This is a genomic window from Janibacter hoylei PVAS-1 (assembly GCF_004025845.1).
GTDB lineage: Bacteria > Actinomycetota > Actinomycetes > Actinomycetales > Dermatophilaceae > Janibacter > Janibacter hoylei.
The window spans coordinates 280165-390507 of the sequence record NZ_PIPF01000001.1 but is presented as its reverse complement, the minus strand read 5'-3'; the positions used below and the strand labels follow the sequence as shown (position 1 = coordinate 390507).

Annotated in this window: 119 protein-coding genes, 4 tRNA genes, 1 other RNA gene and 4 pseudogenes (2 of these 128 cut by a window edge); 75 read left to right on the top strand and 53 right to left on the bottom strand. The window is 70.8% G+C overall.

Annotated features, from left to right (window positions below; translation table 11 throughout):
• Together CWN80_RS02035 and CWN80_RS02030 are read right to left on the bottom strand one after the other, a co-directional pair.
• Positions 1 to 449, bottom strand: partial view of an AMP-binding enzyme gene (locus CWN80_RS02035; RefSeq protein WP_128276783.1) — the 5' end (the start) only. The gene continues 529 nt to the left of window position 1, outside the view; 449 of the gene's 978 nt are visible here — the first part of the coding sequence; it begins with the start codon at positions 447 to 449; its stop codon lies off the left edge, out of view.
• On the bottom strand, positions 436 to 1026 hold the full coding sequence (locus CWN80_RS02030) for a BioY family transporter (RefSeq protein WP_007925010.1): 591 nt from the start codon (positions 1024 to 1026) through the stop codon (positions 436 to 438). The genes CWN80_RS02035 and CWN80_RS02030 overlap by 14 nt, the downstream gene beginning before the upstream one ends.
• 225 nt (positions 1027 to 1251) lie before the next feature.
• On the opposite strand from CWN80_RS02030, the pseudogene CWN80_RS15720 reads away from it, so the two are divergent.
• The 4 genes and pseudogenes from CWN80_RS15720 to CWN80_RS02010 form a co-directional block, all read left to right on the top strand.
• Positions 1252 to 1518 (top strand): annotated as a pseudogene (locus CWN80_RS15720) (CpaF family protein); the annotation flags it as partial.
• 258 nt (positions 1519 to 1776) lie between these two features.
• Complete coding sequence (locus CWN80_RS02020; RefSeq protein ID WP_007925007.1) at positions 1777 to 3783, top strand: type I restriction-modification system subunit M; 2007 nt, start codon at positions 1777 to 1779, stop codon at positions 3781 to 3783.
• Positions 3780 to 5030, top strand: a complete 1251-nt coding sequence (locus CWN80_RS02015) for a restriction endonuclease subunit S (RefSeq protein WP_083853610.1) — start codon at positions 3780 to 3782, stop codon at positions 5028 to 5030. The genes CWN80_RS02020 and CWN80_RS02015 overlap by 4 nt, the downstream gene beginning before the upstream one ends.
• Positions 5031 to 5035: 5 nt before the next feature.
• Positions 5036 to 8227 carry a type I restriction endonuclease subunit R gene (locus tag CWN80_RS02010; protein ID WP_128276782.1) on the top strand — a complete coding sequence of 1064 codons (3192 nt, stop codon included), beginning with the start codon at positions 5036 to 5038 and terminating at the stop codon, positions 8225 to 8227.
• A gap of 39 nt (positions 8228 to 8266) precedes the next feature.
• Here CWN80_RS02010 and CWN80_RS02005 read toward each other — a convergent pair whose 3' ends face one another.
• Positions 8267 to 8692, bottom strand: a complete 426-nt coding sequence (locus CWN80_RS02005) for a hypothetical protein (protein ID WP_007925001.1) — start codon at positions 8690 to 8692, stop codon at positions 8267 to 8269.
• A 187-nt stretch (positions 8693 to 8879) separates the two neighbouring features.
• A complete protein-coding gene (locus tag CWN80_RS02000; protein WP_007924993.1) occupies positions 8880 to 9404 on the bottom strand; it encodes a hypothetical protein in 525 nt (174 codons plus the stop codon).
• A gap of 135 nt (positions 9405 to 9539) precedes the next feature.
• Here CWN80_RS02000 and CWN80_RS01995 point away from each other — a divergent pair, with 135 nt between their 5' ends.
• Together CWN80_RS01995 and CWN80_RS01985 are read left to right on the top strand one after the other, a co-directional pair.
• Positions 9540 to 9854 (top strand): hypothetical protein, encoded by a 315-nt coding sequence (locus tag CWN80_RS01995; protein ID WP_007924990.1) that lies wholly within the window; start codon positions 9540 to 9542, stop codon positions 9852 to 9854.
• A 515-nt stretch (positions 9855 to 10369) separates the two neighbouring features.
• Positions 10370 to 11356: a hypothetical protein gene (locus CWN80_RS01985; RefSeq protein ID WP_007924982.1), complete on the top strand. Its 987-nt coding sequence runs from the start codon at positions 10370 to 10372 to the stop codon at positions 11354 to 11356.
• 8 nt (positions 11357 to 11364) lie between these two features.
• Here CWN80_RS01985 and CWN80_RS15920 read toward each other — a convergent pair whose 3' ends face one another.
• On the bottom strand, positions 11365 to 11499 hold the full coding sequence (locus tag CWN80_RS15920) for a hypothetical protein (protein WP_272948426.1): 135 nt from the start codon (positions 11497 to 11499) through the stop codon (positions 11365 to 11367).
• A gap of 330 nt (positions 11500 to 11829) precedes the next feature.
• On the opposite strand from CWN80_RS15920, the gene CWN80_RS01980 reads away from it, so the two are divergent.
• From CWN80_RS01980 to CWN80_RS01970, 3 genes are all read left to right on the top strand, one after another.
• Positions 11830 to 12600: a hypothetical protein gene (locus tag CWN80_RS01980; protein WP_040880655.1), complete on the top strand. Its 771-nt coding sequence runs from the start codon at positions 11830 to 11832 to the stop codon at positions 12598 to 12600.
• A 532-nt stretch (positions 12601 to 13132) separates the two neighbouring features.
• Entirely contained in the window at positions 13133 to 15181 is a 2049-nt protein-coding gene (locus CWN80_RS01975; protein WP_128276781.1) for an AAA family ATPase, read from the top strand.
• A gap of 273 nt (positions 15182 to 15454) precedes the next feature.
• Positions 15455 to 16710 (top strand): IS3 family transposase gene (locus CWN80_RS01970; RefSeq protein ID WP_420319490.1). Its coding sequence is split into 2 segments (ribosomal slippage): positions 15455 to 15797 and positions 15797 to 16710, totalling 1257 coding nucleotides; the frame shifts between segments, so codons are not numbered across the junction.
• Here CWN80_RS01970 and CWN80_RS01965 read toward each other — a convergent pair.
• Both CWN80_RS01965 and CWN80_RS15285 read right to left on the bottom strand, forming a co-directional pair.
• Positions 16711 to 17346, bottom strand: a complete 636-nt coding sequence (locus CWN80_RS01965; protein WP_007924976.1) for a hypothetical protein — start codon at positions 17344 to 17346, stop codon at positions 16711 to 16713.
• A gap of 223 nt (positions 17347 to 17569) precedes the next feature.
• Positions 17570 to 17716, bottom strand: coding sequence for a hypothetical protein (locus tag CWN80_RS15285; RefSeq protein WP_156811718.1), 147 nt, complete (start codon positions 17714 to 17716; stop codon positions 17570 to 17572).
• Positions 17717 to 18247: 531 nt separating this feature from the next.
• Between CWN80_RS15285 and CWN80_RS01960 the strand changes: the two genes are divergently transcribed.
• The gene (locus tag CWN80_RS01960) at positions 18248 to 19465 is read left to right on the top strand and encodes an AAA family ATPase (RefSeq protein ID WP_083853609.1); all 1218 of its coding nucleotides are present in this window, start codon (positions 18248 to 18250) and stop codon (positions 19463 to 19465) included.
• Between the two features lie 162 nt (positions 19466 to 19627).
• Here CWN80_RS01960 and CWN80_RS01955 read toward each other — a convergent pair whose 3' ends face one another.
• Genes CWN80_RS01955 through CWN80_RS01950 form a run of 3 tightly spaced genes read right to left on the bottom strand, consistent with a single transcriptional unit; the run spans position 19628 to position 21109 of the window.
• Positions 19628 to 20032 carry a hypothetical protein gene (locus CWN80_RS01955; protein ID WP_007924973.1) on the bottom strand — a complete coding sequence of 135 codons (405 nt, stop codon included), beginning with the start codon at positions 20030 to 20032 and terminating at the stop codon, positions 19628 to 19630.
• 4 nt (positions 20033 to 20036) lie between these two features.
• Complete coding sequence (locus CWN80_RS15280) at positions 20037 to 20189, bottom strand: hypothetical protein (RefSeq protein WP_157986894.1); 153 nt, start codon at positions 20187 to 20189, stop codon at positions 20037 to 20039.
• Positions 20186 to 21109: an N-acetylmuramoyl-L-alanine amidase gene (locus CWN80_RS01950; protein WP_007924971.1), complete on the bottom strand. Its 924-nt coding sequence runs from the start codon at positions 21107 to 21109 to the stop codon at positions 20186 to 20188. The genes CWN80_RS15280 and CWN80_RS01950 overlap by 4 nt, the downstream gene beginning before the upstream one ends.
• A 132-nt stretch (positions 21110 to 21241) precedes the next feature.
• Here CWN80_RS01950 and CWN80_RS01945 point away from each other — a divergent pair, with 132 nt between their 5' ends.
• From CWN80_RS01945 to CWN80_RS01935, 3 genes are read left to right on the top strand one after another with little or no spacing between them, the layout of a single operon-like run.
• Complete coding sequence (locus CWN80_RS01945; RefSeq protein WP_128276779.1) at positions 21242 to 21673, top strand: ImmA/IrrE family metallo-endopeptidase; 432 nt, start codon at positions 21242 to 21244, stop codon at positions 21671 to 21673.
• A complete protein-coding gene (locus tag CWN80_RS01940; RefSeq protein WP_007924969.1) occupies positions 21670 to 21894 on the top strand; it encodes a DUF3263 domain-containing protein in 225 nt (74 codons plus the stop codon). Before CWN80_RS01945 ends, CWN80_RS01940 begins: the two co-directional genes overlap by 4 nt.
• Positions 21895 to 21908: 14 nt before the next feature.
• Positions 21909 to 22346 carry a hypothetical protein gene (locus CWN80_RS01935; protein WP_007924968.1) on the top strand — a complete coding sequence of 146 codons (438 nt, stop codon included), beginning with the start codon at positions 21909 to 21911 and terminating at the stop codon, positions 22344 to 22346.
• A 295-nt stretch (positions 22347 to 22641) separates the two neighbouring features.
• On the opposite strand, the gene CWN80_RS15275 is transcribed toward CWN80_RS01935, so the two are convergent.
• Positions 22642 to 23322, bottom strand: coding sequence for a DUF3800 domain-containing protein (locus CWN80_RS15275; RefSeq protein WP_157986893.1), 681 nt, complete (start codon positions 23320 to 23322; stop codon positions 22642 to 22644).
• A gap of 59 nt (positions 23323 to 23381) precedes the next feature.
• Positions 23382 to 24752 carry a recombinase family protein gene (locus CWN80_RS01925; protein WP_169330615.1) on the bottom strand — a complete coding sequence of 457 codons (1371 nt, stop codon included), beginning with the start codon at positions 24750 to 24752 and terminating at the stop codon, positions 23382 to 23384.
• A 52-nt stretch (positions 24753 to 24804) separates the two neighbouring features.
• Here CWN80_RS01925 and CWN80_RS01920 point away from each other — a divergent pair.
• The 9 genes and pseudogenes from CWN80_RS01920 to prfB form a co-directional block, all read left to right on the top strand.
• Positions 24805 to 25335 (top strand): annotated as a pseudogene (locus CWN80_RS01920) (ATPase, T2SS/T4P/T4SS family); the annotation flags it as partial.
• The gene (locus CWN80_RS01915) at positions 25332 to 26201 is read left to right on the top strand and encodes a type II secretion system F family protein (protein WP_128276777.1); all 870 of its coding nucleotides are present in this window, start codon (positions 25332 to 25334) and stop codon (positions 26199 to 26201) included. The pseudogene CWN80_RS01920 and the gene CWN80_RS01915, both read left to right, overlap by 4 nt.
• A complete protein-coding gene (locus CWN80_RS01910; RefSeq protein WP_007928457.1) occupies positions 26198 to 27151 on the top strand; it encodes a type II secretion system F family protein in 954 nt (317 codons plus the stop codon). Before CWN80_RS01915 ends, CWN80_RS01910 begins: the two co-directional genes overlap by 4 nt.
• Positions 27152 to 27185: 34 nt before the next feature.
• Complete coding sequence (locus tag CWN80_RS01905) at positions 27186 to 27410, top strand: hypothetical protein (RefSeq protein WP_007928455.1); 225 nt, start codon at positions 27186 to 27188, stop codon at positions 27408 to 27410.
• Entirely contained in the window at positions 27407 to 27802 is a 396-nt protein-coding gene (locus tag CWN80_RS01900) for a TadE/TadG family type IV pilus assembly protein (protein WP_007928453.1), read from the top strand. The genes CWN80_RS01905 and CWN80_RS01900 overlap by 4 nt, the downstream gene beginning before the upstream one ends.
• Entirely contained in the window at positions 27799 to 28248 is a 450-nt protein-coding gene (locus CWN80_RS01895; RefSeq protein ID WP_007928452.1) for a TadE/TadG family type IV pilus assembly protein, read from the top strand. The genes CWN80_RS01900 and CWN80_RS01895 overlap by 4 nt, the downstream gene beginning before the upstream one ends.
• Complete coding sequence (locus CWN80_RS01890) at positions 28245 to 28721, top strand: pilus assembly protein TadG-related protein (RefSeq protein ID WP_007928451.1); 477 nt, start codon at positions 28245 to 28247, stop codon at positions 28719 to 28721. The genes CWN80_RS01895 and CWN80_RS01890 overlap by 4 nt, the downstream gene beginning before the upstream one ends.
• A gap of 223 nt (positions 28722 to 28944) precedes the next feature.
• Positions 28945 to 30384 (top strand): AI-2E family transporter, encoded by a 1440-nt coding sequence (locus CWN80_RS01885; RefSeq protein ID WP_157986892.1) that lies wholly within the window; start codon positions 28945 to 28947, stop codon positions 30382 to 30384.
• A 58-nt stretch (positions 30385 to 30442) separates the two neighbouring features.
• Positions 30443 to 31555, top strand: a complete 1113-nt coding sequence (gene prfB / locus CWN80_RS01880) for a peptide chain release factor 2 (protein WP_128276775.1) — start codon at positions 30443 to 30445, stop codon at positions 31553 to 31555.
• Between the two features lie 56 nt (positions 31556 to 31611).
• Here the strand turns inward: prfB and CWN80_RS01875 are convergent, their stop codons facing one another.
• From CWN80_RS01875 to CWN80_RS01865, 3 genes are all read right to left on the bottom strand, one after another.
• Positions 31612 to 31827: a hypothetical protein gene (locus CWN80_RS01875; RefSeq protein WP_128276774.1), complete on the bottom strand. Its 216-nt coding sequence runs from the start codon at positions 31825 to 31827 to the stop codon at positions 31612 to 31614.
• Positions 31828 to 31891: 64 nt separating this feature from the next.
• Positions 31892 to 32878, bottom strand: coding sequence for a hypothetical protein (locus CWN80_RS15270; protein ID WP_156811784.1), 987 nt, complete (start codon positions 32876 to 32878; stop codon positions 31892 to 31894).
• 8 nt (positions 32879 to 32886) lie between these two features.
• Positions 32887 to 33474: a hypothetical protein gene (locus tag CWN80_RS01865; protein WP_007928445.1), complete on the bottom strand. Its 588-nt coding sequence runs from the start codon at positions 33472 to 33474 to the stop codon at positions 32887 to 32889.
• A 171-nt stretch (positions 33475 to 33645) separates the two neighbouring features.
• On the opposite strand from CWN80_RS01865, the gene CWN80_RS01860 reads away from it, so the two are divergent.
• The 16 genes from CWN80_RS01860 to ssrA all read left to right on the top strand — a co-directional run bounded on the left by CWN80_RS01860 (position 33646) and on the right by ssrA (position 48346).
• Entirely contained in the window at positions 33646 to 34338 is a 693-nt protein-coding gene (locus tag CWN80_RS01860) for an SAF domain-containing protein (RefSeq protein ID WP_007928444.1), read from the top strand.
• A gap of 3 nt (positions 34339 to 34341) precedes the next feature.
• Complete coding sequence (locus CWN80_RS01855; RefSeq protein ID WP_007928443.1) at positions 34342 to 35133, top strand: hypothetical protein; 792 nt, start codon at positions 34342 to 34344, stop codon at positions 35131 to 35133.
• Entirely contained in the window at positions 35130 to 36776 is a 1647-nt protein-coding gene (locus tag CWN80_RS01850; protein WP_128276773.1) for an ATPase, T2SS/T4P/T4SS family, read from the top strand. Before CWN80_RS01855 ends, CWN80_RS01850 begins: the two co-directional genes overlap by 4 nt.
• A complete protein-coding gene (locus CWN80_RS01845; protein ID WP_007928441.1) occupies positions 36776 to 37630 on the top strand; it encodes a type II secretion system F family protein in 855 nt (284 codons plus the stop codon). Before CWN80_RS01850 ends, CWN80_RS01845 begins: the two co-directional genes overlap by 1 nt.
• The gene (locus tag CWN80_RS01840) at positions 37627 to 38517 is read left to right on the top strand and encodes a type II secretion system F family protein (RefSeq protein WP_007928440.1); all 891 of its coding nucleotides are present in this window, start codon (positions 37627 to 37629) and stop codon (positions 38515 to 38517) included. Before CWN80_RS01845 ends, CWN80_RS01840 begins: the two co-directional genes overlap by 4 nt.
• Before the next feature lie 31 nt (positions 38518 to 38548).
• A complete protein-coding gene (locus tag CWN80_RS01835; RefSeq protein ID WP_007928439.1) occupies positions 38549 to 38764 on the top strand; it encodes a hypothetical protein in 216 nt (71 codons plus the stop codon).
• Between the two features lie 12 nt (positions 38765 to 38776).
• Positions 38777 to 39187 (top strand): TadE/TadG family type IV pilus assembly protein, encoded by a 411-nt coding sequence (locus CWN80_RS01830; protein ID WP_083853760.1) that lies wholly within the window; start codon positions 38777 to 38779, stop codon positions 39185 to 39187.
• The gene (locus CWN80_RS01825) at positions 39184 to 39603 is read left to right on the top strand and encodes a TadE/TadG family type IV pilus assembly protein (RefSeq protein WP_007928437.1); all 420 of its coding nucleotides are present in this window, start codon (positions 39184 to 39186) and stop codon (positions 39601 to 39603) included. The genes CWN80_RS01830 and CWN80_RS01825 overlap by 4 nt, the downstream gene beginning before the upstream one ends.
• 5 nt (positions 39604 to 39608) lie before the next feature.
• Positions 39609 to 40028 (top strand): hypothetical protein, encoded by a 420-nt coding sequence (locus CWN80_RS01820; RefSeq protein ID WP_128276772.1) that lies wholly within the window; start codon positions 39609 to 39611, stop codon positions 40026 to 40028.
• Positions 40025 to 42757, top strand: coding sequence for a hypothetical protein (locus CWN80_RS01815; RefSeq protein WP_128276771.1), 2733 nt, complete (start codon positions 40025 to 40027; stop codon positions 42755 to 42757). The genes CWN80_RS01820 and CWN80_RS01815 overlap by 4 nt, the downstream gene beginning before the upstream one ends.
• Before the next feature lie 13 nt (positions 42758 to 42770).
• The gene (locus CWN80_RS01810) at positions 42771 to 44003 is read left to right on the top strand and encodes a contact-dependent growth inhibition system immunity protein (RefSeq protein ID WP_007924613.1); all 1233 of its coding nucleotides are present in this window, start codon (positions 42771 to 42773) and stop codon (positions 44001 to 44003) included.
• 111 nt (positions 44004 to 44114) lie between these two features.
• Entirely contained in the window at positions 44115 to 44960 is an 846-nt protein-coding gene (gene ftsE / locus CWN80_RS01805; protein ID WP_007924614.1) for a cell division ATP-binding protein FtsE, read from the top strand.
• Positions 44957 to 45862 (top strand): permease-like cell division protein FtsX, encoded by a 906-nt coding sequence (ftsX, locus tag CWN80_RS01800; RefSeq protein ID WP_007924615.1) that lies wholly within the window; start codon positions 44957 to 44959, stop codon positions 45860 to 45862. The genes ftsE and ftsX overlap by 4 nt, the downstream gene beginning before the upstream one ends.
• Positions 45863 to 45925: 63 nt before the next feature.
• Positions 45926 to 47317 (top strand): M23 family metallopeptidase, encoded by a 1392-nt coding sequence (locus tag CWN80_RS01795; RefSeq protein ID WP_083853594.1) that lies wholly within the window; start codon positions 45926 to 45928, stop codon positions 47315 to 47317.
• An 87-nt stretch (positions 47318 to 47404) separates the two neighbouring features.
• Entirely contained in the window at positions 47405 to 47887 is a 483-nt protein-coding gene (gene smpB / locus CWN80_RS01790; RefSeq protein ID WP_007924617.1) for an SsrA-binding protein SmpB, read from the top strand.
• Between the two features lie 92 nt (positions 47888 to 47979).
• Positions 47980 to 48346, top strand: a transfer-messenger RNA (tmRNA) gene (gene ssrA / locus CWN80_RS01785).
• Positions 48347 to 48477: 131 nt separating this feature from the next.
• Here the strand turns inward: ssrA and CWN80_RS01780 are convergent.
• A complete protein-coding gene (locus CWN80_RS01780; protein ID WP_007924619.1) occupies positions 48478 to 48648 on the bottom strand; it encodes a CsbD family protein in 171 nt (56 codons plus the stop codon).
• Positions 48649 to 48732: 84 nt separating this feature from the next.
• Positions 48733 to 49104 (bottom strand): thioredoxin, encoded by a 372-nt coding sequence (gene trxA / locus CWN80_RS01775; RefSeq protein ID WP_040880585.1) that lies wholly within the window; start codon positions 49102 to 49104, stop codon positions 48733 to 48735.
• A 61-nt stretch (positions 49105 to 49165) separates the two neighbouring features.
• Between trxA and CWN80_RS01770 the strand changes: the two genes are divergently transcribed.
• From CWN80_RS01770 to CWN80_RS01740, 7 genes are all read left to right on the top strand, one after another.
• Positions 49166 to 49522 carry a VanZ family protein gene (locus tag CWN80_RS01770; RefSeq protein ID WP_007924625.1) on the top strand — a complete coding sequence of 119 codons (357 nt, stop codon included), beginning with the start codon at positions 49166 to 49168 and terminating at the stop codon, positions 49520 to 49522.
• Positions 49523 to 49626: 104 nt separating this feature from the next.
• Positions 49627 to 51474: a DEAD/DEAH box helicase gene (locus tag CWN80_RS01765; protein ID WP_128276770.1), complete on the top strand. Its 1848-nt coding sequence runs from the start codon at positions 49627 to 49629 to the stop codon at positions 51472 to 51474.
• A 9-nt stretch (positions 51475 to 51483) separates the two neighbouring features.
• Positions 51484 to 52041, top strand: coding sequence for a YqgE/AlgH family protein (locus tag CWN80_RS01760; protein ID WP_007924628.1), 558 nt, complete (start codon positions 51484 to 51486; stop codon positions 52039 to 52041).
• Positions 52042 to 52210: 169 nt separating this feature from the next.
• On the top strand, positions 52211 to 52519 hold the full coding sequence (locus CWN80_RS01755; RefSeq protein ID WP_007924631.1) for a DUF3039 domain-containing protein: 309 nt from the start codon (positions 52211 to 52213) through the stop codon (positions 52517 to 52519).
• An 8-nt stretch (positions 52520 to 52527) separates the two neighbouring features.
• Positions 52528 to 53310 (top strand): thioesterase family protein, encoded by a 783-nt coding sequence (locus tag CWN80_RS01750; protein WP_007924633.1) that lies wholly within the window; start codon positions 52528 to 52530, stop codon positions 53308 to 53310.
• Between the two features lie 73 nt (positions 53311 to 53383).
• Entirely contained in the window at positions 53384 to 55144 is a 1761-nt protein-coding gene (locus tag CWN80_RS01745; protein ID WP_007924635.1) for a DEAD/DEAH box helicase, read from the top strand.
• Between the two features lie 45 nt (positions 55145 to 55189).
• Positions 55190 to 55597: a hypothetical protein gene (locus CWN80_RS01740; RefSeq protein ID WP_007924637.1), complete on the top strand. Its 408-nt coding sequence runs from the start codon at positions 55190 to 55192 to the stop codon at positions 55595 to 55597.
• A 112-nt stretch (positions 55598 to 55709) separates the two neighbouring features.
• Here the strand turns inward: CWN80_RS01740 and CWN80_RS01735 are convergent, their stop codons facing one another.
• A complete protein-coding gene (locus tag CWN80_RS01735; protein ID WP_128276769.1) occupies positions 55710 to 56222 on the bottom strand; it encodes an Lrp/AsnC family transcriptional regulator in 513 nt (170 codons plus the stop codon).
• A gap of 107 nt (positions 56223 to 56329) precedes the next feature.
• Here CWN80_RS01735 and hppD point away from each other — a divergent pair, with 107 nt between their 5' ends.
• The 4 genes from hppD to CWN80_RS01715 all read left to right on the top strand — a co-directional run bounded on the left by hppD (position 56330) and on the right by CWN80_RS01715 (position 59755).
• On the top strand, positions 56330 to 57550 hold the full coding sequence (gene hppD, locus CWN80_RS01730; RefSeq protein WP_128276768.1) for a 4-hydroxyphenylpyruvate dioxygenase: 1221 nt from the start codon (positions 56330 to 56332) through the stop codon (positions 57548 to 57550).
• Between the two features lie 114 nt (positions 57551 to 57664).
• Positions 57665 to 58339, top strand: a complete 675-nt coding sequence (locus CWN80_RS01725) for a biliverdin-producing heme oxygenase (protein ID WP_007928151.1) — start codon at positions 57665 to 57667, stop codon at positions 58337 to 58339.
• Entirely contained in the window at positions 58336 to 58854 is a 519-nt protein-coding gene (locus CWN80_RS01720; RefSeq protein ID WP_007928152.1) for a DedA family protein, read from the top strand. The genes CWN80_RS01725 and CWN80_RS01720 overlap by 4 nt, the downstream gene beginning before the upstream one ends.
• A 4-nt stretch (positions 58855 to 58858) precedes the next feature.
• On the top strand, positions 58859 to 59755 hold the full coding sequence (locus tag CWN80_RS01715) for an RDD family protein (protein ID WP_007928153.1): 897 nt from the start codon (positions 58859 to 58861) through the stop codon (positions 59753 to 59755).
• A 3-nt stretch (positions 59756 to 59758) separates the two neighbouring features.
• Here CWN80_RS01715 and CWN80_RS01710 read toward each other — a convergent pair whose 3' ends face one another.
• The 3 genes from CWN80_RS01710 to CWN80_RS01700 are packed head-to-tail and all read right to left on the bottom strand — an operon-like array spanning position 59759 to position 62272.
• Complete coding sequence (locus tag CWN80_RS01710; RefSeq protein WP_337590120.1) at positions 59759 to 60583, bottom strand: uroporphyrinogen-III synthase; 825 nt, start codon at positions 60581 to 60583, stop codon at positions 59759 to 59761.
• Complete coding sequence (locus tag CWN80_RS01705; protein WP_007928163.1) at positions 60580 to 61155, bottom strand: isochorismatase family protein; 576 nt, start codon at positions 61153 to 61155, stop codon at positions 60580 to 60582. Before CWN80_RS01705 ends, CWN80_RS01710 begins: the two co-directional genes overlap by 4 nt.
• A gap of 13 nt (positions 61156 to 61168) precedes the next feature.
• Complete coding sequence (locus tag CWN80_RS01700) at positions 61169 to 62272, bottom strand: serine hydrolase domain-containing protein (RefSeq protein WP_007928165.1); 1104 nt, start codon at positions 62270 to 62272, stop codon at positions 61169 to 61171.
• 72 nt (positions 62273 to 62344) lie between these two features.
• On the opposite strand from CWN80_RS01700, the gene CWN80_RS01695 reads away from it, so the two are divergent.
• Positions 62345 to 62929 carry a nitroreductase family protein gene (locus CWN80_RS01695; RefSeq protein ID WP_007928177.1) on the top strand — a complete coding sequence of 195 codons (585 nt, stop codon included), beginning with the start codon at positions 62345 to 62347 and terminating at the stop codon, positions 62927 to 62929.
• On the opposite strand, the gene CWN80_RS01690 is transcribed toward CWN80_RS01695, so the two are convergent.
• The 8 genes from CWN80_RS01690 to CWN80_RS01655 all read right to left on the bottom strand — a co-directional run bounded on the left by CWN80_RS01690 (position 62930) and on the right by CWN80_RS01655 (position 73931).
• Complete coding sequence (locus CWN80_RS01690; RefSeq protein WP_007928179.1) at positions 62930 to 63328, bottom strand: VOC family protein; 399 nt, start codon at positions 63326 to 63328, stop codon at positions 62930 to 62932.
• 45 nt (positions 63329 to 63373) lie between these two features.
• Positions 63374 to 64483, bottom strand: a complete 1110-nt coding sequence (locus CWN80_RS01685; protein WP_007928182.1) for a uroporphyrinogen-III synthase — start codon at positions 64481 to 64483, stop codon at positions 63374 to 63376.
• Complete coding sequence (gene nirD, locus CWN80_RS01680; protein WP_007928184.1) at positions 64480 to 64872, bottom strand: nitrite reductase small subunit NirD; 393 nt, start codon at positions 64870 to 64872, stop codon at positions 64480 to 64482. Before nirD ends, CWN80_RS01685 begins: the two co-directional genes overlap by 4 nt.
• On the bottom strand, positions 64869 to 67460 hold the full coding sequence (gene nirB, locus CWN80_RS01675; protein WP_007928186.1) for a nitrite reductase large subunit NirB: 2592 nt from the start codon (positions 67458 to 67460) through the stop codon (positions 64869 to 64871). The genes nirD and nirB overlap by 4 nt, the downstream gene beginning before the upstream one ends.
• A gap of 10 nt (positions 67461 to 67470) precedes the next feature.
• A complete protein-coding gene (locus tag CWN80_RS01670) occupies positions 67471 to 69009 on the bottom strand; it encodes an FAD-dependent oxidoreductase (protein WP_007928188.1) in 1539 nt (512 codons plus the stop codon).
• Complete coding sequence (locus CWN80_RS01665; RefSeq protein ID WP_128276767.1) at positions 69006 to 71144, bottom strand: molybdopterin oxidoreductase family protein; 2139 nt, start codon at positions 71142 to 71144, stop codon at positions 69006 to 69008. Before CWN80_RS01665 ends, CWN80_RS01670 begins: the two co-directional genes overlap by 4 nt.
• A complete protein-coding gene (locus tag CWN80_RS01660; RefSeq protein WP_007928192.1) occupies positions 71144 to 72499 on the bottom strand; it encodes an MFS transporter in 1356 nt (451 codons plus the stop codon). Before CWN80_RS01660 ends, CWN80_RS01665 begins: the two co-directional genes overlap by 1 nt.
• 109 nt (positions 72500 to 72608) lie before the next feature.
• Entirely contained in the window at positions 72609 to 73931 is a 1323-nt protein-coding gene (locus CWN80_RS01655) for a nicotinate phosphoribosyltransferase (RefSeq protein ID WP_128276766.1), read from the bottom strand.
• Positions 73932 to 73946: 15 nt separating this feature from the next.
• Between CWN80_RS01655 and clpS the strand changes: the two genes are divergently transcribed.
• Genes clpS through CWN80_RS01635 form a run of 4 tightly spaced genes read left to right on the top strand, consistent with a single transcriptional unit; the run spans position 73947 to position 76439 of the window.
• The gene (gene clpS / locus CWN80_RS01650; protein ID WP_007928196.1) at positions 73947 to 74237 is read left to right on the top strand and encodes an ATP-dependent Clp protease adapter ClpS; all 291 of its coding nucleotides are present in this window, start codon (positions 73947 to 73949) and stop codon (positions 74235 to 74237) included.
• Complete coding sequence (locus CWN80_RS01645) at positions 74237 to 74866, top strand: DUF2017 domain-containing protein (protein WP_007928197.1); 630 nt, start codon at positions 74237 to 74239, stop codon at positions 74864 to 74866. Before clpS ends, CWN80_RS01645 begins: the two co-directional genes overlap by 1 nt.
• Entirely contained in the window at positions 74863 to 75675 is an 813-nt protein-coding gene (gene murI, locus CWN80_RS01640; protein WP_007928198.1) for a glutamate racemase, read from the top strand. The genes CWN80_RS01645 and murI overlap by 4 nt, the downstream gene beginning before the upstream one ends.
• Entirely contained in the window at positions 75672 to 76439 is a 768-nt protein-coding gene (locus tag CWN80_RS01635; protein ID WP_007928200.1) for an MBL fold metallo-hydrolase, read from the top strand. The genes murI and CWN80_RS01635 overlap by 4 nt, the downstream gene beginning before the upstream one ends.
• A gap of 13 nt (positions 76440 to 76452) precedes the next feature.
• On the opposite strand, the gene CWN80_RS01630 is transcribed toward CWN80_RS01635, so the two are convergent.
• Positions 76453 to 76641 (bottom strand): HAD family hydrolase, encoded by a 189-nt coding sequence (locus CWN80_RS01630; protein WP_007928202.1) that lies wholly within the window; start codon positions 76639 to 76641, stop codon positions 76453 to 76455.
• Positions 76642 to 76691: 50 nt separating this feature from the next.
• On the opposite strand from CWN80_RS01630, the gene CWN80_RS01625 reads away from it, so the two are divergent.
• Positions 76692 to 77729 carry a S66 family peptidase gene (locus CWN80_RS01625; RefSeq protein ID WP_007928204.1) on the top strand — a complete coding sequence of 346 codons (1038 nt, stop codon included), beginning with the start codon at positions 76692 to 76694 and terminating at the stop codon, positions 77727 to 77729.
• Here the strand turns inward: CWN80_RS01625 and CWN80_RS01620 are convergent.
• Positions 77726 to 78580, bottom strand: coding sequence for an alpha/beta hydrolase family protein (locus CWN80_RS01620; RefSeq protein WP_007928205.1), 855 nt, complete (start codon positions 78578 to 78580; stop codon positions 77726 to 77728). The genes CWN80_RS01625 and CWN80_RS01620 overlap by 4 nt on opposite strands.
• Before the next feature lie 42 nt (positions 78581 to 78622).
• On the opposite strand from CWN80_RS01620, the gene rph reads away from it, so the two are divergent.
• Both rph and rdgB read left to right on the top strand, forming a co-directional pair.
• Complete coding sequence (gene rph, locus CWN80_RS01615) at positions 78623 to 79381, top strand: ribonuclease PH (RefSeq protein ID WP_128276764.1); 759 nt, start codon at positions 78623 to 78625, stop codon at positions 79379 to 79381.
• Positions 79378 to 80019, top strand: a complete 642-nt coding sequence (gene rdgB / locus CWN80_RS01610) for an RdgB/HAM1 family non-canonical purine NTP pyrophosphatase (RefSeq protein WP_007928210.1) — start codon at positions 79378 to 79380, stop codon at positions 80017 to 80019. Before rph ends, rdgB begins: the two co-directional genes overlap by 4 nt.
• Positions 80020 to 80169: 150 nt before the next feature.
• Here rdgB and CWN80_RS01605 read toward each other — a convergent pair whose 3' ends face one another.
• From CWN80_RS01605 to CWN80_RS01595, 3 genes are all read right to left on the bottom strand, one after another.
• Positions 80170 to 80436 (bottom strand): hypothetical protein, encoded by a 267-nt coding sequence (locus CWN80_RS01605; protein ID WP_007929808.1) that lies wholly within the window; start codon positions 80434 to 80436, stop codon positions 80170 to 80172.
• Between the two features lie 51 nt (positions 80437 to 80487).
• Positions 80488 to 80569: transfer RNA gene (locus tag CWN80_RS01600), tRNA-Leu, on the bottom strand.
• A gap of 13 nt (positions 80570 to 80582) precedes the next feature.
• Entirely contained in the window at positions 80583 to 81056 is a 474-nt protein-coding gene (locus CWN80_RS01595) for an HNH endonuclease signature motif containing protein (protein WP_007929810.1), read from the bottom strand.
• Positions 81057 to 81110: 54 nt separating this feature from the next.
• On the opposite strand from CWN80_RS01595, the gene CWN80_RS01590 reads away from it, so the two are divergent.
• Positions 81111 to 81569, top strand: coding sequence for an OsmC family protein (locus CWN80_RS01590; RefSeq protein WP_007929811.1), 459 nt, complete (start codon positions 81111 to 81113; stop codon positions 81567 to 81569).
• A 9-nt stretch (positions 81570 to 81578) separates the two neighbouring features.
• Here the strand turns inward: CWN80_RS01590 and CWN80_RS01585 are convergent, their stop codons facing one another.
• From CWN80_RS01585 to CWN80_RS01570, 4 genes are read right to left on the bottom strand one after another with little or no spacing between them, the layout of a single operon-like run.
• Positions 81579 to 82337, bottom strand: coding sequence for an energy-coupling factor ABC transporter ATP-binding protein (locus CWN80_RS01585; protein WP_007929812.1), 759 nt, complete (start codon positions 82335 to 82337; stop codon positions 81579 to 81581).
• Positions 82334 to 83095, bottom strand: coding sequence for a cobalt ECF transporter T component CbiQ (cbiQ, locus tag CWN80_RS01580; RefSeq protein WP_007929813.1), 762 nt, complete (start codon positions 83093 to 83095; stop codon positions 82334 to 82336). The genes CWN80_RS01585 and cbiQ overlap by 4 nt, the downstream gene beginning before the upstream one ends.
• Position 83096: 1 nt before the next feature.
• Positions 83097 to 83396 carry a PDGLE domain-containing protein gene (locus tag CWN80_RS01575; protein WP_040881781.1) on the bottom strand — a complete coding sequence of 100 codons (300 nt, stop codon included), beginning with the start codon at positions 83394 to 83396 and terminating at the stop codon, positions 83097 to 83099.
• Positions 83393 to 84079 (bottom strand): energy-coupling factor ABC transporter permease, encoded by a 687-nt coding sequence (locus tag CWN80_RS01570; protein ID WP_128276762.1) that lies wholly within the window; start codon positions 84077 to 84079, stop codon positions 83393 to 83395. Before CWN80_RS01570 ends, CWN80_RS01575 begins: the two co-directional genes overlap by 4 nt.
• A gap of 95 nt (positions 84080 to 84174) precedes the next feature.
• On the opposite strand from CWN80_RS01570, the gene bcp reads away from it, so the two are divergent.
• From bcp to CWN80_RS01555, 3 genes are all read left to right on the top strand, one after another.
• Entirely contained in the window at positions 84175 to 84645 is a 471-nt protein-coding gene (bcp, locus tag CWN80_RS01565) for a thioredoxin-dependent thiol peroxidase (RefSeq protein WP_007929815.1), read from the top strand.
• A 15-nt stretch (positions 84646 to 84660) separates the two neighbouring features.
• On the top strand, positions 84661 to 84963 hold the full coding sequence (locus CWN80_RS01560) for a DUF3618 domain-containing protein (protein ID WP_007929816.1): 303 nt from the start codon (positions 84661 to 84663) through the stop codon (positions 84961 to 84963).
• Between the two features lie 133 nt (positions 84964 to 85096).
• Positions 85097 to 85169 (top strand) — tRNA-Lys (locus CWN80_RS01555).
• A 57-nt stretch (positions 85170 to 85226) separates the two neighbouring features.
• Here the strand turns inward: CWN80_RS01555 and CWN80_RS15480 are convergent.
• The gene (locus tag CWN80_RS15480; protein WP_128276761.1) at positions 85227 to 86051 is read right to left on the bottom strand and encodes a copper resistance protein CopC; all 825 of its coding nucleotides are present in this window, start codon (positions 86049 to 86051) and stop codon (positions 85227 to 85229) included.
• 107 nt (positions 86052 to 86158) lie between these two features.
• Here CWN80_RS15480 and CWN80_RS01545 point away from each other — a divergent pair.
• Positions 86159 to 86234: transfer RNA gene (locus CWN80_RS01545), tRNA-His, on the top strand.
• Between the two features lie 65 nt (positions 86235 to 86299).
• Here CWN80_RS01545 and orn read toward each other — a convergent pair.
• On the bottom strand, positions 86300 to 86941 hold the full coding sequence (orn, locus tag CWN80_RS01540; RefSeq protein ID WP_007929818.1) for an oligoribonuclease: 642 nt from the start codon (positions 86939 to 86941) through the stop codon (positions 86300 to 86302).
• A gap of 300 nt (positions 86942 to 87241) precedes the next feature.
• Between orn and CWN80_RS01530 the strand changes: the two genes are divergently transcribed.
• Positions 87242 to 88621: a PrsW family intramembrane metalloprotease gene (locus CWN80_RS01530; RefSeq protein ID WP_007929820.1), complete on the top strand. Its 1380-nt coding sequence runs from the start codon at positions 87242 to 87244 to the stop codon at positions 88619 to 88621.
• 4 nt (positions 88622 to 88625) lie between these two features.
• On the opposite strand, the gene CWN80_RS01525 is transcribed toward CWN80_RS01530, so the two are convergent.
• Positions 88626 to 89309: a 4'-phosphopantetheinyl transferase family protein gene (locus CWN80_RS01525; RefSeq protein ID WP_157986890.1), complete on the bottom strand. Its 684-nt coding sequence runs from the start codon at positions 89307 to 89309 to the stop codon at positions 88626 to 88628.
• A 76-nt stretch (positions 89310 to 89385) separates the two neighbouring features.
• Here CWN80_RS01525 and CWN80_RS01520 point away from each other — a divergent pair.
• The 5 genes from CWN80_RS01520 (at position 89386) to ettA (ending at position 95331) form a co-directional block, all read left to right on the top strand.
• Positions 89386 to 89459 (top strand) — tRNA-Arg (locus tag CWN80_RS01520).
• 34 nt (positions 89460 to 89493) lie between these two features.
• Positions 89494 to 91218 carry a dynamin family protein gene (locus tag CWN80_RS01515; protein ID WP_007929824.1) on the top strand — a complete coding sequence of 575 codons (1725 nt, stop codon included), beginning with the start codon at positions 89494 to 89496 and terminating at the stop codon, positions 91216 to 91218.
• Positions 91215 to 92879 (top strand): GTPase, encoded by a 1665-nt coding sequence (locus tag CWN80_RS01510; protein WP_128276760.1) that lies wholly within the window; start codon positions 91215 to 91217, stop codon positions 92877 to 92879. Before CWN80_RS01515 ends, CWN80_RS01510 begins: the two co-directional genes overlap by 4 nt.
• Positions 92880 to 93050: 171 nt before the next feature.
• Positions 93051 to 93599: a single-stranded DNA-binding protein gene (locus CWN80_RS01505; protein ID WP_007925963.1), complete on the top strand. Its 549-nt coding sequence runs from the start codon at positions 93051 to 93053 to the stop codon at positions 93597 to 93599.
• 49 nt (positions 93600 to 93648) lie between these two features.
• Complete coding sequence (gene ettA / locus CWN80_RS01500; RefSeq protein ID WP_007925964.1) at positions 93649 to 95331, top strand: energy-dependent translational throttle protein EttA; 1683 nt, start codon at positions 93649 to 93651, stop codon at positions 95329 to 95331.
• A 101-nt stretch (positions 95332 to 95432) separates the two neighbouring features.
• On the opposite strand, the pseudogene CWN80_RS16065 reads toward ettA, so the two are convergent.
• Positions 95433 to 95736, bottom strand: a pseudogene (locus CWN80_RS16065) (hypothetical protein); the annotation flags it as partial.
• Between the two features lie 157 nt (positions 95737 to 95893).
• On the bottom strand, positions 95894 to 96478 hold the full coding sequence (gene thpR, locus CWN80_RS01490) for an RNA 2',3'-cyclic phosphodiesterase (RefSeq protein ID WP_007925966.1): 585 nt from the start codon (positions 96476 to 96478) through the stop codon (positions 95894 to 95896).
• Between the two features lie 61 nt (positions 96479 to 96539).
• Here thpR and CWN80_RS01485 point away from each other — a divergent pair, with 61 nt between their 5' ends.
• Positions 96540 to 97145 carry a pentapeptide repeat-containing protein gene (locus CWN80_RS01485; protein ID WP_007925967.1) on the top strand — a complete coding sequence of 202 codons (606 nt, stop codon included), beginning with the start codon at positions 96540 to 96542 and terminating at the stop codon, positions 97143 to 97145.
• Between the two features lie 5 nt (positions 97146 to 97150).
• Here the strand turns inward: CWN80_RS01485 and CWN80_RS01480 are convergent.
• Together CWN80_RS01480 and CWN80_RS01475 are read right to left on the bottom strand one after the other, a co-directional pair.
• A pseudogene (locus CWN80_RS01480) lies at positions 97151 to 97960 on the bottom strand (SGNH/GDSL hydrolase family protein); the annotation flags it as partial.
• 67 nt (positions 97961 to 98027) lie between these two features.
• Entirely contained in the window at positions 98028 to 98639 is a 612-nt protein-coding gene (locus CWN80_RS01475) for a TetR/AcrR family transcriptional regulator (protein ID WP_169330587.1), read from the bottom strand.
• 80 nt (positions 98640 to 98719) lie between these two features.
• On the opposite strand from CWN80_RS01475, the gene CWN80_RS01470 reads away from it, so the two are divergent.
• The 4 genes from CWN80_RS01470 to moaA all read left to right on the top strand — a co-directional run bounded on the left by CWN80_RS01470 (position 98720) and on the right by moaA (position 101995).
• Entirely contained in the window at positions 98720 to 99874 is a 1155-nt protein-coding gene (locus tag CWN80_RS01470; protein WP_007925975.1) for an acyl-CoA dehydrogenase family protein, read from the top strand.
• A gap of 197 nt (positions 99875 to 100071) precedes the next feature.
• Entirely contained in the window at positions 100072 to 100563 is a 492-nt protein-coding gene (locus tag CWN80_RS01465; RefSeq protein WP_007925977.1) for a MogA/MoaB family molybdenum cofactor biosynthesis protein, read from the top strand.
• A complete protein-coding gene (locus tag CWN80_RS01460; RefSeq protein WP_007925979.1) occupies positions 100563 to 100997 on the top strand; it encodes a molybdenum cofactor biosynthesis protein MoaE in 435 nt (144 codons plus the stop codon). The genes CWN80_RS01465 and CWN80_RS01460 overlap by 1 nt, the downstream gene beginning before the upstream one ends.
• Positions 100997 to 101995, top strand: coding sequence for a GTP 3',8-cyclase MoaA (gene moaA, locus CWN80_RS01455; RefSeq protein ID WP_007925981.1), 999 nt, complete (start codon positions 100997 to 100999; stop codon positions 101993 to 101995). The genes CWN80_RS01460 and moaA overlap by 1 nt, the downstream gene beginning before the upstream one ends.
• A 1-nt stretch (position 101996) precedes the next feature.
• On the opposite strand, the gene CWN80_RS01450 is transcribed toward moaA, so the two are convergent.
• From CWN80_RS01450 to CWN80_RS01415, 8 genes are all read right to left on the bottom strand, one after another.
• On the bottom strand, positions 101997 to 102242 hold the full coding sequence (locus tag CWN80_RS01450) for a MoaD/ThiS family protein (protein WP_007925982.1): 246 nt from the start codon (positions 102240 to 102242) through the stop codon (positions 101997 to 101999).
• The gene (locus tag CWN80_RS01445; RefSeq protein ID WP_007925984.1) at positions 102239 to 102529 is read right to left on the bottom strand and encodes a DUF6457 domain-containing protein; all 291 of its coding nucleotides are present in this window, start codon (positions 102527 to 102529) and stop codon (positions 102239 to 102241) included. The genes CWN80_RS01450 and CWN80_RS01445 overlap by 4 nt, the downstream gene beginning before the upstream one ends.
• Positions 102526 to 103176 (bottom strand): molybdenum cofactor guanylyltransferase, encoded by a 651-nt coding sequence (gene mobA / locus CWN80_RS01440; RefSeq protein WP_007925986.1) that lies wholly within the window; start codon positions 103174 to 103176, stop codon positions 102526 to 102528. The genes CWN80_RS01445 and mobA overlap by 4 nt, the downstream gene beginning before the upstream one ends.
• Complete coding sequence (gene moaC, locus CWN80_RS01435) at positions 103173 to 103652, bottom strand: cyclic pyranopterin monophosphate synthase MoaC (protein ID WP_007925987.1); 480 nt, start codon at positions 103650 to 103652, stop codon at positions 103173 to 103175. Before moaC ends, mobA begins: the two co-directional genes overlap by 4 nt.
• Positions 103653 to 104888, bottom strand: coding sequence for a molybdopterin molybdotransferase MoeA (locus CWN80_RS01430; RefSeq protein ID WP_007925989.1), 1236 nt, complete (start codon positions 104886 to 104888; stop codon positions 103653 to 103655).
• Positions 104885 to 106045 (bottom strand): ThiF family adenylyltransferase, encoded by a 1161-nt coding sequence (locus CWN80_RS01425; protein WP_128276757.1) that lies wholly within the window; start codon positions 106043 to 106045, stop codon positions 104885 to 104887. The genes CWN80_RS01430 and CWN80_RS01425 overlap by 4 nt, the downstream gene beginning before the upstream one ends.
• A gap of 66 nt (positions 106046 to 106111) precedes the next feature.
• On the bottom strand, positions 106112 to 107059 hold the full coding sequence (locus CWN80_RS01420) for an acyl-CoA thioesterase (protein WP_007925995.1): 948 nt from the start codon (positions 107057 to 107059) through the stop codon (positions 106112 to 106114).
• Positions 107060 to 107151: 92 nt separating this feature from the next.
• Positions 107152 to 109266, bottom strand: coding sequence for a RecQ family ATP-dependent DNA helicase (locus CWN80_RS01415; protein ID WP_007925997.1), 2115 nt, complete (start codon positions 109264 to 109266; stop codon positions 107152 to 107154).
• A gap of 90 nt (positions 109267 to 109356) precedes the next feature.
• Between CWN80_RS01415 and CWN80_RS01410 the strand changes: the two genes are divergently transcribed.
• Together CWN80_RS01410 and CWN80_RS01405 are read left to right on the top strand one after the other, a co-directional pair.
• The gene (locus CWN80_RS01410) at positions 109357 to 109812 is read left to right on the top strand and encodes an acyl-CoA thioesterase (RefSeq protein WP_007925999.1); all 456 of its coding nucleotides are present in this window, start codon (positions 109357 to 109359) and stop codon (positions 109810 to 109812) included.
• Positions 109809 to 110343 carry the 5' portion of a DUF8185 domain-containing protein gene (locus tag CWN80_RS01405; RefSeq protein ID WP_007926000.1) on the top strand. Its footprint extends 95 nt past the window's final position, so only the first 535 of its 630 coding nucleotides appear in the window; the start codon lies at positions 109809 to 109811; its stop codon lies off the right edge, out of view. The genes CWN80_RS01410 and CWN80_RS01405 overlap by 4 nt, the downstream gene beginning before the upstream one ends.

Genomic DNA, 110343 nt, shown 5'->3' with positions numbered 1-110343 from the left:
TAGTGGTGGAGGTGACCTCCCACGGCGGTGACGGCGCTCGCCTCGGCCGGGGTGGTGCGGTCACCGGCGACGACGAGCGTGCGGCCGGTGAGGTCGGTGCCGTCGGCGAGCAGGCGGCGCAGGGCCGTGGGGGTCAGGTGGGCGTGGGTGGCGTCGTCGAGCGCGTCGACGAGCCGCGCGCCGGCCCAGCGGGCGTGGACGGTGGCGAAGAGGTTCATCGTCGCGGTGACCGGACCGGGGACCCACACCCGACTGCCCGACGTCGTCCCGGTCAGCTCGCTGACAGCGGCGAAGGAGTCGGTCCACGACGCCGTCGTCCGCACCACGGTGCGGGGCCGGCCGGAGGTGCCGGAGGTCGGCAGGGCGACAGGCACACCGATCCGGTCGGCCTCGACGAAGGCGGCCACGGGGTCCGCCGCAGTCAGCACGTGGACCTCAGACGAGGGCATCCTCGCGGGCCACCCGTCGCGCGCGGATGAGGCCGGGGTAGGCGGCGTGCACCCCCTTCGCGACGACGGCGCAGATGACCGCCTTGGCGAGGTCACCGGGGACGAAGGGGGCGGCCGCGACGAAGGCCGCGCCGACGGACAGGTCGGCGCGCAGCACCATGCCGACGACTCCGAGGAGATTGAGCAGGAGGACGCCGCCGAGGACGTTGATGCCGACGCCGGGGGCAACGCGGTAGGGCGTGCCCATGGCCTGGGTCATCATGCCGATCGCGTAGGCGGCCACCGGCCAGCCGACGAGGTAGCCGACGCTCGGGCCGGCGAAGACGCCCAGACCGCCGCGGCCGCCGGCGAGGAGCGGCAGGCCGAGCGCGACGAGGGCGAGGAGCACGAGGACGGCCAGCGCTCCGCGGCGGGCACCGAGGACGGCGCCGCAGAGCATGATGCCGAGCGACTGCGCGGTGATGGGGACGGCATTGCCGAAGGGAGCGATGGCGGGGACGAGACCCAGCACGGCGATGATGCCGGCGAAGGTCGCGATCTGCGCCAGCTCGCGGCCGGTGGAGCGCTGCGTGGACACGGGTGCCTCTCGGTTGGGACGGCCGGGGTGGCGTGCGGGGGAGCGGCCGTCGGACTCAGCCACGCATCATGGCACGGTTCACCCCGAGTAGAACACCGTTCAGGTGGCGAGGTGGGGCACCTGTGGATTCTCGAGATGCGAAGCGCTGACAAATCGCTAGCGTCGTGGTCCATCGGGCCGGGGAGTCCGTGTCGCCACGCCACACCGCACGAGGGGGGTCGTCCGATGGACGCCGTCGAGACCGTCGAGACCGAGGTCCGCGAGCTCATCCGACGCTCCGGTCTGGATCCGGTCCGCGAGACCGGGCAGGTCGCCGACCTCGTGCGCGCCGCCGTCGTCGACTACGACGAGCGCAGCACGCACGGTGGGCTGCCGCCGCTCGGCAACGTCGAGCGCGCGGTCAAGCTCGTGCTCGACACCGTCGCGGGTTTCGGCCCGCTGCAGCAGTACTTCGACGACCCTCGCGTCGAGGAGATCTGGATCAACGCGCCGCCCTGCGTCGGCAACTGTCTCCTCGATATCGAAGCCCGAACTGCCTTGAGGCACAAGGGTAGTGCCCGTCCGCGCGGGGACGCGGGCTCCGTCGGTCGCGCTGTGGTTGGCCGAGCTCAGGGCAGAGGTGGCCGCGCGGCGCGAGCAGCCCCTCGGCACCCGTTGTCCGATGGAGTGCGCGACCCGCGCAGCATTGTCACCCCACGTGGATAGGGTCGGTGCACGAGTCGAATCCGCTCTCACCTGACCAGGAGTGCCGTGTCCGTTCTGTCCAACTTCGTGTGGAGTGTCGCCGACACCCTGCGCGGTCCGTACTCCGAGGCCGAGTACGGCTCAGTCATCCTGCCGTTCACGGTGCTGCGACGCCTCGAGTGCGTCATGGCCCCGCACCGTGAGGCGATGGCCGAGATCGTGGCGAAGTACGACGGCGAGCAGCAGCGCCGGACACGCCTGAAGATCGCCACCCGGTCCGAGGACAGCGCCGGCCTGGCGTTCTGGACCACCAGTGACTACACGCTGCAGAAGGCGCTGCAGGACCCGGACAACCTCGCGGAGAACCTCATCGACTACGTCGGTGGGTTCTCGGGCAACCTCGACGTCTTCAAGTCCTTCGACTTCGAGAACGTGATCCGCACCCTCGACGCGCGCAACAGACTTGCCCAGGTGGTCCGCCACTTCGAGGTCATCGACATGTCGCCGGACAACGTCTCGAATGCCGACATGGGGGATCTGTTCGAGAACCTCATCTACCGCTTCGCGGAGTCCGCGAACGACGGTGCCGGCCAGTTCTACACGCCGCGCGACGTGGTGCGGCTGCTCGTCGACCTGGTCTACGCCGACGACACCGAGGCTCTGCGCGAGCGTGGCGCTGTGCGTTCCATCTATGACCCCACCGTCGGCACCGGCGGCATGCTCACCGTCGCCGACGAGCACCTGCACGACCTGAACCCCGACGCGTCCACGGCGCTCTTCGGTCAGGAGATTAACCCGCGCACGTACGCCATCTGCAAGGCCGACCTGCTCATCAAGGGTCAGGACCCGTCCAACGTCCGACAGGGCGACACCCTCGTGGTTGACCGGTTCGAGGACCAGCGCTTCGACTACGTCTTGTCCAACCCGCCGTTCGGCACCGACTGGAAGGCTGTGGAGGCAGAGGTCAAGGGCGAGCACGTCCGCGGCGGGCAGGGCAGGTTCGCGCCGGGCCTGCCGGCGGTGGGCGACGCCGCGATGCTGTTCCTGCTGCACGTGGCATCCAAGATGCGCGACGTCGATGACACCGGCCGCGGAGGTCGCGCTGGCATCGTCCTGAACGGCTCGCCGCTGTTCAACGGCGGTGCAGGCTCCGGCCCCTCGGAGATCCGGGGTCACATGCTCGAGAACGACCTCGTCGAAGCGATCGTCGCGCTGCCGAACGACATGTTCTACAACACCGGCATCGCCACCTATCTGTGGATCCTGACCAACGCCAAGCCCGAGGATCGCAAGGGCCAGATCCGGCTCATCGACGCCACCGAGCTGGGCTCGAAGCTGCGCAAGTCGATTGGTTCCAAGCGCGTCGAGATCGCCCAGAAGCAGCGCGAGGCGATCGTGCGTGCCTTCGCCGACCAGTCGGCCGAGGACGACGAGATCCAGGTCCCGGTGAAGGTGTTCTCCAACCGCGACTTCGCGTACTGGACCGTCACGGTCGAGCGTCCGCTGCAGCTGCGCTTCCAGTGCACGAGCGAGACCGTCAGCGCCGTGACAGAGCACAAGACGCTCGGCAAGGTCGACGGGCTGGGTGAAGCCCTCGAGTCGTTCGGTGACGAGGTGTACCTGAACCGGGAGAAGTTCAACAAGGACATCGGCTCCCACCTGCGCGACTGCGGCTTGAGCTTGACCGCCGCGCAGCGCAAGGCTCTGTGGCAGACCATCGGCGTCCATGACGAGGCCGCAAGCGTCTGCCTGCACACCTCCGGCGCGAACAAGGGTGAGCCTGAGCCCGACCCGGCTCTGCGCGACACCGAGAACGTGCCGTTCGGCTGGGGTGGATGTCCCAAGACACACGAGGCGCTCAAGGAGACCGTGCAGGCGTACTTCGATGCCGAGGTGAAGCCCCACGTCGACGACGCCTGGATCGACTGGGACAAGACCAAGACCGGCTACGAGATCCCGTTCACACGGCACTTCTACACATACGAGCCGCCCAGGCCGCTCGAAGAGATCGATGCGGACCTCGAGCGAGTCGTCGGCGAGATCATGACCCTTCTGCGCGAGGTGGAGGGATGACGCCGTCCTGGTTCGACGCGTCCATGCTTCCAGAAGACTGGCGCTTGCTTCCCCTGAGGAGACTCGGGCGGGTACTGAACGGCGGCACGCCCACGTCAGATCCGGTCAACTGGGACGGGCCTTTTCCTTTCGTCACTCCGCCGGATCTCAACGGTGCCGACGGCGCGCTCGTCGCGACAACCGGGCGCACGCTCACTAAGGTCGGAACCCGCGGCGCTGGGCTCGCCCCGGGCGGCAGCGTGCTCGTGTCGACTCGCGCACCGATTGGACACGTCGGCCGCATCGGCGAGATCTCGGCCTTCAACCAGGGATGCAGGGCGGTCGCGCCGCAGGCAGGAGTTGAACCGCGCTACATGGCACTTGCACTTGTCGCGGCACGCGCGGACTTGATGGCCCGAGGGCAGGGCACCACTTTCATCGAACTGTCGTCGCCAGCGTTCGCATCGATCCCGATCCCAGTCCCTCCGCCGGACGAGCAGCGTGCCATCGTCGACTACCTGGACCAGGAGACGGTCCAGATCGACGCGCTGGTGGCCAAGCAGGAGGAGTTCATCGGGCTGCTGCGGGAGCGGCGGCGCATGGTGGTGCCGTCGGTTCTCACTAAGGCAGCACCTGTCGGGCATAGACCCGACAAACTCCATCGCAGAACCCGAATGGGTAACGGGTCCACGCCGCGTAGCGGCGAGGACCGGTACTGGCTTGACGGTGATATCCCATGGGTGAACTCATCGGTCGTCAACCGCACTCAGGTACTTGAGCCGTCGAAACTCGTGACTCGAGTCGCTGTCAAGGAATGCCATCTCCCCATGGTGAAACCGGGCTCGATCTTGGTGGCGCTCACTGGTGAGGGGAAGACTCGAGGTGCTGCCACAATCCTGCGAATCGGCTCGACGATCAATCAGCATCTCGCATTCATCGAACCAGATGAACGCTTCTGGGTCCCTGACTATCTCTTGTGGCTGCTGCGGTCGCAGTATGACCATCTGCGACGCATCAGTAGCGAGAACGGCGCGACTAAGGGAGGGCTCACCGTGGGAGATCTCAGGGCACTCAGGGTTCCGATGCCGGAATTGCAACAGCAGCACCAGTTGGTGAAGGAGCTCGAGGAGGTGACTGCCCGCATCGACGCACTGATCGACAAGGCCGAGGAGCACATTGCCCTGGCCAAGGAGCGACGCTCGGCGCTCATCACGGCCGCGGTCACCGGACAGGTCGACGTCCGCACAGCATCACGGAAGGCTGGCTGAGCAACATGGCTTCACCCGACGGAACCCGAGAAGCGGCGTTCGAGGCCGAGATCGCGGAGTACCTTGCCAACCACGGCTGGGAGTACAGCCTGACCGGGGACGGCTACGACGCCAAGCGTGCGCTCTGGCCGCAGGACGTGCACTGGTGGCTGTCCGAGACCCAGCCAGAGGAGTACGCCAAGGTCGTCCGGGTCGGTACCCCCAGCGAGCCGGCCGATCGCGAGGCGCTGCTCAACGCGCTCGTGACCAAGCTCGATACGCCCATGTCCTCCGGCGGCGGCACGTTGAACGTGCTCCGTCGGAAGTTCTCCCACACGCGCGGCGCGACCGCGCACCTGCGGATGTGCCAGTTCCGCCCCGCCACGACGCTGAACCCCCAGGTGACCGATAACTACCGCAAGGTGCGTCTGCGGGTCGCCAGGCAGGTGCACTTCTCGCCGAAGCGTGGCGACTCCCGCTCGATCGATCTTGTGTTCTTCGTCAACGGCCTGCCAGTGGCAACCGCGGAGCTGAAGTCCTCCTTCAAGCAGGAGTGGCGTACCGCGGTCACGCAGTACCGCAAGGACCGCGACCCTGCAGGACAGCCGCTGCTCGGCTTCGGCACTCGAGCCCTGGTGCACTTCGCCCTCGATGACGACCAGGTCCATATGACCACGAAGCTGGCGGGGGAGAAGACGTACTTCCTGCCCTTCAACCGCGGTCACGCAGACACCGGCGCGGCGGGCAACCCGGCCAACCCCACCGGTGCAGCGACCTCGTACCTGTGGGAGGAGGTCCTGCAGCGCGACAACTGGCTGGCGATCCTCGGTTCCCAGATGTTCCTCAAGTCCGAGACCACAGAGGACCCGGCCACCGGCAAGATCAAGCGCTCCACCGCGTTGATGTTCCCTCGCTACCACCAGTGGCGAGCGGTGGAGAAGACCGTGCGGGTGATCACCCTCGAAGGCCCCGGCAAGCGCTACCTCATCGAGCACTCGGCCGGCTCCGGCAAGACGAACACGATCGCCTGGACGGCCCACCGGCTCGCCCGTCTGCACGACACGTCCAACACCAAGGTGTTCGACAAGGTCCTGATCGTCTCGGACCGCCGTGTCCTGGACGCACAGCTGCAGCAGGCTGTCGAGCAGGTCGACGACACCGTCGGCACCGTGGCGGTCATCGACTCGACCGCCATCCGTCGCTCCGGCGGGTCCAAGTCCCGTGCGCTGCTCGATGCCCTGACAGGCTCTGCGCTGATCGTCGTCGTCACCATCCAGACGTTCCCCTACGTCAAGGGGCTGTTGGAGTCCACGCTGGGTGACAAGAACTTCGCGGTCATCGTGGACGAGGCCCACACCTCCCAGTCCGGCAAGACGGCCGCGGACCTGAAGAAGGTCCTCACCGACGGTGGGGAAGTCGCCACCGAGGAGGATGTCGACTCCCAGGACGTCGTCAACGAGGTCATCGAGGCCGATCTCGCCCGGGAACGGAAGATCGCTGCCCAGACGGCGGCGCGTGCCGGCGCGGCGAACGTGTCGATGCTGGCGTTCACGGCCACGCCCAAGGCGAAGACGAAGTCGCTGTTCGGCCGACCTGGCGATGACGGCAAGCCGGTCTCGTTCGACGTCTACCCGATGCGGCAGGCCATCGAGGAGGGCTTCATCCTCGACGTGCTGCGCGGCTACCAGACGTACAAGACCGCGTTCGAGATCGAGCAGCGCGGCGAGCAGGGCATCCTCACGACCATCACCGACGACGAAGCCACCGAGGATCGGCTCGTGGACCCGAAGGTCGCCACACGCAAGATCATGCGGTTCGCCAACCTGCACCCGACCAACATCGGGCAGAAGGTCGAGATCATCGTCGAGCACTTCCGCACCTCAGTCGCGCATCTGCTGGACGGGCACGCCAAGGCCATGGTCGTCACCGACTCCCGCCAAGCCGCCGTGCGCTACAAGATCGAGACGGACAAGTACCTCGCGAAGAAGGGGTACGCATACCAGACGATCGTGGCGTTCTCGGACAAGATCAGCGACGAGGAGTACGGACTGGTCGACGCGACCGAGGCGAGCATGAACCCCGGCCTCGGCTCGGACCTCGCCAAGGAGTTCCGCCGGCCCGACTACCGGCTGATGATCGTCGCTGACAAGTTCCAGACCGGCTTCGACCAGCCGCTGCTGTGCGCGATGTACGTGGACAAGAAGCTGCCGGACGTGCATGCGGTCCAGACCCTGTCCCGGCTCAACCGCACCTACCGGGCACCGTCGGGCGAGGTGAAGGACCGCACCTTCGTGCTGGACTTCGTCAACGACCCGACAGAGATCCAGGATGCGTTCCTCACCTACTACCTCGAGGCGCACGTCGAGACCGAGACGGATCCGAACCTCGTCCACCGTCTCGCAGCGAAACTGGCCGAGACGAGGATCTACACGCCGAACGACGTCGAGCGGTACGCGCAGGCGTGGTGGGCACCGGTGCAGTCGCACGCGGCGCTGAACGCAGCGGTCACCCCTGCGCGGGATGAGTACATCGCGCGCAAGGCCGAGGCAGAGAACAGCGGAGACCAGCAGGCCCTCGACGAGCTACACACCTTCCGCAAGGACTGCGGCTCCTACGTCCGCTTGTACGACTTCATGTCCCAGGTCATCGACTACGGCACGTCCGACCTGGAGAAGCTCGCGGAGTTCCTGCGCCAGCTGGTGCACCTGCTGCCCGGCGATGGGCAGGAGATCGACGCGGACGTGTCGGGTCTCGAGCTGCGCCGGGTGCGCCAGATCGATCAGGGCAAGGCCGACATCGGCCTGGCCGGTGACCAAGAGACCCCAGCAGTACGAGGCATCACCGGCATCGGCACACACGCCCCCAGCAAGGACCCGCAGCAAGAACTGCTCTCCGAGGTGGTCTCCCGCATCAATGCCCTGTTCGGCTCGGAATTCGCCGATCCCCAGATCGAGGGCTTCGTCGTCGCCGCAGCCGGCATGGCCGAGGCAGACGCGCGCATCGCTGACCAGATCGACCACAACGCCCAGGACCAGTTCCTCACCTCACCCGACCTTCGGGAGACGCTCACCGATGCGGCAGTGCTGAACGAAGGTGCCTTCGGCAAGCTCACCGGCGCGCTCACGGGCGAGAACGAACGGGCTGACGAGCTCATCCGGCTCATCGGTGCCTACCTGTACCAGTCGCGGCGTCAGAGGATGTCAGACGAGCCCGGGTAGATGACCGTTCTCCCTCGCGGTGGACCGACAGGTGTCGGCCTACTCGATCGTCGAGAGTCGCTTCAGGGCCAGCTCGGGGTAGAGGTACTGCGACACGCGTGGGACCCAGCCCAGGTTCTCCAACGCGATGGCGACGTTCTCGCGCATCAACCACAAAAAGTGTTCGTTGGCTGCTTGATCCGGATGCACGAACTGGACCAGTGCCCCGACCTTGACGTGTTCCGCCAGTTCGAGACCCGCCGCTTCGGCGACCAACCGCGCGAGTTTCCCGTACTGGACGTTGACCGCGCTGAAGGACTCAAAGCCGACGGCTCGCGCCATGGTGCTGGCCGAGGCTGCACGACCGGGTTGGGCATGGTGGAACCTGAGCAACTCCAGCTGCTTCGGGGTGATCTTGTCCTTGACCTCGGTGAAGGCGGACGCGTAGTCGTCGACGGATGGAAGAGCGATCAGGTCCTCGGTCATGGTCGTGAGTGTTTCAGCATCGACAATGAGGGTCCAGAGTCCGTGATGACATGAGCCGCTAGAACCGCCTGAACCATCGCTAAGGAACACGCTCCGCCAGACCACGCCCGGGACTTGACCCACACTCAGCTAGGCCGCCGTCTGGTCACTCCATCCGAGCTGACCGACGCCGCCGACGACCCATGCGCTACACCCGCAAGGTTCGCTTGGTCTCGACGGTGTTCCCTGTTCCGAGCTGGGCCGTCATGTAGACGCCGGAGACCTTCTCCCGCAACACATCCCGCGAACTGGCGGCGAGCGTCGCAGCGTGATCGGCGATGGTGTACCAGCTGGCGTTCGTCCCAGCCTCGAGCCTGTGCGGAAGGTCTGGCCCGTGGAGCTCGGCGATCGGGACGAACCTCATGACACCGCCTCGCGGGGCGAGGCTGACCCCCTCGACGAAGAGTGGTGCCCGGCCGTGGTTCGTGACCTGGATACCGACGACGGCGATTCCCTCGAACCCTTGGCGATGAAGGATCTTCAGGTCGTAGCCGGATCCGTCCTTTCGGACCGGGCCGACGAAGGCACCGGCACCGTGGAGCATGCCGTGCATCAGAACGGCTCTTGCGCGCCCTGCGGACAGGAGCCACTGCGCCACCTGCCACCCCAGCGACGCTCCGGCAATGACCAGCGACAGCGTCGAGATCAGCAGGGCGACATCTCCAGTATCCACGTCGTCACATTAGGTGGACCCACTGACAGGCCGACTGTGTCGTGCCGCTTGCGGAGACTGGCTGAGGTGCGAGGAGCACGCGGGCAGTCGGCGCTCGATCAGTCCTTCAATGCACACCACCTGCGTCATGTGGGTATGACGAGTGCTGCAGCAGACGACTGGTGCCCGTACACCTGGGACAGCCACAACATCAACTGCAGGAACCTGTCGGGCGACATTCGAGCTGCCGTCGTCGCACTCGTGCCCGCGGCCGACGAGGGCATCTACGTCGAGCTGCGTGCGCGGGTCGAGGACGGGCACCACCTGCGCGAGCCGGAGCTCGTGCTGGCGTGGCAGGACGACGAGCAGGAGCACCTGCACCACGTCGCGCTCAAGCCGCGCGGTCCCCAGTGGTACATGCTCTCCCAGCTGCGCGACGACCTGCTCGAGGACTGGCTCGGGCCGCGGTGAAGGTCTACTCGCTTGCCCCGATTCGAAGCCTGAAGGTGGAACGTCCCAGACCGGCGACGCAATATGCTCTACCCACCCCGCTGAGTCCGAGGTGGGCCACAGATCGGAGGACCTATGGGCCTTTTTGATGCCTTCCGCCCGAAGAGTTGGGAAGAGGAGGACGCATACGACGGTGACACGCCTCCGTGTCCGCAGTGCGGGACGCCGCTTACCAAGAAGTACACCTACTCGGAGATGTACTGCGGCAGTTGTCAGTACGGGCTCGAGTCGGATGAGGAGGACGACAGCGACGAAACCTTGAGCGTGTACGAAGCCGCGAGCATCTGGGCGTCCAATGGCAAGGACGAGGACTACGCCTTCGGATACTCCGAGGACGAGTTGGAGAAGGCCCTGCGTGACTGAGGCCCTAGCGGCTTTGAGCTCTGACCCCTACGGAAGTCTCCCGGGAGTGATGGGCAGCGCAGCCCTGCGCTTGGAGCCCCCGACAAGTCTGGCCAAACCGTCCGCGGTTGCCCATGAATGAAGCGTTTCTGTCGAAGGTCGGTCTGGTTGCCCTACGCCAGGCCGAGGTCGACGAGTGGCTCGTACAGGTGCTCGTCGCGCTTCTCCACCCGCTGCCGCCCTCCCGCGTCCAGGTGGTGGTCGGCGGCAGTTCCCTGGTCCAGAAGGCCAAGCTCATCCGCGAACTCGCGACCGAGAGCGGCCTGACGAAGGAGTTCGAGTTCGCACCGGGGCGCACGATCCGGGCATGCCTCGGCGATGTCGAGAAGTGGACTTCAGAGCGTGACCGGGTAGTTCACTCCTACTACGGAGAGCATGACGGCGACTCAGTGCGGCGATTCAGGAGTCGTGACCCGAAGCCCGTCACTGTCACCACGGAGGATCTCGAGGCAGTTATCGATGCGTTCGATGACTGCATCGAGGACCTTAGAACTCTGGTCGACGTGCTCCACCGAATAGTCGAGGGCGATGCCGAAACCGACCGCTGGGAGAAGGCTCGTCAGGCGGTGCACGAGTTGATGATCGCCGGGCACGCTGTCGAGCGAGACTTGATGGGCCCGATCCAGGATGCCGTTGCGAGCCGCGCGCTGCTGCGGGTCCGCATCCGTGGTGTCCGTCGCGAGATCGTGGAAGTGGACGACTCCAGCCTCAAGGAGGACGAGTTCATCGCCGTCATCGACCCCGCTCGGTGGTACGCCGAAATCATCTCGCACACGGGTGAAACCCGGACGTTCGGAGACACGGGCTGGCGCGATGTCACCGGCCTCGCGCGGCAGGAAGGTGACGCTACGGTCGTGAGTGCCAGCGTTCGGCGGATCGGCGACACGGTGCTGGCATCGGTCGAGGGCGGTGAGCTCGCCACAGGTCCGTGGCCTGATCAGGTCCATCGGCTCGCGGAGCGAGCTTTCGGGCCAACTCCTGGTGACGGGCCCCGGATCCCGGCGTGGTTCTCGAGCCTTGAAGGGTTCCGGCCGCCGGGTAGCGGCGAGGCGGGGGGCTAACGCGTCCATCACAAGTCACGCGCAGTGGCTGGCTCGATCCTGATCCCCTCGTACCGACCCGCGTCGGCCTTCGAAGACGCGCCGGCACCGATCCTGTCGATGGTGATCGTCAGCCCGACCATGTCGCCCAGCGCCCGCAGCACGTGCTTCTTCGTCGCGACGTCGGCACTGCCCCAGGCCGCGCCGGCACCTGTGCCGGTGAACCACCGCAGGCCGTCGTCGGCCGGCTGCGCTGCGCGCAGCCGCGCCTGCTCCGACTCGAGCTGCGGCCGCAGTCGAGCCGTGCCGCGCTCGAGCTGTTCAACTCAGAAGATGTACGGCCCGACGACGATACCGACCGCGACCACCGCGGCGAGCACCAGCAGCCACGTCCCTGCCGCGCTTCCCCCGGGCCATCCCCTGTACATCAGCAGGGAGCCTAGAGCCGAACCGTGATGCCCGCAGGTCGAGAGCGCGGAGATAGCCTGCACACCGTGCACAACGGAGCCGACCTGAGCGTCCTGGCACCCGTGTGGGTGGAGGCTCTGCGGCGTGAGGGCTTGACCTCACCGGTGCACGTGGCGCTGTGGCTGGACGAGCACCGAGCCCCTCCGCTCCAGAAGCATGTCGGCATGGTTCTGCGCCGGATGCGGGGCAAGGTCCGCATCGTCGACTTGGCTGCCGAGCTGGGTGTGGCACACAGCCAGGTCCAGGGACTGCTCCACAGCACGGCCATGCGTCTGATCGTGCCGCACCTGGACGATGTCGCAGCGTGGGCGCGGGCCCGTGCCGGCGGCATAGGTGACGAGTCGATCGCTGAACTGGCCAGGACTTCGCCAGAGGTGATCAGGCTCGCCCTGGACGGTTGGCCGGGGCATGACCCGTCTGCGAGCGATGCACAGGTCATCGAGGCCTATACCCAGTGGATCGGCGGCGCGCCGCTGGCGGAAGTCGCTGCCATCATCGGGACCACACCGAGACGGCTAGGGCGAGAGCTGGATGAGGGGAAGAGCTCACTGCCGAGACGCCTTCAGTCACTGGACCTGGCCGAACGGTTCGGGTGGAACAAGGCGACGGTGACGCGTCATCGTCGGGCGGGCCTTCTACCGAGCCCGGACGGGCGAGATGGCCTGTCCTACTGGTGGTGGGTCGCGACCATCGAGCAGTGGGAATCGGGTCGCGGAGGACTTCACTCATGTCCCTCTTGCCGGGCGCAGTACCTCACTGAGACGGGTCTCCGCGGGCACATCACGCGTGAGCACTGATCTTTCGGGCTGTGCTCATGTCTTGCATGGGCGTGGGCCGCGTCCTGTCGACTGCGAACTACCAGCCGTTCTCGTGTCCGACCCCGCCCCTGGTAGGGCGGATGCGATCCGCTTCGTCGGCGGATTCGGCTTCTCGAGTGGGTGACAACTTCTGCCGGGTCACGACCTTCCTCAGCCGCCCGGCGCTGGGACATCACTCGGATTGCCTCACGCAGGAATATCGACCGGTCCCCGTCGAAGCGAGACGCCAGACGGTCCAGCTCGACAAGGTCGCCCTGTTCGATGTCGATCTCCACGATCTCGAGGGCGCTCATAGTTTCGACGGTAGCGTCCAGCGAGCGTCGCCGACTAGACCCGGATCAGACCTTCTCCAGGAATCGGCCCTGTGGTCGCTGGGACTCGAACAAGTGCGCGACTACTCGACGAGGCGCGACCGGTAAGCAACGTCCGTCTGCGACGGGGCCCTGACAGGAGTCCTCGACGGTCAGGTCGGAGTGGCCCAAGGGCGGGGATTGATAGATAAGTTGGTGACATGTCTGCTCCCATCGGCCTGATCTTCGAACTCCCTGGTACACAGACGACGTTCATTCCTTGGGGGCAGGCCACTTACGCGTTGTTCGGGAAGAACGGCGTCGGTAAGAGCCGGACGTTGGCCGCAGTGAATCACCTCTTTAACGGCGGGGCCCAGCACGAGCCCCGACCGACCAGGGATGCGGATCTGTACCGCTCGACGTGCTCCCTCATCGTCGAAGCGCGCCTCCCTGAGCGGCCGTCCACGGCCGAAAGCGCCGACCTCGCCCAAGAGAGCGGGTGGGAGTCGGACACCTTCTACGGTTTCCTGAGCGACTACTTGCTGCACATCGTCCCGAACATTGGCGACTTCTCGAATAGCCAGGTCAGGGGTGCCTACGAGCAGTACATCGACAGTGAAGTGCAGGCGTGGAGCATGCCTTGGATGGGCAAGCCGTGGAACGAAGACCCAAGCCTCTGGCGCTCGGTCCTCGAGCAGCGCTACTTCGAGATCACCCGTGACGAACTCGACCGGGTCGTGGTCCGTCCCTGCTACCTCGAGTCGCGGGAGCACCCCGACTTGAACGCGTACATGGCCACGCTGAGGGACCGTCCGAAGGCGTCAGGTTTGGAGTCGCACCCCTTCGATATCGAGTGGCTCTCGACGCTGGAAGGGGAGCAGATCTGGTTCGCGTCCATCGGCATCGGAAGCAAATGGCACCGGCCAGACAACATCAGTCCAGGTTATGAAACGGGGTACAGGTGCGTGGATCTCCGCTCCGAGCCGGAGCCGGACGTCATGACCGTCGGCAATCACCTGGCACAACTACTGAAAGAAGGTGCTGACCTCGAAGCCTGGGCCAACGAACTCAGCCAAGAGGCCACCAAGCACCTGCGACGAGCATTGCCGACCTCAGTTGGACTACAGCTGCAGGTACCCGATCACGCGGACCTGCTTCGCGGGAAGAAGGTCGAGTGGATGGCGGCAGTCCCAGGAGAGCGCTTGATGGGGAAGCCGAGCCTCCTCCCTTTCAGGCAGTTGAGCACAGCCGAGGCCACTTGGGCCAGTCTGGCCATCGAACGAGCAACGGCAGATATGACCGACGGCTCCTCAGGCCGCCTACTTATCATCGACGAACCGGAGCAAGGGCTCCACCGGTCCGCGGAGCGGCAGGCCCTGAGTTGGCTCGCGGAACTGGGCCAGGCCGAGAGCACGTGGGTCTGGTGTGCGACACACAGCCCGGCGCTGCTGAGTGACGAGCGCGTCGCACCAGTCGCGGTTCGTGAGGAGTTCTACGCTCGAGGCGGCGGCGTGAGCAGGTTCTCGGGCATGAAACTTCTCGGCTCGGCCGAACGCGGCGAGCTGCAGGAGCTCGGGCTCACCACGACTGACCTGTTGTCCACCCGGCGCGGGTTCCTGCTCGTCGAAGGGGCCCACGACGAGACAGTGCTCACCGAGGTGATCGGTAAGGAGCTGGCCGATCTGAGCATCGAGATCCTCGCGCTCCGGGGTGCCAGCAATCTGCCGGGGGCGATCGAAGCTCGCACGCTCTTCGACTTCACCGACGCGCTCTTGCTGGCCCTCTTGGACGGCATTCCCGCCGAAGGCCTGTCTGCTGCGTGGGCCGAAGCGCGCAAGCACGTCGATGCCCCCGAGACGGCCCGCCGAGTGTTGTTTGAGGGGATCGATTGGCCAAATAACACTGAGTCCGAATGGATGCAGGAGTGGCTAATGCGTTCGATCACACGTGGCCGTGGCCGTCATGCTCGGATCGAGCCGCTCGGCGTGTCCAAGGCAGACATCATCGAGTACTTGCCCGTCCAGTCCTTCGTGCCCAGCGCTGCGTCCTGGGAAGATCTGCGGGTCGAGCACGCTGAGCGACGAGCGGCAGCCAAGCGCGTTCCCAAGGACTTCAAGCGGTGGCTGACCATGACCTACGGCGCTGACTTCGAGCCGACGACGATTCGAGAAGCCTGCCAGCGCCTGGACCACATCCCGAACGACTTCATCAACGTACTTCGGCAGAGCGCCAACGCCCTGCACACCTACGAGAGCAACCTGCCAGGCTGAGCCTGGCAAGCAGGACGCCTCAGCTCCGATCTTGCATGCAGCCGACTTCCGCATCGGTCCGGGGGAAGGCGGTTCTATCCCCTCACACCTGAAGAGCCGGTTAATCCCCCTGTGTGCCGACGGGACTGGTGGTGCCTAGAAGAGGGATCGTGATTGCTCACGGGATAACAACTGCACCGGGGTTATGTCGGCGGCGCAACGGCAACGGGCCCTGACCCCGGTTCATGGACACGCTGAATCCAGCATTTGCTGGGGAAGCGAGATGATCGATCCATGGCCAGGAAGAACTACTCCGAAGAGTTTCGTCGTCAAGCCGTCGACTTGTACGAGTCCACCCCGGGGGCCACGGTCCGCGGTATCGCCGAGGATCTGGGAATCGTGCGCGGCACGCTGCGGCAGTGGCTCGAGGTGTACGGGACCGGCAGGAAGACCGCTGATGACGGGACGTTGACCTCGAGCCCGTCGCAAGCCGATCACCCCGCGAGTGTTGCGCCGGTCGGCGAGACACCGCAGCAACGGATCGTTCGGCTTGAGGCTGATAACGCGGCGCTACGGGCCGAGAGGACCAAGCTGACGACCGAGCGGGAGATCCTCCAACGGGCGGCCAAGTATTTCGCCGGGGAGACGCGCTGGTGAGTCGCTTCCAGTTCGTCGCCGACAACTCCACCACCTACCCGGTGAAGCGACTGTGTCAGCTGCTCGAGGTCGAGCGGTCTTCGTACTACGCATGGAGGGCAGGAGCACCCGCCCGGGCGCAGCGGGCCGCTGATGATGCTGAGCTCGAGGCGCGGATCCGAGTCGTCCATGAGGTCGACAACACCGTCGGCGCGCCGCGGATCACGGCCGAGCTCAACGACGGCGTTTCCGAGAGCGAGCGGGTCAACCACAAGCGCGTCGCACGAGTGATGCGTGCCGCGAACATCGCCGGCTACGTCAAGAAACGTCGCGTGCGCACCACGATCCCCGAGCCCTCGGGGCAGAAGTACCCGGATCTTCTCAAGCGCGACTTCACCGCTGAGGGCATCAACCGCCGCTACGTCGACGACATCACGTACCTGCCGATCGCTGACGGCAGCAACCTGTACCTGGCCACTGTCATCGACTGCTACTCACGACGACTGGCCGGGTGGGCCGTCGCTAACCACATGCGCACCGAGTTGGTCGAGGACGCTCTCAAGGCCGCCGCCGCGACCCGGGGCAGCCTCAAGGGCGCGGTCTTCCACAGCGACCACGGGTCGGTCTACTGCTCCAAGGACTACGCCAAGCTCTGCAAGAAGCTCGGCGTGACCCAGTCCATGGGCGCGGTAGGCACCTCCGCCGACAACGCCCTCGCCGAGTCCTTCAACGCCACCATGAAGCGCGAGGTCCTCCAGGACGCCGCGTGTTGGAGCGACGAGCTCGCCTGCCGACGGCAGGTCTTCAAGTGGGCGGCCCGCTACAACACGAAGCGACGTCACTCCTGGTGCCGCTACACCTCACCGCTGACCTTCGAGACCAGCTCCACCGTTACGCTGCAACCTGCCGCGTAATCACACCCCGTGTCCATGAACCGGGGGTAAGGTCCGAGCCATGGGCTCTCGAGTACCGGTGAGAAGATCGAGGAAGGCTCCCAACTCACGTCCCTCGCAATCCAGCATCGAGTTGTCGAGATACCAATCCGTCCAGGACGGGATGATCTTCTTCGGTGGGTACGTGCCATCCAGGGTCGTGGACCGGAACGCTACTTGTCCGCTCGCACTGTCAACGATGCCGATCTTGCGCCACTGGTTGCGCCGGTAGGGGTCCTGCGTCACGACGAACTCCACGTCTTGGCTCCAACGGTCCTCGGGTAGGCAGATCTGCGTCCAGATCCTGCTGCGCATGTCCGGTGTCATGGATGTCGAGAAGAGCACCTCGGGTCGGACTGTGGGTGCGGGGTCGCTGGAAAGGCGGTGCTGGTCGTTCAACTCGTGGAGCATGCTCAGGGCGACCGAAGTGCTCATGCCCCAGGGCTCACCGCGGTGCATGTAGAACCGGCGGTTGCTCCCCCCAGGGGACAGCCTGGTCCGCCAGGAGAAGGTCATCCAGGATTCGGTGGAGGTGTGTCGGGAGTGGCCGACCAGCGACACCTCGATGCCGTTGGTATCCACTCGATCGGCCCTGAAGACAGGCTCGCCGTACGCCACAACAATCACTCACCTTTCGAGCACGAGGGTAGAGGCAGACGTCATTTTGGAGGCGGTAGGTCGAGAGTCCGGGTATGGCGACGGCTGCTGCTGGGGTGAGTGGATCTTCGGCGAGGTGTTCTTGGCCAGCGATGCGTACACGGATCTGCTGGCTGCCTTTCGCTGCGAGGGTGACGACGCGCGAATCACGCGCTATCGAACTGTCGTGTGCCGGCGGCCGCTATCAGTCACCGTGGACGCGGTCCGCCCGTCGTTCCTTGGCGTTGATCAGCCTGAGGATCCACTCATCGCTCTTGCGTCCCTCGGCCTTGTCGAGCGCGCGAATGATCTTGGCTGCGGCGACCTGTTCGCGCGTGACCTTGATGCTCATGAGCGACCTCCCATCTGGTCCTTGTGAGTATCGTCCGGCGCGATGGCTTGGACAAGGCCCAGTCCCACGAATCAGCTGCGGAGCCGAGGCATCGCGGCGACCTCGCGCATTGCCTGCATCGTCCTCGGTCAGTTCTGGCTAGAACAGGGTCGTCCCGATGACGACGGCCAGGGTGCCAATCACGAGGACTGCGAGCACCCACAACGGCAGACCGGTTCCCCCCGGTGGTTTATCCATGAACGACACCGTATGGCGGGTAGTCCGGGTCCGCATGTCGAGAGCCAACTGACCAGCTAGCGTGCCCCTCGAGAGCGATCTGAGCGGCTCGTGCGCGCGCGTCGGCGACGTCTCGGCTCGGCATGGGGGTGATGCCAGAGGGGTAGCGCGCCATGTGGGTGACACTAGTGCGAGGCTGGCTTGTCGCTGTCGGCTGGGGCGGGGCCCGGAGGCGAGGCAGCGGCGGCGATGGTGCAGCGTCGTAGGCGTACTTAGTAGTTGACAGGGCTCTACTTGTAGTAGAGCATTAGGGGCATGACAGTCAGTGAAGACGCGAAACTCGGTAAAATTCATCGACTCAACCAGGTCTTCACCCCTTCAACACCGATCAGCAAGCGGAAGGCTTTTGCTGGGCGTTTCGAGCAAATTATGCAAATTACTGGCGCTGTGGCTCAGCCTGGACGGCATATCGTTCTTTATGGAGAACGGGGGGTCGGCAAGACGTCTCTGGCCAATATTCTGTCTGAGTTGCTTGTGCCTACCAGCAGCAGTTTTCGTGAATACGCTGTGAGAGTGAACTGTGGCGTGGACGACACATTCAAGACTGTTTGGACGCGCATCTTCTCAGAAGTTGGATTAACTGTTCCTGACGCATGGGCGTATGGGAAGCCGTCTCCGGACGAGATCAGACAGCATTTGGCCAAGGTTGATCCGCCCATGGTCATCGTGATTGATGAGTATGATCGTTTGGATGATGGCGACGCCCTCTCGTTGATGGCGGACACGATCAAGGCCCTGTCAGATCGCGCGATCCCCACCAAGCTTGTTTTGGTCGGCGTGTCTGACTCTATTGAGCAGTTGATTGGTGAGCATGAGTCAGTGCGGCGAGCGCTCGAGGAGGTGGCGATGCCGCGCATGGTACAACGCGAGATCGCAGAGTTAATCATCGAGGGCTTCCGTGAAGCAGACATGACAGTGGACAACGCTGCGCTTGGCCGGATCGTCAAGCTCGCAGAGGGTCTTCCAACATACGCTCATGCACTGTCCCTGGGCGCCGGCACGTTGACGGTTCAGGAGGACTTGGACCATGTCTCGCTCCACCATGTGGAGCGCGCTGCAAAGAACTACGTAGAGGGCACCCACTCCGCACGTTCTGCCTACATGGCAGCCACACAGTCCCCGCGTCCCGAGAGTCTTTTCGCTCAGGTATTGGCGGCATGCGCCCTCGCCGAGAAGGATGAACTGGGTTACTTCACAGCTGCCTCGGTCAAGGAGCCGTTGTCGCGAATTATGGGTCGCCCCTATGATATCCCGGCATTCTCGCGGCACCTTTCTGAGTTCCTGAGCGATGGGCGAGGCGAGGTTCTACAGCGCAAAGGAGAGCCTCGAAAATTCAGATATCGCTTCCGAGATCCTCTTATGCAGCCGTTTGCCATCATGGCCGCCCTAGCCCAAAACCTAATCCCTGACGGATATCAGGGGGACCTCTTCAAATACGATTCGGCTACCGACTGGAATCAACTTATTGAGTAGCGATCCTCGCCAAGAACCTCCCAGAGTGAAGGCCCCTCCCGTCTCGGGAGGGGCCTTCACGTTCCCCGCTGTGCGGGCCGCCCACCCCTGAGCACGACGAAGAGCGCCCCCTTCGCCGTGATGGGCGAAGGGGGCGCAGTCGCATGCGAGGTGGAGGGAAGGTCAGGCAGTGTCGTCGGTGACGGGCACGACTTGGGCTGGGCTGGGGTCGACCGGGTCGGACACGGGCGCGGTCTGGGTGCGCTGCCAGAAGCCGAGGAGCACGGGCACGAGGGCCATGAGGGCGCCCTGCTGCCCAACGGAGAGGTCCAGCCCGTAGTACGCCGCGAGAGAGATCGACGCCTTGGCCAGACCGACGATGGCGCCGAGGGCGGTGTCGCGGGTGGTCCACGCGGTGTAGACGCCGGCGAGCGCGGAGACGACCGCCATGATGAGGACGGCCGACTCGGCGCTCACGCCGAGCGTGAAGACGACGAGGAGGGCGAGCAGTGCCTCGACGAGGCCGACCCACGCGGCCGGCTCGCGGCCGAGAATGGTCAGGGCGCGAGGGGTGGCGTGCTTGGCCATGGGTTCAGGCTCCGATCGTGTCGAGGATGCGCAGGGCGGCCCACGCGAGGATGAGGCAGCCGGAAAGGAAGAGGCCGAGTGCGCGGGCGAGGGCAGCGTCGCGGTCGCGGCTGTGGAGGGCGTCGGTCTGGGTGAGGATGAGCGCGCGGGGGGTCACTGTCGCTCGATCTCGTCGGCGAGGGCGGCCAACTCCTCGCGGGTGCGAGTGATGCCGGCGGCAGCGTCGGCGGACAGGCGCAGGGAGTTCTGCAGGATGCCGCCGAGGGTCATGGTCGGGTTCTTCCGGTCGCCCCACCCGATGGCCTTGGCGGTGCCGGGGGAGAGGGTGACCTTGTCGGTCAGCTGCGCGCCCGCGTGCTCGCGGACGATCTTGCGGAGGTCGTCAAGGGAAGCCATGTCGTACTCGTCTCTCTTCGGGGTGGATGCTGCAGGGGTGGTGCTCTTGACGGGCATCCCGGCCTTGACCCACGCGATGAGGTGGGGGCCGGGGCACGCGGTCGCGTAGTCGTAGCCGTGCCAGCGCTTGTAGAGGGTGCGGCCGGTCTTCTTGCACGCCTCGTCGTAGAGGGCACGCACGGAGGCGAGCGCGGCGTCGGTGGGCTTCTGGTCGCCGCCGATGGCGACGTACACGCCGAGGCCGTCAGTGTTGTGCGGCGGGGAGTGGGCGCCGATGTTGTCCCAGCCGCGGCCCTCGTAGATGGTGCCGGCCTGGTCAACCATGAAGTGGTAGCCGACACCGTTGTTCCAGCCGTTGGCGAGGTGGATCGCCTCGATGTTGCGCGGCACCCAGACGCCGACGCCGGTCGGGGGCGCGAAGGCCCTCACCGAGGCTTCGCAGCTGTGGGGCAAGGCGTGGAGCGGCAACCGCATGGCCGCCGTCGCCGTGCAGGAGGCGCTCACCACGAGCGGCCGCCACCTTGCGCTTCGCAGCTCGGGGTCGAAGTAGCGGTCCATGTCAGATCGCCTCCGCGTGACCGGCGGGTCGTACTCGCGCTCCTGGCGGGCCTGCGGCGGGCCGGAGATGGTGACGACCTTCCGGTCTCCGGGCTGGTCGAACTTGAGGGCGGGGCCGGACAACGACGATGGGATCGTTGCTCCTGCATCGCCCTATGTGCCGCAGCATGGCGGTGGCGGGAACACTTTCACCCCCCGAGAAAGGCTCAAGGCCTGACACCACGGCTGTCACCGCTGGCTGCCAGCATCTCGAGCATGCATCTGCCTCACCCGTGGCGTGACCTCCGCGCTCTCGCGCACGTCGTCGTGCACCACGTCGACCTTCGCCCCGGAGTGTGGGGTGCCAGCGACGGTGAGGCGCGAATCTGGCTCGACCGCCGGCTCGGTCAGGTCGAGCGTCGCTGCACCCTCGCGCACGAGCTTGAGCACCTGCGCCGCGGCGACCACGGATGCCAGGACGACGCCACGGAGGCGGCGGTCGCGGCCGCGGCAGCCCGGTATCTCCTCCCGGACCCGCATCATGTCGCGGACGCGCTCGTGTGGGCCCGTGGTGACCTTGAGGCCGCTGCCGACGAGTTGTGGGTCGACGAGCCCACCCTGCGCGCGAGGCTCGACGCCAGGCACCTGCACCCGGCGGAACGGGCCGTGATCGTCGCCAGGATCAACGCCCTGGAGGTGGGGGCGTGAGCGAGCTCGAGGAGCAGCTGCTCGAGGTGTGGCGGCGGTGGCCGCACGACCAGCAGCGTGGGCGGCGGGTCGCGGCGTACAAGGTGCTCGGGCTGACTGAGGTGCGGGCGCTGCAGATCGTGAACGGGCTCTTGACCGACCCGGCCGCGTGGGGCCACGATCCGGTGACCGTCGCGCGGCTGCGGCGGCTTCGGGACTCGAGGGTGAGGCGGGCAGGATGAAGCGTGTTGGGGGAGTGGTCGCGATCGCAACCGCGGGGGTGGCGGTCCTAGCCGGCTGTGGGGGCGACGGGGGCTCGACGGATGCGGTTGCTGCGTCGACGGAACTGGGGAGCGTGGGCACCGTCTCGGAACTGAAGGACGCTGCCATCGCAGCCGGGTACGCATGCCCATCTTGGGTCCAGGACAACGTCGTCAAGCTCGCGGCAGAGTCCGGACGGTGCTCGGACTCGGACGTGTTCACGACGTACCTCTCCGAGTCTTCACGGGACGAGTCGGTCCAGATTCACAAAGCGATGGCCAAAGAGACACGCGAGATGTTCGCAGACGACGAGGACGCAGACCCGGCGCTCACGGACGAGGAAGTGCTCCTCGTCGGCCCGAACTGGATCATCAACTCTGACGACGCCGCGAGCCTGCAGGCGGACCTTGGAGGGCAGGTCGTCAGGTACTAGTTGGCCCGGGCGTTCACGTTCAGTCGGACCGGGATCGCGTGGCGGTCGCTGTAGCGGACGGAGGTCCTTCTCGCTACGACATGAGAACGGGGCACCCCGTGATGGGGTGCCCCGCCTGGCTTGTTGCCCCGCTAGGGAGACACCCAAACCGCCGTGTGCGTGGGAGACCTACTGTCTCCTGTCATCGGCTGTGAGCCTTGCGCTCTGGCCGAACACCGAGTTGTGAGCCCGAAGCTCTGACCCGATGTACTGGCAACGATAGCCCTCTGTATGGGATTCCCGGAAGTGGGGTGCGTCACCTTCTTGCCTTGGTCTTCATGGTCTGAATGTTCAGTCGTCGCAGGCGGGCGTCCTCGAGGGTCGTTGCTCCGAAGGCGAGCGCAAGCTGGTTGATGATGCGGAGCTTCTCAGGCTTCTCGGTGCTCCGCATGCGCTGTGCGCGGATCGCGCCGGCGCAGAGGTCGGCGGCCTGGAGCAGGTCAGATGACTTCGAGTTGAGTGAGGTTGCGAGCACGATCGGACGCTGATCCAGCCGGTGGTTGAGTCGCCGCTTGATGAGGTCGCCGAGGTTCACCTGCGGTGGGGTCGTGATCCGGTCCACGAAGACACAGCCGAGCTCGTTGCGGTTGATGTTCCCGACGACCAGTTGCGTCACGACCTCGGAGTACGCGTCCCAGACCGTATTGCCGTGGAAGGGGTTCGCGTTCGAGTCGACGACGGTTCCGACGATCCGCACGTCGCTCTCTTCGAGTGCGTCGACGAGGTCACGGAAGATCGGGAGCGTCTTCGAACTGAGACGGCCGAACTTGAACTCGTCCTGGTAGCCGTGTCGATCGCGGACCACCTGGATGCGCCGCTCGACGTCGTCCGGCCGTCGGGTCTTGATGCCCGCGACGACGTAGCACTTGGCGGCGGTGGCCTTCGCTCCGCTTTCGTCGAGCCAGAACGAGGCGGTCAGGCGTGGGTCGGACTGCACGTCGCCGATCATAGGTCGCCCCACCGACGGACTTGGTGAGCCTGTGGATAGCCGGGGCATCAGACCCAGTCGATCTGAACGGTGCCGGGGTCGAGGCGGCGGGCGCCGCGGCCGGGGGAGTGCAGGCGCACTGTCGCCAGGGACGCGAGGATCGCGCGCTGGCCGTCGACGGGGGTCTCCCGCCACCCAGTCTCGAGGTCGTCGTGCTCGAGGAGGGCTGCGACCGCCGGGCGCCGCGAGAGGCTGGTGAGCTCGGCGGTGACCTGCTCGAGGTCGCCGCGCAGGCGCGTGGAGACGCGGCGCAGCTGCAGTTCGTCGACGTCGCCGGCGGCGTAGGCGTCGGCGATGCCGTCCAGGCGAGCGCGGATCGTGGTCTCGTCGGCTCGCAGGGACGCGACGAGCGCCGGGTCGGCAGGGTCGAGCAGATCCTCGACCGGCGCGCGGGAGAGGCGCTCGAGCAGCGCGTCGCTGACGTACTCCTCGATGGGGTCCGCGGCCCGGGACAGGTGCCGCTTCGTGGAGCAGTAGTAGTAGCGCGCCCGGCCCTTCGAGCGGGTCGAGTAGACGCGCGTCGGGTCGGCGCACAGGCCGCACGTGGCGACGCCGACGAGGAGCGCTGACGTCTCCTTCGGGCGGGCGCCGTGCCGGGCGGGGTCGGCCAAGGCCGCGACGACGGCGCGGTGGTCGTCGACGGTGATGATCGCCGGCCATGCCCCGTCACCGATGACGGTGCCGTCGTGGACCAGGAGCGCGGCGTAGCGGGGCGAGGAGAGCATGCGGCGCGCCTCGGTGGGCTTCCATGCGTTGCCGGCCGTGGTGGTGACTCCGGCTGCGTTGAGGTCGCGCACGAACGCGCCGACGGTGTGCCCGGCGAGGAGCGCGGCGACACCCTTGCGGATCCACGCGGCCTCGTCCTCGATGATCGCTGTGCCGTCGCTGGTGTAGCCGAAGGCCCTGCGGCCGACGTGCTGGATGCCGGCGGCGCGGCGCTGCTCGTTCGCGGCTCGCTGGCGGGCGCTCTTTCGTTCGACCTCGGCCCGGGCCACGGCACCCTTGATGCGCGCGAACATCCTGCCGTTGTCCGTTGCGAGGTCGACGTCGCCACCGACCGAGGCGAGCGCGATGGACTTGCGGTCGGCGAGGTCGATGAAGTGCTCGATCTCGATGGGGCGGCGGGTGAGGCGGTCGAGGTCCCAGACGACGACGGCGTCGATGATCCCGTGCTCGAGGTCGGTGAGCATCTGCTCGTACTGGGGGCGGGGCTTGCCGCTGTAGGCGGAGACGTCGTTGTCCTCGTAGACGCGGTGGACGCGCCAGCCGTGCTGGGCGGCGCGCTGGGTGCATGCGTCGCGCTGTCGGGTGACGCCGAGTCTCTGTCCAGTCGGGTCGCTGGAGATGCGGACGTACACCCCCGCCACTCGTTCGTACATGTGTTCGATCATCTCGCACCCCTCGGACATGTCAAGGTTGGTGGGAATCACCCTGAAGATCCCCATGCGCGACGTCGTGTCGATGCAGTGCCGCCAGTCCAACCTCGAGGGCCTGGGCGAGGTGCCGCTGCGGCGTCTGGTCAAGGAGGCCCTGCGGATGCGGCCGTCGCGGATCATCGTCGGCGAGGTCCGCCAGGCCGAGAGCCTCGACCTGCTCATCGCGCTCAACTCCGGTCTGCCGGGCATGTGCACGATCCACGCCAACTCGGCCCGCGAGGCCGTGACGAAGATGTGCACGCTGCCCCTCCTCGCCGGTGAAAACGTCGGGTCGCGCTTCGTCGTCCCCACCGTCGCCGGGTCGATCGACCTCGTCGTCCACGCCGCCCTCGAGTCCGACGGGGTGCGCCGCGTGCGCGAGATCGTCGCGCTGCCGGGGCGGATCGAGAACGACGTCGTCGAGACGAGCGACATCTTCACCACCCGTGACGGGCGGCTCGTCCGGGCTGACGGCTACCCGCCCCACCGTGACCGCTTCGCCCGCGCCGGCTACGACGTGGCGGCGCTGCTCGGAGCCCGACCGTGACCGGCGTGCTCGTGGGTGCGCTCCTGGGCACCGGACTCTTCCTCGTCTGGTGGTCGATGTGGCCGGACGAGGGCGAAGGGAGGTCCCCCCGCCGCGAGTCCCGGCTCGTGCGCCGCCTGCGCGACGACCTGGCGCAGGCCGGGTACCGGGGGATCGGTCCCGGAGGGCTCCTCGGTGCGTGCGGCGTGGCCTTCGTGCTCACCCTCGTGACGATCACGGCGCTCACCGCGGTGCCGGCGATCGCGCTGTGCTTCGCGGTGATGGCCGGGTGGGTCCCGCTGGCCGTCGTGCGGATGCGCGCCCGCGCCCGCAGGGCCCACCTGAGGGACCTGTGGCCCGATGCGGTCGACAACGTGACCTCCGCCGTCCGTGCCGGCCTCGCGCTGCCCGAGGCGCTCGCTCAGCTGTCGGTGCGCGGCCCGGAGGAGCTGCGGCCTCCCTTCGCCGAGTTCGCCAGCGACTACCGCACGACGGGTCGCTTCAACGACTGCTTGGACCGGCTCAAGGAGCGGCTGGCCGACCCCGTCGGCGACCGGCTCGTCGAGTCGCTGCGGATCGCACGGGAGGTCGGCGGCTCCGACCTCGGCTCGCTGCTGCGCACGCTGTCGACCTTCCTGCGAGAGGACGCGCGCACCCGCAGCGAGCTCGAGACCCGCCAGTCGTGGACCGTCAACGCCGCGCGACTGGCCGTGGCCGCACCGTGGATCGTCCTCGCCCTGCTGTCGACTCGGCCCGAGTCCGTGCAGGCCTACAACACGACGACGGGGGTGCTCGTCCTCGCCGTCGGGGCCGCCGCGACCGTCATCGCCTACCGGGTCATGGTGCGCATCGGGCGCCTGCCCGAGGAGGAGCGGGTGCTGCGATGACCGACCTCCTCCACGACATCGGGCTGGCGCGCAGCGGTGCCGTCCTCGGTCTGCTGCTGGCCCTCGGCCTTGCCCTCGTGCACCAGGGCCTGCCGCGCCACCGTCGGGCGACCCTCGACGACCGGCTCGCTCCCTACCTGCGCGACACCCCGAAACCCTCCCGGCTCCTCGAGACCGACGAGGTGTCGCTGCTCGCCGTCATCCCGACCGTCCTGCGCCCCCTCGTCACGGACCTGGCCCAGCGGGTCGAGTCCGTGCTCGGCGGGACGAGCTCGGTGCGTCGCCGACTGCTCCGAGCCGGGCGGGCACCGGACACGGACCGCTTCCGCGCCGAGCAGGTCGTCCACGGGTTCGGCGGGGCCGCCCTCGGCGCCGTCCTCGGCACCGCCTTCGTCACCGGCCAGGGCCGGTCACCGCTCTTCCTCGTCGCCCTCGTCGTCCTGGGCTTCGGCATCGGCGTCGTCGTGCGCGACACACTCCTCAGCCGAGAGGCCGACCGGCGCGAGGCCCGGATGCTCGCCGAGTTCCCCACGGTCGCCGAGCTGCTCGCGCTCGCGGTGGGCGCCGGTGAAGGGGCAGCCGGAGCCCTCGAGCGCGTGGTCCGGCTGTCCGACGGCGAGCTCTCCGACGAGCTCGGTCGCTGTCTCGCCGACGCCCGCGCGGGCGCCAGCCTGCCTGTGGCGCTCCAGGGCCTGGCCGACCGCACCGGCCTGACCTCGCTCGCGCGCTTCGTCGACGGGATCGTCGTCGCCGTCGAGCGCGGGACCCCGCTGGCCGAGGTCCTGCGCGCACAGGCACAGGACGTCCGCGAGGAGGGGCGCCGCCAGATCATGGAGGCCGGCGGCAAGAAGGAGATCGCCATGATGGTCCCGGTGGTCTTCGGTGTCCTCCCGGTGACGATCCTCTTCGCGATGTTCCCCGGCCTCGGCTTCTTCCAGTTCCAGATGTGACCAGACCGCACCACGCCACCAAGGAGATCCACTCATGAGCGACCCACTTATCAAGGCCCACGTCCGGCTCCACCAGGGGCTGCGCCGCGCAGCGGCCCGGCTCGACGACGAGACCGGTGACGTGCCCGGCTGGGTGCTCATCACCCTGATGACCGCCGCCCTCGTCACCGGCATCTGGGCCATCGCCGGGGACCAGCTGAAGACCATGTTCGAAAATGCGCTCAACGGGGTCACCGGCCCCGACCAGGTCCACGAGTGAGCGTCACCGAGCGTCTGGGCGACGACCGCGGTTCGGCGGTCGTCGACTTCACCCTGACCTCGGTGCTCCTGCTCTTCGTCTTCCTCGCCGTCTTCCAGCTCGGCCTGGCGCTCCACGTGCGCAACACCCTCGTCTCGTGCGCCGCCGAGGGTGCTCGCTACGGAGCCCGGGAGGGGTCCTCACCCGAGCAGGGCGCCGCCCGTGCCCGCGACCTCATCGGCAGTGCGCTGTCCGAGCGCTATGCCCGCGGGGTCACCGCCCGGGTCGACATGACGAGTGACGGGGTGGAGGTCGTCGTCGTCGATGTCGTCGCCCCGGTGCCCGTCGTCGGCCCCCTCGGCCCGGGGGAGGGTCTCGACGTCACCGGTCGAGCCTTCCTCGAGACCCAGTGACCCGCCCGGCCCTGCGCGACCGGCTGGCCGACGAGTCGGGGACTGCCGTCATCGAGTTCGTCTGGCTGGCGATCCTGCTCCTCGTGCCCCTCATGTACCTCGTGCTGTGTCTCGCCCGCCTCCAGGCTGGCTCCTACGCCGTCACCCAGGCGGCCCGCGAGTCCGCGCGCACCTTCGTCACCGCGACCGACGACGCCGCTGCGCAGTCGCGCTCGCGGGCGGCAGCCGACATCGCCTTCGAGGACCAGGGCTTCCCGGGATCGGGCGACCTCACCGTCGAGTGCAGCGGGTCGCCCTGCCTGACCCCGGGCGCGACCATCACGACCCGCGCGTCGGTGAGCGTCCCCCTGCCGCTCGTCCCCGCCGTCGTCGGCGACGTCGTGCCGCTGCAGATCCCCGTCTCCGCGACGCAGGTCGCGCCCGTGCCGACCTACGAGGTGCGATGAGCTCCCTTCGTCAGGTCCTGCGGGGCCGCTGCCGCGACGACAGCGGCCAGCTGAGCATCCTCGTCCTCGGGCTGACCGTCATCGCGATGACGCTGATCATCGGCGGGCTCGCGGTGACGTCGGTGCAGATCTCGCGGATGCGGCTGCTCGACGCAGCCGACTCCGCCGCACTGGGGGCGACCGACGACGGGGCCGAGCGGATCTACGACGACGGGATCACCACCGACCTGCCGCTCGACGACGAGATCGTCCGCAGGAGCGCGCAGGACCACCTCGACCAACGCCCTCGGCCGCACGGCATCGAGAGCTGGTCGGTCGCCTCCGGCACCGGCAGCCCGGACGGGCGCACGGCCGTCGTGCGGCTGGAAGGACAGGCGGACCTACCGCTCATCGGCGGGCTGCTCGAGGAGCTCGGCGGCTCGGTGAAGATCACCGTCGAGTCCCGGGCGCGGGCGGGGGTGGTTGGGGGTTGAAGCGGTAGCCCTGCCGGCAGCGCTCAGTCAGGCCTGCCAGCTTCCTGGACTACTGCTTCAACGCACAACCTTCAGCCCGGTCACGAGACCGGCGACGTCGACGAGGCCTATGTCGAGCTCGACGGCTGAGACCTGGTGAGGCCACCCGGCTCCCACGCCGGCCGGTGAGGTGACACCATGACGGCGCGGGGATCCCCGCACAGTCGTGCAGGAGGGACACGCAGTGGCGCAGGAGCAGGCTGGCCCGTCGGGGAGCAGGGTGGACGAGGCCGAAGGGCGTGACGCCCGCCCGACGCAGGACACGACCGCGGGTGGTGGCCTGCGCGCACTCCTCGCGGAGCGACGCGACCTCGCCGACGACGACCCGGCGCGACACTCCCTTCGTGGGCTGCTGCGGACGCGGGTGGCCGGTGGTTCCTCGGGGAGCGGTGCTGGACAGGCGGACTCGTCGGAGGTCGAGGGCGAGGATGTGCCGGAGGTCGTGCACCGCAGCAGCGGTGAGGTGCTGACCGCCGACGAGGCCGAGGACGATGCCGAGACCGTCCCGATCACCGAGGTGCGCACCCCCGACCGGGAGCACGAGCACGACGAGACGCGCATCCGCACCCGCATCTCGCTGCCGCCGACCCTCACCCTGCTGCTCGGGCTCGCCGCGGCCGTCATCGCCATCGCCGGGCTCAAGCAGGTCGCCGGCATCATCGCGCCGACCTTCCTCGCGGCGACGCTGATCATCGCGGTCTACCCGATCTACAAGGGGCTGCGCCGCTTCCTCGGCGGGATCATCGCCGGGCTGCTGCTCATCGTCATGCTCTACGGGATCCTCGCCGCGCTCGGGGCGTCCATCGGCATTGCCGCGAGCAAGTTCGCCAGCGAGCTGGCCAAGCCGGAGTACACGAGCACCTTCACCGGGCTCGTCTCCGACGGGCAGGACTTCCTCACCTCCAAGGGGGTCGAGGCCGAGGAGATCAACGACTTCATCGCCGACTTCGACCTGCGCAACCTCACCGGTCTGGCGACCTCCCTGGCCAACACGGTCACCGGGCTGACGACGACCATGCTCTTCCTGCTCACCGTGATGATCTTCCTCGTCATGGACGCCGGCGGCTTCGGCCGGCGCCTGACGGCCATCCACCAGCACAAGCCCGACGTCGCCGACGCCCTCGTCGACTTCGGCTACCGGGTGCGCAAGTACTGGATCGTCTCGACCGTCTTCGGCGTCATCGTCGCCGTCATCGACTACGCGGCCCTCATGTGGCTCGGGGTGCCGCTCGCGATGACCTTCGGGCTGCTGTCCTTCGTCACCAACTACATCCCCAACATCGGCTTCGTCCTCGGCCTCATCCCGCCGGCCTTCATCGCCCTGCTCTCCGGCGGCGTCTCGACGATGGTCTGGGTCATCGTCATCTACTGCGTGGCCAACTTCGTCATCCAGACCGTTCTCCAGCCGAAGTTCACCGGGGACGCCGTGGGCATCAACGCGACGACCGCCTTCCTGTCGCTGATGTTCTGGACCTACGTCTTCGGTGCCCTCGGCGCCCTGCTCGCCATCCCCTTCACACTGCTCTTCAAGAGCCTGCTGATCGACCGTGACCCGGCCGCGCGATGGATCAACCAGTTCATCGCGAGCTCACCCGACGAGCGCAGGAGCGCCCAGCCCCTGTGACGCCACCGGCGGGCGCGGGTGGCATCACGCGTCGGCGCCTGCCGTAAGGTGATCTGCTGTGGCTGTCGACTTCGAGACCGAGATCAAGAACCTGCGCACGACCATGGGCTCGGTGCGTGAGGTGACCGACGTGCCCGCACTCGAGGCGCAGATCGCCGATCTCGAGCAGCAGGCAGCCGCTCCCGACCTGTGGGACGACCCGGACAAGGCGCAGGGCGTCACCTCCGCCCTCTCGCGGGCCAACGCCGAGCTCGAGCGGGTCCACAGCATGGACGCTCGCATCGACGACCTCGAGGCCCTCGTCGAGCTGGGCCAGGAGGAGGGTGACGCCGAGACCCTCACCGAGGCCGAGGGCGAGCTCGCCAAGATCACGACCGCCGTCGGCCAGCTCGAGGTCCGCACGCTGCTCTCCGGGGAGTACGACGAGCGCGAGGCCGTCGTGACGATCCGCGCCGGGGCCGGTGGCGTCGACGCCGCCGACTTCGCCGAGATGCTCATGCGGATGTACCTGCGCTGGGCCGAGCGCCACGGCTACCCGACCAAGGTCATGGACACCTCCTACGCCGAGGAGGCCGGCCTCAAGTCGGCCACCTTCGAGGTCAACGTCCCCTACGCCTACGGCAACCTCTCGGTCGAAGGGGGGACCCACCGCCTGGTGCGGATCTCCCCCTTCGACAACCAGGGCCGGCGCCAGACCTCCTTCGCCGCGGTCGAGGTCATCCCGCTCATCGAGGGCACCGACTCCATCGAGATCCCGGACAACGAGCTGAAGATCGACGTCTTCCGTTCGTCGGGCCCCGGCGGCCAGTCGGTCAACACGACCGACTCCGCCGTGCGCATGACGCACATCCCGACGGGCATCGTCGTGTCGATGCAGAACGAGAAGTCGCAGATCCAGAACCGCGCCGCCGCGCTGCGCGTCATGCAGTCGCGTCTGCTCCTGCAGAAGAAGGCCGAGGAGGCCGCCGAGCGCAAGGAGCTCGCCGGCGACGTCAAGGCCAGCTGGGGCGACCAGATGCGCTCCTACGTGCTCAACCCGTACCAGATGGTCAAGGACCTGCGCACCGAGCACGAGACCGGCAACCCGTCCGCCGTTTTCGACGGTGACATCGACGGCTTCATCGAGGCCGGCATCCGCTGGCGCATCGAGCAGGCCAAGTCCGAGGACTGAGCCGGTCCAGAGAGATGACGATCGAGCGCCCGACCTGTGACGGATGGGGCGCTGCGTCATGACGCTGCGTTTCCCGACGCCTCCAGTTCGGTCCGGTCAAGGACAACACCCTCGCGGTCAGCCCCGAGAGCTACGACCCGCGAGCCGCTGAGGACCTCGGGTTCACGGGGCACCCCCGATTCGAACGCTGGGCGGTGATACCCGTCGAGGAGTTCGTCGAGGTGCGGGAAGAGGTCACGGTGGTGTACCGCCGGGACGGCGATCACGTCCACGGGTGACGAACGCGGAAGGCCCCGACCGGCAGCTGCCGGTCGGGGCCTCGTCGCTGGTGTCAGGTCAGCCGCGGCGGCTGCCGACGGCCTGGTACTCGCCGACCGTCACGTTGCTCGTCGACGAGCGCGTGACCGTGGTCGACCCGGAGGCGTCCCCGGTGAAGGTCACGGCGTAGGTGATCGTCGCCGTCGCGGTGTAGCTGCCGGGGCGGGTGTAGCCCTTCGGCAGGCCGCAGTCGGGGCTGCTGGCCCAGCCCTTGCTCGTGTCGTAAGGAGTGCCGGCACCGGTGCACGTGACCGACTGGCCGTCGCCGAGCTTCCAGACGACCTTCGACGGCTTCGCCTGGATCCCGACGGTCAGCCCGCCTGCACTCGCGGTGGCGCTGTGGGTGCGCCACTGGTCGCCCTCGAGCCAGAACCACACCGGCACGCCGACGGTGCCGGTGCACCCGGCGTCGGCGCAGGGTGCCGAGCCCATGTCGGGTGCGGGGAGGGAGAGCCGGGCCATGGCCATGGAGATGACCTGACCGATCGTCACGGCGGGTGTCTCGGGAGCGTCCGTCGCCTCCTCCTCGCCCTCGCACGGGGTGTAGGTGTAGGGCACGACGAGCAGACCGCACGGCGGGGTGCCCGTCGGCTGGTCGGAGCCGTCGTCGAGGCCACCGAAGAGCCCCGTGGGGCCGAAGCTCTCGGGGGAGCGACGACGCCACTCGGCCATCGCCTCCTCGGCGCTGTACTCCTCCCAGGTGCTCGGCAGCCGGTAGCCCGGGTCGGAGTCGCCGCCGCCGGCGACGGCGCCGTTAGAAGCGGCCGACTGCTGGGCCTGCTCCGCCTGCTCCGCCTGCTCCGCCTGCTCCGCCTGCTCCGCCTGCTCCGCCTGCTCGGCGCGGTCGACCTCCTCGCGCTCCTGGGTCTCGGTCTGCGCCCACGCGCTGCACTGACCGTTGTCGTTGCAGCCGTTGCCGCCGCCGTTGCCCTCGGCGTTGGCCGGAGCCACGAAGGTCATGAGGAGCAGCGCCGCGCTGGCGGCGCCGGTGGCGATCCTCGTCATGGTCATGATCATTCCCTTTGGAGGTCGCAGGACCTCCTGTAACCGACTTGGTTGGTGTCGACCTTCCACTCGGCCGTGGGGTCGCTGCGGGTCAGGCTGACGAGGTTGACCATCTCGGTGCCGTCCTTGATCGGGCGGCCGTTGTGGTCCGAGCGGATGTCAGTGCCCGCCTCGGCGGTCTGGTCGCCCCGGGTGAGCTTCTTCTTGGTGAGGTACTGCTGGTGGACCTCGTAGCAGTACTCGACGGTCGCCGTGGTGTTGGAGGTGACCTCGGCCCGGCTCGCGGTGAGCTCGTCCTTGCCCTCGACCGTGACGGCCGGGAAGCTCGCGGCGAAGTCGGCGCTGTCCGCATAGCTGTCGGCGGTCATGACGGCCTTGAGCTCCGCGCTGGGCTTGGTCGACGGGTTCTGCGCCTGCAGGGCCTGCCAGTAGGTGTCGAAGACGCCCTCGACGGCGGCCTGGTCGTCGTTGCCGGCGGACGTGGACGGGAGGTCCCTGGAGGAGGCTTCCGTCGGCTCGTCGTCACCGCAGGCGCTCAGCCCGGCGACGAGCGTCGCGGCGAGGGCCGTCGTGGCGAGGGTGCGAAGGGGGCGCACGTTGAGATCTCCCGGAAGGTTGGCGTGGGGGCTCCGGCACAGGCCAGCATTCCCCACTTCATCACATCTGCGGAAGGTCCGCACGTCGACACCGTCCGTCCAACTCGCTTTCGACGCCATCCTTGGTTACCGTCAGCGCGTTGACCGACTGACTCAGGGGAAGCCACTTCGATGACCGCAGGACCCGGCACCGAGCTGCCGCCTCCCCCTCCGACCGGGCCGTCCGGGCCCCCGCAGGACGAGGTCGCTGCGGTCCGACCGAGGCGCGACCTGCGCCTGGTCCTGCTCGGTGTGGCGCTGGCCGTGGTCTGTGCCCTGCTCGCCGTCTGGGCGGTCAACCGGGCGGGGGAGGCTCGACAGGTCGTCGTCGTCAAGCAGGACATCCGCGCGGGCGACCGGGTGGAGGCCTCGGACCTCGGGACGACCCAGCTGCGGGGCGGTGACGAGGTCAACACGGTGCGGGCACGTGATCTCAACTCGCTCGTCGGCAAGCGCGCCGTGCAGCCGATGGCTGCCGGCAGCCTCGTGACCCACGACGACTTCGCCCAGCGGATCACCCCTCGTGCGGGCGACGTCATCGTCCCGATCTCGGTCGTGAGTGGTCAGTACCCCGCGAGCGGTCTGCAGCGCGGTGACGTCGTGCGGGTCATCGTCACCGGTGGCGGGCAGACCATCGAGGGACTCGAGCCGGGGACGGCCTTCGACGGCGTCGTCCTGGCCATCGGTGAGGTCGACGACAAGGGCGTGATGACCGTCGACGTCTCCATCGCCTCGACCGACGCTCCCTCCGCCGCGGCGGCCTCCGGTACCGGTCGGATCAGCATCGTCAACGTCGCACCCGGCGGTAGCGGGCAGGACGGCTGATCCGTGGCGCTGCACGTGCTCACCTCCCTCAGCGGCTCGCCGGGCGTGACGTCGACCGCCCTGACCTGGGCCCAGGTCACGACCCGTCCCACCCTGCTCGTCGAGCTCGACCCCGCGGGCGGCTCGCCGATGCTGTGCATCGGCTGGAGCGGCACCCACCCGCACAACCGCTCCGTCCTCGACCTGGCTGCCCACCCGGCCAACGAGTACGTCGAGCGGATCTGGGAGCTGGCGATCCCGCTCCCGCGCCGGGCCCGCCAGGCCTGGCTGCTGCCGACCGTCGGCACGGCGGCCCAGATGCGCTCGCTCCTCACCGTCTTCGGTCCCCTCGGGGAGGCCCTGGCGGCCATCAGTCGTGACGGGGGCGTCGACGTCCTCGTCGACCTCGGCCGGCTCGGTGCCGCGGGCGCGGCCGTCCAGCTGTGGGCGCACGCCGACAGCGTGCTCGTCTTCACCGACAGCACCCTCTCGGCCCTCAACACCCTGGCCGTCGGCCTGCCCGCCGTGGCCGACGAACTTGACCAGATCGGCGCGCGCTCCCGGCTGGCGGTCGTCCCCGTCGTCGGCGACGAGAAGGGGGCCTCGCACCGCCCCTACGGGCCGCGCGAGATCAGCGGGGTCACCGACGGCGTCGCCGTGCTGCCCGGGGTCGTCCGCGACGCGAAGGCTGCCGGATCGCGCACCTGGGGCAAGCGGGCGCGCTACCCGCTGAGCGTGCGCCGCCTGATCTCGGCCGTCGACGACCACGCGCGCGCGGCCACCGACATGCTCCGCGTGGACGGGGTCGGCGCATGAGCCCGGCGCAGGGCCCTGAGCCCACCCAGCCGACCGACCTGCCGATCTTCGCCGAGCGCGGGTCTGCTCCGGGTGCCCGTGCGCTCGCAGGATCCGCCCCCTTCGCGCCGGCACAGAGCCCGCCGCCCCCGCCCGCCCACGGCGCCCCGAGTGCGGTCACGGTGCCGCGCACGCCCGTCATCGAGGCTCCCGAGTCGACCGCGCCGAGGTCGGTCGCCCGCGCCGCGGCCCAGCCGGTCGATGACCGACAGCACCAGATCCGCGACGCCCTCGAGCGGCTCAAGGCCGTCGACTGGGATGCCGTGCAGCACCTGCGCAGCCAGGTGAGCGCCGCCCTGACGCTCGTGTCGGCGGACACCGTGCTCGACGAGGCCCGCCACCGGACGACGGTCGACCGGCTCACCCAGCAGGCGATCGAGGACTGGTCGCAGGACCGCATCGCTCGTGGCGAGGGGGTCCCGCCGCTCGACATGAAGAACGCCCTGCGGGCGGCCGTCCTCGACTCGATGTTCGGCGCGGGCCGGCTCCAGCCGCTCCTCGACCTGCCGGGCATCGAAAACATCGAGATCGAGGGGCACGACGGTGTCACCCTCGAGTTCAGCGACGGCTCGCTCGAGGTCGGCCCCCCGGTCGCCGACAGCGATGCCGACCTCATCACCGAGATCCAGCACCTCGCGCGCACGTCGGCGACGGGGGAGCAGCAGTTCTCCATGGTGCGGCCGTGGTTGCGTCTGGCCCTGCCCGACGGCTCGCGCATGGCCGCCGAGGCCTGGCTGTCCCACCGGCCCTCGATCACCATCCGCAAGCACCCCTACATCGACACCGACCTCGGCGAGATGAAGCAGCTCGGGGCGATCGACGACTCGCTCCAGGCATTCCTGTCCGCGGCGATCCGCGCGGGCAAGAACGTCATCGTCTCCGGCGACGCCGGTGCCGGCAAGACCACGCTCGTGCGGGCACTGCTCAACGAGCTCGACCCGCAGGAGCGTCTCGCGACGATCGAGGCGCAGTACGAGCTGCTCATGCACCGTCTGCCGGAGCGCCACCACCGCGTCTGGGCCGCAGAGGCCCAGGGTGGCGGCGAGGTCGGTGTCGACGGACGCCCCGTCGGCGAGGTGACGCTGACCCGCCTCATCGAGCTCAGCCTGCAGAAGAACGTCAAGCGGATCGTCGTCGGCGAGGTCGTCGGCGAAGAGGTCATGGCGATGATGGAGGCCATGCAGGGTGGCCGAGGCTCCGTCTCGACCGTGCACGCCCACTCCGCGCTCGACACCATCGAGCGTCTGGTCACCCTCATCACCCGCGCCCGCGGCAATGTCGACACCTCCTTCGGCTACCGACTCGTCGCGCAGAACGTCGACCTCGTCGTCCACGTCGGGCTCGTCGACGAGTCGCACCTCGAGGGCGGCCGCAAGTGGCGGCACGTCGACGAGGTCGTCTCGCTCGAGGTCTCCCGGGACACCCACGTGGCCCACACCCGCATCTACGCCCCGGACGAGTACGGCCGCGCCTGCCCGACCGGCCAGCTCCCGGCCTGGATCAGCGACATCGAGCGGCACGGCTTCGACGCGGGGTGGCTCGACCCCTCCGCCGCGACCTGGGGCGCCCCGCCCGACCTGCTCGTCCGTCACCGGGGTTCGTGATGACCGGCCTCGCGATCATGGCTGCCGTGGGTCTGGCCCTGGGCCTGACCCTCGTGGTCGCCGGCCTGACCCGACCGCCTGCGGCGGCCTCCCGGCCGCGGCGTCGGCGGGCGCAGAGCTCCTCCTTCAGCCCCGTCGACCGGCGCAACTTCCTCATCGGGCTGCTCATCGGGCTCGTCCTGGCCCTCTTCGGGTGGGTCATCGCCCTCGTGCTCGTCCCGATCTTCGCCGTGGCGATGCCCTGGCTCATGCGGGTCGACCGGGGGACGACGCCCGAGCAGCTCGAGGCCATCGAGGAGTGGGTGCGCTCGCTCTCGAGCGTCATCGGTGCCGGTCAGGGCATCAGTGGCGCGATCATCGCGACCCGCGCGTCGTGCCCCGACGAGATCCGCCCCCAGATCGACATGCTCATCAGCCGGATCCACGCGCGTCGCCCCCTCACCGACGCCCTGTACGCCTTCGCCGACGACGTCGACAACCAGGTCGGTGACTTCGTGGCGACCGCCCTCATCCAAGCGACCCAGCACGAGGGTGCCGGTCTGCGCGAGGCACTCGCCGGCATCGCGGCCGACGTGTCCGAGGAGGTGCGTGCCCGCCGTGACATCGAGGCCTCGCGGGCCGGCGCGCGCACCCAGGCGCGCCTCATCACGATCATCGTCGTCGGGGTGCTCGCCCTCTTCGTCTTCGTCACCCCCGTGGGTGCCCAGTACCGGTCGACCAACGGGCAGGCGAGCCTGCTCGTCCTGTCGCTCCTCTTCCTCGGCGCGCTCTACTGGCTCAAGCGGGTGGCCACGGTCAAGCCCCTCGCGCGCTTCCTCGTGCGACCGGCCCGGACGACGGAGTCGGCCTCATGAGCCCGCTCGTCCTCGCCATGGCGTTGGCCGCCGTCGCCGGCATCGGCATCACCCTCGTCATCGCCGGGCTGCGACCCTCGAGCCCCGACCTCGAGGCCGCCGTCACCCGGATGCGCCCGGAGACGCTGCTCACCCGACGGCCCGTCGACCACGACCCCGCCGACCGGACCCGCACCGAGCGGATCGGGGCCTGGGCACGGCGACGCGCCGACCGGCACGGCTTCCTCCAGGCGCCGCTCGAGGACCTCGAGCTGCTCCAGATCCCCGTCGAGGAGCACTACGGCAAGAAGGTCATCGCCGCAGGCGGGGCACTGCTCGCCTGCACCTTCGTCCCGATGCTCCTCGGCATCGGCTTCCTGCTCCCCTTCGGCATCGGGCTCGCCTTCGGCGCCTTCGCCTGGTTCGTCCCCGACCTCGCCGTGCGCGACAAGGCCAAGGTGAGTCGTGAGGACTTCGCCTACGCCGCCGTCTCGTACCTGCGGCTCGTCGCCATCGCTCGTCGCGCCGGACTCGGGCTCGTCGCCTCGCTCGACTCCGCGGCGCACAAGTCGGACTCGTGGATGTTCCTGCGCATCCGCGAGGAGCTGCGTCTGGCCCGCTGGTCCGGAGAGACCTCGTGGGACGCCCTCGAGCGGCTCGCGGGCCGTACCCGCGTCCCGGAGCTGAAGGAGGTCGCCGACATCATCCGACTGGCCAACGACTCGGGCGCGAGCGTCAGCGACAACCTGCTCGCCCGAGCCGCCTCGATGCGCGACCGGCTCCTCACCCGCGAGCAGACCGCAGCCAACGCCGCCACGAGCTCGATGGGCATCCCGCTCGCCGCGCTGGCCGTCCTCTTCCTCATCGCCATGCTCGTCCCCGCCGCCATGCAGCTCAGTCCGGGCTGACCGTCCGTCACCACCCACCAGGAGAGAGACCATGATCCGCTTCTTCGTCGTCGTCGCCATGCTGTGCATGGCCCCCGTCCGCCGTCTCGACCAGCTCGCCGAGCAGCGCGGTCAGGACCGCGAGGCCGGCCTGACCACCCTCGAGTACGTCGTCCTCGGCGCCCTCGTCCTCGCCGTCGTCGTGACGGTCGCCGCCGTCATCACCGGCAACCTCGAGGACTGGGCCGACCAGATCCCCAAGCCCTGACCCACTGACGACGTGCGCTCCCTTCGTCGCCTGACCACATCGCTGTCGGCCCGCCTGCGGGACGACAGCGGTGTGGCCACGCTCGAAGGTGCCGTCCTCGCGCCCATCGTCATCTTCGCGACGATGGTCATCGTCCAGGCCGCGTGCTACTTCATGGCCAACACCACCGCGACCAATGCTGCGCAGATCTCGGTGGAGTCGGCCCGCCTGCAGGGAGCCACCGACGCAGATGGTGAGGAAGCCGGACGCAGCTACCTGTCCCAGGTGACGGCCCTGGACGACGCGACCGTCGATGTCGGCCGGGCCGGAGGGACCGTCACCGCCACGGTCATCGCGCCGGCGCCCTCCATCGTGCCGCTGGTCCCGATGCCGGAGGTCCGATCGGTGGTCAACGCGCCCGAGGAGAGGGTGACGCAGCCATGAGGCGCTCCGACGACGGCAGCATCAGCCTCGAGATGGCCATCTGCGCCCCGGTGCTCGTCGGCATGCTCGTGCTCGTGGGGATCTTCGGGCGGACGGCAGCTGCCACCTCGCACGTCGACGGGGCGGCCTTCAGCGCTGCGCGAGCCGCCTCGATCGAGCGCGACGGCGGCTCGGCCCGGGCTGCCGGGGAGGCCGCGGCCCGCGACTACCTCGACCAGCGGGGACTGACCTGCGAGGACGTCGTCGTCCGCGTCGACACCAGTGGCTTCTCGGCACCGGTGGGCACCTCGAGCCGCGTCGTCGCCGAGGTGTCCTGCCGGGTGCCTCTCTCCGACCTCGCGGCGCTCGTCCCGACCCGGGACCGCACCTTCACCGCCGAGGCCGTCAGCCCCATCGACCGCTACCGAGGCAGGTGATGACCATGACCGACCACGGACGCCTCGCGGACGAGAGCGGCTACGTCGCCGTGTGGACCGTCGTCATCGGCGGTGCCCTCATGGTGGCCGGCGGAGTCGTCTACGACTCCGCGGACAAGGCGAACGAGGCCCGCCGGGTGACGATGGTGGCCAACGAGGCCGGCCGGGCCGCGGCCCAGGAGATCACCTCGGACGCCATCTCGGGTCGGGCCGCGCAGATCGACCCCTCGCGGGCCGCCGGCGCAGCCCGTGAGTACCTCGACGCCACGGGGATGGACGGCACCGTGTCGGTCGACGGCACGACGGTGACGGTGACGACCTCGCAGCCGTGGTCGCCGAAGATCATGCCCGTGCTCCAGCCCGACACGCTGACCTCGACGGTCGAGGTCGACCTCGAGCGCGCTGGGCCCGGGGGCGCGCCGTGACCCGCGCGGCGCAGCGGAGCCGGGCGTCAGTCCTGGCGCGAGGTCTGCTCTCGCTGCTCGGGATCGTCCTCATCGTCGTCGGGCTGCCGGTGGCGCTGGTCGTCCTCGGCGGCAACCCGCTCCCTTCGGAGGTCCCGCAGATCCAGGAGGTCATCGACGCGCTGACCCGCCCGGACGACGGCACCCTGCTCATCGGCATCATCACCGTCGTCGGCTGGCTCGTGTGGGCGAGCCTCACCCTCTCCTTCGTCGTCGAGATCCCCGCGGCGATCCGCGGCGTCCCCGCACCGCGGCTGCCGGGCCTGTCCTGGCAGCAGGGCCGAGCGGCGGCGATGACCGGGGCGGTCCTCGCCATGGTCGCCCTCGGCACGGCCACCGCGACGCCAGCCAGCGCCGCGACGGCTGCCCCGACCAGCTCGCCCGCGAGCACATCGGCTGCGGTCACCACCGTCACGCACGCCGCGCACGATGCTGCGACCGCGGCGATGACGCCTGACGGCGCGTCAGACGTCGTCGTGGCCGGTGGCGAAGGGCGTGTCGTCACCGTGCAGAGCGGCGACACCCTGTGGGACATCGCCGAACGCGAGCTCGGCGACGGCGATCGGTACCCCGAGCTCGTCCGGGCGTCGGCCGACCTCGTCCAGCCGGACGGGGGAGTCCTCACCTCTGCCGACGACATCCACCCCGGGTGGCGGGTCATGGTGCCGGTTGCCGCCCAGGCCACCGCGACCCCCGAGGCGCCCGCGACCGACGGGGCCGTCGTCAGCGACATCGACCACGAGGTCTCCGGGATCGGCACCGGCCCCGTGGTCCTGCCCGACCACCAGGGAGCGGCCCCTGCGCCGGCCCCGGTCGTCGCCGCTGACACGTCTGCGGACCCCGCCCGCGACCGGGCGCGCCCGGCTCCGGTGGTGGCTCCGGGGGAGGGTCCCGTCGCCAGCTCTTCCTCCGAGGCGCGGTCCCAGGGGCTGCTCGCCGATCGTGGCGGTCCCTCGGCGACGCTGGGTCTCGGCCTGCTCGGCGGCGCCGGGGCACTCGCGCTCGTCGAGGCCCGACGCCGGCGGCAACGCCGCACCCGCCCCCCGGGGTGGCGCGTCGTGGTCCCGACCGGCGCGGCAGCGCGTGCCGAGCAGTGGCTGCGCGCCACGACCGACGTCGCCGGCCACGCGGACCTCGACGCGGTGCTGACGATGCTCGCCGAGAGGTGTGGCGCCACCCTGCCCGCCCTGAGGGCGGCGCGCCTCGGGGCGCGGGAGATCGAGGTGTACGTCGTCGAGGAGCACCTCGAGCTCCCCGCCCCGTGGGTCGGGGCAGGGGGAGGGACCTGGGTGCTCGACAGGCGGCTCATCGGGGCGCCCACGAGCCGACGCACCGTGTGGCCCGCCCTCGTGACCATCGGCGAGGACGACGCCGGGGCACGGATCTACCTCAACCTCGACGAGATCGGTGCGCTCGAGCTCGCCGGTCGGCCCGACGAGACCCTGGCCGTGCTCGCGGCCCTGGCCGTCGATCTCGGCACCTCGGACACCGGGCTCACCGCGGTCACCGTCGTCGGGCCACTCGGTGACCTCGTGCAGGCCATCGACGACCCGAGGGTCCGGCACGTCGCAGACCCGGGGGAGGTGCTCGAGCGCCTGACCTCGCAGCGCCCGGGCGGAGTCGAGGTCCTCCTCGTCGGCACCGACCTCACCGGGGCCCAGACACAGCAGCTCCGTGGCCTCGTCGAGGCGTCCGCGGGGTCGCTCACCGTCGTCACGACGTCCCGAGGTGTCTCCGACTGGTCTCTCACGGTGCGATCCGACCGGGGGAGCCTCGCCGCAGTGCTCGCCCCGGTGGGGATGGCCGTGCGCCCGACCTCGCTGGCGGGCCCCGGCTACGACGACCTGCTCGAGGTGCTGCGGACCCCGACGCGCGAGCACGTGCCCGGGCCGGAGTGGACCGCCGGGTCCAGCGCCGACGCCCTCACGGCGCAGACCGTGCCGCGCCGCCGGGTGCCCTCGAGCGAGGTCGACGAGGCGACCACCAACATCTCCCAGCTGCGCACCGACCGCGCCGCGCACGTGCGGGTCCTCGGCCGGCCCCAGGTGGCGGGGACCGGGACGCCGCCGCCCGACGCCGGTCGTGCGACCGAGCTCGCCGCGCTGCTGGCCCTGCACCCGGGCTCCGACGCGCCGGGCGCAGCCGGAGCGCTCGGGGTCACCGAGGACGCGCTCACCTGGGCGGCTCACCAGGTCGACCGATGGCTCGGCACCGGGGCCGGCGTCAGCGTGCAGTCCGGGCGGTACTCCCTCACCGGCGTCCTCCTCGACTGGCAGCAGCTGCGCACCCTCGTCGGCGCCGCGCTCGCCGGTGCGGACTCCGGCAACCTCCGGGCGGCGCTGACGCTCGTGAGCGGCACTCCCTTCGACGGGGTGGCCCCCGGCACGTACGGGTGGGCCGCGGTGGACCGCGCCGAGATGTGTGCCGCGGTCGCCGACATCGCGCACGAGCTCGCCCAGCGTCACCTGCGGGCCGGTGAGCCCGAGGCCGCCTCGTGGGCTGCCCGCAAGGGGCTGCTCGCCGAGCCGCTGAGCGAGATGCTCTGGCGCGACCAGCTCCACGCCTCGTGGCAGGCCGAGGACGAGGAGCGGGTCCGCGACGCCGTGGCTCGCTCCCGGGAGACGCTCGGTGACCTCGGCAGCCTCGAGGACGACACGACCTTCGTGCTCAGCAGGTCACCGCAGCGCTGACTGCGGGTGCGACATGAGCAAATCCTGGCTGGCCGCGCGCATCAGGTACCCGGCGCTCGCCGACCTGATGGGTTCGGGCTTCCACCAGGACTTCTGGGACTTCCACGAGTCGCCGGGGGATGTGGTCAGCGCCTTCACCGGGGACCCGATCTTTTGTGCGCGTATCCCGTTGGAGGTCGGGGAGTTGCTCGGGGAGGTCGACGGTGTCGGTGCCAGGGGTGGGAAGGTGCTCGTGCTCCGGACGAGCGCCGGCTCGGTCCGCTACCCGGGTGCTCTGGTGCAGGCGCTGAGCCGTGGTCGGGTCTTCGCTCGAGGTGAGGGCGCGGATGTCGTCGCCCCGGCGGTCGGGGAGAGCATCCTCGTGGCGTACGACGCGGGGATGCAGCTGCGTCTGGCCACGCGGTCGCTCCGGCTGGTGAGCCGCAGGGAGGGGCGGCTGCCCCACTGGGAGTTCGACCCCGCGGACCGGGGGCTCGGGCGGGGCAGGCCCCCCGTCGTCGACGATGGTGGGGCATTCGTGGACGTTGACCTCGAGTACCCATCTCTTGCGGAGCTGCTGTCGGGGGGCTTCGTCCAGGAGTATGAAGACCTCTTCGGTGACGCCGAAGCAGTGATCTCGATGTACACGGCGGACCCGGTGTTTTGCGCGCGGATCCCCGACGAGGTGCACCGGCTGCTCGCCCGGGCCGACGGCCCACGGCTCGACGAGGCCTTGCGACGTCTGCACAACGGCTACGCCTACGAGGCCCACGGTCGCAGCGCGCGTGAGTTCCTCGAGATGGTCGCGGCTCGGGCCCGCGACCGCTCGGTCGTCCCCGTCGCGCCATACGCGGACCTGGTGGGGCAGCAGGTCAGCTCGGTGGTGAAGGTGCCGCCGGTGGGTGTGGTCATCGGCTGCAGCGTCGTCGAGTTCGTCTCCGGGATGATGTGCTCCGCGGCGGGCGGTCGTGATCTGACGGATGTCGAGCAGGCGCGCTTGGCCATCGGTCAGCACGTGCTGTGGGCGGGGGAGCGCGACGGAGGGGTCAGCATCGCCACGGCACGAACGCGGATCTTCACGCCGGTGGGTCGGGACACGCCCGAGCCATCCTTCGCCCGCCGCTTCCTGAGGGCCAACATCCTCGAGGCCGTGCAGGAGCTCGGGGAGGACGAGTACGACACCCGGACGGGCTTCACCCTCGGTGAGGCCCGCAGGGTCGCCGACCTGCTCCGTCCGGTCGTCCCGGGCACCGGCGGCGCGTCGTGAGCAGCGCCTAACGCGCCGAGGTCACGTGGGTGTCACGGCCGTGCAGCGATGCGACATATCCTGCAGGCGGCCCTTTGCCCCCTTCGTCCCGCGTAAGGCCCCGAGCACCTGATGATCCGTTTCGAGAACGTCACCAAGAGGTACCCCAACCAGAGCCGTCCGGCGCTCGACGGGATCGACCTCAACATCGAGCGCGGCGAGTTCGCCTTCATCGTCGGCGCCTCCGGTTCCGGCAAGTCGACCCTCGTGCGCCTGACCATCCGCGAGGAGATCGTCAGCTCCGGCCGGCTGCTCGTCGGTGGGCACGACCTGCGCAGGATGCCGCACCGCAAGGTGCCGCAGCTGCGCCGTCAGGTCGGCACGATCTTCCAGGACTTCCGTCTGCTGCCCAACAAGACGGTCCAGCAGAACGTCGCCTACGCCCTGCAAGTCATCGGCCGGCCCCGACGCGCCATCCGAGCCCTCGTCCCCGAGACCCTCGAGCTCGTCGGGCTGGCCGGGATGGAGAAGCGGATGCCGCACGAGCTCTCGGGTGGCGAGCAGCAGCGCGTCGCCATCGCGCGGGCAGTGGTCAACAAGCCGCCGATCCTCCTGGCCGACGAGCCCACCGGCAACCTCGACCCGGCGACGAGCCTGGACATCGTCCAGCTGCTGCGCCGCATCCACGACTCCGGCACGACCATCGTCATGGCCACCCACGACAACGTCATCGTCGACGAGCTGCAGAAGCGGGTCATCGAGCTCGAGGACGGCCACATCATCCGCGACGAGGAGGGTGGCAGCTACGTGCCCAAGGTCGTCGACTCACGCGACCGCGACGAGCGGGAGGCCGTGCGCGCCCACGACGAGCGAGACCACCACGACGACGGGGCGCTCCCGCCCCAGGAGGACCGACCGATCGGCGAGGTGCACGCCCTGGACGAGTGGGACGACGACGCGGAGGACCTGCTGCGATGAAGCCCTCGGTCTTCGCCGACGCCTGGGAGGGCCTGCGGCGCAACAAGTCCATCGCCGTCTCGGTGATCCTCGTGACGATGATCTCCCTCTACCTCCTCGGGGTCGGCCTGCTCGCCCAGCGCCAGGTCGACCAGATGAAGGGGTACTGGTACGACCGCGTCCAGGTCTCGATCTACATGTGCACCGACACCTCGTCGCAGCCCAACTGCTCCGGCGGGGCCGCGACCGAGGACCAGAAGGCATCGGTCGCCGCACAGCTCGAGGAGATGAAGCCCCTCGTCAAGGACGTCTACTACGAGTCCGAGGAGGAGGCCTACAAGCGCTTCAAGCAGGACTACAAGAACTCACCGCTCGCCGGCAACATCCGGGTCGGCGACATCCCGCCGAGCTACCGGGTGCAGCTGTCGGACCCGGAGGAGTTCGAGACGGTCGCCTCCGCCTTCGACGGGGCGCCCGGTGTGGCGAGCGTGCCCAACCTGCGCGAGGTCTTCGCCCCGCTCTTCCGCGCCATCAACATCATCACCGCCGTGATGATCGGTCTCGCGGCCCTGACCCTCGTCTCGGCCGTGCTCCTCATGGCGACGACGATCCGGCAGGCCGCCTTCACCCGTCGACGCGAGATCGCGATCATGAAGCTCGTCGGTGCCTCCAACCGCACGATCCGCACCCCCTTCATCATCGAGACCGTCGCGTCAGGGCTCATCGGGGCGGTGATGGCGATCGGCCTGCTCTGGGTCTCCGCCTGGGCCCTCTTCGACCGGTACCTGCTGCAGGAAAACGCGGGGACCGCCTTCATCTCCGCCAACGACGTCTGGATCGTCGCGCCCTTCCTGCTCGTCGGGGTGGTCGTGCTCGCCATCGCGACGTCCACTGTGACCCTCTGGCGCTACCTCAAGGTCTGACGGGGCGCGCCGGGGGGCGCAGGTCCTGTCCTCCCGGCCGCTTCGTGGCTACCGTTAACCCCGATGCAACGCCCCTCCCGTGCCCCGTCATCCCGTCGCGCCCGTGCTCTCACGGGTGCGGCGCTGTCGCTGTGCCTTTTCGCCGGTGCCGGGTACGCCGTGGCCGCCGAACCGGACCCGCAGGATCGCAAGAGCAAGGTCGACGAGGACCTCAAGCAGGCCCGAGGCGACCTGCACGACACCTCCGCCGAGCTCGTCGCTGCGTACGACAAGCTCAAGGCCACCCGCACCAAGCTGCCCGGCGCGCGCAGCGCCGCTGCCGCAGCCGAGAAGGCCGAGACGAAGGCCCAGGGCGAGTACGACGATGCCGTCGCCGCCTATGACCTCGCCAAGGCCAACGAGGACAAGGCCGTCAAGGAGCTGCGGACCACGACCACGAAGATGTCGAGCTCGCGTCGCGCGGTCGCGGGCTTCGCCGGGCAGGTCTACCAGCAGCAGGGCCTCGGCACGATGTCCGTCGCCGTCGGCAGCGAGGACCCCGGCGCCTTCGTCGACAAGATGATCATGGCCGAGTCGGTCGGCGACACGCAGAGCTCCGCCCTCGAGGAGCTGAGCACCTCGCGCGCCAACCTCGTCTCCAGCGGCGACCGCCTCAAGGCGCTGCGGCAGAAGACGAGCGACGCCAAGGCGACCAAGCAGACCAAGCTCACCGCGGCGCGTGACGCCAGCACCCGCGCCGACGCGAAGCAGGCCGACCTCGAATCCCTCGAGAAGGACCAGGAGACGCAGTCGGCTGCCCTGCGCCGGGAGAAGAAGAAGGACCAGAAGAAGGTCGACAGCCTCCAGGCCCAGTCGGACAAGCTGACCAAGATCCTCGAGGAGCGCGCGCGCAAGGCCCGCATCCGGGAGGCCCAGATCCGCAAGGCGCGCGCGGAGCAGCAGAAGCGGGAGGCCGATGCTCGGGCCCGCGCCGAGCGCTCCCGCAGCAGCTCCGACGACTCGAGCAGCGGTGGCGGCGGCACGAGCGACCCGAACCCGCCGGCCCCGGTGAGCAGCGGGGTGCTCCAAGCCCCGAGCAATGCTCCCGTGAGCTCCGAGTTCGGCCTGCGCCTGCACCCGATCTACAACACGTGGCGTCTGCACGCCGGCCGGGACTACGCCGGCGCCTGCGGCAGCCCGGTCTACGCGGCAGCCGACGGCGAGGTCGTCATGGCGCTGCCGCCGGGGTCGACCGGTGGGTACGGCAACCAGATCGTCGTCGACCACGGCATCAAGCGGGGCGTCTCGCTCTCCACGACCTACAACCACCTCCAGTCCTTCGCCGTGCGCAGCGGCGAGGTCAAACGCGGCCAGGTCATCGGGTACACCGGCACGACCGGCAGCTCGACGGGCTGCCACCTGCACTTCGAGACCCGCACCAACGGCACGCCGGTCGACCCGCGCGGCTGGCTCTGACCTCCCTTCGCCCCAATCCACGCGACTGCTGTCGGGGGCGCGGGGTACCGTGTCCCGTCACACCACAGCGAAGGGGGGAGAGCACCCATGGCCAAGAAGACCGCCGAGGGCGAGCTCGTCGTCGCCCGCAACCGCAAGGCCCGGCACGACTACCTCATCGAGGACACCTACGAGGCCGGCCTCGCGCTCATGGGCACCGAGGTCAAGGCGCTGCGCATGGGGCGGGCCAGCCTCGTCGACGGCTATGCGATCTTCTACGGCGACGAGCTGTGGCTCGAGGGTGTCCACATCCCCGAGTACGTCCAGGGCACCTGGACCAACCACACCCCGCGGCGCCGCCGCAAGCTGCTGCTGCACCGCGCCGAGCTCGACAAGATCGCCACCAAGGTGCAGGGGAGCGGTCGCACCATCGTCCCGCTGTCGCTGTACTTCAAGAACGGCCGGGTCAAGGTCGAGATTGCCACGGCCACGGGCAAGAAGGCCTACGACAAGCGCCACGCGCTGCGTGAGCGGCAGGACCAGCGCGAGACCGCACGGGCGGTCTCGGACAGCTACAAGCGGCGCGGCTGATCGGCTCGCGGTACGCGGGAATGTGTTTGGTCCTCGCCGCCGTTGAGTGGATACTGGCTCAACAACTCCACAGCGTGACGTGTCCATCCCATGGGGGTGATCGGTTTCGACATTGGCCGGTCCTTCAGGGGAAGCGGGTCGAGGATGCACGGTCATCTCGTCAACGCCCCGTGCAAACCCAATAGGTGCCAATTCCAAGCGCACCGACTTCGCCCTCGCCGCCTGAGCGAGCCCGAAGTCCGTTGGCCTAGGTGTGATCTCGACCTAGATCCCAGCGTCAGCTAGAGATCTTGCTGCGGTGTCAGGTCACGGGACATCGCGGGACTCCTACGTGACTGGGCCTGTCGGGGAACGTGTGCGTGCGAGCCCCGGGGCCGAGAAAATCCATAGCGCACTGCACCCGGAGAAGCCCTGATTGTCTGCCAGTGGACGCGGGTTCGATTCCCGCCACCTCCACCATCGTGGGCACGTCACGTAGGCGCACGCTCGGCACGGACTCGGTCCGTCCGGTCGTGCTCCGTGGATGCGTGAGCACGACGAAGGGCGGGACCGTGACGGCCCCGCCCTTCGTCGTGTCGTGGGTCAGCAGGTCACTTGAAGGCGTCCTTGACCTTTTCGCCGGCGGCCTTGAGGTCGCCCTTGGTCTCCTGGACCTTGCCCTCGGCCTGCAGGTCCTCGTTGTCGGTGGTGTCGCCCGCCGCGCCCTTGGCCTTGCCGGCGAGCTGGTCCTTGGCGTTGTCGATCTTGTCGCCGATCCCCATGGTGCCTCCTGTGGTGGTGGGTGGACCTCCACGCAACCACACGAGGGGCGGCGGCGCCACCCCCTTCGTCGAAGGGGGGAGCGCTCAGCTCGTGGCTTCGGCCGCGGCGACCTGCGCCTTGACCTCGTCCATGTCGACGTCCTGGACGGCGTCGAGCAGCTGCTGGAACTGCGCCTTGGGCAGGGCGCCGGCGCTCTGGTGCAGCAGGATGCCGTCACGGAAGGCCATGAGAGTGGGGACGGACGAGACCTTGGCCAGCGAGGCCAGCTCGGGGTTGTCGTCGATGTCGACCTTCGCAAAGGTGATGTCGTCGCGGCTGTCCGCGGCCTCCTCGAAGACGGGCGCGAACTGGCGGCAGGGGCCGCACCAGCTCGCCCAGAAGTCGACGATGACCGTCCCTTCGCCGCTGACGGCGGAGCGGAAGCTCTCGAGATCGAGGTCGGTGATCTTGCTCATGACCTCCACCATAGGCCGACCTGGGGGCCGGCGGCGACGCGCGGTGTGCTGTGCTGGCCCGGTGCGCCTGACCCCGACCCGCCCGTGGCCCCTCCTCGCCGCCCTGGTGAGCGTCGTCGTCCTCCAGCTCGTCGTGCTCTACCTGCCGACCGCGCCGGGTCCGCCGTCGCCGATCCCGCACGGGGACAAGGCAGCCCACGCCGTGGTCTTCGGTCTGCCGGTGCTCGTGACGGGTCTCGGTCGCCGGTCGTGGTGGCCGTGGGTGGCGCTGGCCTGCGCGGTGCACGCACCTGTGAGCGAAGTCATCCAGCACCGGCTGCTCGCGGACCGGTCCGGCGACCCGTGGGACGTCGCCGCTGACCTCGTCGGTGTGGCCGCGGCCGCAATAGGGGTACTATTTGTCGTTCGGCGACCGTGACGTCGCCGCCTCGAGGAACTCGCACGATCGCTTCCGACCACTGACGTCGCCCGCGCCCTGTGTGTGCGGGTTTACCCATTTCAGTGAGAGACGAAGGATCACCCGTGCCTGCGAAGAAGAAGCCCCGCTGGACCACCGCGCAGAAGAACGCTGCCGCGAAGAAGAAGGCGGCCGCCAAGGCGCCGAAGAAGCCCTACCACCGCGGTCAGGCCCCCACCGAGGCCCCCCGCGGCAAGGACCGCTGGCGCGACCGCGAGGACGCCCCGGCCGGCGAGCGCCCCAAGCGCGTGCGTCGGGACGGCAGCGAAGACCGTGGGTCGCGCACCTGGCAGCGTCGGGATGACCGCGGTGGGTACCAGCGTCGGGATGACCGCGATGGCGGACAGCGTCGCGATGACCGTGGTGGGTACCAGCGTCGGGATGACCGCGATGGCGGACAGCGTCGGGATGATCGTGGTGGGTACCAGCGTCGCGACGACCGGCGCCGTGGTCCGGCCCCGCGCTTCGAGCGCGAGCAGGCTCGGCGCGGCTTCGCCCCGCGGACCGAGCACGTCGAGGACCCGGAGGCGCTGCGCCAGGAGGCCGACACCTGGACCTCGTCGGCCCGCAGCTCGCTGAGCGGCCCGGTCGAGGTCGCCGAGGACAACGGCTTCGCAGCGCTGGGCCTGCCCGAGGTGCTCGTGGAGCGTCTCGCCCGCGACGCCATCACCACCCCCTTCGCCATCCAGGCCGCCGCGATCCCCGACGCCCTCGCAGGCAAGGACGTGCTCGGCCGTGGGCAGACCGGCTCGGGCAAGACCCTCGCCTTCGGCCTGCCGATGCTCGCCCGCCTCGCCGGCGGTCGGGCCCGCAGCCGCAAGCCGCGCGGGCTGGTCCTCGTGCCCACCCGTGAGCTCGCCATGCAGGTGAGCGACTCGCTCGAGCCGCTGGTTCACGTGAGCGGGCTGCGGATCAAGCTGGTCGCCGGTGGCCTGTCGTACACCGGGCAGACGGCCGCCCTCGACAAGGGTGTCGACGTGCTCATCGCGACGCCCGGCCGACTCGTCGACCTGCTCGACCGTGGGGCGCTGACGCTCGACGCGGTCGAGGTCGCCGTGCTCGACGAGGCCGACCACATGGCCGACATGGGCTTCCTGCCCTCCGTCACCCGGATCCTCGACGAGTGCGCCCCCGGTGGGCAGCGGCTGCTGTTTTCGGCGACGCTCGACCGCGGCGTCGGTGACCTCGTCGAGGCCTACATGAGCGACCCGGTGACGCACAGCACCGACGAGGCGGCCGCGAGCGTCTCGACCATGGAGCACCACCTCATGCTCATCGAGCCCAACATCAAGAAGCAGATCACCGCCCGGATCGCCTCGCGCCCCGGCCGCACCGTCGTCTTCGCCCGCACCAAGCTCGGCTGCGAGCGGATCGCCGGGGAGCTGCGCGAGGCGGGCGTGGCGGCAGCGCCGCTGCACGGCGGGCTGAGCCAGTCGCAGCGCAACAAGACGATCGGTGCCTTCCGCACGGGCACGCTGCCCGTGCTCGTGGCCACCGATGTCGCCGCGCGCGGCATCCACGTCGACGACGTCTCCCTCGTCATGCAGGTCGACCCGCCGGGTGACCACAAGGACTACCTCCACCGCGCCGGGCGCACCGCTCGTGCGGGCGAGAAGGGCAGTGTCGTCACGCTGGTCCTGCCCCACCAGCGCAAGGAGGTCACCCGGATGGCCGACCAGGCCGGTCTGGAGGCCCGACCGACGCGCACCACTCTCGACGACGAGGTGCTCACCGACCTCGGTGCCGTCGAGCCGAGCGGCGTCCCGATCTCCGACGCCGACTTCCGCAAGCTCGTCGACCCGCGACCGGCGCGACGCCACTCGGGGACCCGCGGCCCCCGCGGTGCCCGCGACCACCGTGGCGGCGGTCGGGGTGGCCGACAGGGTGGCTACCGGGGTCGCCCCCGCGACTAGGGTCTGGGTATGGAGACCTCGCTCGCCGGCAAGCTGCTCGTGGCGACACCGGACCTCACGGACGACCTCTTCGCCCGCAGCGTGGTCCTCGTGCTCCAGCACGACGAGGACACGGCCGAAGGGGTGATCCTCAACAAGCCGCTCGACACGCCTGTCGACGACGTGCTGCCCGGGTGGCAGCAGGGGTCGAGCCGGCCCCAGCGGGTCTTCCAGGGCGGACCGGTCCAGCTCGACTCGGCCATCGGCCTCGTCGGCCTGCCGGGTGATGCCGAGGAACCGCCCGGCGTGCGGCGGCTCTTCGGCGCCATCTCGCTCGTCGACCTCGACAGCCCGCAGGAGATCATCTGGCCCCAGGTGAGCGCGCTGCGGATCTTCGCCGGATACTCCGGGTGGAGCGCCTCGCAGCTCGCCGACGAGCGGGCGCGCGGTGGCTGGTACGTCGTCGACGTCGAGGTCGCTGACATCTTCGACGAGGACCCGGCCACCCTGTGGCGGCGGGTGCTGCGGCGTCAGCCCGGCTCGCTCGGCTGGGTCTCGACCTACCCGGTCGACCCCGACCTGAACTGACCCTTCGATACGGTCGCTGCGCGACCTCCTCAGGGAGCGGGAGGACGGTCGCTGCGCGACCTCCTCAGGGAGCGGGAGGGCGGTCGCTGCCACCCTTCGTGCCGTGACAGGGTGTCCTGGCCATGACGTCACTCCGGGTCGGGGGAGGGCACGCGCCTACGATGGGGGCATGAGCACGCCAGCCGACCCCAGTCAGCCCGGAGGCCCGATCGCCGAGCCCGGTGGCCCCTCCACCTCGACCGCCGTCCTCGAGCGGACCGAGCCGGCCCCGCAGCTGGCCGAGCCCGGCGACCACGAGCGCTTCAGCCACTACGTGCGCAAGGAGAAGATCCTCGAGAGCGCGCTGTCCGGCGAGCCCGTCAAGGCGCTGTGCGGCAAGACCTGGGTGCCCGGACGTGACCCCGAGAAGTTCCCGGTGTGCCCCATCTGCAAGGAAATCTACGACGGTCTCCGTGCGCCCGAGGACGGCGAGGACTGATCGGCGACGTGGGCTCCTTCTACCGTCAGCTCGACGAGACACTGCCCTCCACCGCCGGGCCGTGGAGCCCGCACGCCCAGCACGCCGGGCCTCCTGCCGCCCTGCTCGCGCGGGCGATGGTGCGGCACGACCCCGACCCGGCCACCCGGCTGGCGGACGTGCGCCTGGACATCCTCGGGCCGATCCCGGTCGCGCCGGTCACCGTCGACGTCGAGGTGCTGCGCGGCGGTCGGTCGATGCAGCTGCTCCAGGCCACGGCCTCGGTCGACGGTCGACCTGCTGCCGTCGCGCGAGCCTGGCGCGTGCGGCGGGCCCCCGAGGACTTCCCGCGGCTGGCCGGATGGCGCGGCGACGCGCCCGACCCCGTGGCGGAGCCGGACGGGCAGGGGCGGCTCGACCTGCCCGGCATGCACGCCGACGGGTACATCAGCGCCATCGAGTGGCGCTTCGTCGACGGGGGAGTGGGCGCCGGTGGCACCGCCGTGGCGTGGGGGCGCCAGCTCATCCCGCTGCTGCCCGACGAGGAGCCGACGCCGTGGGAGCGCGCCCTCGTCCTCGCCGACTCCGGCGGTGGCATCACCATGACGCTCGACCCGCGGCGGCACACGTACATCAACTGCGACCTGCACGTCGCCCTCGACCGTGACCCCGAAGGGGAATGGGTCCGGATGAGCTCGCAGGCCCTCGCGACCCCCGGCCACGGCGGCACGGTCCACACCGGCCTCGCCGACGTCCACGGCGACATCGGCATCGGTCTGCAGACCATGGTCGCGATAAACGCGGGGGCGTGATCGGGGCGAGCGGGGCTCCCTTCGCCCGGCGGTTTTCGGTCCTGTCACCCGGGCGATCTACAGTGGCCCAGCGATGAGTCAGTCTGCTGCGTCCCACCTGTCACCCGCCTTCCCGAGGCGGGCGGCGTGGGGTACCGCCGGCGCGCTGCGGGCCTGGCAGGCCGAGGCGCTCAAGCTCTACCTCGAGTCCGGGCGCACCGACTTCCTCGCCGTCGCGACCCCGGGTGCCGGCAAGACGACCTTCGCCCTGCGCGTCGCCGCGGAGCTCCTCTCCGCCGGTGAGGTGACCGGCGTGACCGTCGTCGCGCCGACCGAGCACCTCAAGACCCAGTGGGCCGACGCGGCCGGTCGGGTCGGCATCCACCTCGACCCGAAGTTCTCCAACACCACCGCGGTGACCTCGAGCGACTACGACGGGGTCGCCGTCACCTACGCCCAGGTGGCCTCCCGCCCTTCGGTCCACGAGAGCCGCACCCGGGCCGAGCGCACCCTCGTCATCCTCGACGAGATCCACCACGGCGGTGACAACAAGTCGTGGGGCGACGGCATCCGGCAGGCCTTCGAGCCGGCGACCCGCCGCCTCTCGCTCACGGGCACCCCCTTCCGCTCCGACACCAATCCCATCCCCTTCGTCGGCTACGAGTACGGCGACGACGGGATCCTGCGCTCGAGCAGCGACTACACCTACGGCTATTCCGAGGCCCTGCGCGACGGCGTGGTGCGGCCGGTGCTCTTCATGGCCTACGGCGGGGCGATGCGCTGGCGCACCCGTGCCGGCGACGAGGTGGCCGCCCGCCTCGGCGAGCCGATGACCAAGGACCTCGTCGCGCAGGCCTGGCGCACTGCGCTCGACCCGAAGGGGGAGTGGATCCCGTCGGTGCTCGCCGCCGCCGACAAGCGGCTCACCGAGGTGCGCCGGGGCGTGCCCGACGCCGGCGCCATGGTCATCGCGACCAACCAGACGCAGGCCCGCGCCTACGCGCGGATCCTCACCGAGCTCACCGGCGAGAAGCCGACCGTCGTCCTCTCCGACGACAACGGCGCCTCGCAGAAGATCGAGGACTACTCCGCGAGCACGTCACGATGGCTCGTCGCCGTGCGGATGGTGAGCGAAGGGGTCGACGTGCCCCGACTGTGCGTCGGCGTGTACGCGACGTCCACGTCGACGCCGCTCTTCTTCGCCCAGGCCGTGGGGCGCTTCGTGCGGGCCCGCGGCCGCGGCGAGACCGCGAGCGTCTTCCTGCCGAGCGTCCCGGTGATCCTCGCCCACGCCGGCACGCTCGAGGAGCAGCGCGACCACGCCCTCGACCGGCCGGAGGCCGCCGACGACGAGGCTCCGCTGTGGTCGGAGGAGGAGGGCATGCTCGCCGCCGCCAACCGCGCCGACGGGGCGAGCGACGACCTGCTCGGCTCCTTCGAGGCGCTCGAGTCCGACGCGCACTTCGACCACGTGCTCTACGACAAGCAGCAGTTCGGTCTGCACGCCGAGGTCGGCTCCGAGGACGAGCAGGACTACCTGGGTCTGCCCGGTCTGCTCGAGCCGGACCAGGTGCACGCCCTGCTCACCGAGCGGCAGACCAAGCAGTCGAAGAAGACCGGTCGCACCCGCAAGGACGACGACGCCCCGATGGCGGCCCATCGTGCCCTCGCGGCCCAGCGCAAGGAGCTCAACAAGCTCGTCGCGGCCTATGCCACGAAGACCGGCTCGCCCCACGCCAACATCCACATGGACCTGCGTCGGGCCTGCGGCGGACCGGAGCTCGCCCAGGCGTCGAGCGAGCAGGTGACCGAGCGGATCGAGCGGATCCGGCGCTGGTTCGTCGGCCGACGCTGACGCGCTCTGCCCCTATCCGGGACAGCGCCCGGGCATCATGGGGGCATGACCGTCTTCGCGTGGATCCTCGTGGCCCTGGGCGTGCTCGTGCTCGTCCTGACCCCGCTCCGTCTGCGGCGCTCCAAGGGCGAGCAGGGGATGACCGACTTCTCCGGGTGGGTGCTCAACGTCCACTCGATCACGCTCGTCGTCGGGCTCGGGCTCATCGCACTCCGGCTGCTCGACGTGCACACGTCCACGGGCGCGACCTGGCTGGCGATCATCTGCATGGTCATCGCCTCGCTCATCGGCCTGAGCTTCCTCGGGCGGTGGCGTCGCAGCGGTTCGCGGCACGCCGAGGCCTTCCACGGCGACTCGTGGACGCGCGGTCCCGGGCTGTCGCAGATCGCGCACATCGGCACGGCCCTCGGGACCATCGCCCTGGCGTGGATGCTGCTCGCCGACAAGATCTGAGCCCTTCGAGACGGTCGCGGGGCGACCTCCTCAGGGCACGGGGGTGGTGGGACGGTCGCGGGGCGACCTCCTCAGGGCCCGGGGGTGGTGGGGCGGTCGCGGGGCGACCTCCTCAGGGCCCGGGGGTGGTGGGGCGGTGGGCCGCTGCCTCGACGAGGGGGCCGGTACGCATCTCCAGGTGGGTGACGAGCGCGATCGACGTGCTGGCGCGCACCACGTGCGTGTCATCGATGATCTCGTCGATGACCCTGCCCAGGTCCGCATTGTCCATCGCGACGATCCGGATGATGAGGTCACCGACCCCGGTCGTCGAGTGGATCTCCAGCACCTCGGGGATCGCCATGAGGTGGTCGACCACGGCCTGGTGCCCCAGCCGCTGACGGATCTCGAGGGTGCACAGTGCCGTGACCGGGTAGCCGAGCGAGGCCGGGTCGAGCGTCGGTGCAAAGGTGCGGATGACCCCCTTCGTCTGGAGGCGGTCGAGCCGAGCCTGCACGGTGCCGCGGGCCACCCCGAGCTCACGGCTCGCCCCGAGCACCCCGATCGACGGCCGCTCGGCGAGCAGTGCGAGCAGGCGGGCGTCGAGCTCGTCGATGGCCGGTGGGCGCGAAGGGGGAGTCGGCATGGTCAGATTGTCGCCTCCAGGCGTCAATCATGGCAACAGATTGCGCAGCATGCGCACCGGGATGGGGGCCGGTTGCACACGGCGGTGGCGGTGATGATCCTGAGCCCATGTCCAACACCGCGGTTGAACTCACCAGGCAGGAGCGCGAGGCCGAGCTCGACCTCGACCAGCTCAAGCAGCTCGTCGGGCTCGTCGAGTACGACGAGGAGCGCGACCCCTTCCCCGTGACGGGCTGGGACGCGATCGTCTTCGTCGTCGGCAATGCGACGCAGACGGCGCACTACTACCAGAGCGCCTGGGGCATGGAGCTCGTCGGCTACTCCGGCCCCGAGCACGGCAACCGCGACCACAAGGCCTTCGTCCTCAAGTCCGGCTCGATCCGCTTCGTCGTCAAGGGCGCGGTGAGCCCCGACAGCCCGCTCATCGCCCACCACGCCAAGCACGGCGACGGCGTCGTCGACATCTCGCTCGAGGTGCCCGACGTCGACAAGTGCATCGCCCAGGCCAAGGCGGCTGGCGCCACGGTCCTCCAGGAGCCCGAGACGGTCAGCGACGAGCACGGCTCGGTGCGCATCGGCGCGATCGCGACCTACGGCGAGACCCGGCACACCCTCGTGCAGCGCACCATCGACGGCCAGACCTACGCCGGGGCCTACCTGCCGGGCTACGTCGAGAGGTCCTCCAACTTCGTCAAGCGCGACGGCGCTCCCAAGCGGCTCTTCCAGGCGCTCGACCACATCGTCGGCAACGTCGAGCTCGGCAAGATGGACGAATGGGTCGCCTTCTACAACCGGGTCATGGGCTTCGTCAACATGGCCGAGTTCGTCGGTGACGACATCGCGACCGAGTACTCGGCCCTGATGTCCAAGGTCGTCGCCAACGGCAACCACCGCGTGAAGTTCCCCCTCAACGAGCCCGCGATCGCCAAGAAGAAGTCGCAGATCGACGAGTACCTCGAGTTCTACACCGGGCCCGGTGCCCAGCACCTCGCGCTCGCGACCAACGACATCCTGCGCACCGTCGACGAGCTGACCACGGAGGGCGTCGAGTTCCTCGACACCCCCGACGCCTACTACGACGACCCCGAGATGCGCGCCCGCATCGGCGAGGTCCGCGTCCCCATCGAGGAGCTGAAGAAGCGCAAGATCCTCGTCGATCGCGACGAGGACGGCTACCTGCTGCAGATCTTCACCAAGCCGCTCGGTGACCGCCCGACGGTCTTCTTCGAGATCATCGAGCGGCACGGCTCGCTCGGCTTCGGCAAGGGCAACTTCAAGGCGCTCTTCGAGTCCATCGAGCGCGAGCAGGACAAGCGCGGCAACCTCTGACGCGCACGGGTCCGGGAGCGGGGAAGGGCGCCTGTCCACCTCCGCTCCCGGCCCTGTTGCGGGGAGAGGCGCCCCGTTAGCATGAGGCAACCCGCACCTCACCCGGGAGCTCTCATGGACCAGCCGCTGTCGCTCGCCCTGCGCACCGAGACGGCCTCGGCGCATGACGACGCCGAGGGTTCCGCCTTCGTCGAGCAGCTCATGGCTGGCCTGGCCTGCCGCCCGGCCTTCGTCGCGCTCGTCGCCCAGCAGCTGGTCATCTATCGGGCCCTCGAAGAGGTGCTCTGGACGCACTACTCCGACCACCCCTTCGTCGCGCCGGTGCTCGACCACCGGCTCGACCGGGTCGCCGCGCTCGAGCAGGACATCGACCACCTCTGCGGCGATGACGTCGACGGTCGACTCGCCGCCGACATCCACATCGTGCCCGCCGCGGCCGACTACGCGGCGCAGCTGCGTGAGCAGCACACCCCCGAGTCGATGCTCGCGCACCACTACGTGCGCTACCTCGGGGACCTCTCCGGGGGCCAGATCATCGCGCGGATGGTGCAGCGGCACTACGGCATCGACCCCGCGGGGCTGAACTTCTACCACTTCGAGCAGATCCCCAAGCCCAAGCTCTACAAGGACGCCTACCGCGCGGCCCTGGACTCGCTCGAGCTCGACGAGACCGCGCGTCGCCGGGTCCTCGACGCAGCCGTCGACAGCTTCGAGCTCAACCGGCGGGTCTTCGCCGACCTCGGTGCGGCCCGCGCACCCGAGCACGCCGCGGCCGGCGGGCCTGCGTGACCTGGTCGCAGTTCCTCCCGACCTTCGGGGCGCTCTTCGTCATCGTCATGCTCCGGGCCAATGCCACGTACTGGCTCGGCCGCGGGGCAGCTGCCGGTGGTCGCCGTTGGCGCAAGAGCGAAGGGGAGGGCTCGCCCGCGTGGCAGAGTGCCCGCGTGCTGGTCAACCGGTGGGGACCGATCGCCGTCGTCCTGTGCTTCTTCACCGTCGGCATCCAGACGGCTGTCAACGCGACGGCCGGCGTCACCCGGATGCCGCTGCGCCGGTACCTGCCCGCCGTGACTCTCGGCTCGATCGCCTGGGCGACGATCTACGCGACGGTGGGTCTGGCCGCTGCGCGTGCCTGGCTGGCGGCCGCCGCCAGGTCGCCGCTCGCGGCGACGCTGCTGGCCGTCGTGGTCGTCGTGGGTGTCACCGCTCTGCTGTGGTCGCGTCGCCGGCAGGCGCGTGCGCTCGTCGCGGAGGTCGAGGGGTCGACACCCGATCGGGACTCCACCGACGCCGTGAGATCGTGAGGGCATGAGCACCCCCGAGCGCGCCGGCTGGTACGACGACCCGGAGGACGAGACGCAGCTGCGCTACTTCGACGGGATCATCTGGAGCGAGCGCACCGTGCCCCGGCAGACGCGGGCCGCGCAGCCCACCCCGGAGATCGCGCCGCAGGGCGACCCGGCGGTCGGTCCCGGCGCCCCGGGCACGCAGGGCGGGCAGGGCAGCCCGGGTGGGCCGGGCACGGATGTCTTCGGCCGGCCGACCCACGGGGCAGGGCAAGCCCCCTTCGGCACGGCGCCGCAGGGCGCAGCAGGCTACGGCGACGCCGCCCCGCAGCCCACGACGGCCGACGGCCAGACCCTGGCCAGCTACGGCCAGCGCGTGGGCGCCTACCTCGTCGACTGGATCGTGCTGCGGATCCTCAACGTCATCTTCGCCGGCTGGGCCGTGTGGCTGGCGAGCCGCGACTACCTGACCTTCATCTGGGACGCGGCGGCGGCCAACGACCCGGAGCGGCTCGAGCGGGTCACGCCCGAGGAGCTGCTCGGGCTCTTCGACGTGCAGTACCTGCTCGTCGCCCTCGGTATCGGCATGCTCGTGCGGTGCCTCTACGAGGTCATCTTCCTCAGCCGCTGGGCCGCGACCCCGGGCAAGCTGGCTCTCGGCCTGTCGGTCCGCCGGGTCGACCGCCCGGGCCGGCCGAGCGCCGGGACGGCCTTCATGCGGGCGCTCCTGCCGATGGCGACGATGCTGCTGTCCGCGATCAGCTGCTTCTCGACCGCCGTGACGGCCGCCGACCTGCTGTGGCCGATCAAGGACCCGCAGCGGCAGACGCTGCACGACAAGATCGCGGGCACGCTCGTCGTCCGCGGCCGCCAGGAGAAGGTCAGCGGCGAGGCCGAAACGGACCGCGAGGCCCGCTGAGTCCTAACCGTCGCCGTAGTGCTCGAGGACGGCGCGCACGAGGGCACCCATGCGGCTGCGCTCGGGGACGAGCGGGTCGACCCCCTTCGCCTGCAGCGGGGCAGCGGTGACCGGACCGACCGCGGCGACGAGCAGACCGGCGCGTGACCGATGGACGATCTCGTCGGTGACGCCCGCGGCGTCGGCCGCCGCGAACCAGGCCACGACGGCCGGTGCGGAGGTGAAGACGACCGCGTCGACCTCGCCGGCAGCAGCGGCACGGGTCGAGGCGGTGACCGCGGCAGGGTCCGGCGCCGGACCCCACCGGTAGACGACCAGCGGCGAGACCCGCGCGCCCGCGGCCGTCAGGGCCTCGTCGAGCCCGTCGGACCCGTTGCCGTGGTGCTGGACCGCGACGCTCGCGCCGTCGACACCCAGGGCGAGGAGGTGATCGGTGATCTCGGCGGTCGTCTCGGACTCGGCCACCCACTCGGGGGTGAGCCCGTGGGCGACGAGGGCGCCCTTGGCCTTGGGGCCCCGGGCGAAGATCCGGGCGTAGGAGAGCGCGTCCGTGAGGGAGCCGTGGAGGCCGGCCACATCGGCGGCCTCGAGCCAGCCGCGCAGACCGGCCCCCGTGGTGACGACGACGAGATCCGGCGGGTCGGCGACGAGGGCACGGGTGTCGGCGACGAGCCGCTCGTCGTCGCTGTGGTGGACGATCGACATCGCCGCGGCGTGCCGGATCGTCGCACCGCGACGGGCGAAGGCCTCGGCGAGGTCGTCGCTGCGCCGGTCAGCCGTGATGAGGACGGTGCGGCCGGCCATGACCGCCGGCAGGGGGCGGCTCACGCGTCCGTCGTGGCGCCGGCGGCGGCCATCTCGGCGAGTGCTGCCTGCGTCGTCTCGGGGGCGACCCCGGCGATGGTGTCGGTGAGCAGTCGCACCGCAAATCCCTCGCGCAGCGCGTCGAGGACCGTGGCCCTGACGCAGTGGTCGGTGGCGATCCCGCCGACGTCGAGGTCGGTGACGCCCCGCGTGCGCAACCAGTCCGCGAGACCGGTGCCGTCCTCGGCGAAGCCCTCGAAGCCGCTGTAGGCGGCGTCGTGGGCGCCCTTGCGGAAGACCTCGGTCACCTCACCCATGGCCGGCTCGAGCGCAGGGTGGAAGGCGGCGCCCGTCGTGCCAGCCGCGCAGTGCACCGGCCAGGTCGTCGCGAAGTCGGGCTCGCCGTCGGTGGCCCAGTGCGCGCCGGGGTCGTGGTGCCAGTCGGCCGTGGCGACGATCGCGGCGTAGGGCGGGCCGTCCTGGTCGAGGACTCGTGCGGCGGCCCGCTCGGCGACGGCGGCACCTCCGGTCACGGCGAGGGAGCCCCCTTCGCAGAAGTCGTTCTGGATGTCGACGAGGACGAGTGCACGGCTCATGCTGGTGAGGATGTCATGCCCCGGCGACGAGCAGGCCCCAGAAGTGGTCGAAGGCAGTCGTCGTCGCGGGGGAGTCGACGGTGACCGCCGTGGCGAGGAAGGCGGCCCGCCCAGTGGCCGGATCGGCATAGCCGATGGTGCCCAGGCCACCGGCCCATCCCACCTGCCCGCCTGGACGGACCTCGACGGTGAGCCCCCAGTCGCAGCCCGGCTCGATGAACCCCGCTGCGGTGAGCCGCTGCTCGTCGGTGAGCGTGCCGGTGCGCAGAGCCGCGAGGGACTCGGGCGAGAGGACGGTGGGACCGCCGACGAGCGAGCGCAGGAAGGCCAGCTGGTCGGGCACGGTCGAGACGAGCCCGGTGGCAAGGGACGCGAAGGGAGGCGGGTCCACGAAGGTGCCCGCCGGGAGCTCCACGGGCCTGAGCCCTCCCCCCTCGGGAGTCAGCGGTGGGGCCAGGCAGGTGGCGTCGGCGGTGTAGCCGGTGTCGGTCATCGCGAGCGGCTGCAGCACGTGCTCGGTGAGCAGCTCGGGCACGCTCGACCCGGTGGCCCGGGCGAGCAGCACCCCGAGGACGTCGCTGCTCGTGTGGTACCGCCAGGCCGTGCCCGGCTGGTCAGCCAGCGGCACGCTGCCGAGTCGGCTCATGAAGTCGTCGGGTGACATCGTTGGGCAGAAGGGGCCGGGGGCGACCTGCTCACGGGCGAGGGCATCGGCGAGGGGGCCGGGCTCGCTCACCCAGCCGAAGCCCGGGGTCATCGTCAGCAGGTGCCGCAGCGTGATCGGTCGCTCGGCGGGGACGGTGGCGGACAGATCGGCAGCGGGGTCGACGAGCACCCTCGGGTCGGCCAGCTCGGGCAGCCACGCCGCCACGGGGTCGTCGAGGGTGAGGACGCCGAGCTCGACCAGGCGCAGTGCGAGGACGCCACGGATGGGCTTGGTGCACGAGCTGAGGGCGACCTGGGTGTCCCGCGTCATCGGTGCTCCGCCGGGGGAGCGGGCCCCACCCACGCGCAGGCGGGCTCCGTCGGCATCCGCCACGCCGACCGCCCAGCCCGCGAGCTCGCCGGCACCCTGCAGCCGGTCGAGGGTGCGGGTGAGGTCCTCGAGTGCGTTCATCGCCCCACCGTGGCACGGATCTGCCGGGCGCGGCGAAGGGGGAGTGCCCCCCTTCGGCAGCACACTGGAGCCATGACCTCGTGCACGATCCCCGACCTCCCCGAGCTGCACCCGACGCTGGCCCACCGCTTCAGCCCGGTGCGCTTCCGGGAGAACGCCGTGGTCGAGCGAGCACACGTCGAGACGATGCTCGAGGCCGCTCGGCGGGCGCCCTCCGCGGGCAACTCGCAGCCGTGGCGCTTTGTCGTGGGGGTGCGGGGGGACGACGTGCACGAGCGCATCGTGCGCCACCTGGCCCGTAGCTCAGGGGCGTGGGCGCCCGCCGCGTCGGCGATCGTGGTCAACCTCGCCGTGGTGGGCATCGAGGACGCGCCGGGCTGGGAGTACTCGGAGTTCGCGACCTATGACCTCGGTCAGGCGGTGGCGCACATGTGCGTCCAGGCGCTGACCATCGGGCTGGACAGCCACCAGTTCCGGGCCTTCGACCGCGAGGGGGTGGCGGCGGAGCTTGCCGTCCCGCCGCACCTCGAGGTCGTCTCGATGACGGCCTTCGGCGTGGCCGATCATCGCCCGGGCGAGATCCCGTCACCCGGGACCAGTCGGGAGCGGCTCGCTCTCGAGGAGATCGTCTGGCTCGAGGCCGGCGACGGGGCCTGATCAGTCCCGGGCGGCCAGCTCACCGTCGGACCTCAGCACGCAAAACAGGTTGCCCTCCGGGTCGACGAGGGTCACCCACCCGGTGCCGGGACCGTAGTGCCCGCGAAGGTCGGCGTGGAGGCTCGCGCCGTGGGCGAGCAGGCGCTCGACCTCCTCGGCCTGCGTCAGGTCGGTCGGCCGCAGGTCGTAGTGCATCTTGGTCTTGCCCGGCGTGGGGTCCGGGACCTCGATGAAGAGCACCCTGTGCCCAGTGACCGGGTCGACGAGCATGCACTCCTCGTGCCCGGGGCGGTTGGGGTCGCCGGGCACGTCGGTGTAGCCGATGACGCCCTTCCACCACTCGCTGAGGGCGTAGGCGTCGCGGCAGTCGAGGGTGGTGTGCGAGATGCGGGAGGTCATCCGCTCACCCTCGCGGCAGGTCAGCGGAGCCGCAAGCGGATTGCGTCAGGCCGTCGCGAGCCGGTAGCCCCGCTTGACGACCGTCTCGACGACCCGTCGGTCCCCGATCGCCTCACGCAAGCGGCCGACGGCCACCTCGACGGCGTGACCGCTCGCGGAGTCGCCCGGCAGCACCTCGAGGACGTCGGCACGGGTGACGACATCTCCCTTCGCGTCGATGAGCAGGTGGAGCACGGACAGGCCGCTCGGGGAGATGGCGAGCACCCGGTCGCCGAGGAGCGCGGCGGTGCTGCGCAGCTGCAGCGGTCCGGCGACGGTCTCGACGGCGGTGGCCATCATCGCCTCGTAGTGGCCGACCAGGGCTCGCACGAGCGACCCCAGCCGGGCCCGCTCCGGGAGCAGCGGGCTGATGCCGACGTGCTCGAGCGGGCGTGCGGTGACCGGCCCGACGGCCGCGACGACGAGACGGCCGGTGCGGACCCGGCCGACGATCGACGGCAGAACGCCGGCGTCCCGAGCCGCGTCGAGCCAGGCCGCCGCGGCCGGTGCGGAGGTGAAGACGACGACGTCGATGTCACCCACGGCCGCCTGCTCGACGCCGCAGGTCACCGCGTCGGCATCCGGTGGCGGCCCCCAGCGGTAGACCACGAGAGAGGTCACCGTGGCACCGGCGGTCGCCAGATCGACGTCGAGCTCGTCGCACCCTGCGCCGTGGTGCTGGATCGCGATGCTTTGTCCCGCAACGCCTTCGGTGATCAGGAAGTCACGGATCTCAGCGGAGGTCTCCGACTCGGCGACCCAGTCCGCGTCGTGCCCGGCCGCCTGGATCGCGCCGCGCGCCTTGGGGCCGCGGGCGACGATCCGGGTCCGGTCCAGGACCTCGTGCAGCTCCTCACCCAGACCCGTGGCGTCGGCCGCCTCCACCCACCCGCGGAACCCGATCGCCGTCGTCACCACGACGACGTCGGGCGGTGCGGCGAGGAGGGTCCGCGTCCGCTCGACGAGCTCCGCGTCCGCGGTGTGCGGCACGATCGTCAGCGCCGGCGTGTGCAGCACCCGGGCACCGCGCCGCTCGAGGGCGGCGCGCAGGTCGCCGGCGCGCCGGTCCCCGGTGACGAGGACGACGCACCCGGCGAGCAGCTGCGGCAGGCTCACGTGACGCTGCGGTCGAAGGGAGGTCCCGTCACCTCGTCGCCGAACGGCTCGACCCAGACCTCGCCGTCGACGACCGTCACGGGCCAGGTGCGCAGGTCGACCGGCTCGCTGCCGGCCCCGTCGAGGCAGGTGCCGGTGCGCAGGTCCCACACCTGCTTGTACATCGGCGAGATGACGGTCGGGACCCCACCACGCGTGCCGACGAGGCCGCGGGCGATGACGTGCGCGCCGCTGTAGGGGTCGCGGTTGGCGATGCCGTGGACCTCGTCGTCATGCGTGCGGACCAGCGCGACCTGCACACCGTCGACGAGGGCGACCGCGCCGCGCTCGGGAACGAGGTCGGTGAGGGCGCACAGGCGTACGCGGGCCTGTGGGGGAGCAGCGGTCATGAGCGGACCTCCAGAGTCGTGCCGGCGATGAGGACGGACTCGTCCGAGCGCTCCTCCGGGGTGGCGGGACGGGCCTGGCCGCGCTCGCCGACGTAGGCGAGCGAGTCGTCGACCGCGTCCGGGGCATTGACGAAGGACGCGAAGCGGGCCAGCTTGTCCGGGTCGGCGAGCGTCGCCGCCCACTCGTCGCGGTAGCTGCCCACGTGGGCGGCCATCGCGGCATCGAGGTCGTCGGCGATGCCGAGGCTGTCGTCGATGACGACGGCACGGATGGCGTCGAGACCCCCTTCGTGCTCCTCGACCCAGGGGGCGGTGCGCTGCAGCCGGTCTGCGGTGCGCACGTAGTACATGAGGAAGCGGTCGATGGTGCGCACGAGCGTCTCGGTGTCGAGGTCCTCGGCGAGCAGGCGGGCGTGCTTGGGGGTGAATCCGCCGTTGCCGCCGACGTAGAGGTTCCACCCCTTGTCGGTGGCGATGATGCCGACGTCCTTGCCGCGGGCCTCGGCGCACTCACGGGCGCACCCGGAGACGCCGAGCTTGATCTTGTGCGGCGAGCGGAGCCCGCGGTAGCGCAGCTCGAGGTCGATCGCGAGGCCGACGGAGTCCTGCACGCCGAAGCGGCACCACGTCGAGCCGACGCAGGACTTCACCGTGCGCAGCGACTTGCCGTAGGCGTGACCCGACTCGAAGCCGGCGTCGACCAGCCGCCGCCAGATGCCGGGCAGCTGGTCCATCCGGGCACCGAAGAGATCGATCCGCTGGCCGCCGGTGATCTTCGTGTAGAGGCCGTAGTCCTTGGCGACCTCGCCGATCGCGATGAGCCCTTCGGGCGTGACCTCGCCGCCCGGGATGCGCGGGACGACCGAGTAGGAGCCGTCCTTCTGCAGGTTGGCCATGACGTGGTCGTTGGTGTCCTGCAGGGTCGCCTGCTCGCCGTCGAGGATGTGCCCGGTGCCGAGCGAGGCGAGGATCGAGCCGATGACCGGCTTGCAGATGTCGCAGCCGCGGCCGGTCCCGTGGCGCTCGATGATCTCGCTGAAGGTCCGCAACCCCTGGACCCGGACGATGTCGAAGAGCTGGGCACGCGACTGCTCGAAGTGCTCGCACAGCGCACTGCTCACCTCGACGCCGGCGGCGGCGAGCTCGCTCGTCACGAGCTTCTTGACCAGCGGCAGGCAGGAGCCGCAGCTCGTGCCCGCGAGGGTGCACGCCTTGACCCCCGCGAGGTCGGTGCAGCCCCCTTCGCCCACGGCACAACGGATCTCGCCCGCGGTGACGTTGTTGCAGGAGCACACGGAGGCCTCGTCCGGCAGGTCGCCGGCAGGTGCCGGCGCGGACCCCTCGGGCAGCAGGTAGGCCGCGGGGTCGCCGCCGAGCTCGCGACCGACCATCGGGCGAAGGGAGGAGTAGGCACTGGCGTCGCCGACGAGGATGCCGCCGCGCAGGGTGCGGGCGTCGTCGCTCATGACGAGCTTCTTGTAGACGCCCGCGACGGGGTCGGAGATGACGACCTCGAGCGAGCCGCGCTCCTGCGCGAAGGCATCGCCGAAGCTCGCGACGTCGACGCCCAGGAGCTTGAGCTTGGTGGACAGGTCGGCCCCGGGGAAGGTCCCGGCACCGCCGAGCAGCCGGTCGGCGACGATCTCCGCCATCGTGTAGCCGGGGGCGACCAGGCCGAGGCAGCGACCGCCGATGCAGGCGACCTCGCCGATCGCGTGGATCGCGGGATCCGCTGTGGCACAGGCGTCGTCGACGACGACGCCCCCGCGCTCGCCGATCTCGAGCCCGGCCTCGCGGGCGAGCTCGTCACGCGGGCGGACGCCGACGGCGAAGACGACGACGTCCACGTCGAGCGCGGGGCCCTCGCTGAACTTCATCCGGGAGACGGCGCCTCGCTCGCCGACGATCTTCGACGTCGCGGTCGAGGTGCGCACCGAGACCCCGAGCCCCTCGATGAGCCGCTTGAGCCCCTCGCCACCACCCTCGTCGACTTGGAGCGGCATGAGCCGTGGCGCGAACTCCACGACCGTCGTCTCGACCTCGAGCGCCCGCAGGGCGCCGGCCGCCTCGAGGCCGAGCAGGCCGCCGCCGACGACCGCGCCGCGGACCGGCCGGTCGAGCTCCTCCCGACGGGTCTCGACGAACTGCCGCAGGTCGGCGACGTCGTCGATCGTGCGGTAGACGAAGGCGCCGCGCAGGTCCTTGCCGGGCACCGGTGGCACGGCGGCGTAGGAGCCGGTCGCGAGGACGAGGGAGTCGTAGGGCAGGACCTGGCCGGTGCTCGTCGTCACCGTCCGGGCGTCGCGGTCGATGCTCTCGGCCCGGACACCGCGGCGCAGCGTGACGAGCGGGTCGTCCCACAGCTCCTGCCCGCCGAGGGCGAGGTCCTCGGGGTGGCGCCCGGTGAAGTAGGAGGTGAGGGCGACGCGGTCGTAGGGCGCGCGCGGCTCCTCGCACAGCAGCGTGACGGCCCACCGCCCGGCGTCGTCCCGGGCGCGCAGCGCATCCACGAGCCGGCGGGCGACCATGCCGCCGCCGACGACGACGAGCTGCTGCGGCTGGGTGGTGGAGGTGGTGGTCTCTGGCATGGCGCTCAACTTAGGAAGCCCTCGTTTCGGCTCGGTCTTGGTCGTGTTTCCCCGGTGTGAACCCGCCCTCACCGGGTGCAGTCGTGGGCTGTGAGGGGCCCGTGTCTGCGCCGAGCCAGTCGAGGATCCCGCACACCGCATCGGTGCACCCACCGCAGCCGGTGGTCGCCCGGGTGCTCGCGGCGATCTGCTCCACAGTCGTTGCGCCGGAGGCGAACTCGGCGCGGATGTCCCCCTTCGTCACGCCGTTGCACCGGCAGATCGTCGCCCGGTCCGGGATGAGCGAAGGGGAGTCGCGTCGCGTCGTCGTGGCGGCCGGAGCGATGGCCGGCAGCAGCAGGTGCGCCGGGTCTGCGGGCAGGGGAGTGCGACGGGTGTAGGTCGTGATCAGGTCGGTGCCGACGCGGCCTGCCCCCACGGCGGCCGCGCCCACGAGCAGGCCGTCGCGCACGACGATCTCGAGGTGCCGTCCGGCGGCCGGGTCGCTCAGCCGCACGACGCGCAGGCCGGGGTCGTCGACTCGCCCGCTGCCGCACACACCCATCGTCACGATGTCGACACCGTGGGTCTTGGGCTTGACGACGTCGCCGACGCCGGCGGTCACGGCCTCGGGGTCACGACCGGTGAGCAGGTCGGCGAGACGGCGGGCCTGCTCCCACCCCTGGGCGACGAGGCCGCTGGCGCCGCCGGGAGGTTGGGCGCAGTCACCGATGGCGTGCACGTGCGAGTCGCTCGTCGTCAGGTCGGCGTCGACGAGGACGCCGCGGTCGACCTCGAGGCCAGCCTCGGCCGCCAGCGCGACATGGGGCACGGTGCCCGTGCACAGCACGAGCAGGTCGGCGGCCAGGACCTCGCCGTTGGTCAGCTGCACCCGTCGCAGCCGGCCCTCCTCGACGACGATCTCCTGCGCCCCGACGCCGACCCGCTGGTCGACACCGGTCCGGCGCAGGGTCGACTCGACGACCCGGCTGGCGGCCTCGTCGAGCTGGCGCTCCATGAGGGCGGGGGAGGGGTGGACGACGGTGACGGCGAGGTCGCGTCGGGCGAGCCCGCTCGCGGCCTCGAGGCCGAGCACGCCGCCGCCGAGGACGATGGCGCGGCGGGCGTTGAGGGTCGCCGCGATGATCTCGCGGGCGTCGTCGATGGAGCGCAGCACGTGGACGCCGCTCGGCAGGTCGCCGCCGGCTGGATCGTCACCGAGACCCGGGACCGTCGGGACCCGGGCGGCCGCACCTGTGGCGATGACGAGCTCGTCGTAGGGGACGCGCGTGTCGTCGGCGAGGACGACGTCGCGGCGTCCACGGTCGATCGCCCGCACCGCGACGCCGCGCTGCACCGTGACGCGCGGGTGGTCGGGCGCGGGGAGGGCGATCGCCGAGAGCCCGCGCGTGCCCGCGACGACGTCGCTGAGCAGCACTCGGTTGTAGGGCTCGCAGGCTTCGTCGCCGAGCACCGTGACGAGGTGTTCGCCGGCGTGGTCGGCCGTCGTGAGGTCCTCGACGAAGCGGGACCCGACCATCCCGTACCCGATGACGACGATGTGGCTCATGCGCTGACCTCCAGCGGTTCGGGGACGAGATCGGTCGTGCTGGCGGCGACGTCGACGGCGCACACCTTGAACTCCGGCATCGACGAGATCGGGTCGACCGCGTCATTGGTCGCCCGGTTGACGCTCCCGGCGCCGGCGAAGTGGAAGGGCATGAAGACGGTGTCCGGCCGGACCCGGTCGGTGATCCGCGCGGGAGCGGTGACCGTGGCCCGCGCCGTGCGCAGGTCGAGCTGGTCGCCCTCCTCGATGCCCAGGCGGTGGGCGAGGAGCGGGTGCACCTCGACGAAGGGGGTGGGTTGCGCCGCGAGGAGCGCCGCCACCCGACGCGTCTGGGCCCCCGACTGGTAGTGCTCGAGGACGCGCCCGGTGATGAGGAAGAGCGGGGCGTCGGGACGCAGGTCCTCGGCCGGCCCGAGGTGGTCGACGGGCACGAGCCGGGCCCTGCCGTCGGGCGTGGGGAAGTCGTCGAGGAAGGCGCGCGGTGTGCCCGGGTGCGGGGCCTCCCCTTCGCCGGTGGCGGGGCAGGGCCAGTGCAGGTCGGTCTCGCGGTCGAGGCGGGCGTGGCTCAGCCCGGAGTAGTCGGCGCGGCCGCCGACGCTCGCCCTGGCCAGCTCGTCGAAGACCTCCGACGGGACCGTCGACCACGTGCCCGGGGCATCGAGGCGGGCGGCGAGCTGGGCCCACACCCACAGCTCCGAGACGACGCCGTCGGGCGGGTCGATGGCCTTGCGGCGACGGATGATGCGGCCCTCGAGGTTGGTCATCGTGCCCTCCTCCTCGGCCCACTGCGTGACCGGCAGGACGATGTCGGCGAGGGCGACGGTCTCGGAGGGGACGACGTCGCAGACGACGAGCAGGTCGAGTGCGCGCAGTCGATCGGCGACGGCATCGGCGCGGGGTGCGCTCACGACGGGGTTGGCCCCGTGGACGAGGAGTGCCCGGGGTCCGTCGGGGGTGCCGAGGGAGCGCAGCAGCTCGACGGCCGGCAGGCCCGGGCCGGGCAGGTCGTCGGCGTCGACGCCCCAGACCGCGGCGACGTGCTCGCGGGCGGCCGGGTCGGCGATCATCCGGTAGCCGGGCAGCTGGTCCGCCTTCTGCCCGTGCTCGCGCCCACCCTGGCCGTTGCCCTGACCCGTGAGGGCGCCATAGCCGCTCCCTTCGCGTCCGACGAGGCCGAGCGCGAGGGCGAGGTTGATCGCGGCGGTGACCGTCGCGGTGCCCTGGGTGGACTGCTCGACGCCGCGCCCGGTGAGGACGTGGACGCCCGCGCCTCCCCGTGAGGGGCTGGCCGCCGCGAGCAGCCGAGCGGTCGCCCGCAGGTCGTCAGCGGGTACCCCGCAGACCTGCTCGGCCCGCTCGGGCCACCACGCGGCGACGGAGCGGGCGACGTTGTCGAGCCCGCTCGTCCGCTCGGCGAGGTAGGCCTCGTCGGCGAGCGACTCGGCGAGGACGACGTGCAGCAGTGCCTGGAGCACGACGAGGTCGGTCCCGGGGACGGGCTGCAGGTGGACGCCCTGCCCGTCGTCGGTGAGGTCGGCCGTGGCCGAGCGGCGCGGGTCGACGACGACGAGCCCACCGGCCGCGCGAGCTCCCGCGAGGTGCCCGACGAAGGGAGGCATCGTCTCGGCGACATTGCTGCCGAGGAGCAGGATCGCGCCCGAGGTGTCGAGGTCGGTGACGGGGAAGGGCATCCCGCGGTCCATACCCAGCGACCGGTTGGCGGCGGCCGCCGCGGAGGCCATGCAGAAGCGGCCGTTGTAGTCGATGTGCTTGGTGCGCAACGCGATCCGGGCGAACTTGCCGAGCTGGTAGGCCTTCTCGTTCGTCAGCCCGCCACCGCCGAAGACGGCCACCGCGTCCGGACCGTGCTCGGTCGCGATCTCACGGAGCCGCCCGGCGAGGAGGTCGAGCACCTCGTCCCAGCCCGTCGGGTGCAGCTCGCCGTCGGCGCCGCGCACCAGGGGAGTGGTGAGCCGGTCGGGGGCGCGCAGCACCTCGGCGGAGGTCCACCCCTTGCGGCACATGCCGCCCCGGTTGGTCGGGAAGTCGCGGGCCGTGACCTCGACCCGCTCACCCTCCGGCTCCAGACTCATCGCGCACTGCAGCGCGCAGTAGGGGCAGTGGCTGTCGACCATCAGATGCCCTCGTCGGCCAGGCGCGCGCCGCGGCGGACGTAGACCGCCCACGTGAGCGTCGCCATGAGGACGTAGGCCGCGATGAAGACCCCGATCGCCGGCACGAGCGAGCCGAAGCCGGTCGTCGACATCGCGAAACCACGCGGCACGAGGAAGCCGCCAACGGCACCGACGGCGCCGGCGATCCCGATGCAGCCGGCGGCACTGCGGCGTGCGATGGCGAGCTCCTCGCCGTCACGCACCCCGGCCCGGAAGACGGCCGGGATCATCCGATAGGTCGCGCCGTTGCCGATGCCGGCCCCGGTGAAGAGCACGAGGAAGGCGAGGAGGAAGAGGACGAAGGAGTGCGCGGAGAGAGCGAGGATTGCCAGCCCCGCGGCGAGCCCCATGACGACGAAGGCCGCGATGGTCACCCGCGCGCCGCCGAGCCGGTCGGCGATGGTCCCGCCGAGCGGTCGGCTCGCGGCGCCGAGGACCGCGCCGACGAAGGCGATCGACGTCGTCACCTCGGGGAACTGGCTCGTGAGCAGCGTCGGGAAGGCCGCCGAGTAGCCGATGAAGGAGCCGAAGGTGCCGATGTAGAGGAAGGAGATGATCCAGGTGTGGGGGTGGGTCGCGGCCTTCGCCCAGCTGCGGTGGTCGGACCGCGCGGTGCTGAGGTTGTCCATGCCGCGCCAGGCGCCGAGCGCGGCGAGCAGCACGAGCGGCACGAAGAGCAGGCCGGCCCGCTCGAGGTGGATCCCGGCGCCGATCGCGATGACGGCGGGGACGACGAGCTGCACGATGCCGGTGCCGAGGTTGCCGCCGGCTGCGTTGAGCCCCAGCGCCTTCCCCTTCTCCGCCTCGGGGAAGAAGAAGGAGATGTTGGTCATCGACGACGCGAAGTTGCCCCCGCCGAAGCCGGCGAGTGCGGCGATCGCGAGGAGGAGGCCGAAGGGGGTCTCCGGCCGGCCCACGACCCAGGCCAGTGAGAGGGTGGGCAGCAGGAGCAGCAGCGCCGAGATGATCGTCCAGTTGCGCCCGCCGACGAGCGGGACCATGAAGGTGTAGGGGACCCGCAGGAAGGCGCCGACGAGGCTCGGCACCGCGATGAGCCAGAACTGCTGGTCCAGGGTCAGCGCGAAGCCGGCGGCGGGCAGCTGCGGCACGACGACGCTCCACAGTGCCCACACGCAGAAGCCGAGGAACTCGGCGAGCACCGACCAGCCCAGGTTGCGGCGGGCGACCGCACGGCCGCCGCCCGCCCAGAAGCCGGCGTCCTCCGGGTCCCAGTGGTCGATCCAGCGGCCGGCCCGACGGACGGGACCGGCGGGGGTGGTGGCGTCAGCGGTGCTCGCGGGCAGCGTCGTGGTCATGCCGGAAGGCTGGCAAGACCGTGTTTCCCCGTCGGTCCGCGGACGTAAAGCCCGCGTTACCCTGCGCGCACACCCGGGGTCGCAGCGCTGTGAGGGTGGGTCGAGACCGCTACGGCGTCTCGGTGAGGAAGACCGTCTCGACCGCCGGCTGACCCTGGCTCAGCTGGTGCGCCGAGCGCGGCAGCTCGGCGACCGAGGCCTCGTGCCGGGCGCGCGCGCCCTCGAGACTCGCGTGCTCGTGCCCGACGACCTCGCCGCCCTCGACGAGCCGCACGAGGAGGTCACGGTCGTCGCCGTCGCCGACCGGCTGCTCCCCGATGCCGAGCACCTCCGCCTCGGCGACACCGAGCGGGTTGCGCCGGCGCAGGGCGTACTTGCGGCCGCCGACCGACTGCTTGTCCTTGCTCTTCTTGGCGACGCCGATCATCCGCCCTTCGTCGTCCTCGCGGGCGACGAGCTTGTAGACCATCGACGCCGTCGGGTGGCCCGACCCGGTCACCACGCGGGTGCCGACGCCGTACGTGTCGACGGGCGCCGCCGCCAGCGCCGCGATGGCGTACTCGTCGAGGTCGGAGGTCACGACGATCTTGGTCTCGGTCGCACCCAGCGCGTCGAGCTGCTCGCGGACCTCGCTCGCCTGGACCACGAGGTCACCCGAGTCGAGGCGCACCCCACCGAGCGAGGTGCCGGCGACCTCGACGGCCGTCCGCACCCCTTCGGTCACGTCGTAGGTGTCGACGAGCAGGGTCGTGCCGACCCCGAGCGAGGCGACCTGTGCCTCGAAGGCCTCGCGCTCGCTCTCGTGGAGCAGGGTGAAGGCGTGCGCGGCCGTCCCGCCCGTCGGCACGCCGTGCCGCCGCCCCGCCTCGAGGTTGGAGGTGGACGAGAAGCCGGCGATGTAGGCGGCCCGCGCCGCCGCGACCGCCGCCTCGTCGTGGGTGCGGCGGCTGCCCATCTCGATGACCGGCCGCGACCCGGCGGCACCGGTCATCCGCGACGCGGCCGAGGCGACGGCGGAGTCGTGGTTGAGGATCGACAGGACCACGGTCTCGAGGATCACGCCGTGCGCGAAGTCCGACTCGACGACGAGCACGGGGGAGTAGGGGAAGTAGGTCTCGCCCTCCGCGTAGCCCCACACGTCGCCGTCGAAGCGGTAGTCGGCGAGGAAGTCGAGCGTCGTCACGTCGACGACGTCGTGCGCGCGCAGGTGCTCCAGCTCGGCGTCGCCGAAGCGGAAGCCCTCGATCGCGTCGAGGACCCGCCCGACACCCGCCAGCACGCCGTAGCGACGGCCGGAGGGCAGTCGTCGCGCGAAGGTCTCGAAGACGCACTGCCGCGACGCGGCGCCGCTGTGGAGCGCAGCCTGGAGCATGGTCAGCTCGTAGTGGTCGGTGAGCAGAGCGGTGCTGGGTCGGATCGTCACGCGCGCCACTCTAGGGTGGAGGGCGTGTCCATCGCCCCCGCCGAGCAAGAGACGAGCGAGCCCGACGTCGTCGAGGCCGTCGACACCCCGTGGATCACGTTGGTGTGGAACGACCCTGTCAACCTCATGTCGTACGTGACCTGGGTCTTCCAGACGCACTTCGGCTACCCGAAGCAGCAGGCGGAGAAGCTCATGATGGACGTGCACCTCAAGGGGCGGGCGGTCGTCTCGACCGGTCCCAAGGAGCAGATGGAGACCGACACCGAGGCGCTGCAGGGCTACGGCCTGTGGGCGACCTTCCAGAAGGACGTGTGATGGCGCGGGCCTTTGCCGCGGACGGCGACCACCTGGTCGCCCTGCTCGACGAGACCGAGCGGGCGGTCGTCGCCGGCCTGTGCGCGCAGGTCATGGACCTCGTCGCGCCGGCCGCCACGACGAAGGGGGAGTCCGCCGACCCCTTCGAGGCGATCGTCGCCGGGCTGGGTGACCTGTCGACGGACGTCGACCCGGGGGTCGAGGTGCCCGACCGGGCCTTCGGCCTCGACCACGACCGCGACCCGGCACTCGACCGGCTCTTCCCGACGGGCAACCGTGAGGACGAGCAGGAGGCCGCCGAGTTCCGCCGCTTCACGGAGCAGGGTCTGCGGCGGCGCAAGCACGAGGGCCTGGCGACGACGATCACCACCCTCGAGGCCGCAGATGCCGACCGGTGGGTCGTCACGCGCGCGCAGGCACCGCAGGTGCTCGTCGCCCTCACCGACGTGCGTCTCGTCATGGGCGAGCGCCTCGGGCTGCGCACCGACGACGACGCGACCCGGCTCGAGGAGCTCGTCGAGACGCTCGACCCGGACGACCCCGCCGTCTTCGCCCTCGGCGTCTACGACTTCCTCACCTGGCTGCAGGAGTCGCTCACCCAGGCCCTCGTCGGCGGGGCGCCGGAGTGAGCGGGAGCGCCCAGCCGATCGGCGTCTTCGACTCGGGCTTCGGCGGGCTGACGGTGGCCCGGGCGATCATCGACCAGCTGCCCCACGAGTCGGTGGCCTACCTCGGCGACACGGCGCGAGCGCCCTACGGCCCCAGGCCGATCGCGCAGACGCGTGAGTTCGCGCTGGAGTGTCTCGACCGGCTCGTCGACCACGGGGTCAAGCTGCTTGTCATCGCGTGCAACACCGCCTCGGCCGCAGTGCTCCACGACGCCCGTGAGCGCTACGACGTGCCCGTCGTCGAGGTCATCCGCCCGGCCGTGCGGCGGGCGGTCCTCGCCACCCGCAACCACAAGGTCGGGGTCATCTCCACGGAGGGCACGCACCGCTCGCGCGCCTACCTCGATGCCTTCGCGGCGGCCCCGCACACCGAGGTCTTCTCCCAGCCCTGCGCGCGCTTCGTCGAGCTCGTCGAGGCGGGCACGACCTCCGGGCCGGAGGTGCTCGACGTCGCCCGCGGCTACCTCGACCCCCTTCGTCGGGCGGAGGTGGACACGCTCGTCCTCGGGTGCACCCACTACCCGCTCCTCGTCGGCGCTCTCTCCTACGTCATGGGGGAGGGTGTCACGCTCGTCTCATCGGCGGAGGAAACGGCCAAGGACGTCTACCGTGTCCTTGCGGACCACGACCTGCTGCGTCCCGGGTCGCTGTCGGCTCCGGGGCACGGGTTCACCACGACGGGGGACCCGGAGCGCTTCCGGGTCCTGGCCCGCCGCTTCCTCGGCCCCGAGGTGGCGGACGTCTTCGGCAACATGGGAGAAGAGTCGTGAGGCTCACCGTCGTCGGTTGTTCCGGTTCCTTCGCGGGGCCCGACTCGCCGGCCTCCTGCTATCTCGTCACCGCCGAGCACGAGGGCCGCACCTGGCGCATCGTGCTCGACCTCGGCAACGGCGCGCTCGGGGCGCTGCAGCGGCACACCGACCTGGCTGACCTCGACGCCGTCTTCGTCAGCCACCTGCACCCCGACCACTGCATCGACCTCACCGGCATGTACGTCACCCGCACCTACCGGCCGGAGGGCCCGCTCGCCGACCGCCTCCCGGTCTACGGTCCGGCGGGTGCGGCCGAGCGGCTGGCCGCGGCCTACGAGGGGATCGACGAAGGGGGGATGACCGGGGTCCTCGACTTCCGCCGGCTCTCCACGAGCGTGCCGACGCACCTCGGGCCCTTCGTCGTGCGTGCCTTCCGCGTCAACCACCCGGTCGAGGCCTACGGCTTCCGCGTCGAGGCCGACGGCCGGGTGCTCGCCTACAGCGGCGACACCGATTCGTGCGACGCGCTGACCCCGCTCTTCGCCGACGCCGACCTCGTGCTCGTCGACTCAGCCTTCGTCGAGGGGCGCGACGAGGCCCGCGGCATCCACCTCACCGGGCGCCGGGCCGCCGAGGCCGCCGTCGCCGCCGGGGGAGTGGGGCGCCTGATGCTCACCCACATCCCCGCGTGGAACGACCCCGAGGTCTGCCGCGCCGAGGCCGCCGCCGTGTGGCCCGGCGAGGTCGAGCTGGCCTGCCCGGACGCGACCTACGACGTCTGAGCGTCGCCCAGCGTCAGACGAGGTCGCGGGCGAGGGCGGTGAACATGTGCTCGAGGGGAAGGCCGACGAGCGCGCGGACCGGCGGGTCGCCTGGGTCGGGCAGCCCGTGCTCGACCATCGCGGCCGCGATGCTCCCGATGATGTCCGGCAGGGAGTCGACGAGCGTGCCGTCGAGGTCGAAGCAGATGGCTCGTCGCGTCATGTGCCGCAATCTAACTCGACGCGGTGGCTGGTCACTGGTGGACTGGCGGCATGGACGCGCGCCTGCCCACCCCCCTTCGCCCCGGTGACACGATCGCGGTCACCGCACCGAGCTCCGGGGTCCCGCCGACCCTCCAGCCCCGCCTCGACCTGGCGGTCGCCGGGCTGCGGCGGCGCGGCTTCGAGGTCGTCGAAGGGGTCTGTCTCAGGGGCGGCGACCACGTCTCCGCGTCGAGGGAGGCGCGGGCGGACGAGCTCATGGCCCTGCTGGTCGACCCGGACGTCGCCGCCGTCGTCCCGCCGTGGGGCGGAGAAACGGGCATTGACGTCCTCCCGTGGCTCGACCTCGACCTGCTCTCGCAGTGCGACCCGACCTGGTACGTCGGCTTCTCCGACACGACCACGACGATGCTGCCGCTCACGTTGCGGGCCGGCTGGGCGACGCTGCACGGCAGCAACCTCATGGACACGCCCTACGCCCCGGCTCCCGGTCACCTTCACTGGCTCGACGTGGCCATGGCCGAAGGTGGCGGGCTCACCCAGACCGCCGCCACGCACCGCCGCGCCGCCGGTTGGGACGACTACGAGGCCGACCCGGGCGTCGACGAGTTGACGCTCACCGAGCCCACCGGGTGGTCTCTGCTCGAGGGGGAGTCCGCGAGCTTCGCCGGGCCGTTGATCGGCGGGTGCATCGAGGTGCTCTCGCCGCTGGCGGGGACTCCCTTCGGCGACGTGTGGTCGTGGGCGCAGGTGCAGGAGCAGCCGCCCGTGGTCCTGCTCGAGGCCGCGGAGGGCAATGCCTTCGAGATCGCCCGCTGCCTGCACGGGCTGCGGTTGGCGGGGTGGTTCGACCGGTGCGCCGGCGTCGTCATCGGCCGCACGCCTGCACCCGATGCGCCGACCCTGACCCAGCACGAGGCGGTGCGCGACGCCCTCGGTGGGCTCGATGTGCCCGTCGTGCTCGACGCCGACGTGGGGCACCAGCAGCCGCAGATGCCGCTCGTCCTCGGGGTCCCCACCCGGGTCGAGGTGGGCCCGGAGACCCAACGGGTCACCCAGGACCTCGCCCGCCGGACCGCATCGCCCTAAGGTCGTGCGCGCTCGCCGACCCGTCCGGTGACCCAGGCGGCGATCCGCTCGCCGATGATTTCGGGGGAGCGGGCGAAGCTGTAGTGGTTGACCGCCTTGCCCGGGGCGTCCGCTGCCTTGGTGAAGGTGAAGCGCTCGACGTCGGCGCTCGCGAAGAGCTCGACGAGTTCGTCGACGGCAGCCGGGGGTGCGAGGGTGTCGTTGTCGAGGTCGACGACGAGCAGCGGCAGGGTGCGCTCGGCGAGTTCCGACGCGATGTTGCGACCCCCGGGAGCCAGGCGTCCGGTGCGGGAGAAGGCCGCCCACTCGCGCATCAGGGTCACCGCCTGCGTCCCGCCGAAGCCGAGGCGCGCGCCGGGCCAGAAGCCGCACAGCCGCGAGATCACCGCGATGAGCTGCGTCTGCGCGAGCGTCTTGACCCCTTGCTGCGCCCGCCAGTGCGGCGTCCCCGACCCGATGAGCACGGCGGCGTCGACTGCGGGCGTCGGGCCGGCGAGGTGCGCAGCGAGGACGTGACCGCCGAGGGAGTGCCCCAGGGCGACGACCGGGCCGTCGTGCTGCCGGCGGACGGCGTCCACGACTGCCGGCAGCCAGCCGTGGGCGAGGTCGTCGTAGCCGAGGTCGCGTCCGCGGCCGACGTGCGGCAGCGACTCGTCCTGGCCGGTGTAGTCGGCGACGCCGGCGGCCAGGCCGTGCCGGGCGAGCTCGTCGACGAAGGGGCCGTAATAGCCCGCCGGCACCCCCATGGCCGGCATGACGAGGACGAAGGGAGCGGACGTCGCCTCGGTCCCCGCGACGTGCAGGGTCGTCGTCGCGCCACCGGGCAGGGTGATGTCGCTGTGCTTGTCCACGGCGGTGAGCCTACGGCCGTCGTGGATCGTTAGCCTGAGCGCATGACTGACACCACCCCCCGGCACGACGGACGCACCCCCGAGCAGCTGCGCGAGGTGCGCATCACGCGCAACTGGCTCGACCACGCCGAGGGCTCGGTGCTCGTAGAGTTCGGCCGCACCCGGGTGCTCGTCGCCGCGAGCTTCGAGGCGGGGGTGCCGCGCTGGCTCAAGGGCCAGGGCACCGGCTGGGTCACCGCCGAGTACGAGATGCTGCCGCGCTCGACCAACACCCGCAGCGGGCGCGACTCGCGCAAGGGCAAGGTCGGCGGCCGCACCCACGAGATCTCCCGCCTCATCGGCCGCAGCCTGCGCGCGGTCATCGACACCAAGGCGCTGGGGGAAAACACGATCGTCCTCGACTGCGATGTCCTGCAGGCCGACGGTGGCACCCGCACTGCGGCCATCACGGGCGCCTACGTCGCCCTCGTCGACGCCGTCGAGGACGCCCGCAGCCGTGGCCTGATACCGGCCGGCGCGACGCCGCTCACCGGCTCGCTCGCCGCGGTCTCGGTCGGCGTCGTCGACGGCCGCGCGGTCTGCGACCTCGACTACCCCGAGGACTCCACCGCCGAGACCGACATGAATGTCGTCATGACCGGCACCGGCGAGTTCATCGAGGTGCAGGGCACGGCGGAGGGCGCTCCCTTCGACCGGGCGCTCCTGGGCGAGCTGCTCGACCTCGCGACGACCGGCTGCGCCGCGCTCACCGAGAAGCAGCAGGAGGCCCTCGCCGAGACCCCGCGGGAGCGCGTGCTGTGACCCAGCGGGTCGTCCTCGCGACGCACAACGAGCACAAGGTTCACGAGCTGCAGCAGATCCTCGGCGAGGCGGACCTGGGCCTCGAGATCGTCTCGATGGCCGCCTTCCCCGAGGTCGGCGAGATCCCGGAGACCGAGGTGACCTTCGCCGGCAATGCGCGCCTGAAGGCCGAGCACGTCGCGATGCGCACCTCGCTGCCCGCGCTCGCCGACGACTCCGGCCTGGCCGTCGAGGTGCTCGGCGGCAGCCCGGGCATCTTCTCCGCGCGGTGGTCGGGTCTGCACGAGGGGACGGACCTGCCGCGGGCCGAGAAGGACCGCCGCAACCTCCAGCTCCTGCTCGACCAGCTCGCTGACGTGCCCGACGAGCACCGCCGGGCGGCCTTCCGCTGTGCGGCTGTCCTCGCGATCCCCGGCGGCACCACCGTGACGAGCGAAGGGGAGGTCCCCGGGGTCATCGTGCGGGAGCCGGTGGGGGACAACGGGTTTGGCTACGACCCGATCTTCGTCCCCGACGGCGACACCCGCACCCTGGCGCAGTACACCGACGTGGAAAAGAATGCGATCAGCCACCGCGGCCGTGCCCTCCGCGCCATGGTCCCGCTGCTGCGCGAGCACCTGACGCCCCACGCTGGTTGAGGTGCGAGGCCGCCCGCGGCCGGAATCACCGCGCTGGTTGAGGTGCGAGGCCGCCCGCGGCCGAGCCTCGAAACCTGCCCGGACCCGCGTCTCGAGGCTAAAGCGCGGCTAGGGGCCGATCTGGGAGCGTGCCCACGCAAGGCTGACCATTCAGAGGGGGTCGGTGAACGAGACAGGCGTTTCGGTGGCGCGAGCGTAGGCAATCTCTGAGCGAGTGGACTCGCCGATGTACCCGCCCGGGTTGACCACGAGCACCCTGTAGGCGAGGTCGATCTTGCGCAGGTGGAGTGCGTTCAGCATGGCATTCTGGTCGCTGGTGACCTCCCCGTCGATCTCGCCGGGCATGAGGGCGATGAGTCCCGAGAGGGTCAGATCCCGGTGTGCCCTACGCAGGTCATCTGCGAACCGCAGATGCACACGATCTCCGGTCGCTCTGACACGGTCCAGTCCTCCACTCAAAATCTCTTGTGCCGAAGGCGGGACTTGAACCCGCACGCCCGTGGACACGGCATCCTAAGTGCCGCGCGTCTGCCATTTCCGCCACTTCGGCTCGGTCGTGCAGTCTAGGCGCTGGTGTAGCGACCCTTCTGTCGGCCGGCGAACGTTTCGGTTGTGGAATGGCAGTTCGGACATAGGTAGCGGACGTTTTCAGGCACGTTGTTCGTCATGTCGCCGTCGATGTGATCAACATGCAACGAGATGGTGTGGCCTTGCCAGTTTCCATCGCACCCGCACATCTCGCACACGTACGGCCGACCGATCTCATTGAGCGCACGTCGGAGTTGCTCAGGCTTGGTCCGGTTTGCGTCGCGAGGCTTCCGGACGAGGATCTGTGCCGCCGTCAGTGGAGGTCTCGTGGGAGGCAGACCACGTTGCGTGAAGTGAGACGTGTCCACTTCGAGCTTCTTCAGCATGCGTCCTATATGGGCCTGGGTGCCTCCGGCTTGCCTCAACCCCAGGTATCTGAGAATCCCCGGAACCGAAGTCGAGTTGGCAGCAGCCTCTTCCAGCAGTTCCTTTGTGTACTTCCTCCCCATGAGGGAACTCTAGAGTTGACCACCGACAACGATTCTCGCTCAAGGAGGTGCCCGGTGAGCGACCACTCCTTCACCACGACCCTCGCCTGGTCGGGCTCGACGGGCGTCGGCTACGACGACTACTCCCGCGAGCACGAGCTGACGATGGCGTCGATGACGACGCACGCGAGCAGCGACGCTGCCTTCCGGGGCGACGCCAGCCTGCCCAACCCCGAGCAGCTCCTCGTCGCGGCGGCGAGCAGCTGCCAGATGCTCTCCTTCCTCGCCGTCGCCGCCCGGGCCCGCCTCGACGTGGTCGACTACCGGGACGAGGCGGTGGGGGAGATGGCGGAGGGCGAGCGGCCGATGTGGGTGACGCGCATCGTCCTGCGTCCGCACATCACCCTCGCTGCCCCGGCCCCCCGCGCCAAGGTCGAGCGGCTCGTCGAGGTCGCCCACAGGGAGTGCTTCATCGCGCAGAGCCTGCGCAGCGAGATCGTCCTCGAGCCGACCTTCGTCGGCATCACCGACTGATCGCACCGGTCAGCCGGGCGTGCGCCCCGGCACCGACCGCGGGTCGAAGCCGTAGGGCAGCTCCAGCCGGTGCGCCGCCATGAGCTCGCCGTCCGAGAGCACCTCGCGCGTCGCGGCGTCGGCGACCATCCTCCCTTCGGAGAGCACGACCGAGCGCTCGCACAGCTGGAGGGCGTACGGCAGGTCGTGCGTCACCATGAGCACCGTGATGTCGAGGCCGTCGACGATCTCGGCGAGCTCGCGACGCGAGGCCGGGTCGAGGTTGCTGCTCGGCTCGTCGAGCACGAGGATCTCCGGGCGCATCGCGAGCACCGTCGCGACCGCGACCCGCCGCTTCTGCCCGAAGGACAGGTGGTGCGGGGGCCGGTCGGCGACGTCGAGCATCCCGACGTCGGTCAGGGCCTCCTCGACCCGGGCGTCGACCTCGTCCGCCGAGAGCCCGAGGTTGCGCGGGCCGAAGGCGACGTCCTGCGCGACGGTCGTCATGAAGAGCTGGTCGTCGGGGTCCTGGAAGACGATGCCGACCCGCCGGCGCACGTCGAGCAGGTGCTCACGGACCACGGGCAGCCCCGAGACGGCGACCGACCCGCTCGTCGGGGTGAGGATGCCGTTGAGGTGGAGCACGAGCGTCGTCTTGCCCGCGCCGTTGGGCCCGAGCAGGGCCACCCGCTCACCGGGGTGGATGTGCAGGTCGACGCCGTCGAGAGCACGGTGCCCGTCCGGGTAGGTGTGCCGGACCCCGCGCAGGTCGATGACGGGCGTGCTCACGAGGTCATCATCGCGCAGACGAGCACCGTGCCCGCGGCCAGGGGCAGCAGCATCGCGAGGACCCAGGTCGAGGCGGGCACGGGCGTCCGGTCGACGCGCAGGCGCCCGTCGTGGCCACGCGAGAGCATCGCGAGGTGCACTCGCTCGCCCCGCTCGTACGAGCGGATGAAGAGCGCGCCGGCGATGCCCGCGAGGACCGGCCACGAGCGCAGTCCGCCGCCGCGGAAGCCGCGCGACTCGCGGGCCACCCGCATCGCCTGCAGCTGGCCGCCGACGACGTCGGTGTAGCGGACCATGAAGCCGAGGATGAGGACGAGCTGTGCGGGCAGCCGCAGTCGGGCCAGGCCGGCGACGACGTCGGCCGGGGGAGTGGTGGCAGCGAGCAGCAGCGAGGCGCCGACCCCGAGCGTGCCCTTCGCGAGGAGACCCCACGCGCCCCACAGGCCGGCGACCGAGAGGGACAGCGGCCCGACGTCGGTCCTCGGCCCCGTCGCGACGAAGGGCATGAGCACGGCGAAGACGACGAAGGGCACCTCGACGAGCAGTCGGGGAGCCAGGTGCCGCACGGGGACGCGACTGACGAGCACCGTCGTGAGGAGGAGCGCCGCGTGCACCCCGAAGGCCCACACCGCCTCCCGCGGCGTCGCGACGACCGCGACGACGAAGAGCAGCGTGGCGACGATCTTCAGGTGGGCCGGTGCTCGGTGCAACCAGGACCGGCCGTGGTGGGCCAGCGCGTGGTGGTGCGGTCCGGCCACCTCAGTCGCGGCGGCGCACGAGACGCAGCACGAGCCACATGACGGCGGCGGTCAGCGCGACGCCGACGACCCCGGCCAGGCCGCCGGAGAGCGGGCCGTCGACCCCCTTCGTCCCGTAGTCGGCGAAGGGAGACCCCTCGGCGGCGTGGTCGCCGGCGGAGTCGGCGAAGCCGAGGGTCTCGGCGACGTGCTCGAGCCCGTCGGGGTGGCCCGAGGCCCAGGCGCTCACCACGGCCGCGAGCAACAGGCAGACGGCGAGGCCGGCGACCACGAGGGTGCGGGTGGAGACGCGCTGCCTCATCGGGCGACCGCCTCGTCCGCGCGGAGGTGCGGCTCGACGGGTTGCGGGGCCCCGTGCACGAGGTCGGGTCGCACCGACAGGACGGCGGAGACCACGAGACCCGTGATGACGGCCTCACCGATCCCGATGACGACGTGCCACGAGAGCATCGCCGTCAGCAGCGCCCCCAGCTCGACCGGGGCCGTGCCGCCGATCGCGAAGAGCCCGGTGAAGACGGCGGCGGCGGCCGGCACGGACACCAGTGCGCCGACGGACGCGGCCACTGGCACGCTCCCGGTGCGAGCCGGCAGCACCCGTCGGGCCGCCGCAAAGACGGCCCAGCCGACCCAGACGCCGACGATCGCCATGAGGACGACATTGGTGCCGAGCGCCGTCAGCCCGCCGTCGGCGAAGACGAGCGCCTGCACGAGCAGGACGACCGTGAGGCACAGCGTCGCGACCCACGGCCCGACGAGCACGGCCGCGAGGGCACCGCCGATGAGGTGGCCTGAGGTGCCCGCTCCCACGGGGAAGTTGAGCATCTGGGCCGCGAAGACGAAGGTCGCGACGAGCCCGGCGAGGGGAGCGACCCGGTCGTCGACCTCGCCGCGGCTGCGGCGCAGCGCGAGGGTCACGCCGGCGGCCGCCACGACGCCGGTCGCGACCGATGTCGGGACGTCGAGGAATCCGTCGGGGACGTGCATGTGACTCCTTCGGCAGCGCGGGGCTCTGGGATAGGTTCGGGGCAGAGCGTCCACCGACCATAGGGCACGCGCAGTGCCACAGAGAGCGAGGCGAGATGGGCGAGCGACTCAGCCCGGGCGACCAAGCGCCGGACTTCACCCTCCCCGACGACACCGGGACCGAGGTCTCCCTGAGCGACTTCCGCGGCAAGCGGGTCATCGTCTACTTCTACCCGGCGGCGATGACCCCGGGTTGCACCAAGCAGGCGTGCGACTTCAGCGACTCGCTCGAGGCGCTGCGCGCCGCCGACACCGAGGTCATCGGCATCTCCCCGGATCAGCCGGCGAAGCTCGCGAAGTTTCGCGAGCGCGACGGGCTGACGATCACGCTCCTCTCCGACGCGGACAAGGCGGTGATGACCGCCTGGGGCGCCTATGGTGAGAAGAAGTTGTACGGCAAGACGGTCCAGGGCGTCATCCGCTCTACGATCGTCGTCGGAGAAGATGGCGTGGTCACCCACGCCCAGTACAACGTCAAGGCGACGGGCCACGTGGCCCGCATCCGCCGCGACCTCGGCATCGAGTAAGGACGGAACCCCCACGTGAGCAATGACAACCCGAGCATGACCAAGCTCGAGAACGACATCGTGACGACCCGTGACCGGCTCGCCCAGACGATCGACGAGCTGACGGTCCGGGCTGCGCCCAAGAACGTCGTGGCCCGCCAGAAGGAGCAGGCCAAGGCCTCCTTCGCGCAGGCGACGCGCACCGAGTCGGGCGAGCTGCGGATGGACCGTGTCGCGATCGCGGCGGCTGCCGTCGCGGGCCTGATCGTCCTGAAGATCATCTCGACCAACCGCAAGCACAAGAAGTGGGAGCGGCAGCGCGCCAAGCGCTCCTGGTGACCTCACCACAGCGTGACGAGGGGCGGTTCCCCGGCGGGGTCCGCCCTTCGTCATGCCGTGGTCAGGCGCCGGATGCCTTGTCGTGGCGTCGATTTCGTCTCCGCGGCATCGTGGTGCTAATGTCTCTCCTCGCGCGCCAATAGCTCAATTGGCAGAGCAGCTGACTCTTAATCAGCGGGTTCGGGGTTCGAGTCCCTGTTGGCGCACAGATCACGAAGGGCCCCACCGCATCGCGGTGGGGCCCTTCGTCGTGGTGCCGTGGGTCAGTCGCGCCACTCGTCGAGGTCGATCTCCTCGGCGTCGCCGGGGTCCCGGCGGCCGCGCAGGAGCAGGCCGATGCCGGCCAGGATGACGAGCAGGCCGCCGAGGCCGGCCGCCCAAGCCCACCACGGCGTGCCGGAGTCGTCGTCGGTGGTCGCCTCCTCGCCTGCGGCGTCGTCGGTCGTCCCGGAGTCGTCGGGCAGCGACGGAGCGGTCTCGCCGTCCGTCGGGCTGGTCGAGGCGCTCTCCTCGGGCGAGGTGGAGCTGCTCGTGCTCGGCTCCTGCGTGGAGGAGGGGGTCGTCGGCTCCGACGTGCTCGAGGCGGGGGGCGGGGTCGTGCCGGAGGTCGACGACGAGCTGCTCGGCGCGTCGCTCGAGGTCCCCGACGTCGCCGAGGTCGTCGGCTCGCCCGCACCCTGGTCGCCCTCCGGCGGGGCGTAGGTGAACTTCACCGATCCGCTGATCGGGTGCCCGTCTGCGCTGACGACCTTGTACGTGATCGTGTAGTCGCCGGCGTCGATGACCGTCTTGAGCGGCTGGTAGACCGTGTTGCCCGCGAGCTCGAGGTCCCCGTCGGTGACGTCGGTCGAGCCGCTCTTGACGCTCACCTGGTTGAGCCCGTCCTTGACCGGCTCGTTGAAGCGCAGCATCACCTCCGGCGGCGTGGCCGTGAGGGTCGAGCCGTCCTTGGGGCTGGACGCCTCGAGCCGGGCGTGCGCGGCTGCCGGGGGCGCCGCGACGAGCGCGGCGAGGAGCAGCGCGGCGAGGGCGGCGAGGACGGTCGCGACACGGACGAAGGGGGGATGGGGGCGGTCGGTGGTGATCACCCTGCCATCGTGCCCGATCCGCCTGTACGGACCCGGGAGGTGGGTGGTCACGAGCACCCTCCGAGAGCAGGTACGATGGTCCGCGCTGCCTGAGACAGGCAGCCGTGGTGGGTATAGCTCAGCTGGTAGAGCATCGCGTTGTGGTCGCGAGGGTCGCGGGTTCAAGTCCCGTTACTCACCCCAAGATGGCGAAGGCCCCCCGGGTTCACCCGGGGGGCCTTCGTCGTGCTCGGGCCGAGGGCCGCCGCTCAGCCCGCGTCGGGGCCGGACACCTGGTGGCGCGCGGCGATCTCCTTGAGCTCCGCGCTCTCCAGCCCGGGCTGCGGTCGGAAGACGGCCTCGCGGTAGTAGCGCAGCTCGGCGATCGACTCGGTGATGTCGGCGAGGGCCCGGTGGCCGCCGTGCTTGTCGGGGGAGGCGAAGTAGGCGCGCGGGTACCAGCGGCGGGAGAGCTCCTTGATCGAGGAGACGTCGATCATCCGGTAGTGCAGGTGCCCCTCGAGGGTCGGCATGTCCCGGGCGAGGAAGGCGCGGTCGGTCGCGACCGTGTTGCCGCCGAGCGGCGCCTTGCCGGCGTCGGGGACGTACGCGCGCACGTGGGCCAGCACGGCCTCCTCGGCCTGCTCGAGCGTCATCCCGTCGGCGAGCACGTCGAGCAGGCCGGAGCTCGTGTGCATGTCGCGCACGAAGTCGTTCATCTGGGTGAGAGCTGCCTCGGGCGGACGGACGATGACGTCGAGCCCGTCGTCGAGCTGGTTGAGCTCGTAGTCGGTGATGAGCACGGCCACCTCGATGAGGGCATCGTGCTCGAGGGAGAGCCCGGTCATCTCGCAGTCGATCCAGACGATGCGTTCGGACGAGTTCGTGGTGGAGGAAGTCACGTCCGCCACCCTAGCCGCGGGGGACCTGAGGCCCCGGTCACTGGGGAGTCCTACCCACCGACAGGCGCCCCCTGCTCGGTTAGCGTTGACGCCATGACCGCGACGCCACCCCCGCCTCCCCACGGTCAGCCGCCGGCTCCGGGCACGCCACCCCCGCCGCCGGCTGCCGTGACGTCGACCCCGCCGCCGCCCGTGAGGGGAGCGACGCCTCCTCCGCCCACCAGCGCGGGGACCACCCCGCCTCCGCCCGCCGGGCAGCCCCCGGCCCCGCCGAGCGGCGGCGCGCCGGAGGACACGCTGTCCCGACGGATGATGCGCCGCTCCGTGCCGGACGAGCCGGAGTGGTACCGCACGGCGACGCGCTCCATCGCCCTGGCCGAGGAGACCGCGCGCACCGACTCGCGGGACAAGGTCCTCGAGCTGCAGCGCGCCTACGAGGAGCAGCAGCGCGCTGCCCAGCAGGCCGCCGCCCAGCAGCAGGCGGCCGCTCAGCACCAGGCGGCGCAGCAGTACCAGCAGCACCAGGCCTGGCTGCAGCAGCAGCAGTACTCGGCGCACTACGTGACGTCGGCCGCGCAGAGCAACCCGACGCCGCGCCCCACGCTGCGCACCTGGATCCTCGGCGGCATCGTCGCCCTCTTCTCACTCCTCCTCATGCTCCTCTTCGCGCTCATGTGGCTGCCGAGCCTCGGGGTCGTCCTCGTCCTCGTCAGCCTCATCGCGGCGCTCATCCCGCTGTGCATCGTCGTCCCGATCTTCCTGTGGCTCGACCGCTTCGAGGCCGAGCCCTGGCGCTACCTGCTGACGGCCTTCCTCTACGGCGCCCTGGGCTCGACGATGCTCGCGATCATCGGCAACGGGATCTTCGGGGCCGTCCTGGGGGCCGTCTTCGGCGCAGAAAACGAGGAGGTGCTCACGACCGTCGTCTCGGCGCCGCTCGTCGAGGAGACGACGAAGGGGGTCTTCCTCCTCATCATGTGGTGGTTCATGCGTCGCGAGTTCAACGGCCTGACCGACGGCATCGTCTACGCGGGCATCGTGGCCGCGGGCTTCGCCTTCACCGAAAACATCCAGTACCTCGCCATCGCCGCCATCGAGCACGGGATGGAGGGCTTCCGCGCGACCTTCATCCTGCGCGGCCTCGTCACCCCCTTCTGCCACCCGATGTTCACGGCGATGACGGGGGTCGGCGTCGGGGTGGCCGCGGTGTCGCGCTCGACGGGCGTCAAGATCGTCGCGCCGATCATCGGCTGGTGCGCCGCGGTCCTCCTCCACGGTCTGTGGAACCTCGGCGCCTCGAGCGGCGAGATCGGTCTGGTCGTCAACCTCGGCTTCGGCTTCGTCGTCTTCGTCGTCTTCGTCGGCTTCGTCATCTGGACCCGCAAGCGCGAGGGCAGGGTCATCGGCCAGCACCTCATGGCCTACGTCGACACCGGGTGGATCTCCGGTGCCGAGGTCACGATGCTCGCGTCGATGAAGGCCCGCCGGGCGGCGCGTCGCTGGGCGCGCTACCACCGCGGCCCGGGCGGGTTGAGCTCCATGCGCAGCTTCCAGGACTGCGCCTCGGAGCTGGCCCTGCTGCGCTTCCGCCAGCTGAGCCACGCGGCGGACCCGCAGGCCCTGCACCGCGAGCGGGTGCTGCTCGACTCCATGACCGCCCGCCGCCGCGAGTTCGCCGGCGCGGTCTGACCGCTCAGGCCTGCTGGCCGACGATCTCCACGGCCTCGTCGGTCAGCACGGCGACCGCGGCCCGGTGGTCCTCGCTCGCCAGCTCGACGTCGGCGATGGTGATCGCGGCCGGGCGCGGCTCCTCGGCCTGCCAGTCGACGAGCGCCGGTGGGTCGAGCGGCCCCGAGACGAGCACCTCGGCGGGGTCGACCACGAGACCGTGACCGGTCGCCTTGAGCACCGCCTCCTTGCGGGCCCACACCCGGGCGCGCGCCACGAGCAGCTCGTGCCCCGCGAGGCCGGCAAAGCCCTCCACCTCGTGCCGGGCGAGGGTGGCCGCGGCGAAGCCGTCGAAGTCGGCGTCGGTGAGGTCCTCGACATCGATCCCGACGTCCACGCCCTCCGTGGCCGCGACGACGGCGACGGAGGGGGTGTAGGACAGCGAGAAGTGCCACCCGGGGGCGTCGAGCACGCTCGGCTTGCCGTGGGCGTCGCTGCCGCACGTGGTGCACCGTCGGGCGAAGGCCAACGACGCCGGGTCGCGGTCGAGCAGGTCGGCGAGGAGGCGCCGCACGAGCGCGTGGCCCGTGACGAAGGGAGCGGTCTCCCGCTTGCGCCCGGCGCGGTCGCGCTCGCCGGCGTCGAGCAGCGCGAGATCGGCGGACGAGGTGCTCACCCGCGCCTCACGCACGACGACTCGGACCGACATGGTGCCGATCATGGCAGGTCGTGGCGCTCACTACACTGGGACTCGCCCCGGCGTGGACACCTCGCCGCCCGGGCATGCCTCCGTAGCTCAGCTGGACAGAGCAAGGGCCTTCTAATCCCTAGGTCGCAGGTTCGAGTCCTGCCGGGGGCGCGGCGCACGCGCTCGTGCTGGTTAAGGTGTGCCCATGGGTGAGAGGTCACGGGGAACCATCGCGGACAGCGACCTCCTGGGTCGGGTCACCGCCCTCCGGGACGAGGTCGAGCGCAGCCGCCTGACGCTCGACCTGTCGAGCACTCGAGCGGCCCGCGACGAGCGTCGTGAGCTGCTCGCCCAGCTCGACGACTACGTCATCCCGCGGCTCTCCTCGATCGACGCCCCGCTGCTCGCCGTCGTCGGCGGGTCGACCGGCTCGGGCAAGTCGACGCTCGTCAACTCGATCCTGCGGCGCGAGGTGAGTCGCTCGGGGGTGCTGCGCCCGACGACGACGAGCCCGGTGCTCATCCACCACCCCGACGACGTGCGGTGGTTCCGCGACGCGCGGGTCCTCCCTTCGCTCGCCAGGGTCACCGGGGACGAGGGCGCGGACCCGCAGCCGGGGACGGTGCGGCTCACCGCCTCGCCGACGCTCCCGCCGGGCATGGCGGTCCTCGACGCCCCCGACATCGACTCCGTCGTCTCGGCCAACCGCGACCTGGCTGCGCAGCTGCTCTCTGCGGCCGACCTGTGGCTCTTCGTCACGACGGCCGCGCGCTACGCCGACGACGTCCCGTGGCGGCTGCTGCGGCAGGCCTCCGACCGGGGCACGGCGGTGGCCATCGTCCTCGACCGCGTCGACCGGCCGGCGGCCGCCGAGGTGCGCACCCACCTCGTCGAGATGCTGCGCGAGCAAGGCCTCGAGACGGCCCCCGTCTTCACCGTGCCCGAGACCGAGCTCGACGCCTCCGGACTGATCCCCGAGGCCGACATCGAGCGGCTGCGCGCCTGGCTGACGGCGCTCGCCGGCGACCAGCGTGCCCGGGCGAGCGTCATCCGTCAGACGCTGCAGGGGGCGCTGCGCTCCCTCGACGGCCGGGCGAGCGGGCTGGTCGCTGCCGCCCGCGCCGACCGGGAGGCGACGGGCAGCCTGACGCAGACGGCCTACGACGCCTACGACGCCGCCGAGCAGGGCGTGACCGACGGCATGCAGGACGGGCAGCTGCTCCGTGGCGAGGTGCTGGCGCGGTGGCAGGAGTTCGTCGGCACCGGCGAGTTCTTCCGCAAGGTCGAGAAGGGGGTCTCGCGCCTGCGCGACCGCGTCACCTCCGCCGCGGGCGGCGGGCCACCGCCGTCGGCCGAGCTCGACGAGGCGCTGCACACCGGTGTGAGCGCGCTCCTCATCGCCGAGGCGGACGCCGCGGCGGCGACCATCACCCGCACCTGGCGCGGCACCGAGGCCGGCCAGCTCGTCCTCGAGCAGCACCCCGAGCTCGCCCGTTCCTCCGCCGACCTCGAGCCCGCCGTGGAGCGGCTCGTGCGCGACTGGCAGGGCGATGTCCTCGACATCGTCCGGTCCGAAGGGGGCAACCGCCGCACCAATGCGCGCATCGCCGCCTACGGCGTCAACGGCATCGGCCTCTTCCTCATGCTCGTCTCCTTCGCCCACACCGGTGGCGTGCTCGTCGCCCCGGAGGTCGCGATCGCGGGCGGCACGACCGCCCTGGCGCAGAAGGTGCTCGAGGCGATCTTCGGCGACCAGGCCGTGCGCGACATGGCACGCAAGGCGCGCGGGCTGCTGCTCGAGCGGGTCGCCACCCTGTACACGGCCGAGCGCGAGCGGTACACGACGGTGACCGGCGAGCTCTCGGTGAGCGAGGCACAGATCCGGCGTCTCGAGCAGGCCACCGCAGCGGTGGGGGAGGTGTCCCGATGAGCCGGCTCAACCCCCTTCGGCGTGACGACGGGCGCACGGCCGTCCCCGCGGAGGAGCTCAACGCGCGCGCGGACGCCCTCGAGACGGCCCTGCGGGTGGGCGGCGATCGTCTGGAGCCGACGCCCGCGGCCCGGGCCGGGGAGGTCGTCGGCAAGGTCCGCGAGCGCACCGGTCTCGTCGGTGGGCACACCGTCGTGGCGCTCGCCGGCGCGACGGGGTCCGGCAAGTCCTCCCTCTTCAACGCGCTCGTCGGCGCCGACGTCGCCCGGGCGGGCATGCGGCGCCCGACGACCTCGACCCCCACGGCTGCCGTGTGGGGTGCTGAGCCGGCCGGCGAGCTGCTCGACTGGCTCTCCGTGGGCACCCGGCACCAGGTGGAGGCGGGTGACGACGCGCTGGACGGGCTCGTCCTCGTCGACCTGCCCGACTTCGACTCCCGCGAGTCGGCCAACCGGCAGGAGGCGCAGCGGGTGCTCGAGCTCGTCGACGTCTTCGTGTGGGTGACGGACCCGCAGAAGTACGCCGACGCCGTGCTCCACGACGACTACGTCGCGGTGCTGCGCGAGTACGGCGCGGTGACGATCGTCGTGCTCAACCAGGTCGACCGCCTGCCCGCTGGCGGGCAGGAGCAGATCGAGGCCGACCTCTCCCGCCTGCTGGAGCGCGATGGGCTGCAGACCCACGAGGTCATCGGCACCTCGGCCCGCACCGGCGCCGGCCTCGACGAGCTGCGGCAGCGACTGCGGGGCGCGGTCGAGCACGCCGACGCCGCCCGGCACCGGTTGGCGGCCGACCTGCGCACCGCCGCCGACACCCTGGGTCCGTCCGTCGGCGACGCCGAGGCCGGTGTGCCGGGTGGCGCCCGGGCCGAGCTCGTCGACGCGCTGGCGCGCAGCGCCGGTGTGCCGACGGTCGTCGACGCGGTCGCGCGGGATTTCCGGCTCGAGGCCTCGGCTCGCACCGGCTGGCCCTTCACCCGCTGGGTGCGGGCGCTGCGCCCGGCGCCGCTGCGACGTCTCCGACTGGACCGTGAGGCCGACGGCGCACCCGACATCCGGGAGCACGACGTGCGGGCCGTGCTCGGCCGCTCGTCCATCCCACCACCGGCGCCCGCTGCCCGGGCCGCCGTCGACCTGGCGGCCCGCCGCATCGGCACCGCTGCGGGTGAGGGGCTGCCGACACGGTGGGCCGACGCCGTCGCCGACGCCGCCCGTCCGGTCGACGGGGACCTGGCCGATGCCCTCGACCAGGCCGTGGTCCGGACCCCGCTGCGGGGACGCAGGCCGCTGTGGTGGGCCGTCGCCGGGCTGCTGCAGGTGCTGCTCGCGGTCGCAGCCGTCGCCGGCCTGCTGTGGCTCGTCGTCGTGGCCCTGGCCGGGTGGCTGCAGCTGCCCGAGATCCCCACGGCCGACGTCGGCCCCTTCGCGACACCCTTCCTCCTGCTCGTCGGAGGGCTGCTCGGCGGCCTGCTGCTGGCGGCCGTCTGCCGGTGGTTGGCCGCCATCGGTGCTCGCAAGCGGGCCCACGCCGTCGACAAGCGGTTGCGTCGAGCCATCGGTGAGGTGGGTGACGAGCGGGTCATCGAGCCGGTCGAGGCCGTGCTCGCCGATCACGGTCGCACCCGGCAGGGCCTCGAGCGGGCTCTCGGCCGGACGCGCTAGGGGGCCTGCGGGAGCCTCCCTGCGGCGACGCCCTGATCCTCGTCCCCATGCTCGCGCGCCGGGCCCACGTCGTCCACATCCTGCGCCGGGCGCGGCTGTGCTCCCTTCGCCTCGGTGAGGCTGGACGCACGGGCCCACCGACCGTGGTGGGCGGGGAGTGAGGACAGCATCATGAACGAAGTCGAGATCACCGTCGCCGGCCGGGTCGTCGCCGACCCCGAGCACCGCGTCACGGGCAACGGACGCACCTTCACGACCTTCCGGGTCGCGTCGACGGTGCGCCGGCGCAACCGTGAGGGCGTCTTCGTCGACGTGTCGACGAGCTTCTACAACGTCGCCGCCTTCCGGTCCCTCGGGATGAACTCGCACGTGTCGCTGCGCAAGGGGGACCCGGTCGTCGTGCGGGGTCGCCTGACGATCAACACCTGGCAGCGCGCCGACGAGTCGTGGGGCAGCTCGGCCGACATCGAGGCGATCAACCTCGGGCACGACCTGACCTTCGGGACGACGGAGTACGCCAAGGCCGCCGGCCGTGGAGTCGTCGACAGCCTCGCCGAGCAGGCGGGCGCTGACGGCTTGGCCCGCATGACCGAGCGGATGGAGCGGTCCGAGGGGCCGAGCTGGGCCGTGCCCGAGGCGGGGCCGACGGGGGCCGACGTGGACGGAGACGAGGCGACCCACGACGAGGAGGCCGAGGTGGGGGTGCCGTCACCGACCTGAGGGCAGCGACCGATTCGGGCGCGGGGGCAGGAGTGGATAGCCTGCCCCCATGGCCGACTACATCTACACCATGGTTCGTGCGCGCAAGGCGCACAACGAGAAGGTCATCCTCGATGACGTCTCGATGTCCTTCTTCCCCGGAGCCAAGATCGGGATGGTCGGGCCCAACGGGGCCGGCAAGTCGACCATCCTCAAGATCATGGCCGGGCTCGACCAGCCGAGCAACGGCGAGGCCCAGCTCAAGCCGGGGGCAACCGTCGGCATCCTGCTCCAGGAGCCGCCGCTCAACGAGGACAAGACCGTCCTGGGCAACGTCGAGGAGGGTGCGGGCGAGATCAAGGCCAAGCTCGACCGCTACAACGAGATCTCCGAGCTCATGACCGAGCCCGACGCGGACTTCGACGCGCTCATGGAGGAGATGGGCAAGCTCCAGGAAGACATCGACCACGCCGACGCATGGGACCTCGACTCCCAGCTCGAGCAGGCGATGGACGCCCTGCGGTGCCCGCCGCCGGACGCCGACGTCACCCACCTGTCCGGTGGTGAGCGTCGCCGGGTCGCGCTGTGCAAGCTGCTGCTGCAGAAGCCGGACCTGCTGCTCCTCGACGAGCCGACCAACCACCTCGACGCCGAGTCGGTGCTGTGGCTCGAGCAGCACCTCGCCTCCTACCCGGGCGCCGTCGTCGCCGTGACGCACGACCGGTACTTCATGGACAACGTCGCCCAGTGGATCGCCGAGGTCGACCGCGGTCGGCTCTACCCCTATGAGGGCAACTACTCGACCTATCTGGAGAAGAAGCAGGAGCGCCTGCAGATCCAGGGCAAGAAGGACGCGAAGCTCGCCAAGCGACTCAAGAACGAGCTCGAGTGGGTGCGCTCCAACCCCAAGGCCCGCCAGACGAAGAACAAGGCCCGGCTGGAGCGCTACGAGGAGATGGCGGCGGAGGCCGACCGGACCCGCAAGCTCGACTTCGAGGAGATCCAGATCCCGCCGGGCCCGCGCCTGGGCAGCAAGGTCATCGAGGTCTCGGGTCTGAAGAAGGGCTTCGGCGAGCGGGTCCTCATCGACGACCTGTCCTTCACCCTGCCCCGCAACGGCATCGTCGGCATCATCGGCCCCAACGGCGTCGGCAAGACGACCCTCTTCAAGACGATCGTGGGCATCGAGGAGCCGGACGCCGGCACCGTCGACATCGGTGAGACGGTCAAGCTGTCCTACGTCGACCAGAACCGCGGCGGCATCGACCCGGAGAAGAACGTCTGGGAGGTCGTCTCCGACGGGCTCGACCACATCCAGGTCGGCCAGGTCGAGATCCCTTCGCGCGCCTACGTCAGCCAGTTCGGCTTCAAGGGCCCCGACCAGCAGAAGAAGTCGGGCGTGCTCTCCGGTGGTGAGCGCAACCGCCTCAACCTCGCGCTCACCCTCAAGCAGGGTGGCAACGTGCTGCTCCTCGACGAGCCGACCAACGACCTCGACGTCGAGACCCTCGGGTCGCTCGAAAACGCGCTGCTCGACTTCCCCGGCTGCGCCGTGGTCATCTCCCACGACCGGTGGTTCCTCGACCGCGTCGCGACGCACATCCTCGCCTACGAGGGCACCGACGACGACCCGGCGAGCTGGTACTGGTTCGAGGGCAACTTCGAGGGCTACGAGGCCAACAAGGTCGAGCGTCTTGGCGAGGAGGCGGCTCGCCCGCACCGCGTGACGCACCGCCGCCTCACCCGCGACTGAGTCACCGCTGCACGACCACGGGCGCTCGCCCCCACCACGGGGACGGGCGCCGGTCGCGTCGCGTCAGCGCAGCTCGGCCTCGACGAGGTCGGCCGCCCGGGCAGCGCGCGGGCGGCCGCCGCGGCGGTGTCCAGCCGTCGGGCCACGCCGAGCTCGACGAGGGTGTCGGCGAGCAGGATCGCCAGCTGTGGCACCCACCGGCGCGCCTCCAGGCCCGTCGGGAGGTCACCGATCGCGTCGAGGTCGGTGCGCCGTCCGACCTGGAGGACGAGGTGCCAGCCCGGACGACCGCCGAAGGCCGTGACGCACTCCCTGTAGAAGTCCGGCCGGTCGGTGTAGCTCGACCCGGTCGGCGTGGGGCTGCATGGCGCGTGGGACGAGGGCGAGGGCCCGCGGCGGGACGCCGGCGAGGTCGCGCTGGGCCGGGTCGTTGACGCCCTCGAGACGGTGCCCGCGCCGGACGAGCTCGCCCAGGATCTCGAGACTGGGCAGGGTGTGGCTGACGGCGTCGACGCCGAACATGACGATGTGGGCCATGCCCCGTTGGTGGCCGGGCAGCAGGTCAGGGCGGCACCGAATTGCCGCCGCCCAGCGGGCACGAGTGCTCCGCGACGTAGTGCGGGCGACCGCCGCGCTGCTCTCGGGAGACGAACACGGTCACCTCGTGGGCGCACCACGCGGGGCCGACGTAGTCGCCCAGGGTCGCGAGCCACGGCGTGGCGTCGACGGGGTGCCGGGACCGGGCCAGGGTCAGGTGGGGCGTGTACGGACCGCCTGCGGTCGGGGCGCCGGCAGCGCTGCAGGCCCGTCGGGTGCGCAGGGCCAGGTCAGTGAGGTCGTCGAGGGCGCCGGGGGCGTCGGCGCCGAGTCCGAGCCACGCCACGCGCGCCTCGTGGGTGTCCGGGAAGAACCCGGCCCCGACGAGGCGCAGGTGCAGGGGAGGGGAGGCGGTCGCCTCACGGGTGATCGCGTGGACGACGTCGTCGAGCCCGTCGCCCGGGACCTCTGCCATGAAGGCCAGCGTGACGTGCCACAGGTGCGGTGGCGTCCAGCGCAGCACTGGCTCACCTGCACGGCGGGGCACGAGGAAGGCCTCGAGGTGGGCCCGGGCCGGCTCGGACGGGACGATCGCGGCGAAGACACGCACGCCGCCATCGTCCCTCACCGTCGGGCCACACGCGGTCACCAGCGCCGGTAGCGTGCGCGGCATGGCGTCACTCGTGGAGCAGCTGGACGGACGCACCCACGTCGTGGGGGAGGTCTTCGCCGGCGGGCTCGGCGAGGAGGAGCGTCTCACCGGGGTCGAGCTGGTCGACTGCACCTTCCGCGACGCGTCGTGGGCCGGGTCGACCCTCGCCGGCGTGCACCTCGACGGGTGCAGGTTCGAGCAGGTCGACCTCTCCCGGGTGCGGCTGCCCGATGCGGTCGTCGACGGGTGCACCTTCACCGGCTGCAAGGCACTCGCGACCTCGTGGGCGATGCAACGGTCGCCGGTCATCGCGCCCGACCCGAGTCGCTGGGTCGACTGCCAGCTGTCGTTGGGCGGCTTCGGCGGTCTCGACCTGACCGGCGCCGCCTTCGAGCGGTGCGTCCTCGACGAGGCCGACTTCGACGACGCGGTCCTGCGCGAGGTCGTCTTCGACGAGTGCTCCCTGGCCGGTGCCAGGCTCGTGAGGGCGGACCTGCGTGACGCCGACCTGCGCTCGGCGCGCGACTACGTCGTCGACGCGCGTGAGACGCGGGTCGAGGGCCTGCGCGTGGACCCGGCGGGGGCGCTGGGCCTGCTCACCCCCTTCGGCGTCGTCGTCGACTGACCGGCTCAGCGGCGCTCGTCGGCCTGTTGGCTCGACCAGGCGCGGTCGGCCGCCATGATGCTCGCCGGCGAGTCGAGGTCGACGCCGGCGCGGGTCGCTGCGCGCCGCACCCGTGGTGAGTCGAGGTCGGGGCGCCGCACCGTCTTGGGCGTGATGCGTCGGTCCGCTTCGGCACGTGGTCGCTGGCGGGCCGTCTGCTCGGCGGCGCCGGCATCTGCGCGTGCTGTCGTCGCGGGAGTCACCGTGACCGCGGCGCCCGTGAGGGGTGCGCCGGCGAGGGGGCTGTACCCGTCGCGGTGACCGGCGGTGTTGGGGTGGTAGCTCTCGCTGATCGGGTTGCTCAGGCCGTTGACCCACTCGGGGTCGTCGCACACCGCGTGGCCGGTGAAGCGGGAGGTCGGGTCGACGAAGGTGAAGCCTGCAGACGTGGCTGCCGTCCGCAGCCGGGCGTTGAGCAGGTCGGCCGTGCCATTGAGCCGGGTCTGCTCCTCCGGCGCGAACCAGGTGAGGGCGTTGCAGTCCTCGCCCATGAAGAGGCGCGGGTAGCCCACGACGACGACGCTGGCGCTGGGCGCCTTGGTGCGGATGGAGCCGAAGAGCGTGGAGAGCCGGCCCGGCAGGGTCGAGGTGATCGTGGACTGCGCGGTGTCGATCGCGCCGTTGCAGTCGCTCGACCAGCCCGGCAGAGCGCACTCGGTGAGCACATCGGCGAAGCCCGCGTCGTTGCCGCCGACGGAGATGCTCACCCGGTCGGTCGAGGACGACAGGGCCCCAGCTGAGTCGCCGCGACGTCGGCTGTCGTCCAGGTAGCTGCCGGTGCCGGTGCCGGAGGAGTAGGAGTCGCCGAGGGCGACGTAGCGGTCGCCCGGGGCGCGTCGGGTGTCAGTCCCCGCGGGCGCCGACGAGACGCAGTGCGAGGGCGCCGTAGGTCTGCGCGATCGAAGCCGGCGTGGTTCGCTTGATGCCGGGGTGGTACCAGCGGGCGACGTCGACGACGAGGGAGAGTGCGGCGAGGGCCGTGGCCCGCACGTCGCTCACCGCGAACTCGCCGGTTGCCACACCGTCGCTGATGATCGCCTCGACGACGCCGTCGATCTCCCTCCGCAGGGTGAGCACCTCGCGCTGGTGGTCGGGGGAGAGGTGGCGGAACTCGTACTGGACGATGCGGGCGACCTGGTGCTGCTCGGCGTGCCAGCGGGCGAAGGCCGAGATGACCTCCTGCAGGGCGTCGGTCGGGGAGCCCGCCTCGGCGGCGGCCGCGGCGAGGGCATCGCGGGCACCCTCGTGCCCGACGCGACTGAGCTGGAAGAGCAGGTCCTCCTTGCTCGCGAAGTGGACGTAGACCCCAGCGGGTGACAGGCCGGCGCGCGAGGCGATGTCGCGCGTGGTGGTGGCGTGGAATCCCTTGTCGGCGAAGGCATCCGCTGCGGCCTCGAAGAGCCGCACGACGGTGGGGTTGTCATGCGCCGGGAGCGAAGGGGTAGGCGTCGTCACGTTGACAGCATGCCTCTTGGCGACGACACTAAGCAAGCGCTTAGTGCGATGTCGCACACCACGTCCCAGGAGAGGTGACCATGCCCCGCAACATCTACGACGAGGACCACGAGTCCTTCCGTTCCTCCGTCAAGGAGTTCGTCGACCGCACGCTCGTGCCGCGCGCGGAGTCGATGATCGCCGAGCACACCATCCCTCGTGAGGTGTGGCTCGAGGCCGGCAAGCAGGGCTTCTTCGGCCTGACGATCCCCGAGGAGTTCGGCGGCGCCGGCATCGACGACTACCGCTTCAACGCGGTCCTGGCCGAGGAGCTCGCCAAGTTCAACGTCGCGGTGTCCTCGTGCTTCGGCATCCACGCCGACATCACCGCTCCGTACATCGTCGCCCTGGGCACCGAGGAGCAGAAGCAGCGCTGGCTGCCGCAGGTCGCCACCGGCGAGAAGATCCTCTCCATCGGCATGACCGAGCCCAACGGTGGCTCCGACCTCGCCGCACTGAAGTCCACGGCGGTCAAGGCCGACGACGGCTCCGGCGACTGGATCATCAACGGCTCCAAGACCTTCATCACCAACGGTCACCAGTGCGACCTCGCGGTCGTCGCGATCCGGACCGACCCCTCCAAGGGCGCCAAGGGCATCTCCCTCTTCGTCCTCGAGAAGGAGGACGAGGGCTTCACCAAGGGCCAGCCCCTGGACAAGGTCGGCCAGCCCGAGTCCGACACCTCCGAGCTCTTCTTCGACAACGTGCGTGTCCCCGCCGACCGCCTGCTCGGGCCCGAGGGCATGGGCTTCATCTCGATGATGCAGAAGCTCCCGCAGGAGCGCCTCGGCAATGCCGTGGGCTGCGTCGCGCACGCCCAGCAGATCCTCGAGGAGACGATCGAGTACACCAAGGAGCGCAAGGCCTTCGGTCAGCCGATCGGCTCCTTCCAGCACAACAAGTTCAAGATCGCCGAGCTCGTCACGAGCCTCGAGGTCGCCCAGGCCTACGTCGACGACTGCGTCGCCGCGCACGCCGAGGGCAAGCTCTCCGCCGTCGACGCCGCCAAGGCGAAGTGGTGGGCCGCCGAGACCCAGAGCAAGGTCCTCGACGAGTGCGTGCAGCTGCACGGTGGCTACGGCTACATGAACGAGTACCGCGTGGCCCGCGCCTGGCGCGATGCCCGGATCAACAAGATCTGGGCGGGCACCAACGAGATCATGAAGGAGCTCATCGGCCGCGACCTGGGCCTGTGACGCCAGACGCATGCGAGGTCGTGGGCGACGAAGGAGCCTGCGGCTGCGCGGAGTCGGCGGAGCAGGCCCCAAGAATCGGTCTGTGACACCGGGCTAGCGCCACACGGCAGGCCCACCCCGTGAGACGGGGTGGGCCTGCCTTCGTCTTCCCTGCGTGATTTGAGACACTGGGAGACCAGCGAGGCGAAAGGAGCCCGGTGAGCACCACAGCGCACGTCATCACGGTCTCGAACCGGGTGAGCGCCGGCGAGCGGGAGGACCTGTCGGGTCGCACCGCGGTCGAGCTCCTGGAGGCGGCCGGCCTCGAGACGACGACGAGTGTCGTTCCGGACGGCGCGGACGAGGTCGAGTCCGTCCTGCGCGCCTCCATCGCGGCGGGGTACCGCCTGATCATCACCAGCGGTGGTACCGGCGTGACGCCCACCGACCGGACGCCGGAGGGCACGGCCCCGGTCCTGGACCGGGAAGTCCCCGGTCTCGCCGAGCTGCTGCGGGCCGAGGGCTCGCGGCACACTCCCTTCGCCGCGATCTCCCGTGGACTGGTCGGTGTCGTGGACGCCTCCCCGGACCACCCGGGTGCCCTCGTCGTCAACCTCCCCGGCAGCCCCACGGGGGTCCGTGAGGGCCTGGACGTGCTCCTGCCCCTCGTCGAGCACGTCCTCGACCAGATCGCCGGAGGCGACCACTGATGGCACACACCGCGTGGATCGCCACCGACCCGATCGACCTGACGGCCATGCTCGCGAGCGTGAGCGGGCCGTCCCACGGAGCCGTCGCGAGCTTCGTCGGGCAGGTGCGCGACCACGACCCCGAGGCCACGGGCGAGGTGGTGGCGCTGCGCTACACCTGCCACCCGGACGCCCAGCGCTTCATCGAGGAGATCGTCTCGGCGACGATCGTCCGGCACGACCCGCAGGGCTTGGCCGAGGTGCAGGCGACCCACCGCGTCGGTGACCTCGACGTCGGTGACCTGGCGCTCGTCGTCACCGTGGGCAGCGCCCACCGGGGTCTCGCCTTCACCCTCTGCCGCGCCGTCGTCGAGGCGGTCAAGCACGAGCTGCCGGTGTGGAAGCAGCAGTTCGAGGCCGATGGCTCGCACGCCTGGTCGGGGCTGAGCTGCTGATGTCCCGCCCGCTGATCGATCCCCACGGTCGCGTCCACCGCGACCTGCGGGTCTCGCTGACCGACAAGTGCAACCTGCGCTGCACCTACTGCATGCCGGCCGAGGGCCTGCCCTGGCTGCCCAAGGACGAGCTGCTCACGACCCCCGAGCTGCTCACCCTCGTCGAGGCGGCGGTCACGGCGGGCATCACCGAGGTGCGTCTCACGGGTGGCGAGCCGCTCGTGCGCCCCGATGTCGTCGAGATCGTCTCGGGCATCGCGGCGATGGAGGGCCCGCAGGGCCGTCCCGAGGTGTCGATGACGACCAATGGTCTGGGCCTGGCCAAGATCGCGCCGGCGCTCAAGGAGGCCGGTCTGACCCGGGTCAACGTCAGTCTCGACACGCTGCACCCAGAGCGCTTCCACGAGATCACGCGTCGTGACCGCTTCGACGACGTCGTCGCCGGCATGGCGGCCGCCCACGAGGCCGGGCTGCGGCCGGTCAAGGTCAACTCGGTGCTCCAGCGTGGCATCAACGACGACGAGGTCGTCGACCTGACGCGGTGGGCGGTCGAGCGCGGCTACGAGCTGCGCTTCATCGAGCAGATGCCGTTGGACGCCCAGCACAGCTGGGAGCGTACGGAGATGATCACCGGGCAGGAGATCCTCGCGTCGCTGCGTGCCGAGTTCGACCTCGAGGAGCTGCCCGGGCGAGGGGCCGCCCCGGCCGAGCGCTTCCGCATCGACGGCGGCCCGGCGACGGTGGGTGTCGTCGCCTCGGTGACGATGCCCTTCTGCGGGTCGTGCGACCGGCTGCGCCTCACGGCCGACGGCCAGCTGCGCAACTGCCTCTTCGCCAACGGCGAGACGGACCTGCGTGGGCCGCTGCGCTCCGGCGCGACGGAGGAGGAGATCCATGCTCTCGTGCACGAGTGCCTGGCGCTCAAGCTGCCCGGCCACGGGATCAACGAGCCCGGCTTCCTCCAGCCGCCGCGTCCGATGAGCGCCATCGGCGGATGACTCACCCCCCGGCGAAGGGGGGCAGCACGTCGATCGTCGCTCCGGCGGTGACCGGTGTGGAGTCGTCGTCGACGTAGCGGCCGGCGTGCAGCACGGAGCACCGCTCGAGGACCTCGCTCAGCCGATCCCCGTGCGCCCGACGGGCAGCCGCGAGCACCTCTCCGACTGTGGCGCCGTCGAGCTGCTCCTCGTCGGTGCCGGCCGCCTCGGCGGCGCCGGCGAAGTACCGGATCGTCGTGCTGCTCATGCCTGCTCCGTCCTCGACGCCGGGGGCAGCGTCGACTCGAGGTGCGATCGTAGGGAGTCCAGGTCGACCGGGCGGCCCTGCTCCTGCAGGCGCCCGACGGCCAGGCCGAGGATGTAGGCGCCGACCGGCGCCATGGGCCGCTCGAAGTCGTGCGCGATGGTCTTCGTCATCGCGAGGATGCTGCGCACGTCGACGGCCTCGGGGTCGAGCCCCAGTGCGGCGCAGGCGTGCTCGATCCAGTCGGCCCAGCGCTCCTCGGCCGGTCCGTCGTCGGTCCGGGTGCTCATCGCTCGTCCTCCTGCTGGGTGGGCTCGTCACGGGGCTCGAGCCGTTGGGCCCACGCGGCGAGGTCGGCCCAGGTGTCGATGTCGGCGACGTCGGCGCGGCTCGCCGGCACGGTGACGAGGGTCGCCTCGGCGAAGAGCTCGTGGAGGGCCCGGTCGCGCGGTGAACCCAGCCGCTCGAGGCCGCGGCGCAGCGTGCTCGTGCGGTGGATACCGAGCAACCACTGGGGGCGGTCGTCGGCGTCGGCCAAGCACCAGCCGTCGTGGTCATCGGTCGTGACGTCCGTGCTGCGGACCGCCCACGACCACGCGGCGAGCAGTCGACCCAGCGCGGGGAGGGGGTTGGCCAGGTCGCACGACGCGACCAGGGTCCACTCGGCGGCTCCGCCGGCGGCGTCCAGGGCCGACAGCCCGGCGGCGACGCCTGCGACGGGTCCGCCCCGGGGCGGGTCCTCGAGCGTGCGGTGGACACCGTCGGGGACGGCGACGTCACCGACGACGGTGATGGTGTCCGCGTCGGCCACGGCGACGAGCACCCGGTCGAGCAGGCGCTGGCCGTCGAGCTCGAGGTCGGCCTTGCTCGCGCCGCCGAGGCGGGAGCCGGTGCCGCCGGCGAGGATCACCGCGTCAAAGGGGGTGGGCTCGCTCATGCGCCCTCCCGCATCCACGTGCCGCTGCGGCCGCCGGTCTTCGTCAGCAGCCTGATGTCGGTGATGTGGGCGCTGCGGTCGCGACCCTTGACCATGTCGACGACGGCCAGCGCGGCGACCGAGACGCTCGTCAGGGCCTCCATCTCGACGCCCGTGCGGTCCGCGGTCCGGACGGTCGCGGTGATGTCGACGCCGTCGTCGGTGATCGCCAGGTCGACGACGGCTCCGTGCACGCCGATGACGTGCGCGAGGGGCAGCAGCTCGGGTGTCTTCTTCGCCGCCTGGATGCCGGCGATGCGGGCGACGGCGAGGACGTCCCCCTTCGGTACGGAGCCGTCCCGCAGGAGCGCGACGGTCTCTGCTGAGGTCACCACGCGGCCTGCGGCGGTGGCCGATCGGATCGTCGGCTGCTTGTCGGTGACATCGACCATGCGGGCGTGGCCCGCGGTGTCGAGGTGGGTCAGCGGGTGGTCCATCTACAGGCTCCTGACCCCGACGAGGTCGCCGGGCTCGACGGTGTCGGTCTCCTCGTCGACGACGGCCAGCGCGTGGGCGCCACCGAGCGAGGTGGCCATGTGCGAGGCGGATCCCCGCCGGTGGGCCGGGGTGGCGACGAGGCGTCCCTCGTCGTCGCTCGTGAGGCGCACGGGGACGAACTGCCGGCGTCCCTCGGGGGATCGCCAGCCGGTGCCGGCGACCGCGAGCGTCGCACCGCCGGGTGCCTCGCGGCCGAGCAGGCGGTCGATCACGGGCCGGCCGAAGACCTCGAAGGAGATCGCGGTGCTCACCGGGTTGCCGGGGAAGGCCAGCACGGGCACGCCGTGCCACCGGGCCCAGCCCTGTGGCTTGCCGGGTTGCATGCGCACGTGGCGGAAAACCCCGTCCGCGGACTCCTGCAGGACGATGCGGGAGACGTCGAAGTCACCCACGCTCACCCCGCCGGTGAGGATGATCAGGTCGCTGCCCCGTGCGAGCTCGTCGAGGCCCGAGGTGAAGGCCGCCCGCTCGTCCCCGAGGACGACGGGTCCGCGCACCTCGACCCCGAGCTCGGTGAGGGTGGCGGCGAGGTGGGTGCCGTTGGACTCGAAGATCTGGCCCCGCTCCAGCGCCCCACCGGGGGCGACGAGCTCGTCACCGGTGGCTGCGACGGCGACGACCGGGCGGCGTCGCACGGAGACGGCGGCGGTGCCGGCGGCCGCGAGCGTGCCGAGCACGCGTGCGGTGACCGTCACCCCGGCGTCGGCGACGACGTCATCGGCCCGCACGTCCTCGCCGGCGCCGCGCAGGTGCTGTCCGGGCTCGACGGTCCCGGTGATGGTCACGCTGTCGTGGCCGCCGTCGGTGAGCTCGACCGGGACGATCGTGTCGGCGTCCGTGGGCACGGGTGCGCCGGTCATGATGCGCACGCACTCGCCGGCGGCGAGGGCGGGGTCGAGCGAGGATCCGGCGGCGACCGCACCGACGACGCGCAGCGTGCTCGTCCCGTCGGTGAGGTCGGCGTGGCGCACGGCGTAGCCGTCCATGCCCGAGTTGGCGAAGGCGGGCACATCACCGCGGGCCCGCACCGGCTCGGCGAGGACCCGGCCGAGGGCCTGGGCCAGGGGGACCTGCTCGGTGTCCGTGAGTGGCCCGCTGCCGGCGAGCAGGTCGGTGAGCAGCTCCTCGCGGTACTCGTCGACGGTCAGCAGGACGCGGGCGGTGGGGCCGGTCATGAGTGGGACTCCTGGGCGAGCGGGACCGGGTCGGGCCAGGCGAGCATGCCGCCGTCGAGGACGTGCAGCTGCACGAAGCCGCGGGCACGCAGCGTGGTCGCCGCGAGTCGGGCCCGCGCCCCGGAGTGGCACACGAGCACGATGTCACGGTCGGTCGGCAGCCCGGCGCTGGAGGCCGGGTCACCCGTGAGGGTCGGCACGGGGATGTGGACGGCGCCGGGGACGCTGCCGGCAGCCAGCTCGTGCGCCTCACGCACGTCGAGGACGAAGGGGGCGTGCGCCCCGGAGAGCTGGTCGGCCAGGTCGGCAGAGGAGACGAGGGGGGTGCCCCCGGGCTCGGCGTCCTCGACCGTGGCGGGCAGGACCGCCTGGGGGCGGGTGCGTGGCCCGCGAGCGACGAGGGGCAGCTCGCGCTGGGTGGCGGCGAGCACGTCGACGAAGAGCAGCCGGCCGAGGAGGGGCGCACCGACACCGGTGATGAGCTTGATCGCCTCGGTCGCCATCATCGAGCCGACCTGGCCGACAAGTGGTCCGACAACGCCGGCGTCACCGCAGGCGGGCACCGACCCGGGGGCCGGTGGTCGCGGGAAGAGGTCGCGCAGCCCCGGGGCGGGGTGGCCCTCCGGCGCTGCGGTCCAGAAGACGGTGAGGTGGGCCTCGGTGCGGTAGACGGCTGCCCAGACGAGAGGGACACCGAGCTCGTCGCAGGCGTCGGCCACCGCGTAGCGGGTCTCGAAGTTGTCGCTGCCGTCGAGCACGATGTCGTGGTCGGCGAGCATCGCGGCGGCATTGTCGGCAGTGAGGTGGTCGGTGATCCCAACGATCTCGACGTCGGGGTTGACGGCCCGCACCCGCTCGAGGGCGCTGTCGACCTTGGGCCGACCCACGTCGGCGCTCGAGTGGATGACCTGCCGCTGCAGGTTGGTCTCGTCGACCACGTCGTCGTCGACGACGGTGATCCGACCGACGCCGGCCGCAGCCAGGTAGAGCAGCGAGGGGGAGCCGAGTCCACCGGCCCCGATGACGGCGACGCGGGCCGCGAGGAGGCGACGCTGGCCCCCTTCGCCGATGGCGGGCATGAGCAGATGGCGCGAGTAGCGGCTCACCTGCTCCCCGGTCAGCGCCGGTCCGGGGGCAACGAGCGGTGGGAGGCCCATGTACCGACCGTAGTTCACCAGTGCTGCGGGTCGCTGCCCGGTCTCATCGCGCCGTGCGACCCCCGCTCAGCCCACGGGCTTGATCCGCACCATGGCCTCCTGGGCGATGGTCGCGACGAGGACACCCTCCTCGGTGAAGACCTTGCCGACCATGAGCCCGCGACCGGAGCGGGTCGAGGGCGACTCCTGGTCGTAGAGCAGCCAGGCGCCCGGGTCGACGGGGCGGTGGAACCAGATGGTGTGGTCGATGGTCGCCGGCGTCAGCCCGGGCTCGGACCAGGTCAGACCGTGGGCCCGCAGCATGCTGTCGATCGGCGTGTAGTCCGAGGCGAAGGCGAGGACGGCACACCGGGTCAGCTGGTCGTGGGGGAGCTGGGCGATGGTCCGGAACCACACCCGCTGGTGACCGTCCTGCTCGGGGGCCGGCGCCATCATGATGTCGCCGTCGACGTAGCGGTGGTCGACGGGCCGGGTGGCGACGTACTTGGCGCGCGGGTGGTCGATGGCGCCGTAGCTGTCGCCGATCGACTCGAGCTCGTCGGGGCCGGGCACGTCGGGAGCCTCGACCTGGTGGTCGAGGCCGTCGGAGGGGTCCTGGAAGGACGCGGTCATCGACAGGATCGGGCGTCCGTGCTGCAGCGCGTGGACACGACGGGTCGAGAAGGAGCGGCCGTCGCGCATCCGCTCGACGGCGAAGCGGATCGGCAGGTCCGAGTCCCCGGGACGCATGAAGTAGGCATGCAGCGAGTGCGGCATCCGGTGCGGCATCTCGGGGAGGACGGTGCGCCCGGCCGCCATGAGCGCCTGCGCGAGCACCTGTCCGCCGAAGACCCGCCCGTGCGGCATGGCGATGCTCTCGCCCTCGAAGACGTCGGCCGAGCTCGCGCCGAGCTCGCCCACCCCGTCGGCCCCCTCGACGCGGATGGTCGCGTGACCGACCTCCTGGAGCTCGAGCGTCGCCAGAGCGGTGCTCAGGTTGATGCGCTGTGCCTGCTCGACGGAGTCTGCGGCCATGGTGCTCCTCGGTGTCACGTGGTCAACGGACCGAGCCTAGGCGAGAGGGGTGCCCGGGGTCAGCATCGGTCTACCGTGCGGACCGCGCGGGCTCACCCGTCGACGGCGAGGGCGAAGGGGAGGACCTCCCGTGCTCCGGCCCGACGCAGGGCCCGAGCCGCCGTGGTCATCGTCCACCGGGAGTGGACGACGTCGTCGACGAGGAGGACCGGTCCGGTGAGGCCCGGGAGCTGGTGGGCGAGCTCGGGGTCGACGGTCAGCCGCTCCCACACCCCGGCGAGGCGGTAGGCGGAGTTGCCGCCGGGCTCGCCCACGGGTCCGCCCTCGACGGGGGTGAGCGCACCGAGCACCGGCAGCCGGCCGATCTGCCCGAGCTGATCGGCGAGCGAGGTGACGAGTGTCGGACGAGACCGCGAGGGGACGACGACGATGCCGGCGGGGCGGGTCTGCCACCCCCACTCGGCGAGCACCCGGACGACGGCGCGGACCACCTCGTCCGGTACCGGCTGGTCCTCGGAGAGGAGCTCGCGCAGCCGTGGGCCCCAGCCGAGGTCGGTGACGCGCGCCAGGGCGCGGCCGGGCGACATGGCCTCGTCGGCGGGGATGCGTCCCTTGACCGGGACCCCGAGACGGTCCATGCCGCTGGGCCACTGGGCCCGCGGGTCGAGGTCGACACCGGTCCGGTCGAGCGTGGAGCGGGCCGAGCCGAGTGCGTCGTCGGCCACCTCGGCGTCGATCCAGGGCCCGGCGCAGCGGTCGCATCGGCCGCAGTCCTGTGCGCTCGCGTCGTCGAGGGTGCGCTGGAGGAAGGCCATCCGGCATCCGGTGGTGTCGATGTAGTCGAGCATGTGCTGCTGCTCGGCCTCACGGGCGGCGGCGACCCGCTCGTAGCGCTCCGCGTCGTAGACCCACGGTTGGCCGGTGCCGATCCAGCCACCGCTCACCCGCTGGACTGCGCCGTCGACGTCGAGCACCTTGAGCAGCAGCTCCAACCGCGTGCGGCGGATGTCGACGATCGTCTCGAGGGCACCCGTCGACAGGGGACGGCCGGCCTCGGCGAGCGCGGTGATGACGGCGGCGGCCTGGTCCTCGCGGGGCATGGACGAGGAGGCGAAGTGCTTCCAGATCGACACGTCGTCGTGCCCGGGCAGCAGGACCACGTCGGCCCGCTCCGTGGCGCGGCCGGCGCGACCGACCTGCTGGTAGTAGGCGACGGGCGACGAGGGGGCACCGAGGTGGACGACGAACCCGAGGTCGGGCTTGTCGAAGCCCATGCCGAGGGCGCTCGTCGCGACGAGGGCCTTGACCCGGTTGTGGCGCAGGGCCTCCTCCATCGACGCCCGCTCCTCCGCGTCGGACCGGCCGGTGTAGGCGGCGACCTCGTGGCCGGCGGCCTGCAGCGCGGCGGCGACGTCCTCGGCAGCGCTCACCGTCAGGGTGTAGATGATGCCGCTGCCCTCGAGCCGGCCGAGTTGGGTGGTGAGCCAGGCGAGGTGGCGGTCCATCCCGGACCGTGGGAGGACGGCCAGCCGGAGGCTGTCGCGGGCGAGCGGCCCGCGGACGGTGAGGACCTCGCCCTCGGTGCCGGCTGCCAGCTGCTCGGCGACGTCGTGGACGACGCGCTCGTTGGCCGTCGCGGTCGTCGCGAGCACCGGGGTGCCCGCGGGGAGCTCGCCGAGCAGGTCCTTGATCCGGCGGTAGTCGGGGCGGAAGTCATGGCCCCAGTCGCTGACGCAGTGCGCCTCGTCGACGACGAGCAGACCGCACCGCCGGGTGAGGTCGGGCAACTGCTCGGCGCGGAACCGGGGGTTGTTGAGCCGCTCGGGGCTGACGAGCAGGACGTCGACCTCGTCGCGGGCGAGCCGGCCACGGACCTCGTCCCACTCCTGGGCGTTGGCCGAGTTCATCGACACGGCGCGCACGCCGGCCCGCTCGGCGGCGGCGATCTGGTCGCGCATGAGCGCGAGCAGCGGCGAGACGATCAGCGCGGGGCCGGCTCCCTTCGCCCGCTGCAGGCGTGAGGCGACGAAGTAGACCGCGGACTTGCCCCACCCGGTGCGCTGGACGACGAGCACCCGCCGCCCACCCCCGACGAGGGCCTCGATCGCCTCCAGCTGTCCGTCGCGGAAGGTGACGTCGTCGCGACCGACGAGCTGCCGCAGGACAGCGGTCGCGTCGTCGTGGAGGGAGCTGGTCTGTGTGGTCATCGTGGTCAACCGTAGGTCAGCCCACCGACGACGAGCCGGCCGCCGACGGGGGATGGGGATGACCGCGACGGTCGGTGGGAGGATGTGGACATGACGAGCGAGACCACCGAGCCGGGGGCCTTCACGGCCGAGATCGGCCTGCGCTGGGGCGACATGGACGCCTACGGCCACGTCAACAACGTCCAGTACCACCGGCTGCTCGAGGAGGCCCGGATCCGCGCCTTCGGCCGCTGGTTCCACGCCAGCGGTGGTGACAGCATGCTCCGCTCGGGGGTGCTCCTCGCCCGACAGGAGATCGAGTTCCTCGAGCAGCTCACCTATCGTCCCGAGCCGGTGCTCATCGACATGTGGGTCACCGCCGTCGGCGGAGCCAGCTGGGACATGGGCTACACCATCCGTGACGAGGACGTCGTCTTCGCCCGCGCCGAGTCGACCCTCGTCGCCTTCGACCTGGCCACGCAGGGTGCCCGTCGGCTGACCGACGACGAGCGCGCCGCCCTGAGCGCCCAGCTCGGCGGACCGGTGCCGATGCGACGGCGCCGATGACCTCCCTTCGTCTCGTCGACGAGGAGAGCGCCGCCGACCTCGCGACCTACCTCGCCCGGGCCCGCCGCGTCGACGAAGGGGGCTTCGTCCGTCTCCAGGCCGTCGGCCCCGTGCTCGCGGCGTGGACCTGCGTGCTGCCGGGGCGCGGCCTGACCAACTCCGGGCTGGTGCTCGGTCTGCGGACCTTCGCGCTCGCGGAGCCCACGCAGCGCGATCTCACCGTGCCCATCGGTGCCGTGACCGACCGCCTCGCTCGCGGCGGTGTCGAGCTGCAGGACCCGCCGGTCCTGGCCTCGCCCGGGTGGTCGGCGGTCAGTCCGCCCCGGTCGGGCTGGGAGCGCGTCGGTCAGGTGCCCGACACGGCGCTGCAGGACCACGCTCGCGACGGGATCGCCGAGATCGCCCGCGGGGTGCCGGAGGGGGCCGGCTCCGCCGCCGTCGCCGACCTGCGCGCCCGCGTCTGGATGCGGCTGACCGACACGGTGCCCCCGGTGCCTGCGGGCACCGCCTTCGCGCTCCACGCGCTCGGCT

Coding starts and splice junctions, on each gene's coding strand:
- CWN80_RS02015 (WP_083853610.1), top strand. CDS start 3,780: ATGACGCCGTCCTGGTTCGACGCGTCCATGCTTCCAGAAGACTGGCGC.
- CWN80_RS02010 (WP_128276782.1), top strand. CDS start 5,036: ATGGCTTCACCCGACGGAACCCGAGAAGCGGCGTTCGAGGCCGAGATC.
- CWN80_RS02005 (WP_007925001.1), bottom strand. CDS start 8,692: ATGACCGAGGACCTGATCGCTCTTCCATCCGTCGACGACTACGCGTCC.
- CWN80_RS01995 (WP_007924990.1), top strand. CDS start 9,540: ATGACGAGTGCTGCAGCAGACGACTGGTGCCCGTACACCTGGGACAGC.
- CWN80_RS01985 (WP_007924982.1), top strand. CDS start 10,370: ATGAATGAAGCGTTTCTGTCGAAGGTCGGTCTGGTTGCCCTACGCCAG.
- CWN80_RS01975 (WP_128276781.1), top strand. CDS start 13,133: ATGTCTGCTCCCATCGGCCTGATCTTCGAACTCCCTGGTACACAGACG.
- CWN80_RS15285 (WP_156811718.1), bottom strand. CDS start 17,716: ATGAGCATCAAGGTCACGCGCGAACAGGTCGCCGCAGCCAAGATCATT.
- CWN80_RS01960 (WP_083853609.1), top strand. CDS start 18,248: ATGACAGTCAGTGAAGACGCGAAACTCGGTAAAATTCATCGACTCAAC.
- CWN80_RS01955 (WP_007924973.1), bottom strand. CDS start 20,032: ATGGCCAAGCACGCCACCCCTCGCGCCCTGACCATTCTCGGCCGCGAG.
- CWN80_RS01945 (WP_128276779.1), top strand. CDS start 21,242: ATGCATCTGCCTCACCCGTGGCGTGACCTCCGCGCTCTCGCGCACGTC.
- CWN80_RS01925 (WP_169330615.1), bottom strand. CDS start 24,752: ATGTACGAACGAGTGGCGGGGGTGTACGTCCGCATCTCCAGCGACCCG.
- CWN80_RS01910 (WP_007928457.1), top strand. CDS start 26,198: ATGACCGACCTCCTCCACGACATCGGGCTGGCGCGCAGCGGTGCCGTC.
- CWN80_RS01905 (WP_007928455.1), top strand. CDS start 27,186: ATGAGCGACCCACTTATCAAGGCCCACGTCCGGCTCCACCAGGGGCTG.
- CWN80_RS01890 (WP_007928451.1), top strand. CDS start 28,245: ATGAGCTCCCTTCGTCAGGTCCTGCGGGGCCGCTGCCGCGACGACAGC.
- CWN80_RS15270 (WP_156811784.1), bottom strand. CDS start 32,878: ATGACGAGGATCGCCACCGGCGCCGCCAGCGCGGCGCTGCTCCTCATG.
- CWN80_RS01860 (WP_007928444.1), top strand. CDS start 33,646: ATGACCGCAGGACCCGGCACCGAGCTGCCGCCTCCCCCTCCGACCGGG.
- CWN80_RS01850 (WP_128276773.1), top strand. CDS start 35,130: ATGAGCCCGGCGCAGGGCCCTGAGCCCACCCAGCCGACCGACCTGCCG.
- CWN80_RS01845 (WP_007928441.1), top strand. CDS start 36,776: ATGACCGGCCTCGCGATCATGGCTGCCGTGGGTCTGGCCCTGGGCCTG.
- CWN80_RS01840 (WP_007928440.1), top strand. CDS start 37,627: ATGAGCCCGCTCGTCCTCGCCATGGCGTTGGCCGCCGTCGCCGGCATC.
- CWN80_RS01835 (WP_007928439.1), top strand. CDS start 38,549: ATGATCCGCTTCTTCGTCGTCGTCGCCATGCTGTGCATGGCCCCCGTC.
- CWN80_RS01825 (WP_007928437.1), top strand. CDS start 39,184: ATGAGGCGCTCCGACGACGGCAGCATCAGCCTCGAGATGGCCATCTGC.
- CWN80_RS01820 (WP_128276772.1), top strand. CDS start 39,609: ATGACCGACCACGGACGCCTCGCGGACGAGAGCGGCTACGTCGCCGTG.
- CWN80_RS01810 (WP_007924613.1), top strand. CDS start 42,771: ATGAGCAAATCCTGGCTGGCCGCGCGCATCAGGTACCCGGCGCTCGCC.
- ftsE (WP_007924614.1), top strand. CDS start 44,115: ATGATCCGTTTCGAGAACGTCACCAAGAGGTACCCCAACCAGAGCCGT.
- ftsX (WP_007924615.1), top strand. CDS start 44,957: ATGAAGCCCTCGGTCTTCGCCGACGCCTGGGAGGGCCTGCGGCGCAAC.
- CWN80_RS01795 (WP_083853594.1), top strand. CDS start 45,926: ATGCAACGCCCCTCCCGTGCCCCGTCATCCCGTCGCGCCCGTGCTCTC.
- smpB (WP_007924617.1), top strand. CDS start 47,405: ATGGCCAAGAAGACCGCCGAGGGCGAGCTCGTCGTCGCCCGCAACCGC.
- CWN80_RS01780 (WP_007924619.1), bottom strand. CDS start 48,648: ATGGGGATCGGCGACAAGATCGACAACGCCAAGGACCAGCTCGCCGGC.
- trxA (WP_040880585.1), bottom strand. CDS start 49,104: ATGAGCAAGATCACCGACCTCGATCTCGAGAGCTTCCGCTCCGCCGTC.
- CWN80_RS01760 (WP_007924628.1), top strand. CDS start 51,484: ATGGAGACCTCGCTCGCCGGCAAGCTGCTCGTGGCGACACCGGACCTC.
- CWN80_RS01755 (WP_007924631.1), top strand. CDS start 52,211: ATGAGCACGCCAGCCGACCCCAGTCAGCCCGGAGGCCCGATCGCCGAG.
- CWN80_RS01745 (WP_007924635.1), top strand. CDS start 53,384: ATGAGTCAGTCTGCTGCGTCCCACCTGTCACCCGCCTTCCCGAGGCGG.
- CWN80_RS01740 (WP_007924637.1), top strand. CDS start 55,190: ATGACCGTCTTCGCGTGGATCCTCGTGGCCCTGGGCGTGCTCGTGCTC.
- CWN80_RS01735 (WP_128276769.1), bottom strand. CDS start 56,222: ATGCCGACTCCCCCTTCGCGCCCACCGGCCATCGACGAGCTCGACGCC.
- hppD (WP_128276768.1), top strand. CDS start 56,330: ATGTCCAACACCGCGGTTGAACTCACCAGGCAGGAGCGCGAGGCCGAG.
- CWN80_RS01725 (WP_007928151.1), top strand. CDS start 57,665: ATGGACCAGCCGCTGTCGCTCGCCCTGCGCACCGAGACGGCCTCGGCG.
- CWN80_RS01715 (WP_007928153.1), top strand. CDS start 58,859: ATGAGCACCCCCGAGCGCGCCGGCTGGTACGACGACCCGGAGGACGAG.
- CWN80_RS01705 (WP_007928163.1), bottom strand. CDS start 61,155: ATGAGCCGTGCACTCGTCCTCGTCGACATCCAGAACGACTTCTGCGAA.
- CWN80_RS01700 (WP_007928165.1), bottom strand. CDS start 62,272: ATGAACGCACTCGAGGACCTCACCCGCACCCTCGACCGGCTGCAGGGT.
- CWN80_RS01695 (WP_007928177.1), top strand. CDS start 62,345: ATGACCTCGTGCACGATCCCCGACCTCCCCGAGCTGCACCCGACGCTG.
- CWN80_RS01690 (WP_007928179.1), bottom strand. CDS start 63,328: ATGACCTCCCGCATCTCGCACACCACCCTCGACTGCCGCGACGCCTAC.
- nirD (WP_007928184.1), bottom strand. CDS start 64,872: ATGACCGCTGCTCCCCCACAGGCCCGCGTACGCCTGTGCGCCCTCACC.
- nirB (WP_007928186.1), bottom strand. CDS start 67,460: ATGCCAGAGACCACCACCTCCACCACCCAGCCGCAGCAGCTCGTCGTC.
- CWN80_RS01670 (WP_007928188.1), bottom strand. CDS start 69,009: ATGAGCCACATCGTCGTCATCGGGTACGGGATGGTCGGGTCCCGCTTC.
- CWN80_RS01665 (WP_128276767.1), bottom strand. CDS start 71,144: ATGGTCGACAGCCACTGCCCCTACTGCGCGCTGCAGTGCGCGATGAGT.
- CWN80_RS01660 (WP_007928192.1), bottom strand. CDS start 72,499: ATGACCACGACGCTGCCCGCGAGCACCGCTGACGCCACCACCCCCGCC.
- CWN80_RS01645 (WP_007928197.1), top strand. CDS start 74,237: ATGGCGCGGGCCTTTGCCGCGGACGGCGACCACCTGGTCGCCCTGCTC.
- CWN80_RS01630 (WP_007928202.1), bottom strand. CDS start 76,641: ATGACGCGACGAGCCATCTGCTTCGACCTCGACGGCACGCTCGTCGAC.
- CWN80_RS01625 (WP_007928204.1), top strand. CDS start 76,692: ATGGACGCGCGCCTGCCCACCCCCCTTCGCCCCGGTGACACGATCGCG.
- rph (WP_128276764.1), top strand. CDS start 78,623: ATGACTGACACCACCCCCCGGCACGACGGACGCACCCCCGAGCAGCTG.
- CWN80_RS01595 (WP_007929810.1), bottom strand. CDS start 81,056: ATGGGGAGGAAGTACACAAAGGAACTGCTGGAAGAGGCTGCTGCCAAC.
- CWN80_RS01575 (WP_040881781.1), bottom strand. CDS start 83,396: ATGAGGCAGCGCGTCTCCACCCGCACCCTCGTGGTCGCCGGCCTCGCC.
- CWN80_RS01570 (WP_128276762.1), bottom strand. CDS start 84,079: ATGCACGTCCCCGACGGATTCCTCGACGTCCCGACATCGGTCGCGACC.
- bcp (WP_007929815.1), top strand. CDS start 84,175: ATGGGCGAGCGACTCAGCCCGGGCGACCAAGCGCCGGACTTCACCCTC.
- CWN80_RS01530 (WP_007929820.1), top strand. CDS start 87,242: ATGATGCGCCGCTCCGTGCCGGACGAGCCGGAGTGGTACCGCACGGCG.
- CWN80_RS01525 (WP_157986890.1), bottom strand. CDS start 89,309: ATGTCGGTCCGAGTCGTCGTGCGTGAGGCGCGGGTGAGCACCTCGTCC.
- CWN80_RS01515 (WP_007929824.1), top strand. CDS start 89,494: ATGGGTGAGAGGTCACGGGGAACCATCGCGGACAGCGACCTCCTGGGT.
- CWN80_RS01510 (WP_128276760.1), top strand. CDS start 91,215: ATGAGCCGGCTCAACCCCCTTCGGCGTGACGACGGGCGCACGGCCGTC.
- CWN80_RS01505 (WP_007925963.1), top strand. CDS start 93,051: ATGAACGAAGTCGAGATCACCGTCGCCGGCCGGGTCGTCGCCGACCCC.
- ettA (WP_007925964.1), top strand. CDS start 93,649: ATGGCCGACTACATCTACACCATGGTTCGTGCGCGCAAGGCGCACAAC.
- CWN80_RS01485 (WP_007925967.1), top strand. CDS start 96,540: ATGGCGTCACTCGTGGAGCAGCTGGACGGACGCACCCACGTCGTGGGG.
- CWN80_RS01470 (WP_007925975.1), top strand. CDS start 98,720: ATGCCCCGCAACATCTACGACGAGGACCACGAGTCCTTCCGTTCCTCC.
- CWN80_RS01460 (WP_007925979.1), top strand. CDS start 100,563: ATGGCACACACCGCGTGGATCGCCACCGACCCGATCGACCTGACGGCC.
- moaA (WP_007925981.1), top strand. CDS start 100,997: ATGTCCCGCCCGCTGATCGATCCCCACGGTCGCGTCCACCGCGACCTG.
- CWN80_RS01450 (WP_007925982.1), bottom strand. CDS start 102,242: ATGAGCAGCACGACGATCCGGTACTTCGCCGGCGCCGCCGAGGCGGCC.
- CWN80_RS01445 (WP_007925984.1), bottom strand. CDS start 102,529: ATGAGCACCCGGACCGACGACGGACCGGCCGAGGAGCGCTGGGCCGAC.
- mobA (WP_007925986.1), bottom strand. CDS start 103,176: ATGAGCGAGCCCACCCCCTTTGACGCGGTGATCCTCGCCGGCGGCACC.
- moaC (WP_007925987.1), bottom strand. CDS start 103,652: ATGGACCACCCGCTGACCCACCTCGACACCGCGGGCCACGCCCGCATG.
- CWN80_RS01430 (WP_007925989.1), bottom strand. CDS start 104,888: ATGACCGGCCCCACCGCCCGCGTCCTGCTGACCGTCGACGAGTACCGC.
- CWN80_RS01425 (WP_128276757.1), bottom strand. CDS start 106,045: ATGGGCCTCCCACCGCTCGTTGCCCCCGGACCGGCGCTGACCGGGGAG.
- CWN80_RS01420 (WP_007925995.1), bottom strand. CDS start 107,059: ATGGCCGCAGACTCCGTCGAGCAGGCACAGCGCATCAACCTGAGCACC.
- CWN80_RS01415 (WP_007925997.1), bottom strand. CDS start 109,266: ATGACCACACAGACCAGCTCCCTCCACGACGACGCGACCGCTGTCCTG.
- CWN80_RS01410 (WP_007925999.1), top strand. CDS start 109,357: ATGACGAGCGAGACCACCGAGCCGGGGGCCTTCACGGCCGAGATCGGC.